General features: G+C 75.2%; 98 protein-coding genes, 3 tRNA genes and 1 pseudogene (2 of these 102 only partly in view). 61 read left to right on the top strand and 41 right to left on the bottom strand.

Annotated elements, in window-relative coordinates:
- Both ACFVXN_RS10220 and ACFVXN_RS10215 read right to left on the bottom strand, forming a co-directional pair.
- On the bottom strand, positions 1-437 hold the 5' portion of the coding sequence (locus ACFVXN_RS10220) for a MarR family winged helix-turn-helix transcriptional regulator (protein ID WP_389231286.1). The gene continues 94 nt to the left of window position 1, outside the view; the window shows 437 of its 531 coding nt (coding positions 1-437); the start codon lies at positions 435-437; its stop codon lies beyond the left edge, outside the window.
- Between the two features lie 10 nt (positions 438-447).
- Complete coding sequence (locus tag ACFVXN_RS10215; protein ID WP_389232577.1) at positions 448-1,125, bottom strand: TetR/AcrR family transcriptional regulator; 678 nt, start codon at positions 1,123-1,125, stop codon at positions 448-450.
- A 144-nt stretch (positions 1,126-1,269) separates the two neighbouring features.
- On the opposite strand from ACFVXN_RS10215, the gene ACFVXN_RS10210 reads away from it, so the two are divergent.
- The 3 genes from ACFVXN_RS10210 to lepB all read left to right on the top strand — a co-directional run bounded on the left by ACFVXN_RS10210 (position 1,270) and on the right by lepB (position 3,082).
- A tRNA-Gln gene (locus tag ACFVXN_RS10210) sits at positions 1,270-1,341 on the top strand.
- Between the two features lie 132 nt (positions 1,342-1,473).
- Entirely contained in the window at positions 1,474-2,043 is a 570-nt protein-coding gene (locus ACFVXN_RS10205; RefSeq protein WP_389231283.1) for a M15 family metallopeptidase, read from the top strand.
- Between the two features lie 283 nt (positions 2,044-2,326).
- Positions 2,327-3,082, top strand: a complete 756-nt coding sequence (gene lepB, locus ACFVXN_RS10200; protein WP_389231281.1) for a signal peptidase I — start codon at positions 2,327-2,329, stop codon at positions 3,080-3,082.
- A gap of 43 nt (positions 3,083-3,125) precedes the next feature.
- Here lepB and ACFVXN_RS10195 read toward each other — a convergent pair whose 3' ends face one another.
- Entirely contained in the window at positions 3,126-3,536 is a 411-nt protein-coding gene (locus ACFVXN_RS10195; RefSeq protein ID WP_389231278.1) for a VOC family protein, read from the bottom strand.
- Positions 3,537-3,734: 198 nt separating this feature from the next.
- Between ACFVXN_RS10195 and glmU the strand changes: the two genes are divergently transcribed.
- The 8 genes from glmU to ACFVXN_RS10155 all read left to right on the top strand — a co-directional run bounded on the left by glmU (position 3,735) and on the right by ACFVXN_RS10155 (position 14,171).
- Complete coding sequence (gene glmU, locus ACFVXN_RS10190) at positions 3,735-5,390, top strand: bifunctional UDP-N-acetylglucosamine diphosphorylase/glucosamine-1-phosphate N-acetyltransferase GlmU (RefSeq protein ID WP_389231275.1); 1,656 nt, start codon at positions 3,735-3,737, stop codon at positions 5,388-5,390.
- The gene (locus ACFVXN_RS10185) at positions 5,387-6,370 is read left to right on the top strand and encodes a ribose-phosphate diphosphokinase (RefSeq protein WP_389231272.1); all 984 of its coding nucleotides are present in this window, start codon (positions 5,387-5,389) and stop codon (positions 6,368-6,370) included. The genes glmU and ACFVXN_RS10185 overlap by 4 nt, the downstream gene beginning before the upstream one ends.
- A gap of 429 nt (positions 6,371-6,799) precedes the next feature.
- Positions 6,800-7,396: a 50S ribosomal protein L25/general stress protein Ctc gene (locus ACFVXN_RS10180; protein WP_389231269.1), complete on the top strand. Its 597-nt coding sequence runs from the start codon at positions 6,800-6,802 to the stop codon at positions 7,394-7,396.
- 136 nt (positions 7,397-7,532) lie between these two features.
- On the top strand, positions 7,533-8,156 hold the full coding sequence (gene pth / locus ACFVXN_RS10175; protein WP_389231266.1) for an aminoacyl-tRNA hydrolase: 624 nt from the start codon (positions 7,533-7,535) through the stop codon (positions 8,154-8,156).
- A gap of 241 nt (positions 8,157-8,397) precedes the next feature.
- Positions 8,398-9,957, top strand: a complete 1,560-nt coding sequence (locus tag ACFVXN_RS10170; protein ID WP_389231263.1) for a sugar transferase — start codon at positions 8,398-8,400, stop codon at positions 9,955-9,957.
- On the top strand, positions 9,944-11,149 hold the full coding sequence (locus ACFVXN_RS10165) for a glycosyltransferase (protein ID WP_389231260.1): 1,206 nt from the start codon (positions 9,944-9,946) through the stop codon (positions 11,147-11,149). Before ACFVXN_RS10170 ends, ACFVXN_RS10165 begins: the two co-directional genes overlap by 14 nt.
- Positions 11,146-12,999, top strand: coding sequence for a Wzz/FepE/Etk N-terminal domain-containing protein (locus ACFVXN_RS10160; RefSeq protein ID WP_389231257.1), 1,854 nt, complete (start codon positions 11,146-11,148; stop codon positions 12,997-12,999). The genes ACFVXN_RS10165 and ACFVXN_RS10160 overlap by 4 nt, the downstream gene beginning before the upstream one ends.
- Positions 12,996-14,171: a glycosyltransferase gene (locus ACFVXN_RS10155; RefSeq protein WP_389231254.1), complete on the top strand. Its 1,176-nt coding sequence runs from the start codon at positions 12,996-12,998 to the stop codon at positions 14,169-14,171. Before ACFVXN_RS10160 ends, ACFVXN_RS10155 begins: the two co-directional genes overlap by 4 nt.
- Positions 14,172-14,342: 171 nt before the next feature.
- On the opposite strand, the gene ACFVXN_RS10150 is transcribed toward ACFVXN_RS10155, so the two are convergent.
- From ACFVXN_RS10150 to ACFVXN_RS10080, 15 genes are all read right to left on the bottom strand, one after another.
- Complete coding sequence (locus ACFVXN_RS10150) at positions 14,343-15,536, bottom strand: glycosyltransferase (protein WP_389231251.1); 1,194 nt, start codon at positions 15,534-15,536, stop codon at positions 14,343-14,345.
- Positions 15,533-16,594, bottom strand: coding sequence for a glycosyltransferase family 4 protein (locus tag ACFVXN_RS10145; RefSeq protein WP_389231248.1), 1,062 nt, complete (start codon positions 16,592-16,594; stop codon positions 15,533-15,535). Before ACFVXN_RS10145 ends, ACFVXN_RS10150 begins: the two co-directional genes overlap by 4 nt.
- On the bottom strand, positions 16,591-18,156 hold the full coding sequence (locus tag ACFVXN_RS10140; RefSeq protein ID WP_389231245.1) for an O-antigen ligase family protein: 1,566 nt from the start codon (positions 18,154-18,156) through the stop codon (positions 16,591-16,593). Before ACFVXN_RS10140 ends, ACFVXN_RS10145 begins: the two co-directional genes overlap by 4 nt.
- On the bottom strand, positions 18,153-20,339 hold the full coding sequence (locus ACFVXN_RS10135; protein WP_389231242.1) for a glycosyltransferase: 2,187 nt from the start codon (positions 20,337-20,339) through the stop codon (positions 18,153-18,155). The genes ACFVXN_RS10140 and ACFVXN_RS10135 overlap by 4 nt, the downstream gene beginning before the upstream one ends.
- A 52-nt stretch (positions 20,340-20,391) precedes the next feature.
- Positions 20,392-21,606 carry a glycosyltransferase family 4 protein gene (locus ACFVXN_RS10130; RefSeq protein ID WP_389231239.1) on the bottom strand — a complete coding sequence of 405 codons (1,215 nt, stop codon included), beginning with the start codon at positions 21,604-21,606 and terminating at the stop codon, positions 20,392-20,394.
- On the bottom strand, positions 21,603-22,490 hold the full coding sequence (locus ACFVXN_RS10125; RefSeq protein ID WP_389231236.1) for a glycosyltransferase family 2 protein: 888 nt from the start codon (positions 22,488-22,490) through the stop codon (positions 21,603-21,605). The genes ACFVXN_RS10130 and ACFVXN_RS10125 overlap by 4 nt, the downstream gene beginning before the upstream one ends.
- Positions 22,491-22,522: 32 nt before the next feature.
- Positions 22,523-25,831 carry a discoidin domain-containing protein gene (locus tag ACFVXN_RS10120; protein WP_389231233.1) on the bottom strand — a complete coding sequence of 1,103 codons (3,309 nt, stop codon included), beginning with the start codon at positions 25,829-25,831 and terminating at the stop codon, positions 22,523-22,525.
- 1 nt (position 25,832) lies between these two features.
- Positions 25,833-26,654 carry an ABC transporter permease gene (locus tag ACFVXN_RS10115; protein ID WP_389231230.1) on the bottom strand — a complete coding sequence of 274 codons (822 nt, stop codon included), beginning with the start codon at positions 26,652-26,654 and terminating at the stop codon, positions 25,833-25,835.
- Between the two features lie 3 nt (positions 26,655-26,657).
- A complete protein-coding gene (locus ACFVXN_RS10110) occupies positions 26,658-27,866 on the bottom strand; it encodes an ABC transporter ATP-binding protein (RefSeq protein WP_389231227.1) in 1,209 nt (402 codons plus the stop codon).
- On the bottom strand, positions 27,863-28,933 hold the full coding sequence (locus tag ACFVXN_RS10105; RefSeq protein WP_389231224.1) for a glycosyltransferase family 4 protein: 1,071 nt from the start codon (positions 28,931-28,933) through the stop codon (positions 27,863-27,865). Before ACFVXN_RS10105 ends, ACFVXN_RS10110 begins: the two co-directional genes overlap by 4 nt.
- Positions 28,926-30,086, bottom strand: a complete 1,161-nt coding sequence (locus ACFVXN_RS10100) for a glycoside hydrolase family 99-like domain-containing protein (protein ID WP_389231221.1) — start codon at positions 30,084-30,086, stop codon at positions 28,926-28,928. Before ACFVXN_RS10100 ends, ACFVXN_RS10105 begins: the two co-directional genes overlap by 8 nt.
- A gap of 216 nt (positions 30,087-30,302) precedes the next feature.
- Entirely contained in the window at positions 30,303-31,586 is a 1,284-nt protein-coding gene (locus tag ACFVXN_RS10095) for an NAD(P)H-dependent oxidoreductase (RefSeq protein WP_389231218.1), read from the bottom strand.
- The gene (rfbC, locus tag ACFVXN_RS10090; RefSeq protein WP_389231215.1) at positions 31,583-32,137 is read right to left on the bottom strand and encodes a dTDP-4-dehydrorhamnose 3,5-epimerase; all 555 of its coding nucleotides are present in this window, start codon (positions 32,135-32,137) and stop codon (positions 31,583-31,585) included. The genes ACFVXN_RS10095 and rfbC overlap by 4 nt, the downstream gene beginning before the upstream one ends.
- Entirely contained in the window at positions 32,134-33,162 is a 1,029-nt protein-coding gene (locus ACFVXN_RS10085; protein ID WP_389231212.1) for an NAD-dependent epimerase/dehydratase family protein, read from the bottom strand. Before ACFVXN_RS10085 ends, rfbC begins: the two co-directional genes overlap by 4 nt.
- Before the next feature lie 4 nt (positions 33,163-33,166).
- Positions 33,167-33,991, bottom strand: a complete 825-nt coding sequence (locus ACFVXN_RS10080) for a glucose-1-phosphate cytidylyltransferase (RefSeq protein ID WP_389231209.1) — start codon at positions 33,989-33,991, stop codon at positions 33,167-33,169.
- Between the two features lie 321 nt (positions 33,992-34,312).
- Here ACFVXN_RS10080 and ACFVXN_RS10075 point away from each other — a divergent pair, with 321 nt between their 5' ends.
- Both ACFVXN_RS10075 and ACFVXN_RS10070 read left to right on the top strand, forming a co-directional pair.
- Positions 34,313-35,155, top strand: coding sequence for a polysaccharide deacetylase family protein (locus tag ACFVXN_RS10075; protein WP_389231206.1), 843 nt, complete (start codon positions 34,313-34,315; stop codon positions 35,153-35,155).
- A 25-nt stretch (positions 35,156-35,180) separates the two neighbouring features.
- Positions 35,181-36,440 carry a glycosyltransferase family 2 protein gene (locus ACFVXN_RS10070; protein WP_389231203.1) on the top strand — a complete coding sequence of 420 codons (1,260 nt, stop codon included), beginning with the start codon at positions 35,181-35,183 and terminating at the stop codon, positions 36,438-36,440.
- A gap of 275 nt (positions 36,441-36,715) precedes the next feature.
- Here ACFVXN_RS10070 and lhgO read toward each other — a convergent pair whose 3' ends face one another.
- Complete coding sequence (gene lhgO, locus ACFVXN_RS10065; protein WP_389231200.1) at positions 36,716-37,936, bottom strand: L-2-hydroxyglutarate oxidase; 1,221 nt, start codon at positions 37,934-37,936, stop codon at positions 36,716-36,718.
- Positions 37,937-38,078: 142 nt separating this feature from the next.
- Here lhgO and ACFVXN_RS10060 point away from each other — a divergent pair, with 142 nt between their 5' ends.
- The 5 genes from ACFVXN_RS10060 to ACFVXN_RS10040 all read left to right on the top strand — a co-directional run bounded on the left by ACFVXN_RS10060 (position 38,079) and on the right by ACFVXN_RS10040 (position 43,197).
- Positions 38,079-38,954 carry a glycosyltransferase gene (locus ACFVXN_RS10060; protein WP_389231197.1) on the top strand — a complete coding sequence of 292 codons (876 nt, stop codon included), beginning with the start codon at positions 38,079-38,081 and terminating at the stop codon, positions 38,952-38,954.
- Positions 38,951-40,135, top strand: coding sequence for a glycosyltransferase (locus ACFVXN_RS10055; RefSeq protein WP_389231194.1), 1,185 nt, complete (start codon positions 38,951-38,953; stop codon positions 40,133-40,135). Before ACFVXN_RS10060 ends, ACFVXN_RS10055 begins: the two co-directional genes overlap by 4 nt.
- Positions 40,065-40,655 carry an acyltransferase gene (locus ACFVXN_RS10050; protein WP_389231191.1) on the top strand — a complete coding sequence of 197 codons (591 nt, stop codon included), beginning with the start codon at positions 40,065-40,067 and terminating at the stop codon, positions 40,653-40,655. The genes ACFVXN_RS10055 and ACFVXN_RS10050 overlap by 71 nt, the downstream gene beginning before the upstream one ends.
- Before the next feature lie 81 nt (positions 40,656-40,736).
- Positions 40,737-41,825 carry a glycosyltransferase gene (locus ACFVXN_RS10045; protein WP_389231188.1) on the top strand — a complete coding sequence of 363 codons (1,089 nt, stop codon included), beginning with the start codon at positions 40,737-40,739 and terminating at the stop codon, positions 41,823-41,825.
- 136 nt (positions 41,826-41,961) lie between these two features.
- Entirely contained in the window at positions 41,962-43,197 is a 1,236-nt protein-coding gene (locus tag ACFVXN_RS10040) for a glycosyltransferase (protein ID WP_389231185.1), read from the top strand.
- Between the two features lie 142 nt (positions 43,198-43,339).
- On the opposite strand, the gene ACFVXN_RS10035 is transcribed toward ACFVXN_RS10040, so the two are convergent.
- Positions 43,340-44,794 (bottom strand): acyltransferase family protein, encoded by a 1,455-nt coding sequence (locus ACFVXN_RS10035; RefSeq protein ID WP_389231183.1) that lies wholly within the window; start codon positions 44,792-44,794, stop codon positions 43,340-43,342.
- Between the two features lie 317 nt (positions 44,795-45,111).
- Between ACFVXN_RS10035 and mfd the strand changes: the two genes are divergently transcribed.
- The 17 genes from mfd to ACFVXN_RS09950 all read left to right on the top strand — a co-directional run bounded on the left by mfd (position 45,112) and on the right by ACFVXN_RS09950 (position 65,443).
- Positions 45,112-48,747 carry a transcription-repair coupling factor gene (gene mfd / locus ACFVXN_RS10030; RefSeq protein WP_389231180.1) on the top strand — a complete coding sequence of 1,212 codons (3,636 nt, stop codon included), beginning with the start codon at positions 45,112-45,114 and terminating at the stop codon, positions 48,745-48,747.
- Between the two features lie 185 nt (positions 48,748-48,932).
- Positions 48,933-49,454, top strand: coding sequence for a hypothetical protein (locus ACFVXN_RS10025; RefSeq protein ID WP_389231177.1), 522 nt, complete (start codon positions 48,933-48,935; stop codon positions 49,452-49,454).
- Positions 49,406-50,152: a MazG family protein gene (locus ACFVXN_RS10020; RefSeq protein ID WP_389231174.1), complete on the top strand. Its 747-nt coding sequence runs from the start codon at positions 49,406-49,408 to the stop codon at positions 50,150-50,152. The genes ACFVXN_RS10025 and ACFVXN_RS10020 overlap by 49 nt, the downstream gene beginning before the upstream one ends.
- 134 nt (positions 50,153-50,286) lie before the next feature.
- Entirely contained in the window at positions 50,287-51,849 is a 1,563-nt protein-coding gene (locus tag ACFVXN_RS10015; protein ID WP_389231171.1) for a Re/Si-specific NAD(P)(+) transhydrogenase subunit alpha, read from the top strand.
- 1 nt (position 51,850) lies between these two features.
- Complete coding sequence (gene pntB, locus ACFVXN_RS10010) at positions 51,851-53,239, top strand: Re/Si-specific NAD(P)(+) transhydrogenase subunit beta (protein WP_389231168.1); 1,389 nt, start codon at positions 51,851-51,853, stop codon at positions 53,237-53,239.
- A gap of 126 nt (positions 53,240-53,365) precedes the next feature.
- Complete coding sequence (gene eno, locus ACFVXN_RS10005) at positions 53,366-54,646, top strand: phosphopyruvate hydratase (protein ID WP_389231165.1); 1,281 nt, start codon at positions 53,366-53,368, stop codon at positions 54,644-54,646.
- A gap of 177 nt (positions 54,647-54,823) precedes the next feature.
- Positions 54,824-55,819: a septum formation initiator family protein gene (locus ACFVXN_RS10000; protein WP_389231162.1), complete on the top strand. Its 996-nt coding sequence runs from the start codon at positions 54,824-54,826 to the stop codon at positions 55,817-55,819.
- A gap of 33 nt (positions 55,820-55,852) precedes the next feature.
- Complete coding sequence (locus ACFVXN_RS09995) at positions 55,853-56,428, top strand: DUF501 domain-containing protein (protein ID WP_389231159.1); 576 nt, start codon at positions 55,853-55,855, stop codon at positions 56,426-56,428.
- A gap of 44 nt (positions 56,429-56,472) precedes the next feature.
- The gene (locus ACFVXN_RS09990) at positions 56,473-57,435 is read left to right on the top strand and encodes an exopolyphosphatase (protein ID WP_389231156.1); all 963 of its coding nucleotides are present in this window, start codon (positions 56,473-56,475) and stop codon (positions 57,433-57,435) included.
- Between the two features lie 193 nt (positions 57,436-57,628).
- A complete protein-coding gene (locus ACFVXN_RS09985) occupies positions 57,629-59,131 on the top strand; it encodes an NAD(P)/FAD-dependent oxidoreductase (RefSeq protein ID WP_389231153.1) in 1,503 nt (500 codons plus the stop codon).
- Between the two features lie 90 nt (positions 59,132-59,221).
- Positions 59,222-59,295, top strand: a tRNA-Leu gene (locus ACFVXN_RS09980).
- A gap of 173 nt (positions 59,296-59,468) precedes the next feature.
- Positions 59,469-60,161 (top strand): DedA family protein, encoded by a 693-nt coding sequence (locus tag ACFVXN_RS09975; RefSeq protein WP_389231150.1) that lies wholly within the window; start codon positions 59,469-59,471, stop codon positions 60,159-60,161.
- A gap of 79 nt (positions 60,162-60,240) precedes the next feature.
- Positions 60,241-60,312: transfer RNA gene (locus tag ACFVXN_RS09970), tRNA-Gly, on the top strand.
- 227 nt (positions 60,313-60,539) lie between these two features.
- A complete protein-coding gene (locus tag ACFVXN_RS09965; protein ID WP_389231147.1) occupies positions 60,540-61,613 on the top strand; it encodes a hypothetical protein in 1,074 nt (357 codons plus the stop codon).
- Between the two features lies 1 nt (position 61,614).
- Positions 61,615-63,318, top strand: coding sequence for a hypothetical protein (locus ACFVXN_RS09960; protein ID WP_389231144.1), 1,704 nt, complete (start codon positions 61,615-61,617; stop codon positions 63,316-63,318).
- A complete protein-coding gene (locus tag ACFVXN_RS09955; protein ID WP_389231141.1) occupies positions 63,315-64,034 on the top strand; it encodes an ABC transporter ATP-binding protein in 720 nt (239 codons plus the stop codon). Before ACFVXN_RS09960 ends, ACFVXN_RS09955 begins: the two co-directional genes overlap by 4 nt.
- Positions 64,034-65,443: an ABC transporter permease gene (locus ACFVXN_RS09950; RefSeq protein WP_389231138.1), complete on the top strand. Its 1,410-nt coding sequence runs from the start codon at positions 64,034-64,036 to the stop codon at positions 65,441-65,443. The genes ACFVXN_RS09955 and ACFVXN_RS09950 overlap by 1 nt, the downstream gene beginning before the upstream one ends.
- 133 nt (positions 65,444-65,576) lie before the next feature.
- On the opposite strand, the gene ACFVXN_RS09945 is transcribed toward ACFVXN_RS09950, so the two are convergent.
- Positions 65,577-66,455, bottom strand: coding sequence for a DMT family transporter (locus ACFVXN_RS09945; RefSeq protein WP_389231135.1), 879 nt, complete (start codon positions 66,453-66,455; stop codon positions 65,577-65,579).
- Positions 66,456-66,792: 337 nt separating this feature from the next.
- On the opposite strand from ACFVXN_RS09945, the gene ACFVXN_RS09940 reads away from it, so the two are divergent.
- The gene (locus ACFVXN_RS09940) at positions 66,793-68,319 is read left to right on the top strand and encodes an MDR family MFS transporter (protein ID WP_389231132.1); all 1,527 of its coding nucleotides are present in this window, start codon (positions 66,793-66,795) and stop codon (positions 68,317-68,319) included.
- Positions 68,320-68,392: 73 nt separating this feature from the next.
- Here ACFVXN_RS09940 and ACFVXN_RS09935 read toward each other — a convergent pair whose 3' ends face one another.
- A complete protein-coding gene (locus tag ACFVXN_RS09935) occupies positions 68,393-69,043 on the bottom strand; it encodes a TetR/AcrR family transcriptional regulator (RefSeq protein ID WP_389231129.1) in 651 nt (216 codons plus the stop codon).
- A gap of 71 nt (positions 69,044-69,114) precedes the next feature.
- On the bottom strand, positions 69,115-71,151 hold the full coding sequence (locus tag ACFVXN_RS09930) for a beta-galactosidase (RefSeq protein WP_389231126.1): 2,037 nt from the start codon (positions 71,149-71,151) through the stop codon (positions 69,115-69,117).
- 211 nt (positions 71,152-71,362) lie between these two features.
- Here ACFVXN_RS09930 and ACFVXN_RS09925 point away from each other — a divergent pair, with 211 nt between their 5' ends.
- The 3 genes from ACFVXN_RS09925 (at position 71,363) to ACFVXN_RS09915 (ending at position 73,588) form a co-directional block, all read left to right on the top strand.
- Positions 71,363-72,505, top strand: coding sequence for a glutathione-independent formaldehyde dehydrogenase (locus ACFVXN_RS09925; RefSeq protein WP_389231123.1), 1,143 nt, complete (start codon positions 71,363-71,365; stop codon positions 72,503-72,505).
- A 115-nt stretch (positions 72,506-72,620) separates the two neighbouring features.
- Positions 72,621-73,247: a hypothetical protein gene (locus tag ACFVXN_RS09920; RefSeq protein ID WP_389231120.1), complete on the top strand. Its 627-nt coding sequence runs from the start codon at positions 72,621-72,623 to the stop codon at positions 73,245-73,247.
- Between the two features lie 23 nt (positions 73,248-73,270).
- Positions 73,271-73,588, top strand: coding sequence for a sulfurtransferase TusA family protein (locus ACFVXN_RS09915; protein WP_389231117.1), 318 nt, complete (start codon positions 73,271-73,273; stop codon positions 73,586-73,588).
- Between the two features lie 25 nt (positions 73,589-73,613).
- On the opposite strand, the gene ACFVXN_RS09910 is transcribed toward ACFVXN_RS09915, so the two are convergent.
- Together ACFVXN_RS09910 and ACFVXN_RS09905 are read right to left on the bottom strand one after the other, a co-directional pair.
- A complete protein-coding gene (locus tag ACFVXN_RS09910; protein ID WP_389231114.1) occupies positions 73,614-74,513 on the bottom strand; it encodes a siderophore-interacting protein in 900 nt (299 codons plus the stop codon).
- 137 nt (positions 74,514-74,650) lie between these two features.
- Positions 74,651-75,112 carry a MarR family winged helix-turn-helix transcriptional regulator gene (locus ACFVXN_RS09905; RefSeq protein WP_389231111.1) on the bottom strand — a complete coding sequence of 154 codons (462 nt, stop codon included), beginning with the start codon at positions 75,110-75,112 and terminating at the stop codon, positions 74,651-74,653.
- A gap of 116 nt (positions 75,113-75,228) precedes the next feature.
- Between ACFVXN_RS09905 and ACFVXN_RS09900 the strand changes: the two genes are divergently transcribed.
- On the top strand, positions 75,229-76,461 hold the full coding sequence (locus ACFVXN_RS09900) for an MFS transporter (RefSeq protein ID WP_389231108.1): 1,233 nt from the start codon (positions 75,229-75,231) through the stop codon (positions 76,459-76,461).
- Between the two features lie 43 nt (positions 76,462-76,504).
- Here ACFVXN_RS09900 and ACFVXN_RS09895 read toward each other — a convergent pair whose 3' ends face one another.
- From ACFVXN_RS09895 to ACFVXN_RS09880, 4 genes are all read right to left on the bottom strand, one after another.
- On the bottom strand, positions 76,505-77,215 hold the full coding sequence (locus ACFVXN_RS09895) for a response regulator (protein ID WP_389231105.1): 711 nt from the start codon (positions 77,213-77,215) through the stop codon (positions 76,505-76,507).
- Positions 77,212-78,666 carry a sensor histidine kinase gene (locus ACFVXN_RS09890; RefSeq protein ID WP_389231102.1) on the bottom strand — a complete coding sequence of 485 codons (1,455 nt, stop codon included), beginning with the start codon at positions 78,664-78,666 and terminating at the stop codon, positions 77,212-77,214. Before ACFVXN_RS09890 ends, ACFVXN_RS09895 begins: the two co-directional genes overlap by 4 nt.
- Positions 78,667-78,795: 129 nt before the next feature.
- Positions 78,796-79,623, bottom strand: a complete 828-nt coding sequence (locus tag ACFVXN_RS09885) for an ABC transporter permease (protein WP_389231099.1) — start codon at positions 79,621-79,623, stop codon at positions 78,796-78,798.
- Positions 79,620-80,573, bottom strand: coding sequence for an ABC transporter ATP-binding protein (locus ACFVXN_RS09880; protein ID WP_389231097.1), 954 nt, complete (start codon positions 80,571-80,573; stop codon positions 79,620-79,622). Before ACFVXN_RS09880 ends, ACFVXN_RS09885 begins: the two co-directional genes overlap by 4 nt.
- Positions 80,574-80,822: 249 nt before the next feature.
- Here ACFVXN_RS09880 and ACFVXN_RS09875 point away from each other — a divergent pair, with 249 nt between their 5' ends.
- From ACFVXN_RS09875 to ACFVXN_RS09860, 4 genes are all read left to right on the top strand, one after another.
- On the top strand, positions 80,823-81,686 hold the full coding sequence (locus ACFVXN_RS09875; protein WP_389231094.1) for a Bax inhibitor-1/YccA family protein: 864 nt from the start codon (positions 80,823-80,825) through the stop codon (positions 81,684-81,686).
- A 103-nt stretch (positions 81,687-81,789) separates the two neighbouring features.
- Positions 81,790-83,196, top strand: coding sequence for a cystathionine beta-synthase (locus ACFVXN_RS09870; protein WP_389231091.1), 1,407 nt, complete (start codon positions 81,790-81,792; stop codon positions 83,194-83,196).
- 110 nt (positions 83,197-83,306) lie between these two features.
- A complete protein-coding gene (locus ACFVXN_RS09865) occupies positions 83,307-85,676 on the top strand; it encodes a carbon starvation CstA family protein (protein WP_389231088.1) in 2,370 nt (789 codons plus the stop codon).
- Complete coding sequence (locus ACFVXN_RS09860) at positions 85,673-85,852, top strand: CstA-like transporter-associated (seleno)protein (protein ID WP_389231084.1); 180 nt, start codon at positions 85,673-85,675, stop codon at positions 85,850-85,852. Before ACFVXN_RS09865 ends, ACFVXN_RS09860 begins: the two co-directional genes overlap by 4 nt.
- Positions 85,853-86,057: 205 nt before the next feature.
- Here ACFVXN_RS09860 and ACFVXN_RS09855 read toward each other — a convergent pair whose 3' ends face one another.
- Positions 86,058-87,323: an FAD-binding protein gene (locus ACFVXN_RS09855; protein ID WP_389231081.1), complete on the bottom strand. Its 1,266-nt coding sequence runs from the start codon at positions 87,321-87,323 to the stop codon at positions 86,058-86,060.
- A gap of 126 nt (positions 87,324-87,449) precedes the next feature.
- Between ACFVXN_RS09855 and ACFVXN_RS09850 the strand changes: the two genes are divergently transcribed.
- Both ACFVXN_RS09850 and ACFVXN_RS09845 read left to right on the top strand, forming a co-directional pair.
- Positions 87,450-87,854: an FKBP-type peptidyl-prolyl cis-trans isomerase gene (locus tag ACFVXN_RS09850; protein ID WP_389231077.1), complete on the top strand. Its 405-nt coding sequence runs from the start codon at positions 87,450-87,452 to the stop codon at positions 87,852-87,854.
- Positions 87,855-88,003: 149 nt separating this feature from the next.
- Entirely contained in the window at positions 88,004-88,723 is a 720-nt protein-coding gene (locus tag ACFVXN_RS09845) for a purine-nucleoside phosphorylase (protein ID WP_389231074.1), read from the top strand.
- A 3-nt stretch (positions 88,724-88,726) separates the two neighbouring features.
- Here ACFVXN_RS09845 and ACFVXN_RS09840 read toward each other — a convergent pair whose 3' ends face one another.
- A complete protein-coding gene (locus ACFVXN_RS09840; RefSeq protein ID WP_389231071.1) occupies positions 88,727-89,431 on the bottom strand; it encodes a HEAT repeat domain-containing protein in 705 nt (234 codons plus the stop codon).
- A gap of 104 nt (positions 89,432-89,535) precedes the next feature.
- Entirely contained in the window at positions 89,536-90,204 is a 669-nt protein-coding gene (gene msrA / locus ACFVXN_RS09835; protein ID WP_389231067.1) for a peptide-methionine (S)-S-oxide reductase MsrA, read from the bottom strand.
- Between the two features lie 113 nt (positions 90,205-90,317).
- Here msrA and ACFVXN_RS09830 point away from each other — a divergent pair, with 113 nt between their 5' ends.
- The 3 genes from ACFVXN_RS09830 to ilvA all read left to right on the top strand — a co-directional run bounded on the left by ACFVXN_RS09830 (position 90,318) and on the right by ilvA (position 94,056).
- Complete coding sequence (locus ACFVXN_RS09830) at positions 90,318-91,529, top strand: cystathionine gamma-synthase (RefSeq protein WP_389232574.1); 1,212 nt, start codon at positions 90,318-90,320, stop codon at positions 91,527-91,529.
- Between the two features lie 92 nt (positions 91,530-91,621).
- Positions 91,622-92,839 carry an AI-2E family transporter gene (locus ACFVXN_RS09825; RefSeq protein ID WP_389232571.1) on the top strand — a complete coding sequence of 406 codons (1,218 nt, stop codon included), beginning with the start codon at positions 91,622-91,624 and terminating at the stop codon, positions 92,837-92,839.
- An 11-nt stretch (positions 92,840-92,850) separates the two neighbouring features.
- The gene (gene ilvA, locus ACFVXN_RS09820; RefSeq protein WP_389231064.1) at positions 92,851-94,056 is read left to right on the top strand and encodes a threonine ammonia-lyase; all 1,206 of its coding nucleotides are present in this window, start codon (positions 92,851-92,853) and stop codon (positions 94,054-94,056) included.
- 117 nt (positions 94,057-94,173) lie between these two features.
- Here ilvA and greA read toward each other — a convergent pair whose 3' ends face one another.
- Positions 94,174-94,662 (bottom strand): transcription elongation factor GreA, encoded by a 489-nt coding sequence (gene greA / locus ACFVXN_RS09815; protein ID WP_389231061.1) that lies wholly within the window; start codon positions 94,660-94,662, stop codon positions 94,174-94,176.
- A 250-nt stretch (positions 94,663-94,912) separates the two neighbouring features.
- Complete coding sequence (locus ACFVXN_RS09810) at positions 94,913-95,317, bottom strand: DUF4307 domain-containing protein (RefSeq protein WP_389231058.1); 405 nt, start codon at positions 95,315-95,317, stop codon at positions 94,913-94,915.
- A gap of 168 nt (positions 95,318-95,485) precedes the next feature.
- On the opposite strand from ACFVXN_RS09810, the gene mca reads away from it, so the two are divergent.
- The 3 genes from mca to ACFVXN_RS09795 are packed head-to-tail and all read left to right on the top strand — an operon-like array spanning position 95,486 to position 97,511.
- A complete protein-coding gene (gene mca / locus ACFVXN_RS09805) occupies positions 95,486-96,343 on the top strand; it encodes a mycothiol conjugate amidase Mca (protein WP_389232568.1) in 858 nt (285 codons plus the stop codon).
- Positions 96,340-96,660 (top strand): hypothetical protein, encoded by a 321-nt coding sequence (locus tag ACFVXN_RS09800; RefSeq protein WP_389231055.1) that lies wholly within the window; start codon positions 96,340-96,342, stop codon positions 96,658-96,660. The genes mca and ACFVXN_RS09800 overlap by 4 nt, the downstream gene beginning before the upstream one ends.
- The gene (locus ACFVXN_RS09795; RefSeq protein WP_389231052.1) at positions 96,657-97,511 is read left to right on the top strand and encodes a carbon-nitrogen hydrolase family protein; all 855 of its coding nucleotides are present in this window, start codon (positions 96,657-96,659) and stop codon (positions 97,509-97,511) included. The genes ACFVXN_RS09800 and ACFVXN_RS09795 overlap by 4 nt, the downstream gene beginning before the upstream one ends.
- A 62-nt stretch (positions 97,512-97,573) precedes the next feature.
- Here ACFVXN_RS09795 and ACFVXN_RS09790 read toward each other — a convergent pair whose 3' ends face one another.
- Complete coding sequence (locus ACFVXN_RS09790) at positions 97,574-98,245, bottom strand: hemolysin III family protein (RefSeq protein WP_389231049.1); 672 nt, start codon at positions 98,243-98,245, stop codon at positions 97,574-97,576.
- Between the two features lie 200 nt (positions 98,246-98,445).
- Here ACFVXN_RS09790 and ACFVXN_RS09785 point away from each other — a divergent pair, with 200 nt between their 5' ends.
- Together ACFVXN_RS09785 and ACFVXN_RS09780 are read left to right on the top strand one after the other, a co-directional pair.
- Complete coding sequence (locus ACFVXN_RS09785) at positions 98,446-99,207, top strand: isoprenyl transferase (RefSeq protein WP_389231046.1); 762 nt, start codon at positions 98,446-98,448, stop codon at positions 99,205-99,207.
- Between the two features lie 140 nt (positions 99,208-99,347).
- Entirely contained in the window at positions 99,348-100,694 is a 1,347-nt protein-coding gene (locus ACFVXN_RS09780; protein WP_389231043.1) for a PhoH family protein, read from the top strand.
- A 60-nt stretch (positions 100,695-100,754) separates the two neighbouring features.
- Here ACFVXN_RS09780 and ACFVXN_RS09775 read toward each other — a convergent pair.
- Positions 100,755-101,516 (bottom strand): annotated as a pseudogene (locus ACFVXN_RS09775) (FUSC family protein); the annotation flags it as partial.
- Between the two features lie 367 nt (positions 101,517-101,883).
- Between ACFVXN_RS09775 and ACFVXN_RS09770 the strand changes: the two are divergent.
- Together ACFVXN_RS09770 and ACFVXN_RS09765 are read left to right on the top strand one after the other, a co-directional pair.
- Positions 101,884-102,369 carry a MarR family winged helix-turn-helix transcriptional regulator gene (locus tag ACFVXN_RS09770; protein WP_389231041.1) on the top strand — a complete coding sequence of 162 codons (486 nt, stop codon included), beginning with the start codon at positions 101,884-101,886 and terminating at the stop codon, positions 102,367-102,369.
- A 133-nt stretch (positions 102,370-102,502) separates the two neighbouring features.
- On the top strand, positions 102,503-104,608 hold the full coding sequence (locus tag ACFVXN_RS09765; protein ID WP_389231038.1) for a methyl-accepting chemotaxis protein: 2,106 nt from the start codon (positions 102,503-102,505) through the stop codon (positions 104,606-104,608).
- A 139-nt stretch (positions 104,609-104,747) separates the two neighbouring features.
- On the opposite strand, the gene ACFVXN_RS09760 is transcribed toward ACFVXN_RS09765, so the two are convergent.
- Both ACFVXN_RS09760 and ACFVXN_RS09755 read right to left on the bottom strand, forming a co-directional pair.
- The gene (locus tag ACFVXN_RS09760; RefSeq protein ID WP_389231035.1) at positions 104,748-106,160 is read right to left on the bottom strand and encodes a class II fumarate hydratase; all 1,413 of its coding nucleotides are present in this window, start codon (positions 106,158-106,160) and stop codon (positions 104,748-104,750) included.
- Positions 106,161-106,188: 28 nt separating this feature from the next.
- Entirely contained in the window at positions 106,189-106,854 is a 666-nt protein-coding gene (locus tag ACFVXN_RS09755) for a carbonic anhydrase (RefSeq protein WP_389231032.1), read from the bottom strand.
- A gap of 137 nt (positions 106,855-106,991) precedes the next feature.
- Here ACFVXN_RS09755 and ACFVXN_RS09750 point away from each other — a divergent pair, with 137 nt between their 5' ends.
- The 4 genes from ACFVXN_RS09750 to ACFVXN_RS09735 are packed head-to-tail and all read left to right on the top strand — an operon-like array spanning position 106,992 to position 111,406.
- Complete coding sequence (locus ACFVXN_RS09750; RefSeq protein WP_389231029.1) at positions 106,992-108,284, top strand: extracellular solute-binding protein; 1,293 nt, start codon at positions 106,992-106,994, stop codon at positions 108,282-108,284.
- Entirely contained in the window at positions 108,281-109,240 is a 960-nt protein-coding gene (locus tag ACFVXN_RS09745; protein WP_389231026.1) for a carbohydrate ABC transporter permease, read from the top strand. The genes ACFVXN_RS09750 and ACFVXN_RS09745 overlap by 4 nt, the downstream gene beginning before the upstream one ends.
- Entirely contained in the window at positions 109,241-110,089 is an 849-nt protein-coding gene (locus ACFVXN_RS09740; RefSeq protein WP_389231024.1) for a carbohydrate ABC transporter permease, read from the top strand. It abuts the gene before it with no gap.
- Positions 110,090-110,125: 36 nt separating this feature from the next.
- Positions 110,126-111,406, top strand: coding sequence for an ABC transporter ATP-binding protein (locus ACFVXN_RS09735; RefSeq protein WP_389231021.1), 1,281 nt, complete (start codon positions 110,126-110,128; stop codon positions 111,404-111,406).
- A 116-nt stretch (positions 111,407-111,522) separates the two neighbouring features.
- Here the strand turns inward: ACFVXN_RS09735 and ACFVXN_RS09730 are convergent, their stop codons facing one another.
- From ACFVXN_RS09730 to xseA, 3 genes are all read right to left on the bottom strand, one after another.
- Entirely contained in the window at positions 111,523-112,458 is a 936-nt protein-coding gene (locus ACFVXN_RS09730) for a carbohydrate kinase (RefSeq protein ID WP_389231018.1), read from the bottom strand.
- An 89-nt stretch (positions 112,459-112,547) separates the two neighbouring features.
- Positions 112,548-112,802 carry an exodeoxyribonuclease VII small subunit gene (locus tag ACFVXN_RS09725; RefSeq protein ID WP_389231015.1) on the bottom strand — a complete coding sequence of 85 codons (255 nt, stop codon included), beginning with the start codon at positions 112,800-112,802 and terminating at the stop codon, positions 112,548-112,550.
- Between the two features lie 71 nt (positions 112,803-112,873).
- The gene (xseA, locus tag ACFVXN_RS09720; protein WP_389231012.1) at positions 112,874-114,169 is read right to left on the bottom strand and encodes an exodeoxyribonuclease VII large subunit; all 1,296 of its coding nucleotides are present in this window, start codon (positions 114,167-114,169) and stop codon (positions 112,874-112,876) included.
- 287 nt (positions 114,170-114,456) lie between these two features.
- Here xseA and ACFVXN_RS09715 point away from each other — a divergent pair, with 287 nt between their 5' ends.
- Positions 114,457-114,883: the beginning of a 4-hydroxy-3-methylbut-2-enyl diphosphate reductase gene (locus tag ACFVXN_RS09715; protein ID WP_389231009.1), read on the top strand. It continues 614 nt past the right edge of the window; only the first 427 of its 1,041 coding nucleotides appear in the window; it begins with the start codon at positions 114,457-114,459; the stop codon falls past the right edge of the window.

Below are 114,883 nucleotides of genomic sequence, written 5' to 3'. Positions count from 1 at the left end.
ACGTCCAGCAGCGTCGACATCGCCGCGTCCACGCGGGACCTGCCCTCCTCGGTGAGGCTGACCAGCACACCGCGTCGGTCGTCCGGCGACGGCAGCCGCTCCACGAGCGCCCGGGACGCCAGCCGGTCGATGCGGTTCGTCATCGTCCCGCTGGTCACGAGCGTCTGGGTGAGCAGCGCCCCCGGGGACATCCGGTAGGGCGCACCCGCGCGGCGCAGCGCCGACAGCACGTCGAACTCCCACGGCTCCAGCCCGTGCCGCGCGAACGCCTGCCGCCGCGCGAGGTCCAGGTGCCGCGACAACCGGGTCACCCGGGACAGCACCGACAGCGGCGCGACGTCCAGGTCCGGGCGCTCCCGGGCCCACGCCTCGACGATCCGGTCGACCTCGTCCCGGGCCGGCGACGCGGTCGGGCGCGGGGGGACGGCGGCGGACATGCGGGCGAGGCTACTCGACGCCCGGGGTCGGCTCCCCGGCCGGGCCGCCGACCGCCTCGGTGTCGGTCCGCGCGGCGCGGCGCTTCGTCGGCGGCGCGGTCGTCAGCCGGGGGCGGCGCTCCATGCCGGACAGGCCGTTCCACGCCAGGTTCACCAGGGCTGCCGCGACGTCCGCCTTCTTCGGGCTGCGGGCGTCGAGCCAGTGCTGGCCGGTGAGCGCGACCATGCCGACCAGCATCTGCGCGTAGATCGGCGCCGTGCGGGGGTCGAGGTGCTGCTTCTTGAACTGCTCGGCCAGCAGGTGCTCGACCTGGGTGGCGACGTCGCCGATCAGGCTGGAGAACGTGCCCGTGGCCTGCGCGACCGGCGAGTCGCGGACGAGGATCCGGAACCCGTCCTCGGAGTCCTCGATGTACCCGAGCAGCGCGAGCGCCGAGCGCTCGACCATGACCTTCGGGTGCCCGCCCTCGTCCAGCGCGGCGGACAGGGCGTCGGTCAGCGCGAGGATCTCCCGGTCGACGACGACCGCGTAGATGCCCTCCTTCCCGCCGAAGTGCTCGTACACGACCGGCTTGGACACCTCCGCCCGGGACGCGATCTCCTCGACGGACGTCTGCTCGAAGCCCTTCTCGGCGAACAGCCGGCGGCTCACGTCCAGCAGCTGCTCGCGGCGCTGGTGGGCCGTCATGCGGGCTCGCGTCGTGCGCGGCGCGCGGCGGGGCTCGGGACTCATCGGGCCATCCTCTCAGGCGCGACGCCGGAGCAGGGGGCGACGGCGGGTCGGCGCCTGGCAGACTGGCTCACCGACGCGGTCCGGTGCGCCGGGACGCGGTCCGCCCTGGTGTAACGGCAGCACACAGGCCTTTGGTGCCTTGAGGTCCGGGTTCGAATCCTGGGGGCGGAGCCGGTGACGCCGGCCGTGGGCGCGACCGACCGGAGGACCACCCCGACCGCCGTCCCGTGGTCGGACCCGGCCGCCGCGGAGTCCGGCCCTGGTCGGACGACGGGCGCCGCCGCCCCGCGGTGTGCTGGACGCATGGACCCCGACCGCCCCCACCCCCGCCCGCTGTCCGCGCCCGCCCGTGCCCTCCTCGGTGCCCTCGGGGTGCTGGTCGTCGCGGGCGCCGTCCTCCTGGTGCCGCAGGTGCGCGCGGCGGTCGGCGTGCCGCCCTCGGGCCTACCGGGTCTCCCTGCTGCCTCCGGGACGCCGGCCACCGACGCGTCCCCCGCCACGGGGCTGCACCCCGACCTCGCGGACCGGTTCAACGCGGCGCAGGCCGCGGCGGCCGCCGACGGCGTCGACCTGCGCCTCGTGTCGGGGTGGCGCTCCGCGCAGGAGCAGCAGCGGCTCGTCGAGGAGGCGCTGGCGCGGTACGGCGACCCCGCGGAGGCGCACCGCTGGGTGCTGCCCCCGGAGCACTCCGCGCACGTGCAGGGGCTCGCCGTCGACGTGGGGGCGGCCGACGGGATCGCGTGGCTCCAGGAGCACGGGCTCGAGCACGGCCTGTGCCGGACCTACGCGAACGAGGCGTGGCACTTCGAGATGCTCCCCGACGGCGCCGCGAGCTGCCCCGCCCCGCTCCCCGACGCGTCCTGGGCCTGGTGAGGCCGGCTCAGCCCACGAACACGCAGAACGGGTGCCCGTCGGGGTCGGCCTACCTCCGTGCATCACCGAGCAGTCCTGCACCGCACTACTCAGTCGGATTCCCATCACGGACCCGTGGGCGGTCCACGACCACGCAGTGACACCGCTCGACCACTCACCGGAGTCGTCGTCGCGCGGCTGCGGGCCTACGCGTCAGAGTCGTCGCTCTAGCGTGGCCGGGTGCTCGACCGAGCACGCCCTGTGGCACGCCCGGGGCCCGCCCTCAGTCCCGGAAGGCTCCCGCGTGGCACTCAGGTCTCCGTTCCGACGATCACGAGCGGGCTCGTCCGTCGTGCCGGGCGACGGGCAGTCGGACGCCCGGCGCGGGCCCCGGGGGAACGGCGTTGCGTTCGTCCGGGAGGTCGCCGTCATCCTGATCAGCGCCCTCGTGATGTCGCTGGTCGTGAAGACGTTCCTCGCCCAGGCGTTCGTCATCCCGAGCGCGTCCATGCGGGACACGCTGCGCGAGGGTGACCGGGTGCTCGTGAACAAGCTCGTGCGCGGGCTGGTCGACCTCCGGCGCGGCGACGTCGTCGTCTTCTCCGACCCGGGGGGCTGGTTGCCCGACGGGGAGGCGACGCCGACGAACGCGGTCCAGGCGGCGCTGATCGCGGTCGGCTTGCTGCCACAGCCGTCGGAGGACCACCTCATCAAGCGGGTGATCGCCCTGCCCGGCGACCGCGTGGTCTCCTCGGGCCGCGGCGACCCGCTCACCGTGAACGGCGTCGGGATCGACGAGTCGTCGTACACGGCGCCGGGATCGAGCCCCAGCAGCGTCGCCTTCGACGTGGTGGTTCCCGAGGGCTCTCTGTGGGTGATGGGGGACAACCGTCAGCAGTCCTCCGACTCGACGTACCACCTCCTCGATGCCGGGGGTGGGGCGATCCCCGTCGACACCGTCGTGGGCAGGGCGTTCCTGACGGTCTGGCCCGCGGACCGGCTCGGCGTGCTCGACCGGCACGCCGACGTGTACGCGGACGTGCCGGAGGCGCAGAGATGACGAGTCGAGCCGTGAGGCCCACGAGCGGCGGTGGGTGATCTGCTCAGCCCACGAACACGCAGAACGGGTGCCCGTCGGGGTCGGCGTAGACGTACAGCGGCTCGTCGGGGTCGTCGCGCCGGTCGAGCAGCAGCCGGGCGCCGAGGCCCAGCACCCAGGGGTGCACGGCGTCGAGGGTCGCGGCGTCCGGGACCGTCATGTCGAGGTGCAGCTGCTGCGGCACGGTCGGGTCGGGCCAGGTCGGCGGCGTGATCTGCGGCACCTTCTGGAACGCCAGCGGCCAGCGCCCGTCGCCGTGCAGCACGAGCCAGTCGTCGCCGTCCGGGTCGATCGCCTCGTCGCCGTCCCGGTACCGCAGGCCCAGCAGCTCGCGGTAGAACTCGGCCAGCCGGCGCGGGTCCGTGGTGTCGAGCACCGTCTGGACCAGCCGGGGCCGTGCGGGGGTCGTCGTCACGTCGTCCTCCTCGCCGCGTCGCGGGGCGCGGTCGACCGGCCCCGTCGTCGTCGCCATCGTCACCCCGGACCTCGCCCCCGGCGACCCGGACCGCGACGAGCGGGGCCCGCGCGGCGGTAGAGTGCCGGAGCACGACGTCCCCGCCCTGTCCGCCCCACGGGCGCACCGGGCAGACCTCTTCCGAGGGAGCACCCCCAGGTGACCACCCCCCGACCCGCTGCGGTCATCGTCCTCGCCGCAGGTGAGGGCACCCGGATGCGATCGGCCACACCCAAGGTCCTGCACACCCTCGCGGGCCGCTCCATGCTCGGCCACGCGCTGGCCGCCGCGCAGGCGCTGGACCCGCGACGCACCGCCGTCGTCGTCCGGCACGAGCGCGAGCAGGTGGCGGCGCACGCCCGCGAGCTGCTGCCGCAGGTGCTGGTCGCCGACCAGGACGACGTCCCGGGCACCGGCCGCGCCGTGCAGTGCGCGCTGAACGTGCTGGACGCCGCCGCGCAGGCCGAGGTCGCCTCCGCGGACGACGGCCAGGGCGACGCCGGCTCCGCCGCGGGCGTCCTCGTCGAGGGCCCGGTCGTGGTCCTCGCGGGCGACATCCCGCTGCTGGACGGCGAGACGCTCGGCGAGCTGCTCGCCGCGCACGCCGCCGACGGCAACGCCGTGACCGTCCTGACCACCGAGGTCGCGGAGCCGACCGGCTACGGCCGGATCCTGCGCGCGACCGAGGGCCCGGAGGCGGGCGACGTGCTCGGCATCGTGGAGGAGAAGGACGCGACCGACGCCCAGCGCGCGATCGCCGAGATCAACTCCTCCGTCTACGTCTTCGACGCCGCCGTGCTCCGGGGGGCGTTCGGCCGCCTGGGCCGGGACAACGCGCAGGGCGAGGTCTACCTGACCGACGTGCTGGCGATCGCCCGCGGCGACGGCGGCCGGGTGCGCGCGCTGCGCACCGACGACCCCGTCCTGGTCGAGGGCGTCAACGACCGCGCGCAGCTCGCGGTCCTGCGCGCGGAGCTGAACCGCCGCGTGCTGGACGGCTGGATGCGCGCCGGCGTCACGGTCGTCGACCCCGCGACCACGTGGGTCGACGTCGAGGTCGAGCTCGCGCAGGACGTCACGCTGCTGCCGGGCACGCAGCTGCTCGGGGCCACCGCGGTGGCGAGCGGCGCGACCGTCGGCCCCGACACCACGCTCCAGGACGTCGAGGTCCACGAGGGCGCGACGGTGATCCGCACGCACGGCTCGCTGGCCGTGATCGGCGCGGGCGCCACCGTCGGACCGTTCGCCTACCTGCGCCCCGGCACGGTGCTCGGGGAGCGCGGCAAGATCGGCACGTTCGTCGAGACGAAGAACGCCGAGATCGGCGCCGGGTCGAAGGTCCCGCACCTGTCCTACGTGGGCGACGCGACCATCGGCGAGGAGACGAACATCGGCGCGGCCAGCGTGTTCGTCAACTACGACGGCGTCCGCAAGCACCGCACGACCATCGGCTCGTACGCCCGCACCGGCTCGGACAACATGTTCGTCGCCCCGGTGGTCGTCGGTGACGGCGCGTACACCGGCGCGGGCTCCGTGATCCGGCACGACGTCCCCGCGGGTGCCCTGGCGGTCAGCGCCGGCGCCCAGCGGAACATCGAGGGCTGGGTCGCCCGGTCCCGCCCGGGGACGCCGGCCGCCGAGGCCGCCGCGCGCGCCCGCGACGAGCACGCCGACCTGTCCCCGCAGGCCCGCGCCGAGCGCGAGCGCGCCGGGCAGGCCGCGGGCACCGGCGCACCGAAGCCGCCACCGGACCTGCCGGACCACCCGGCACCGCTGCCCGACGCCCAGCCCAGCACGGAGGACACCGCACGATGACCGGGATCGTCTCGCAGGACGGTGAGAAGCGCCTCGTCCTCGTCTCGGGCCGCGCGCACCCCGAGCTCGCCGCCGCCGTGGCCAAGAGCCTCGACATCGACCTGCTGCCCACCACGGCCTACGACTTCGCCAACGGCGAGATCTACGTGCGGTTCGCGGAGTCCGTGCGCGGTGCGGACGTCTTCGTGCTGCAGAGCCACGCGGCGCCGATCAACCAGTGGCTGATGGAGCAGTTCCTCATGGTGGACGCGCTCAAGCGCGCCTCCGCGAAGACCATCACCGTGATCGCCCCGTTCTACGGCTACGCCCGCCAGGACAAGAAGCACCGCGGTCGCGAGCCGATCTCGGCCCGCCTGATGGCGGACCTGTTCAAGACCGCCGGCGCGGACCGCCTGATGAGCGTTGACCTGCACGCCGCGCAGATCCAGGGCTTCTTCGACGGCCCGGTCGACCACCTGTGGGCGATGCCGATCCTCACGGACTACGTGCGGACCCGCGTCGACGTGCAGAACGTCACCGTCGTGTCGCCCGACGCCGGCCGCATCCGCGTGGCCGAGCTGTGGGCGCAGAAGCTCGGCGGCGGCCCGCTGGCGTTCGTGCACAAGTCGCGCGACATCCGCCAGCCGAACAAGACCGTCGCGAACCGCGTCGTCGGCGACGTCGAGGGCCGCACCTGCGTGCTCGTCGACGACCTGATCGACACCGCGGGGACGATCACCGGCGCCGTGCGCGTGCTGCACGAGGCCGGCGCGAAGGACGTCATCGTGGCGGCGACGCACGGCGTGCTGTCCGACCCCGCGACGGACCGGCTGCAGCAGTGCGGGGCCCGCGAGGTCATCGTCACGGACACGCTGCCGATCCCCGAGGAGCACCGGTTCGAGAAGCTGACGGTGCTGTCGATCGCGCCGCTGATCGCCCGCGCGATCCGCGAGGTGTTCGACGACGGCTCGGTGACCAGCCTGTTCGACGGCCAGTCCTGACGCCCGCAGCCTGACGACCGAGGCCCGCCACCCCACCCGGGGCGGCGGGCCTCGCTCGTCGGGCGGCCCTCCCGTCCCCGCCCCGCCCCGCCCGCCCCGCCCTTCCTCTCGCCGAGATAGGTCCGTCGCGCCGAGACAGGGCGTCCGGGCGCCCTGTCTCGGCCGGACAGTCCTATCTCGGTGGGGGTGGCGGGGCGGGGTGGCGGGGCGCCGCGCGGTGCGGGTGCGGGAGGCGGGTGGTTTCGTCTGGGTGCCGGGCGCCGCTATCATGGGGAAGTTGCCTCGGCGAGGGATGTCGGACGGCCACCGGAGAGCTTCGGCGGACGCTCCGCTCCGTGATCGACAGGGTGGAACGCCTCCGCGTGCCCGTCCAGCGCCCCGCGTCGAGGCCACCACCGTCGCCACCGCCCTCACACCTGGGAGTCACCCGTGTCCGAGATCCAGCTCGCCGCCACCGCCCGCACCGAGTTCGGCAAGGGCGCCGCCCGCCGCCTGCGTCGCGCCCACCAGATCCCCGCCGTCCTGTACGGGCACGGCACGGACCCGGTGCACGTCGCCCTCCCGGGCCACGAGACCATGCTGGCCCTCAAGGGCGCCTCGAACGCGCTGTTCGAGATCCAGGTCGACGGCAAGCCGGTCCTGGCCCTGGCCAAGGACGTCCAGAAGGACCCGGTCAAGAACGTCATCGAGCACCTCGACCTGCTCATCGTGAACCGCGGCGAGAAGGTCTCCGTCGAGGTCCCCGTCGTCGTCGTGGGCGAGTCGGCCCCCGGCACGATCCACATCGTCGAGATCCAGACGCTGTCCCTCGAGGCCGAGGCGACGCACCTGCCGCAGAACGTCGAGGTCTCCATCGAGGGTCTCGAGGCCGGCACCGCGATCACCGCCGGTGAGATCACCCTGCCGTCCGGCTCCGTGCTGGAGGGCGACGCCGAGCAGGTCATCGTCACCGTCACGGTCCCGAGCGTCTCCGCCGAGGACCGCGCCGCCGACGAGGCCGAGGCCGAGGCCGCCGCCGCGGAGTGATCCGACCGGCGCGTCCCGCGGGCGCGCCGACCCTGCTGGGACGCCCGGTACCGTGCGACGGTGCCGGGCGTCCTGCTTCCCGGACGGACGACCGGTCCGCCCGTGACGGCGGTCCGACGAGAGGAGCTGCGCCGCGATGAGCGAGGGGCGCTGGTTGGTGGTCGGCCTGGGGAACCCGGGCCCGCAGTACGTGGGGAACCGGCACAACGTCGGGCAGATGGTGCTGGACGAGCTGGCCCGGCGCGCGGGTGCGTCGTTCTCGGCGAAGGGCGGCGGCGTGCTGTCCCGGCGTCCGCAGGCGGCGACCGCCGAGGTGCGGATCGGCACCGGTCCGGGCGGGGTGCCGGGTCCGCGGGGGGTGCTCGCGAAGCCGTCGACGTACATGAACACGTCGGGCGGCCCGGTCGCGGCGCTCGCGCGGTACTACGACGTCCCGCCGGAGCGCGTCGTGATGGTGCACGACGAGCTGGACATCCCGTTCGGGGAGATCCGGCTCAAGCTCGGCGGCGGTGAGGGCGGGCACAACGGCCTGCGCGACACGACCAAGGCGCTCGGCACCAAGGACTACCTGCGGGTCCGGGTCGGCGTCGGGCGGCCTCCGGGCCGGATGGACGCGGCGGACTTCGTGCTGCGGGACTTCGCCAAGCCGGAGCAGAAGGACCTGCCCTGGCTGCTCGACGCGGCCGCCGACGCGGTCGAGCTGCTGGTCACCGAGGGGCTGGAGAAGGCCCAGCTGCGGTTCCACACCCGCACGCCCTGACGCGCTCCGCGCCAGCCCCACCGAGGTCGCCCCTGCCGGCCGAGGTCGCCCCGTCCCGGGGCCGACCTCGGCCCGTGGGGGCGACCTCGTCGCGTGTCCGCGGACGTCCCCGCACGTCAGCGTGACCCGGCTCCGCCATATGGGTGTGAAAGGGGTGAAAACGGACAGATGGGGCGGACTAGGACAAACCCGCTGATATAGCCTCAACTCACACCAACGAGGCCGCCCAGGGGGACCCAGCATGAGCCTGCTCGACGATCACGACGTGTCGCGCTCCACCGAGCGCACCGTCGCGGCCGCGGCGGAGTCCCCGGCGGAGCACGAGAGTGCCGAACGCCGCCGGTCCGCCCGCGGCCCCCGGCTGTCCTGGGCCTCCGACCGGCCGTTCTACGAGCCCCGCGGCACCGCGGCGCCGTCCGGCTGGCGCAGCCAGCACACCGCCTACCAGGTGGAGACGCTCGCCCGGGACATCGTCCTGGCGACCAGCATCCCGACGCTCCTGCTGTTCCTGATGCACGGGGTCTCGCTGCTCCAGCTGTCCTGGGGGCTGCTCATCGGCCTGGTGTTCGTCGCGTTCATCGCGGTCGAACGCGGCTACGACCGCCAGGTGATCGGCGACGGGCACCTCGAGTTCGAGGCCGTGATCCGCGGCGGCGTGCTCACCGCCGCCGCGCTCGCGGTGTTCGCCGTCGGCGCCGACGTCGACGTGCCGCGCACCATCGTGTTCCTCGCGCTGCCGCTGGTGGTGCTCGTGCTGATCGTCGCGCGGCACCTCGCGCGGCGGGCCCTGCACCGCCGCCGCGCCGCGGGGGAGTCCATGCGCCGGACGCTCGTCGTCGGCGACGCGTCCTCGATCACCCACGTGGTCGACGACCTCAGCGGGCTGCCCCAGCACGGCTACCACATCGCCGGTGTCTGCGTGCCGTCGTTCGACGGGGCGCTGCCCCCGATCGGCGTGCCGGTGCTCGGCACGGTCTCGGACGTCGTGCAGGTCGCGGTCGACGGGGAGTTCGACGTCGTGATCGTCACCGGCTCCGAGCTGTCCGGCCAGGCGCTGCGCCGGCTGTCCTGGGCCCTGCAGCGCACCCGCACCGAGCTGGTCGTCGCCCCCGGCATCGTCGAGGTCTTCGGTCCGCGCGTCACGCTGGAGCCGACCGCCGGGCTGTCGCTGATCCACGTCAACGCGGCCGAGTCGCGCCGCTCGCGGATCGTGATGAAGGAGGCGTTCGACAAGACGTTCGCCCTCGGCGCGCTGCTGCTGCTCGCCCCGGTGCTCGCCGGGATCGCCCTCGCCGTGAAGCTCACCAGCCCCGGGCCGGTGCTGTTCCGCCAGACGCGGGTCGGCAAGGAGGGCGAGGAGTTCTCCATGCTGAAGTTCCGGTCGATGGTCGTCGACGCCGAGGAGCGGCTCGCCGCCCTGCGCGCCGCGAACCAGGCCGACGGCCCGCTGTTCAAGATGGACCGCGACCCCCGTATCACGCGCATCGGGCACGTCCTGCGCAAGCACTCCCTGGACGAGCTCCCGCAGCTCATCAACGTGCTGCGCGGCGACATGGCGCTCGTCGGACCCCGCCCGCCGCTGCCGTTCGAGGTCGCCCAGTACCGGGAGTCCGCCCGCCGCCGCCTGCTCGTGAAGCCGGGCCTGACGGGGCTGTGGCAGATCAGCGGCCGCGCGGACCTCGCGTGGGAGGAGGCCGTGAAGCTCGACCTCCGCTACGTCGAGAACTGGTCGATCGCGTTCGACCTGATGATCCTGTGGCGGACGGTGCACGTGGTCGTGAGCGGGCATGGCGGTCGCTGACGGGGTCGCGCTGGCGCACGACTACGCCACGCAGCGGGGCGGCGCCGAGCGCGTCGCCCTGGTGATGGCCGACGCGTTCCCCGGCGCACCCCTCTACACGACGCTCTACGACCCCGCGGGCACGTTCCCGGAGTTCGGGCCGCTCGACGTCCGGACCAGCCCGCTCGACCGGGTGGGGCTGCTGCGCCGGCACCACCGGCTCGCGCTGCCCCTGCTCGCGCCCGCCGTGCGGGCCACCCCGATCGACGCCGAGGTCGTCCTCGCGTCCTCCACCGGCTGGGCGCACGGCTTCCCGACCACCGGCCGCAAGGTCGTGTACTGCCACGCCCCGGCCCGCTGGCTCTACCAGACCGACCGGTACCTCGGGCCGGCACGCGCCGGCTCCGGCTCCCGCGCGGGCGACGCCCAGCGGTGGGTCGCGGCGCGCGCCCTCGGGCTGCTGGCCCCGGGCCTGCGCCGCTGGGACCGCCGTGCCGCCGCGACGGCCGACCGGTACCTCGCCAACTCGACCGTGACCGCCCGCGCGATCCGGGACGTCTACGGCATCGAGGCGGAGATCCTGCCCCCGCCGCCCGCCATGCTCCCGGCGGGCGAGGAGACCGCGGTCGAGGGCGTCGAGCCGGGCTTCCTGCTCTGCGTCGCCCGGCTGCTGCCCTACAAGAACGTCGACGTCGTCGTCGAGGCCGTCCGGCGCACTCCAGGTGCCCGGCTGGTCGTCGTCGGCGACGGCCCGGAGCGCGCCGCGCTCGAGCACCTCGTCCGGGACCTGCCCCGGGTCCGCCTGGTCGGCCGGGTCGACGACGCGCGCCTGCGCTGGCTCTACCGGAACAGCGCCGCCCTCGTCGCCGCGTCCTACGAGGACTACGGCCTGTCCCCGCTGGAGGCCGCTGCCTTCGGCCGCCCGTCCGTCGTGCTGCGCGACGGCGGGTACCTCGACACCGTCCGCGACGGCGTCACCGGGGAGTTCTTCGACGCCCCCGAGCCCGACCTGGTGGCCGAGGCCGCCGGGCGCGCGCTGGCCCGCCCCTGGGACCCCCGGGTGCTGACCGACCACGCCCACGACTTCGCCGCGGAGCGGTTCGTCGCCCGGCTGCACACGATCGCGCGCGAGGAGCGCGCGGTCGCCCGTGGAGCCGCCGGCGGCGACGCCCCCCGGCCCGAGCCCGTCCCTTCCGAAAGGCGCCCCCGATGACCCTGCAGGAGATGTTCCGGACCATCTGGTTCGGCAAGTGGCTGGTCGTGGTGTCCGTGCTCGCGGCGCTGGGCGGCGCGTACCTGTACGCCTCCGGTCAGGAGCCTGAGTACGCCAGCGAGACCGTCGTGCAGCTCGTGGACGCCGAGACCCTCGGCGCCGCGGGCGTCCGGCTCGAGAGCGACCCGAGCCTCATCACCGGCGACGCGGTGACCGAGGCCGCCGCCGACGACCTGGGGGACGCCGACCTGGCCGGGCAGCTGGCCGGGCGCACGTCCGCCGAGTACGTCACGGACAGCCCGACCAACGTCGTCATCACCGAGACGGGCCTGGACCCGCAGGACGTGGTCGACCACGCGAACGCCGTCGCCACCGCCTACGTGGCCGCCCTGCAGGCGCAGTTCGACGACGACCTCGCCTCGATGCAGGAGCGCCTGGACACCCTCGCGACCAGCATCGACGGCCAGCAGAAGGCCATCACCGAGGCGCGCCGGGCCGCCGCCGCCGCGTCCGTCGCCGCGAACCCGAACGCCCAGGTCGACCCCGTCGACGGTCTGCTCGAGGCGCAGTACTCGACCACGATGGACCAGTACCAGACGCTGTCGGGCCAGCTCACCCAGGCCCAGCTGCTCGCGTCGCCGGCCACCATCCTGCAGAACGCCGTGCACGCGTCGCTGATCAGCGTCCCCGCGACCCTGATCTACGCGGTCGCGCTGCTCGCCGGCCTGCTCGTCGGCATCGGCCTCGCCGTGCTGCGTCGCGGCCTGGACACCAAGGTCCGCACCGCCGGGGCCGCTCGCCGCAGCGCCGGCGCCCCGGTCCTCGCCCGCCTGACCGGCACCGCCGCGGCGCTGCGGTCCTCCGAGGCCGAGGGCACCCTGCCCGTCGCCCGCCGCGAGGCCACCGCGTACACCCGGTCGATCCGGGAGCTGCGCACCGCGCTCCAGGCCGCGGTCGAGAACGACTCCGGCAGCGCCGTGATCGTCGTGACCGCCGCCGACGTCGAGACCCCGCGGTCGTTCGTCGCCGCCAACCTCGCCGCGTCGTGGGCGCTGTCCGGGCGGTCCGTGGTCGTGCTCTCCGGCGACCTGCGCCAGCCCCGGCTGAACGCCCTGCTGCCCGCGTCGGCCGACGCGCCGGTGCGGACCGGCCGCGGCTCCGGCCGGCAGCGCACCGCCGCCGTGCCCACCGCGATCCCGCACCTGTCGGTGCACCCGGCCCTGCAGACCGAGCTCGACCCCGCCGACTTCCTCGCCAGCGACGAGGTCCGCGCCCTGATCGAGCAGCTGCGTGCCACCGCGGACGTCGTCATCATCGACGCGCCGCCGATGCTGGTCGCCGCCGACGCGACGATCCTCGGGTCCTACGCCGACGGCGTGCTGCTCGCCGTCACCGTCGGGCACACCCCGATGGGTGCGGTCGAGGAGTCCGCCGAGCGGCTCCGCGCCGCGAACGCCGCGCTGCTGGGGCTGTCGCTCGACGGCGTCACCGAGCGTCGCCAGGTCACCTACGAGGCGACGTACGCGTACGCCGGCGCCGACGAGGTCGCGGCTGACGCGGCCGCCGACGCCCCGGCGGGGGACGCGGGCCGGGACGGCGAGACCGGGACGACCGCCGACGCCGCGGCGGACGGCACGACGACCGCCGACGGGCCCGCCGGGGACGCGCAGGCCGATCCGGTCGTCGCCGGGGCCGGGGCCGACGACGAGCCCGCCGCGCCCGATGCGTCCGGCACCGAGGACCACCCGACCGACGGGGACGAGGACGCCGACACCCCCGACGACGCCGACGAGCAGGACGCCGAGCGCACCGCGAAGGGCCGCGCGCCGGTCGCCGTCGAGTCCGCGTGACCCGTCCGGTGCGGGTGGTCGTCCTCGACCACACCGCGCAGCCCGGGGGCGCGGAGCTCGCGCTGCTGCGGACCTGCGCGGCGCTGGACCCCGCGCGGGTCGAGGTCACCGTGGTGCTGTTCGCCGACGGGCCGCTGGCCGACCGGCTCCGGCAGGTCGGCGTGGCGGTGCGGGTCCTGCCGCTGGACGCGCGGATCGCGTCGACCGACCGGGCCGCCGCGGGGCGGTCCGTCGTCGGGGCCGTGCGGTCGGTGGCGGCGACGGTGCCGTTCGTCGTCCGGCTCTCGGGGCTGCTGCGGTCGATCGGGCCCGACGTCGTGCACACCACGTCGCTCAAGGCGGACCTGATCGGGCTGCCCGCGGCCGCGCTCGCGCGCATCCCGCTGGTCTGGCACGTGCACGACCGGATCGCCGAGGACTACCTGCCCGCACCGGTCGCGCGGGTGCTGCGGGTGCTCGCCCGCCGGGGGCCGCGGCACGTGGTGGTCAACTCCCGCGCGACCGCCCGCACGCTGCTGCCGCTGCCGCGCGGCTGGACGCTCGCGTACCCCGGCCTGGCGCCGGAGCAGGTCGCCGCCGACCCCGACGCGCGCCCGGTGTCGCCGACTCCCGTGGTCGGGCTCGTCGGGCGGATCAGCCCGACCAAGGGGCAGCTGGTGCTCGTCGAGGCCGCAGCGCTGCTCGCCGACCGGTTCCCCGACGCGCGGTTCCGGATCGTGGGCGCCGCGCTGTTCACCGAGCAGGCGTACGCGGACGCGGTCGTCGCCCGGGTCGCCGCGCTGGGTCTGACCGACCGGGTGGAGCTCACCGGCTTCGCCGACGACCCGGCCGCCGCGATGGACGCCCTGTCCGTGCTCGTGCACGCGTCGCCGGTCCCGGAGCCGTTCGGGCAGGTCGTCGTCGAGGGGATGGCCCGTGGCGTGCCCGTCGTCGCGACGTCCGGCGGCGGGGTCGACGAGATCGCGACCGCCCCCGACGGCACGGCGCGCTGCCTGCTGGTGCCCCCGGACGACCCCGCGGCGCTCGCCGAGGCGATCGCGCGCGTCCTGGACGAGACCGCGGAGTCCGCCGCCCGCGCCCGCCGCGCCTGGGCCGACGTCCGCCGCGAGTACGCGATCGCCACCACCGCCGCCCGCCTCACGGCGGTCTGGCGCGCCACCGCCCGCCGCTGACCCACACCCGCCCCTGACGTCGAGAGGTCACGACACGCTGGTCTCGAGGCCCTGCGGCCAGCGTGTCGTGACCTCTCGTCGCGCTCGGGAGCGCAGGGAGCGGGGTGCGGGGGAGCGGGTGCGGGGGAGCGGGGCGGGGCGGTGGAGCGCGGGGCGGTCGCGCGGTGCGGGTCAGCGGGTGGCGCGGACGCGGGCGAGGACCGCGGCCATCTCCTGGACGCGGTCCGACCAGCGGGGGACGTCCGCCGGGGCGGGGCCGACGCCCGCGGGGCGGGGTTCGGCGAGGACGCGGACGACGGCGTCGGCGAGGTTCTGGGCCGAGGCGGTGGTGACGCGGTCGGCGGGCTGGTCGCGGAAGCCGGCGACCGGCGTGGACACGACGGGGCGGCCGACGGCCAGGTACTCGTAGAGCTTGATCGGGTCGAGCGAGTCGGTGAACTCGTCGACCACGTGCGGCACGACCAGCGCGCCGGCGTGCTGGAGGTAGCCCGGCACGAGCGCGGCGGGGCGCGCGCCGAGCAGCAGGGCGCCGGCGGCCTCGAGGCGGGTGACGTCGAGGGCGTCCAGCAGCGGCGGACCGACGAGCACCAGCCGGGCGCCGGTGGCCCGCAGGTGCGTCGCGAGCCGCAGGCAGGCGTCGACGTCGAGACGGTCGGGGTGCAGGGTGCCGACGTAGACGGCGTAGTCCTCGTCGGGCAGGTCCGCGGGGCGCGGCACGGGTGTCCGGTAGGCGTCGACGTCGACCGCGTTCGTGAGCAGCGTGACCGGCCGAGCGGCGCCCTTGGTGCGCGCGAGCGTCGGGGAGCAGACGACCACCTCGGCGCAGCGCTCGACGAGCACCTGCTCGGCGGCGCGGACGCGCTCGTGCTCGGCGGGTTCGCGGACGGCCTGGAGCCAGTCGTCGGTGACGTCGTACAGCGCCCGCCAACCGGTCGCCCGGAGCACCGCGGCGCCGTCGGGGTCGTTGACCCACAGCACCGGGTCGGCCATGCCGAGCCGCCGGGCGACCCGGGCCACGCCGCGGGCGCGCCGGTCGTCGCCGGCGGGGTCGAGGCGCCGGGGCAGCCACTTGGTGGGGCGGTACGCCCACGCGCGGCCCTCGGGGGCGCCGTCGTCGGGGCCGAGTCGGCGCAGCCGTCGCCCGAGGGTGGGCGACGCGCCGCGCCGCAGGTCGTGCAGGTGGTCGACGGGCGGCTCGACGAACAGCACGCGCAGCGACGGGTCGGTGGCGAGCAGCCCGGCGACCAGGTGCTGGTTGCGGCGCCACACCTCGTCCCAGGGCTCGAGCGACAGCACGACGAGGTCGCGCCGCAGGTCGTCGTCGCGCCCGGCCGGCGGGACGGTCTCGCGGGTCACGGCGCTCATCGCGGCACCACGTCGGCGGCGGGGGCCAGCGGGGCGCCGAGCGCCGCGGCGTAGACGGCGGCGATCCCGTCGGCGTGGGTGTCGAGGTCGAACCGGTGGGCCTGGACCGCGCGCAGCTCCTCGCCGTACGCGGCGCGGCGCTCGGGGTCGCGGGCCAGCGCGGCGAGGGCGGCCCCGGCGGCGGCCACGTCGTCCGGCGGCACGAGCACGGCTCCGTCGGCGGCCCCGACCGTCTCGCTGTGCCCGCCGCCGCGGCCGGCGACCACGGGGGTGCCGTGCGCCATCGCCTCGACGACGGACAGGCCGTAGGGCTCGTCGCCGCGGGGTGCGAAGAAGATCGACGCCGAGGACAGCAGCGCGTCCATGTCGGAGCGGGCGCCGAGGAACCGGGTCGCGTGCGCGACACCCAGCTCGGCGGCGAGGGCCTCCAGCTCGGCGGCCAGCGCGCCGGTGCCGGCCAGGTGCAGCTCCCACCCGGCGTCCGCGAGCCCGGAGGCGGCCCACATCCGCAGCGCGACGTCGGTGCGCTTCTCGGCCTCGAGCCGCTGGGCCATCAGCACGACCGGGCGGCGCGGCGTCCCGACGCCGGACTCGGTCGCGCGCGGCACGGTCGGCACACCGGGGTGCACGACGGTCGACGCGCCCTCGACGCGGCCTGCGACGAACGCGCTGATCGCGACCTGCGCGGCGAGCCGCGGGGAGATGTACCGCCCGACCGCCCGGCCGACGACGGACGACCCGCGCCGGTCGGCGAAGTGCCGGGTCGCGACCACGGGCGCGCGTGCGGCGGTCACCGCGGCGAGCTCCGCTGCGGTCATGTGCGCGTGCACGAGGCGGGTGTCGAGCCGGCGCAGCGCGGCGGCGGCCCGCAGCGGGGTGGGCGCGGCGGCCCAGCGGACGCCGGACCCGGCGAGCTCGGCGGGCATCCGGTCGGCGCTGCCGCCGAGCACGTGCACGCGCAGGCCGCGGGCGTCCTGGGTGCGGGCGAGGGTGGTGACGTAGCGCTCCACGCCGGCGAAGGCGTCGGTGCAGACCACGTGGACGACGTCGAGGGTCACGCGGGCTCCTTGTGGCCGATCGGCAGGGGGGCGCGTCGCCGGCGCAGCCGCTCGGGCAGCAGGTGGCGGGCGCGCCGGGCGCGGCGGCCGGCGGGGCTGTCGGCGGGGCCGGGGTCCCGCCGGGTGACCGGGGCGGGCGCGACCGCGCGGGGCAGCCCGTCCTCGTCGGCCCCGGAGCGGCGCGCGTGGGCCTGGGCGCCGAGGCAGATGCCCGCGACGACGAACGGGATGGACACCTGGGCGGCCACCCAGAACAGGTCGAACTGCCCCTGCACGAACCGCATCAGCACCATGACGAACGCGAGCGTGCCGAACCGCGCGTCGACCCGCCAGAGCACGACGAGCACCGCGAGGAACATCACCAGGAACCCGACCAGGCCGACGATGCCGCCGGAGGACAGCATCTCGAACTCGGCGTTCGGGGGCTGGAAGCTCTCGGCGAACCGGTCCGTGTACCACCAGCGCAGGCCGGCGCCGAACCACGGGTACTGCTCCCAGATCTGGATGGACTGCGCGAACCAGGTCAGGCGCTGGTAGGCCGAGTTGTACTGGTCGCCGGACTCGAGCTGGTCCTGGACCAGCGAGCCGACGATGACGGCCGCGCCGGCGATGGCCACGAGGACGACCTTGGAGCGGTGCCGGTGCGGGTCGGGCCGCAGCGCGACCACGGCGATCGCGACGGCGAGGCCGATCAGCGCCTGCCGGGACTGGGCGGCGAGGATGCCGACCAGGAACAGCCCGAACAGCGCGAGGCAGACCAGGTCGTTCCAGCGCAGCCAGCGCGGCCGGGTGTAGACGATGATCGCGGCGAACGCGAGGACGCAGCCGATGTAGTTCTTGTGCATCAGCAGCGGCTCGTTCAGGTACACCGGCCCGGTGTTGCCCTGGGACAGGTTCACCGCGAGCTGGGCGAGGGTGAACAGCGCCACCACGACCGCGCCGGCGACGAACAGCCCGAGGGCGATCCGTGCGTGCCCCGCGGCGCCGATGGCCCAGCCGACGAGCAGCGCGCCGCCGACGAGCAGCCACGAGTGGAACCACTCGACGACGTTGGCGGCGTACGGGTTCGCGATCACGGTGAACAGGACGGTGGCCTGGTAGAACGCCGACGCCCACAGCACGTTGCGCATCGCGGGGGTCATCGGCCGCCGGGCGAACAGCAGCGCCGGCCAGAACCCCGCGAACAGCACGAAGTCCGACAGCGACAGCGCGCCGCCGACCCGGTTCACCAGCAGCAGCAGCGGCATCCCGAGGACGGGCAGCGCCAGCGGCTCGCGCATGGTCAGGCCGATGACCAGCACGCCGAGGCCGACGCCGAGCGTGAGGTACGGGTTCACGGAGGTGACGAGTGCGAGCACCACGCCGACCGCGAGCAGCCCGCCGCCGAGCAGCACCCGGGTGCGGGTGGATCCACCCGGGACGCGCTCCAGCACGCCGGGGCCGACGGCCAGCCGGTGCGGGCCGACGCCGGGGGCCAGGTCGGCGGTCGCGGGGGCGCCCGGGCCGGTGGGGGTGGCCGGGTCGGCGGGGGCGCTCGGGTCGGCCGGGGTGGTGGTGGTCATGCCGCGGCCTCCCGCCGGTCGGGTCCGGGAGAGCTGTCGGGTCCGGTCGAGCCGTCGGGTCCGACCGGGCGGCCGGGCGCGGCCGCACGGTCCGCGGCGGCGTGGGCCGCCCGGGGCCGGCGCGGGTCGCCGAGGGCGGCCTCGGCGCGCAGCGGGCCGCGCAGGTACAGGGCGAGCCGCAGCCGCGCGCTGCGCCCGCGGTCGCCGGGCAGCGCGGCGCGCGGGACGCTGCCGAGCAGCACCGCGGCGCGGGCCGACGCCCAGCCGGCGGCGCCGTGGTGGGCGCGGAAGTACCGCTCCTGGCCGGCGTGGAAGTACGTCTCGCGGCGCACCGGGTCGCTGCTGGTGCCGCCGCCGACGTGCCGGGCGAGCACGTGGTCGGCGACCGCGGACCGCCAGCCTGCGTCGAGGGCGCGGCGCTGCCAGTCGGTCTCCTCGGAGTAGAGGAAGTAGTCCTCGTCGAACCCGCCGACGGCGGCCAGCGCCTCGGCGCGCAGCAGCAGCACCGAGCCGATGACGAAGCCGTCCGGAGAGGTCGGCAGCCCGAGGCCGACGGCCTGCCGCCACGCGCCCGCGGGCGTCGGGAACGGCCAGCGCACCCGCGCGAGCTCGCCGTCCTCGTCGACCTGCTCGGGTCCGATCGCGCCGACGTCCGGCTGCTCGTGCAGCCGGGCGTGCAGGGCGCGCACCGCGGGGACGGTCACGCGGGCGTCGGGGTTGAGCAGCAGCACGTCGGCGCCGGGGCGCTGCCGGTCGCGCAGCGCGACGTTCACCGCGGACCCGAAGCCGAGGTTGGCGCCGGGGTCGAGGTAGCGGGCGCCGGCGTCGAGGGCCACGCGCCGCACCTCGTCGTCGCCGGAGTTGTCGACCACGGTGACGGCGAACGTGCCCGCCACGGGCTGGAGCGCGCGGGCGAGCAGCCCGGGCGCCCCGTACGCGACGACGACGACCTCGGGGTCCTGCCCCGCCGAGGTCGCACCATCCCCGCCGAGGTCGCCCCCTGCGAGCGGCGACCTCGGCCAGGACCCCCGACCTCGCGGCCCGTCGGCGGCGCGGGGGCTCGGGCCGGCGGCGACCACCGCGCGGTACATCGCCTCGTACCGCTCCGCGATGGCCGGCCAGGTGTACTCGGCGGCCCGGCGCAGGCCGTCGGCGCGCATCTGCGCGGCCCGGGCGGGGTCGTCCAGGACGACGGCGAGCGCGCGGGCCAGCGCGGCGGCGTCGCCGGGGGGCACGAGGGTGCCGGCGCCGCCGACGACGTCGCGCAGCGCGCCGGAGTCGGAGGCGACCACGGGCACGCCGGCGGCCATCGCCTCGACGGCGACGCGGCCGAACTGCTCGAGCCAGCCGGGGGTCGGCACGGACGGGACCGCGAGGACGTCGAGCGACCGGTAGAACGCGTCGAGCTCGGGGCCGGCGAGGTGGCCGTGGAACGTCACGCGGCCGGCGAGCGCGGGGTCCGCGGCGCGGCGGCGGAGCGCGTCCTCGTGCGGGCCGGCGCCGGCGATCGCGACGTGCAGCCGCGGGTCGGCCTCGGCGGCGTCGAGCAGCACGTCGAGCCCCTTGTGCGGGTGCAGGAGGCGGCCGACGTAGCCGGTGCGCGCGGGGGCGGCCGCACCGACTACGCCGGCGTCCGGGGGGGTCCCGTCGGCGGGACCCGGCTGGGCGGCGGTCTCGACGCCGAGCCCGATGACGTGCGCGGGGGCGGTGAGCCCCTTGGCGCGCAGCACGTCGCCGGCCTCGGCGTTGCAGACGCTGACCGCCCCGGCGCCGCGCAGCGCCCGGCGCTCCCACCACCGGAACGGCGGCGGGTAGCGCTTGGCGATGTTCTGCGCGGAGTACAGGACGTAGGGGGTGCGGACCCGGCGCAGGGCGCGCAGCAGCAGGATCTCGGCGGTGGCGAGCGCCGCGGGCTCCTCGTGGAGGTCGAGGACGTCCCAGGGCTCGCCGAGCGCGCGCCAGATCGGCCGCGGGTCGTAGAGGAACACGTTCGGGTGCCGGCCGACGGTCCGGACGGCGAGGACGTCCTCGCCGGGCTGCGGCTCCAGGTCGACGTCCCGGCCGCCCTCCTCCCAGGTGCGGGCGGAGAGCGTGCGGACGGTCAGGCCGCGGTCGCGCAGGGCGAGCTCGCGACCGCGCCACGCCGTGACGACGGCGCTGTGGGAGATCCGCAGGACACGCATGGGGACCATCGTGCCGTGCACCGTCACAATTCGGACATCTGGGGCAAAAGGTTCACCCGACCGGCCCGGGTGAAACGCCCGCGACCTCGGTGAGCACCGCGTCCAGGCGGCTGCGCGACCAGGCCCAGTCGTGGTCCTGCGCCCAGCGGCGGCACCCGCGCCCGACCGTCCGGCGCAGCGTCTCGTCGTCCGCCAGGGCCTCCAGCGCGGCGGCGAGGTCGGCCGGGTCGTCGGGACGCACGCGCACGCCGGCGTCGCCCATCACCTCGGGGATGCCGCCGATCGCCGAGGCGACCACGGGAACGCCGCTGGCCATCCCCTCCATGACCGTCAGCGCGAACGGCTCGGCCCACCGGGACGGCACGACCACGACGTCGGCCTGCCGGTAGACCTCCGCGACCTCGGCCCGCGGCCGGAACGGCACCAGCCGCACCCGGTCGCCGAGGGCGGCGGCCTTCGCGGCCACCTCGCGCTCGAAGGGCGACGGGGCGGCGCCGGCGTCGAAGTTCTGCGACCCGACCAGCGTCACCTCGACGTCGTCCCGGCCGAGCAGCGCCAGGGCGTCGAGCAGCACGTCGGCGCCCTTGTCCCGGATCATCCGGCCGACGAACGTCACCCGCAGCCGCTCGCCGCGCGCGGGGTCGGCGCGCGGGGCGAACCGGGTGGTGTCGACGCCGTTCGGGACGACGCGCAGCCGGTCGCGCAGCGTCGCCGGCAGGTGGTCGGCGGTCTGCTCGGCGAGCGCGCCGCTGACGCACACCACCGCCGCGACGCCACCGAGCACGCGGTCGGCCTCGCGGGTGGAGTAGGTGCGCAGCAGCAGGTTGTGGGCGTACAGCACCGCCGCGTGCCGCTCGTGCACCAGCGGCACCAGCTGCGGGGCGTTGTGCGCGAGCACGACCCCGGCGGGCCAGGCGTCCTGGTCGGCGACCGTCGGCCGCAGCTCGCGGCGGACGCCGGGGCGGGGGAGCCCGAGCCGGCCGGCCAGCGCGTCCAGGTACCGGTCGGTGGGCCGCGCGGCGGCCTGCGGGTAGCCCACGACGTCGGCGCTCGCGTACCGGTCCGGGTAGGTGCCGTCGGCGACGACCACGCGCGGCCGTGGCGTGGTCCCGGCGGGCAGCACCGCGCACAGGCCGTCGACGACGGTCGGGATGGCCGAGCCGGTGCGCGGGGAGAAGTGGTCCCCGGGCGTCAGGACGTGCACCTCGGGGACGCGCGCCGCCCCGGGCCCGGCGGAGGGGGGCACCGTCGCCTCCGGCAGGCTCATCGCCGCTGGCTCCGCGGCTGCAGGCCGAGGGCGGCCCAGACGTCGGCGGCGGGCCCGCGCCAGCGGGGCAGGGTCCACGCGGCCGGGATCGTCGCCAGCGCGCGCGCCGTCTCGGCGGGGTCGAGCCCGGAGGACAGCACGCCGCGGACCAGCTCGACGCTGACCTTGGTGTGCGGGAACGCGAACCGCACCGACGCCGACGGCGCGTGCCACTGGATCTGCGCCTGGCCCTGCGCGGAGAACTGCTCGGCGTGCCGGCGCTGCAGGAACAGCTGCTCCGGGACCAGCTGGAACGGCCCGCGGCAGGCGAGCTCGGTGAGGATCACCAGGTCGTTGCCGACGGTCGGCCGGATGCCCCGGGTGCTGCGCAGCGCCTCGGTGCGGTGCAGCCCGTAGAACAGGTGCGCCGCCTGGGCCCGCAGGAAGTGCGCCATCCGCTCGTGCGGGGTGGGCTCGTCGCACGCGAGGTCGGCGTCGTTCAGGTCCTCGACGACCACGCCGCCCGCGTCGATGATCTGGGTCCGCGGGTAGACCAGCACGGTGGCGGGGTCGGAGTCGGCGAACACCTCCAGGCAGCGGCGGACGAACGCCGGGCGGCGGATGTCGTCGGCCGCGGCCCAGGTGAAGTAGGGCGTCGTCGCGAGGTCGAGCACGTGGTTGAAGTTCCACCGGCCGCCGCGGTTCTCCTCGTGCCGCACGTAGCGGATCCGGGGGTCCTCGGCGGCGGCCGCCCGGCAGATCTCCTCGGTGGCGTCGGTCGAGCCGTTGTCGGAGATGACGATCTCGACGTCGGGCTCGTCCTGCTCGCGCACGGAGTCGAGGGCGGCGGGCAGGTACTTCTCCCCGTTGTAGACGGGCATGCCCAGCGTGGCGCGGGGGGTCATCGTGCGGTCCCTTCCGGGCGGGGGTGCGGGGGTCACCCGGCGGCGGGCCCGTAGGCCGCGAGCCGGGTCAGGGACAGGGGCCAGGTGGGCTCCGGGCGGACCGGCTCCCAGGCGGGGAACAGCCCGCCGTTCTGGCCGGAGTAGACGAGGTCGGGGACGGTCACGCCGCGGCTGGTGGTGCTGGGCACCTGGATCCGGACCGCGGTCGCGGTGACCGGCTCGAACTCCACCGAGGACGTGCGCTCGAGGAACAGGCCGTCGCGGCTGCCGACCTCCTGCCACGCGCCGTCGGCGCCCTGGACGCTCACCGTGTAGGCGCGGACGCCCGCGGTGCAGCACCGGATGCCGGCGCTCTCGACGACCACGCGGTCGATCGGGGTGGGCGCCGCGAGCGCGACCTCGACCCAGGGCGTCACGTCGGGTCCGTCCTCGGTCCGCGCGCCGGCCCGCCACGGGTCGGCGCCCGCGCCGTCGCCCGCGACGAGGGCCGCCGGGTCGGTGCCCTCGGTGGACGAGCTCGCGGTGACCGTGCCGCCCTCGAGCAGGTTGGCGCCGGTGGGCCGGACGGCGGCGACGGCGAGCCCGGCCGCGGCGGGCGCGGTCAGGTACACGGGCGCGCCGGTGACGGGCAGCTCGGCGGGCTGCCCGGCGGTCACGTCGAGGGTCCGGGTGCCGCCGTACAGGTCCGTGACCGTGACGGTGGTGTCCTGCGTGGCCGTCACGGCGGCGCGGGTGACCTCGTCCTGCGTCCAGACGGCGAGCAGGGCGTCGTCCGCCACCGCGCCGCCGATCCCGCTGGACCGGGTGCCGCCGACCGACGGGCCGAACGCGAGCGCGTGCAGGGCGGTGTCCCCGGTGTCGACCGCGGTCGGCGCGGGTCGGCCCTCGAGCAGGCCGGAGCTCGTCGCCATCGCCAGGGCGCCGGGCTTCACGAACGACCCGACCTGGACCAGGGACCAGGTGAACCCGCCCTCGCCCCAGCCGCCCTCGCTGAAGAAGTACATCCACTCGTCGACCCCGAGCTCGCGCATCCGCAGCGCGCTCCGGGCGACGTCGTAGGCCTGGCCCCACTCGTTGGCCGGGCCGTCCGACCACCAGCCGGACTCGGTGTCCCAGACGGCGGGCCGGTCGGCGCCGCAGGCGTCCAGCACGGCGTCGAGCGCGGTGATCTGCCCGATCGGGCCGCCGGCGCCCTCCTCGTCCCAGGACCGGTTGAACCCGGAGTACGGGTGGATCCCGACGACGTCCATCGAGGCGCAGCCGCCCGCGTCCACGAGCTGCTGGTACCAGGGGACGACGACGTTGAGCGCGTTGCCGCCGATCACCCGGGCCTGCGGGTCGACCGCGCGCACCGCCGCGGCGAACGGGGCGAGCACGCGGGTCGCGTAGTCGCCGCCGTCGCCGAAGCCGGTGTTGTTGGGCTCGTTCCACGGCGCCCACAGGTGCAGGTCCGGGGCGCCGGTGCGCAGCGCGGTCGCGATGGCCTGCACCCAGGCGCCCCAGGTGCCGGCGTCGACCGCCTCGTGCTCGGCCTCGCCGCCCTGGCCGACCTGGACGTAGAGCTGCACGCCGGTCCGCGCGGCGAGCGTCGCGGCGGCCGCGACGTCCGCGAACGGGTCGCCGTCCTCGGCCCCCGGCAGCGCGCCGAGGTCCAGCGCGCCGACCGCCGGGGTGGCGGTGACGTCCGGGACGAGGCGCGAGAAGTCGAGCTGCACCCGGTGGGTGCTGACGCCGAGCTGCCCGGCGAGCTGCACGCCGCGCAGCGGCCCGGCGCCGCCCCAGTCCGCCCCGTCCGCGAGCGCGGCGGGGTCGTACGTGGCACCCTCGGCGCCGACCGCGTAGCGCAGGCAGGTCGCGGTGCGGACCTCGCCCGTCGCCTTCTCGACCAGCTCGGCGTGCACCTCGTACGGGCCGGGGCGCGCGGCGGGCAGCGTCAGCGGCACCTCGCCGCCGGCCGCGGGGATCGCGACGGTGCCCGACGTGGCCTCGACCGGCGGGTCCAGCCACGGGTCGCCCGTGACCTCGTAGCGCAGCTCGTAGGCGTCGCCGACCGCGCCGAACCACGGCTCGAACTCCGCCCGCACCGCCGGGGTGCCCCCGGGGGCGACGTAGCCGTCGACGGCGTCGGTGGCCAGGCCCGCGCCGTAGCCGAGCCGGTCCAGGGTCGAGGCGTGGTTGACGTCCCAGGTGACGGGGGCGTCGAGCAGCAGGTCCAGGTCGGCGTCGCGCACCCGGGACAGCTGGAGGCCCTCGGCCCCGTCGCGGGGCGAGACGAAGTACACCGCGTCGCCGTGCCGGACGAACGGCGTCAGGTCCGCGAACCGGAACGTCGACCCCTGGCCCTCGCCGGACAGGGCCATCCGGCGCCAGACGCCGTCGGGACCGACCTCGACCAGGCGCCAGGTGGGCCCGGCGAGCAGCAGTCCGCCGTCCGCGGCCGTCGCCACGCCGGTCGGGTGGTCGAGCGTCGACGCGCCGCCGTTCGCGGAGCCGCCGGACAGCGGGCCCTCGACCCGCAGGCCCGGGGTGCCGTCGGCGGCGTGCTGCACGACGGAGATGGTGGAGGACTGCTCGTCGGCGTCGCTCATCACCACGAGCGTGCCGTCGTCCTGCGGGTAGAACCGCGGGTAGACGCCCCAGTCGAGCTCCGGGCCGTCGCCGTCGACCACGCCGCCGGCGCGCAGCAGCGCGAGCCGGTGCGAGCCGCTGAGCACGACGGTCGCGAGGACGTCGTCGTGGCCGGCGGACCAGCCGAGCACGGCCTGCACCCGGCCGCGGTCGAGGCCCGCGAGGTCCCAGGTGGTCGACGGGTCGGTGCCCGTGGTCCACAGCCCCACGGTGCTGCCGCCGCGCGCCCCGGTCGCGGCGAGCACGCCGCCGTCGGTGGTCAGCGCGAAGCTGCTCGGCGCGAGCTCGGGCGCGGACGCCTCGACGACCACGGGCGTGCCCGCGTCGCCGGTCGCGGTCCACCGGTCGATCGTGGTGGTGGCGCCGTCCTGACGCAGGGCGGCGACGTGCCCCGCCACGGCGGCGAGCTGGCTCGGCACCGCGGTGCCGATCGACGGCACCAGCGCGTCGACCTGCGCGACCGGGGCGTCCGCGGCGAGCGCGGAGTACCGGTCGGGGTCGGCGACGCCGCAGACGCGCGCGGCGGCGGCCCCGGCCGCGGGGACCTCGGCGACGGCGCTCGCGCCCGAGCCCTCGCGGGACGCGGCGAGCTGCCACACGCCGACGCCGGCGGCGGCCAGCACGGCGGTCATCCCCAGGGCGATCCCCGCCCGGGCCCGGCCGGCGGGCCGGGTCGGACGGGGTGCGGGTGCGGGCGTCGTCGGCGTGGTCACGTCAGATCACGTCCGCGAATCCGCGTTCCATCTTCGAGAAGATCAGGGCGCCGCCGACGAACACGACGACGCTCACCCCCGCCGTGGCGGCCATCTGCCACAGCGCCGGCTGCGCGAGGTCGAGCAGCGACCAGCGGAAGCCCTCGAGGATCCAGGTCAGCGGGTTGATGTCGAACAGCCAGCGCACGTTGCTGCCCACCTCGGACAGCGAGTACGCCAGCGGGGACGCGTAGAGCAGCGTCTGCATCGCGAACGGCACGATGTAGGCGACGTCGCGGAACTTCACCATCAGCGCCGAGCAGGCCATGCCGATCCCCGACGCGAGCAGGACGACCGCGAGCAGCCACAGCGGGAGGGTGAGCACCGCGACGCCCGGGGTGATCCCGTAGACGACCAGCAGCACCACCATCAGCGCCGACGCCACGAGGAAGTCGACCAGCACCGACAGCACGGAGGACAGCGGCACCAGCAGCCGGGGGAAGAACACCTTCGACACCAGCGCCTGGTTGTTCACCAGCGACGGTGCCGCGCGGCTGACGATCCCGTTGAACAGCGTCCACGCGAGCATCCCGGCGAACGAGAACACGAAGTACGGGACCCCGTCGCTGCTGAGGTTCGCGATCTGGCCGAAGACGACCGAGAAGATGCCCGCGCTCAGCAGGGGCTGCAGGATCACCCAGATCACGCCGAGGGCGGTCTGCCGGTAGCGCAGCTTGAGGTCGCGGATGCCGAACCGGGTGAAGACCTCGCGGGCCTCCCACATCTCGCGCCACGCGGGCAGCGGCAGGCGGCCGGGCGGGTTGATGACAGTCGTGCGCGCCACGGGTCAGCGCCTCTCGTAGTCGAAGTCGGCGAGGACGAGGCCCGCGTCGAGGCCCTCGTCGGAGACGGCCTGCGGGTAGGGCAGCACCGGGTGGATCTCGAACCGGCCCGCACCCTCGAAGGAGTCCAGGACCCCCGAGGAGCAGACGAACAGGTCCACGGTGTACTCGCCGGGCTTGAGCCACGGCTCCTTGATCGTCAGGGCGATCTTCTGCTCCTGCGACGGGTCGAGCCACAGGCCGGTCACCCGGGAGTCGAGCTGCAGGATCGTGGTCCCGCGGGCGTCGTTGATGTGGCACGAGACGAAGTACTTGCCGATGTACTCCTGGTTCGCGGACACCAGGAACTCGATCGTCTTGGGCTCGGTGGTCTTGTACAGCGGGCTGGACACGGTGGCGGACGTGATCCGCACCTCGCCCGTGCCCGGGCGGCGCTCGATGTCCGTCTGGCTGATCGACACCCGGTCCCGGCTGGTCTGGTAGAGCTCGATCGCGTCGTCCACGGAGCCGTGCATCACGAGCTTGCCGTGCTCCAGGAAGATCGCCGAGGTGCACAGCGACTTCACGGTCTGCACCTGGTGGGACACGTAGAGCACGGTCCGGCCCTCGGAGGCGACGTTGCGCATCAGGTTGAGGCACTTGGCCTGGAACTCCGCGTCGCCGACCGCGAGCACCTCGTCGACCGCGAGGATCTCGGTCTCCAGGTGCCCGGCGACCGCGAACGCCAGCCGGACGTACATGCCCGAGGAGTAGCGCTTCACCGGGGTGTCGAGGAACTTCTCCACGCCGGAGAAGTCCACGATCTCGTCGAACCGCTTCTTGATCTCGCTCTTGCGCATGCCGAGCAGCGTCCCGTTGAGGAACACGTTCTCGCGGCCGGTCAGCTCGGGGTGGAACCCGGTGCCGACCTCGAGCAGGGAGCCCACCCGGCCGACCAGCTCGATCCGGCCCCGGGTGGGGGCGGCCACGCGGGTGAGCAGCTTGAGCAGCGTGGACTTCCCGGCGCCGTTGCGGCCCAGGATGCCGACGGCCTCGCCGCGGGGGATCTCGAAGCTCACGTCGTCGAGGGCGCGGAACTCCTCGAACTGCGGGCGCTGCAGCGGGTGGCGCACGCGCTGCAGGACCGCCTCGGCCGCGGTCGACGGGGCGTCGTCCGTGGTGGCGATCTTGTAGGACTTGCCGACCCCGGAGGCCCGGATGGCGACGTCGGTCATGTGTGGTCTCCGTGCAGCTGGGCGGGGCGGGCGGGTTCGCGGTACAGGCGCTCGTAGGCGTCGGCGACCGCGGTGAGCGAGAAGGAGCGGGACCGCTCCAGGCCGGCGGCGGACAGGGCCGCCCGGCGGTCGGGGTCGCGCAGCAGGTCCGCGAGGGCGGTCCCGAGCGCGTCCAGCTCGGCGAGGACGGCGACCCGGCCCTCGTCGCTGACGTAGCGCGCCCCGACGTTCGGGGTCGCGACCACGGGCAGGCCGGACGCCATCGCCTCCGCGTACGGGATGCCGAAGCCCTCGTACGACGACGGCAGGCAGAACACCCAGGCGCGGCGGTAGGCGTCGGCGAGGTCCTCGTCGGACAGCCGGCCCAGCACCCGGATCCCGGGGCCCGGGTCGACCGGGGCGTCGCGGGTGACCATCCACAGCTCGGCGTCCGGGACGTGCGGGCGCACGTCGCGCAGGAACGCTGCTGCGAGGTCCGCCCCGCGCTTGCGCCCGTTCCAGGTGCCGACGAACAGGATCACCGGGTGGTCGGCACGGCCGGCCTCGTCGCCCGGGGTGAACCGGGTGGTGTCGACGCCGTTCGGGATGACGTCGTGCGAGCGCGGCACCCAGCGGCGGGTCTGGGGCGAGACGACGACCACGCGGTCCGCGACGACGGACGCCAGCACCTCGGTGAAGCCGAGCAGCAGCATCCGCAGCTTCTCCTTGACGCCGCGGATGTGCCGGGCCTCCTCGAAGCAGGAGCCGTGCACGGTCCGCAGCTGCAGGGGCGCGCGGCGGCGCCACAGCCAGTAGTCGTCGCCGTGCGCGTGCACGACGTCGTAGCCGCTGTAGTCCTGGCGGCGCAGGGCGCTCGCGAACCGGAACGTGCGCAGCGCGCCCGACATCGCGATGTGCCGGTGGCCGTAGGCCGCGCCGGCGACGGGCGGGCAGTCGCTGAACATGTCGACGTGGTGGCCCCGGCGGCTGAGCTCGGTCGCGAGCTCGTGCGCCTGGAAGCCCACGCCGATCTTGCTGCCCGACGGCAGGTAGTACGACAGCATCGCGATCCGGAGGGCGTCAGCCATGCGCGACCCCGTCCGACGGGGCCAGGTCCTGCGCGGGCGTGAGCACCCGCGCCGGCTCGGTGCGCAGCGTGCTCGACGCGGTCAGCCCGGCGTGCAGCGCGCGCAGCCACCCGTGGCCGTGCTCGAGGTCGGGCTCGAGGTAGTTGCCCTCGGCCCACTCGTTCCACGACTTGACCCACAGCAGCCGCTCCTGGGCGGGGCGGTCCTGCAGGGTGTCGACGGCCTGGCGGACGTGCCGGCCGAAGATCTCGGGGGACGACCCGGTGATCGCGAGCCCGCGCGCGCCGGACCGGGGCGTGTTGTCCCAGCTCGGGTAGACGCAGGGCTGCAGGTGCTCGGAGATGCCGGCCGGCGCGGGCTGGAAGTCCGCGGCGTGCGGGTAGATCTCCGGGCGGCCGAGCTTGCGGCCGACGCGCATCCGCAGCACGTCGGCGCGGGTCTGCCGGGCGGGGATCCGCATGTAGACGCCGGCGTCGAACCCGGCGGCGTCCACGTCGGTGTACTTCGGGCCGCGGCCGAGCAGGTCGGACACCTCGGCCACCAGGTACAGGCCCGGCAGTCCGGCCGCGCGGGCCATGCCCTGCCAGCGGTCGACGAACGCGGCGGCGTCGGGGAGGTCCTCGGGCCGGAACACGTAGAACACGGGCCGGTCGTCCACCCGGAGGTAGCGCTCGTCGCGGAACGCGGGCAGCAGCGAGTCGAAGTGCGCCTGCTCGTCCTCGGGTCCGGGGTAGGTCTGCTCCATCAGGACGCGGTCGCTGGCGCCGTGCCAGATGCCGCTCCAGGTCTGGTTCGCCCACGCGAGGCAGAACTTCACGGACGGGGCTCCGGTCGCGAGCACCTCGGTGAACGGGCGCTCGAGGATCCGCCGGCCGCCGCCGAACCAGTAGTGCCAGTAGACGAACGCCTCGACGCCGTAGCGCTGGGCGAGGTCGCTCTGCGCCTCGCGGGCCTCGGGCATCCGCAGGTCGTAGAACCCGAGGTCGGCGGGGATGTGCGGCTGGACGTGCCCGCGGAACAGCGGCCGGGCCTTCGCGGTGTTCGTCCACTCGGTGAAGCCGGGGCCCCACCACGCGTCGTTCTCCGGCACCGGGTGGAACTGGGGCAGGTAGAACGACACGGCGCGGGCGCGCAGGTCGGTCGGTGCGGTCATCGGCGGTAGCCCTTCGTGCTGCGCGGGTGGCGGTGGCCGGTGCGCTCTGCTGGAGTCTATGAGTGGATATGTCCGGTTTGTCCGCCGGTGCCGGGTGAACCGGTCGGCATCCGGGTGATGCGGCGCGGTCGGCCGGCGAGCGCCCCCGGACGCGGCGAGTGCGCCCTCGCGAGCGGGCGCAGTCGCCGCCGCGGGGCGCACCCGGCGCCGGTGCCCTCAGACGAGGGCGGCCTGGGACTCGCGGAGCGTGTCGACCAGGCGGCCCTCCGGGAGGGTGACGTCGTCGTACGTCAGCGTCGCGTCCTTCGGGACGTCGCGGACCAGGGTGCAGCCCTGCGCCACGCCGACCGGCAGCAGGCGCTCGGCCCGGGTGACCGGGGCCTTCTCCGCCTGGCCGTAGTAGTGGTACCCGCCGAGCGCGTCCAGCACGGTGCCCGCGGCCAGGTCGGTCTTGGCCGTGGTGACGACCTCCACCGTGGGGGCGCCGAGCGGCCGGATCGTCGCGTCGCCGAGCAGGAACGCCCGGGCGATCGTCGTCGGCACCTCGAAGTGGCACAGGTGGTACGGCTGGTAGAACGAGTAGAGCGGCCCGGTGCCGAGCTTGTAGAGCTCGAGGTAGTGCCGCTGCTTGGGGTCGTCGTGCGTCGCCAGGACGTACACGCCCGGACCCGGCCGGGCGCCGACCACGTAGTCCACGGCGCCGCCCAGGGCCCGCAGCTCGTCCACGTCGTACCGCGACGTGAGCTCGTCGACGTGCCCGTCGTGGTCCATGCCGAGCATGCCGCGGCGGTGCACCGACATGCCGGTGGCGTTCGCGACCAGCGCCTGCTCGACCGACACCTTCGTGCCGTCCGCGAACGACGTCACCATGTGCGGGTCCTGGCCCCACCGCTCCGCGAACGCCTTCTGGGTCGTCGGGGTGCGGTACTCGTCCTGCAGGCCCTTGATGTTGCCCGCGACCAGGGGCGTGAGCCCGAGGCCGGACACGAACCGGTGCAGGTTCATCTGCACGCCCGGCTGGTCGCCGTCGCAGCCGGTGTAGACGACGCCGGCCTTGTCGGCGAGGCGGGCCAGCTCCGGGCCGACGGTCGCGTCGACCTCGGCGTTCATCAGCACCAGGTGCTTGCCGTGCTCGAAGCAGGCCAGCGCGACGTGCGCGCCGAGCTCGACCGCGCCGGTGACGTCCACGACCACGTCGACCGCGTCGGACGCGACGGCCACGCGGTAGTCCGCGGTCACCGCCGGGGTGCCGGCCGCCGCGGCCCGGGCGAGCGCCGCGGGGGAGTCCACCTCGACGACGCCCGTGAGCCCGGCCTCGGTGTACGCGCGGACGCCCTGCTCGGGGTGCCGGGCCGCGATCGCGACCACGTCCATGCCGGGCACGGAGTTGACGATCTGGTTCACCAGGCCGCGGCCCATGAACCCGGCGCCGACCAGGGCGACCCGGATCGGCTTCCCGTCGGCCTGGCGCGCCTTGAGCAGCGAGTCGACGACGATCATCGGGCCACCTCGGCGTCGGCGTCGGCCTGGACCAGCGGCCAGGCGGCGTCCTTGTCGGAGACGACGGTGACCGGGACCGGCCACGTGATGCCGAACGCGGCGTCGTCGTACCGGAAGCCCTGCTCGCCCTCCGGGGCGTACGGGCCGCTGACCTGGTAGACCACCTCGGCGCCGTCGGTGAGCGTCTGGTAGCCGTGCGCCACGTACGGCGGGATGAACAGGGCCCGCCGGTTCGCGGCCGACAGCTCGACCATCACGTGCTCGCCGTAGGTGGGGGAGTCCGGGCGGACGTCCACGGCCACGTCGACGATCGCGCCCGCCGTGCAGCGCACCAGCTTGCCCTCGGCGTACGGCGGCACCTGGCGGTGCAGGCCCCGCAGCGTGCCGGCGACGTGGTTGTACGACAGGTTGCACTGCACGACGGCGGTGTCCAGGCCGTGGGCCTCGAACTCCGTGGTGTCGAACGTCCGCGCGAAGAACCCGCGGTCGTCGCCGCGCTCCTCGAGGTCGACGATCATCACGCCGTCGACGGCGGTCGGGGTGTACTTCACGGGTTCACCGTCCAGAACAGCTCGGGGTCGACCTGGCCGGTCTTGAGCAGGTGCTCGATCTGCGCCAGGCGGGTGTGGCCGCGACCGGTGAAGGTCTCGGTGTCGAGGGCGATCTGCTCGAACACCCGGTGCAGCTGGGCCGCGCCGGCAGCGGCGTCCCAGTCGGTGTCGAAGCCGGGCAGGACCTCGCGGATCTTCGCGAACGACACCCGGTAGGACCGGTTGTCCGCGCCGGGCTCGCCGAACGACACCTCGCAGCCGGGGAACTCCGCCCCGACGGTCTCGGCGATCTGGCGGACCGTGTAGTTGTTCGCGTCCGCGCCGACGTTCAGCACCTGGTTGTGCACGGCCTCGCGGTCCGCGTCGAGCACCGCCCGGATCGCCTTGGCGATGTCCAGGCCGTGCACCAGCGGGCGCCACGGCGTGCCGTCGGAGGTCATCGCGATGCGGTGCGTGGTCCACGCCAGGCCGGCGAGGTTGTTCAGCACGATGTCGAACCGCTGGCGCGGGGACGCGCCGAACGCGGTCGCGTTGCGCAGGAACGTCGGGGAGAACTCGTCGTCCGCCAGCGCGGTGACGTCCCGCTCGACCAGGGCCTTGCACTTGGCGTACGCGGTCTGGGGGTCCGTCGGGCTGGTCTCGTCGACCGTGCCGTCCGCCACCCCGTAGACCGAGCACGACGACATGTAGACGAACCGGCTGACGCCCGCGCGCTTGGCCGCCGAGGCCAGGGCGACCGAGCCGTGGTGGTTGATGTCGTAGGTGACGTCGCCGATCCGGTCCCCGATGGGGTCGTTGGACAGCTCGGCCATGTGGACCACCGCGTCGTACCCGGCGAGGTCGTCCGGCGTGACGTGCCGGATGTCCTTGACGAGCGTGTGCGGGGTCTCGCGGACGCCGTTGTAGAGCCAGCCGTTCTTGTAGAAGCCGGTGTCGAGGCCGGTGACCTCGTCGCCGCGGCTCAGCAGCGTCGGTGCGAGCAGGCTGCCGAGGTAGCCCTCGGTGCCGGTGACCAGGATGCGCACGTGCTCAGTCCTCCCAGATCTTCCACGGGGCGCGCCCTGCGTCCCACAGTCCGTTCAGCTCCGTCCAGTCACGGAACGTGTCCATGCCCATCCAGAAGCCCTCGTGCTCGAACACCGAGAGCTGGCGGTCCCGCGCGAGCTGCTGCAGCGGCGCGCTCTCGAGCATCACGCCCGGGTCGTCGTCCAGGTACTTGTCGACGAACGCCCGCTCGAAGACGAAGAACCCGCCGTTGACCCAGCCGTCCGCCAGCGTCGGCTTCTCGTTGAACTCGACGACGGTGTCGCCCTCGACCCGCATCTCGCCGTACCGGCTGGACGGGTGCACGCCGGTGAGCGTGCCGAGCAGGCCCTGCTCGACGTGGTGGCGCAGGGCGCCGGTGATGTCCACGTCGCCGATGCCGTCGCCGTACGTCAGCGCGAACCGGTCGGCGTCGAGGTGGTCGGCGACCCGGCGGATGCGCGCGGCGGTCGCCGTGGTCAGCCCGGTCTCGACGAAGGTGATCTCCCAGTCCTCGGCGCCGGCGGCGTTGTGGAACACCGGCTCGCCCTCGGGGCCCTGCGCACCGAGCCGGAGCGTGAAGTCCGAGGTCAGGTGGCGGTAGTCCAGGAAGTACTGCTTGATGAGGTCGCTCTTGTAGCCCAGCGCCAGCACGAACCTGCGGAACCCGTGCTCGCTGTAGGTCTTCATGATGTGCCAGAGGATCGGGCGGCCGCCGATGTCCACGAGCGGCTTCGGCAGCTTCTCGCTGGCCTCGCGGAGACGCGTCCCCATGCCGCCGCACAGGATCACCACCGGGATGTCGGCGGGCGACAGGTCGCCTGCGGTCATGGCTCCTCCTCGAAGAGGGGTACGGGGGTTGTCGGTCGCTTCCCGCGACCTGTCCCGAGGCTAGTCCGGGCAAATCGCCCCAGACAGGTACAGACGGGTGAAAACCGGACATTCCGCCCAGATGCGCGGCGAGAGCACGCGGCTGCCGCCCGTCCGGGGCGGCCGGGTCCCCCGGACGGGTGCATGGGAGCAGCCGTCGACCTGCCGATCAGTCAATCGGGTGAAAACCGGCAAAACGGACACGCCCGCGGTCGGGGCGCGGGCACACTTCTCCCGGGGGTCGGTGGTGGCCGCCCGCGCGCGAGTCACGAGGGGGAGCGGATGTCCGCCCAGCACGAGCAGGCACGGCCCGCGGCGACCGTCCGCACCACCCGCGCACCCGGCGAGGTGCACGTCCTGCGGCGCGACCTCGGCGACTTCGGCTCCCCGGCACCGCGACCCGTCCGGCACCGCGCGGTGATGCGCGTCGCCGGCCCGCTGCTGCGCCGGTACTCCTGCACCATGTGCGTCGAGACCGCCGACCCCGTGCTCGCGCTCACCTACGACGACGGCCCCGACCCCGCGCACACGCCCGGCCTGCTCGACCTGCTGGCCGACCGCGGCGTCCGGGCGACGTTCTTCGTGCTCGCGGACGCCGCCGTCGTGCACCCCGGCCTGGTGCGGCGGATCGTCGCCGACGGCCACGAGCTCGCCCTGCACGGCGCCGACCACACCCGGCTCAGCACCCTGCCCGACGCGACCGCCGTGGCCGTCGTCGCCGACGCCCGCAAGCGCGTCGAGGACGTGGCCGGCGTCCCCGTCACCCTGTTCCGCCCGCCCTACGGCGCGCACACCCCCGGCACCCTGCGCGCCTGGACCGCCGGCGGGCTCGACGTCGTCATCTGGTCCGGCTGGGCCGAGGACTGGTACGACGACACCGCCGAGGCCGTCACCGCCCGCGCCCGCCGGTCCGTGCACCCCGGCGGGATCCTGCTGCTGCACGACACGCGCGCCGACCCCGAGGCCCTCGGCCCCGGGGAGGAGATGCCGCGCTTCGACCGCGCCGCCGTCTCGGCCGGTCTCATCGACCCCCTCACCGCCGAGGGCTGGACGTTCGACACCGTGGGCGGACTGCTCGCCCGGTACCCGCGCGTGCGGACCGTGATCCGGGAGCTGATGTCATGAGCGCAGCCGCACCAGGGGCCCTGCCGTGAGCGCCCTGCGGGACGGGGGCGCGCACCCCGGGCCCGACGTGGAGCTCACCGTCGTCATCGCCGCCTACCAGGCCCAGGGCACGCTCGGCGACCAGCTCGACGCGCTCGCGCGGCAGACCGCGACCTTCCGCTGGGAGGTCGTCGTCGCCGACAACGGGTCCACCGACGGCACCGTCGAGGTCGCCCGCACCTACGCCGACCGCCTGCGGCTGCGCGTCGTCGACGCCTCCGCCACCCGGGGCGCCGGGGCCGCGCGCAACGTCGGCGTGTCCGTCGCGCGCGCGCCGCTGGTCGCGTTCTGCGACGCCGACGACGTCGTCGCGGACGACTGGGTCGCCACCGTCCGCGACGCCCTGCGCACGCACGCGTTCGTCGCCGGCCGGTTCGAGGGCGCGCGGCTCAACGCCCCGCGCGTGCTGCGGTCCCGCACGCTGCCGCAGCAGGACGGGCTCCAGGAGTCCGGCCACCTGCCCGGCCTGCGCGCCGCCGGCGCCGGGAACATGGGCCTGCGCGTCGAGGTGTTCCGCGCGGTCGGTGGGTTCGACCCGCACTGCCGGTTCCTCGAGGACACCGACCTGTGCTGGCGCGTCCAGCTCTCCGGCGTCCCCCTGACCTGGGTGCCCGGGGCGGTCGTGCACGTCCGGCTGCGCGGGAGCCTGCGGTCCGCTGCCCGGCAGGGCTACGACTACGGCACCGGCGAGCGGTGGCTCGCGCTGCGGTACCGCGAGCAGGAGGCCCGGCTGCGGGCGCTCGCCGCAGCGGCGACCGGCGACGGCACCGGCGGTCCCGCTGGGCCCGGCGACGTGGGCGCCCGGCGCGCGGAGCAGGCGGGCCGGGCCGATCTGGCCGCCGACGAGGCGCGCGAGGACGCGGAGACGCTGTCCCGGGGTGCCCAGGCCGGTGCCGCGATGAGCGGGGCGGCCCGCAGCGTCACCGACGCCGCCGCCGTGACCGCCGGCGCGCTGTCCGCGGGGGCGCTCGCGGGCGGCGGTCTCGAGGGCGTCGCGCTCGCCGGAGCCGCCCTGGCCGGTGCGGGCATCGCGGCGACCCGCCCCGAGGCGCGCCCGGGTGCCCGCCGCGCCCTGCGCCGCGCCGCCACCACCCTCGGCGGCCTGGCCCGGGTCCGCAGCGTCGGCGAGCTCGGCGCCTGGTGCTGGGACCTCGGCTGGGGCACGGGCTACGCCTTCGGCCGCGTCGAGGTCCCCCCGCCGGTCACCGTCGCGCCGTCCCCGACCCCCGCCGGCGCCCGCACCTGACCCGCGGTGCGGCACGCGCCGCCCCCGCCGCCGCACCCGCCGCGCCCCCCCGCCCCGCCGCGCCGCGCCCCGCCCCGTCGCCGAGATGACAGCGCGCGCGTCTGCCCCTGGCCCTCCCCGCAGGCGAGGGTCGTCATCTCGGCGAGAGGTCACGACACGCGGGTGCGGGGTGGTGCGGGGCAGCGTGTCGTGACCGCTCGTGCGGCCGGACCGGCGCGGACCGGCGCGGTCCGGACCGGCGCGGGCGTGCGGCCGGCCCGGCGCGGGCCCGGGGGTCAGGCGGCGGTGCGGGTCGGGAGGGTGGCGTCGAGGCGCTCGACGATGTGCCGGGCGATCTCGAGCGACGCGGTCGCCGCGGGGGACGGGGCGTTGAGCACGTGGACCTGCCGGGCGGTGGTCTGCAGCAGGAAGTCGTCGACCAGGCCGCCGTCGCGGCGCAGGGCCTGGGCGCGGACGCCGGCGGGTGCGGGGACCAGGTCGCCGGCGGTGATCCCGGGCACCAGGCGCGCGAGGCTGCGGGCGAACGCCTGCTTGGACAGCGACCGGCCGACCTCCGCGGCGCCGGGCACGAGGTTGCGCGCGGCGAGCCGCCACAGGCCGGGCCAGGCCAGGGAGTCCGCGACGTCGGTCAGGGAGACGTCGGTCCAGGTGTAGCCCTCGCGGGCCAGGGCGAGGACCGCGTTCGGGCCGGCGTGCACGTGGCCCTCGATGCCGCGGGTGAGGTGCACCCCGAGGAACGGGAACCGCGGGTCGGGCACGGGGTAGATCAGCCCGCGGACCTGCTCGCCGGCCTCGGGGGTGAGCTCGAAGTACTCGCCCCGGAACGGCACGATCCGGGCCTCGGGGTCGAGGCCGCTGGCCCGGGCGATCCGGTCGGCGTGCAGGCCGCCGCAGACGACCAGCGCGTCGGCCTCGCGGTCGGCGCGGTCGGTGCGGATCTCCACGCGGCCAGGGGCGCCGGGCGCGTCGGGGACCGTGCGTGCGGCGACGACCTGCTCGCCGAGCACGATCCGGCCGCCGGCGGCCTCGACGTCGGCGGCGAGCGCGCGGCAGATCGCGGGGTAGTCGACGATCCCGGTGGACTCGACGCGCAGGGCGGCGACGGCGCGGACGTGCGGCTCGTGCTCGCGGGCCTGCTCGGTGGTGAGGCGGTGCGCGGGGACGCCGTTGGCGACGGCGCGCTCGGCGAGCTTCGCCAGCCCGGGCAGCTCGGCCTCGGTGGTGGCGACCACGAGCTTGCCGCAGATGTCGTAGGGCACGCCGCGGTCGCGGGCGTAGGCGGCCATCGAGCGCGCACCGGCGGCGGCCATCGTCGCCTTGAGGCTGCCGGGCGGGTAGTACAGGCCGGAGTGGATGACGCCGGAGTTGCGACCGGTCTGGTGCAGGGCGAGGCCGTCCTCCTTCTCCAGGACGGTGACCTCGTCGCCGCGGGCGGCCAGCCGGGCGGCGACCGCGAGCCCCACGATGCCCGATCCGACGACGACGACGTGGCTCATCCCTGCTCCTCCCCGCTGGGCCCCGACGGGGTCCCTGATGCGCCGAGGCTAGCGGTCCGATCTGCCCGCTATGTCCTACTTCACCCCAATTCACCCTTCGGGCGGTGCTGCAACCCCCGAACGCCTGTCTACGCTCGTCGGCATGACCCCCCCGACCACCGTGAGTGCCGTCGTGTACTCGCGCGACGAGGCCGACCTGCTGCGCGACTGCCTCCCGCTGCTGGCCGACTTCGACGAGGTCCTGGTCTGCGACATGGGGTCCTCCGACGACACCGTGGCGGTCGCCCACGCGCACGGCGCCCGCGTGGTGCCGGTGCCGGACGCCCCGGTCGTCGAGCAGGTCCGCCAGCTCGGGCTCGACGCCGCGACGTCGGACTGGGTGCTGTTCGTGGACGCCGACGAGCACGTGCCCGCCGGCTACCGCGCCGCGCTGGCCCCGCTGCTCGACGGCGCGGACGACCTCGCCGGTGTCCGGGTCCGCTACGACAACGTCGCGTTCGGCCGGATGCTCGCGCACTCGCTCCAGGGCAGCGCGAAGTACGCCCTGCTGCGCCGCGGCCGCGCCCGGTACGCCGAGCCCGCGCTCGCCCACGTGCCGCCGGTGCTCGACGGCCGCGCGGTCGACGCGCCCAGGTCGGTGCCCCCCATCGCGCACCTGAACTTCCGGTCGGTGGCGCAGACGACCGAGAAGATCGTCCGGTACGCCGACAACAACCCCGCGCGGTTCACCCGGCTGGACGACCCGGTCCTGCTGCTGCGCGAGCTGCTGCGCAGCACCGTGTTCAGCGGTGCGTGGCGGGACGGCCGCGCCGGGTTCGCCGTCGCCGCCCTGCACACCTTCGGCCACCTCTACGGCTCGCTGCTGGAGGCGGAGCGCGCCGGGACGCTCGACCGCCCGCTGCCGCGCCGCACCACCGGGCTGCTCGCGGCGGCCGAGGGCGCCCAGCGCGCGGTCGTGGCGGCCCGCGACGCCGTGCGCGGCACCGCCCGGCGCGCGACCGCCCGGCGCGGACGATGACCGCCCCCGCGGTCGCGCCCGTCGACCGGCTGCTGCACGTCACCCGGCTCCCGCCCAGCCCCAGCGGCGTCGCCGCGTACGCCCAGACCTTCCGCGCGGTGCTCGACGAGATCGGCGACGTGCGGGTCGAGCGGCTGCCCGCGGAGCCGGCGGCCTCGCAGTCCGCGGCGCTCGCGGTGTCGTTGACCCGCCGTCTCGCGCGCCGGACCGCGCGCCGTGACCCGGGCACGGTCGTGCTCGTCGAGCAGGCGGGCCGAGGGCTCGCGGAGTTCTGGGCGGCGTGGGCGCTGGCCCGCCGCGGCCGCCGCGTCTGGCTGATGGTGCACGACGTGCCCGAGCTGTCCGGCGGCGCGTTCTTCACGACGCGCCTGGACCGCAAGGGCGGCCGCCGGGTCGCGGCCGCGCTGTCGGCGACCCTGGGCCGCCTCGCCGAGCGGGACCTGCTGCGTCGCGCCGAGCGGGTGCTCTGCCTGTCCCCGGCGGGCGCGCGGGCGCTCGAGGCCGCGCACCGGCTCGACCGGACCGTCCTCGACGTCCCGCACGTCGCCGCCGCGGGCGACGGACCGCAGCAGGGCCGCACCGAGGTCCTGGTCCCCGGCTACGTCGGCGCCGCGGCGGACGTCCTGCCGCTCGTCCGTGCCGCTGCCGACCTGCCGCCGGGGTGGACGCTCGCCGTCGGTGCTTGCGCGCCGGGCACCGAGCGCGAGCTGCGGGACGCGGCGGTGGCCCTCGGCACCGAGCACCGGGTCCGGCTGCTGGGCTTCCAGTCCGAGGCGGACGTGCGCCAGTCGTTCGCTCGCGCTGCGGTGGTCGTGCGGTGGCGCCGCGACGGCTGGGGCGGCGGCGGCGCGTACGCGGTCAGCGGGCCGCTGGTCGCCGCGATGGGCCAGGGGTGCGCGGTCGTCACGAACGACTCCCGCGGCGCCGTACACCTGTTCGGCCCCGGCGGTGTGCTGGTGGTCGGCGACGGGTCCGACGGCGAGCGCGAGCTCGTGGCCGCGGTCGCCGCGCTGACCGCCGACCCCGTCGACCGGCTGCGCCGCGGGGAGGCCGGCCGGGCGCTGGTCCGCCGGGAGCACGCGCCCCGGGCGATCGCCGAGCGCCTCCTGGGTGCGCCGGCGCCCGAGCAGCACGACCCGACGCCCGCGCACGCGGGTTCGGCACGCGGGAAGGACGACTGACGTGGGACGACGCGGAGAGCTGCTGTTCAACAGGGCGCTGACGCACGTGCCGAGCAACAGCCTGCGGATCCGGACGCTGCGGCGCCTGGGCGCGGACCTCGGTGAGCACGTCTACCTGTTCGGCAGCTCCGAGGTGCTCGAGCCCGGGAACCTGCGGATCGCGGGCCGCTGCCACGTCGGGCGCTACTGCCAGATCGACGCGCGCGGCGGCATCGACATCGGGTACGACGTGGTGATCGCGAGCCACGTCCTGCTGGTCACCGCCGACCACGACCTGCGGGACCCGGGCTTCGGCGGCCGGCTCGGTCCGATCACGATCGGCGACCGCGCGTGGCTGGCGAGCCGGTCGACCGTGGTGCGCGGGGTGACGATCGGCGAGGGCGCCGTGGTCGCCGCGGGTGCGGTGGTGACCGAGGACGTGGCGCCGTGGACGATCGTCGGCGGCGTCCCGGCGAAGCCGATCGGCGTGCGACCCCGGGAGCAGACCTACCGGATCGACTACGGGCCCGAGCGCTACTGACACCCTCGTGCCCCTGGGCGCGGCGCGCGCATCTGTGATCGGCTGGGCCCCGACAGGTGTTCCGCGGACGCTGGGGGCGTCATGGTCGACCCGCACGGATCCACCGGCAGCAGCCACGGCGCCGCCGTCGACGTCTCGGTGGTGATCGCGGCCCGGGACGCCGCCCGCACGCTGCCGGAGCAGCTGGGGGCGCTCGCGGACCAGCGGCCCACCGCGCGCTGGGAGGTGCTGGTCGCGGACAACGGCTCGACCGACGGCACGCCGGACCTGGTGCGCGCGGCCGCGCGCGAGCACCCGTGGCTGCGGCTGGTCGACGCGTCGGGGACCCGGGGCGCCGGGGCCGCGCGGAACGCCGCCGCCCGGCACGCCCGCGGCGACGCGCTGCTGTTCTGCGACGCGGACGACGTCGTCGGCCCGGGGTGGGTGGACGCGCTGCACGGCGCCCTGCGCGGCGCGGCGCTCGTGGCGGGACGTCTCGAGTGGGCGCTGCTGAACGACCGGTCCGCCCAGCGGTCCCGGGCGCTGCCGCAGGTCGACGGGCTCCAGCACGAGGAGCCGGTCCCCTGGCTCGGGTGCGCGTCGGCCAGCAACCTCGGGGTCCGGCGGGCGCTGTTCGAGCGGCTGGGCGGCTTCGACACCCGCGCGCGCTACCTGCAGGACACCGACCTGTGCTGGCGGGCCCAGCTCACCGCCGGCGCGGACCTGGTGTTCGTGCCCGACGCGGTGGTGCACATGCGGCTGCGCCACGGGCTGCGGGGGGCGTGGCGGCAGGGCCGGGGGAGCGGCATGGGGCAGCGGTGGCTGGCCGCGCGGTACGCGGGCGTGGCGCGCGAGGCGGGTCCGGCGGCTGCCCCGGGCGAAGCGGTCGAGCCCGGTCCGGCGCTGCGCGGAGCGGTCGAGCCCGGTCCGGCGCTGCGCGGGGCGGTCGAGCCCGGTCCGGCGCTGCGCGGGGCGGTCGGGCCCGGTCCGGCGCCGCGTGGTCGGGCGGGGCGGGTCGTCCGGCGGGCGGCGCACGTCGGCGGCGACCTGCTGCGGGTGCGCTCGTCCGGTGACCTCGCGCGCCTCACCTGGGACACCGGGTGGGGCGTGGGGTACGCGCTCGGCGGGCTCGGCGACCCGCCGCCGTTCCGCGCGCACGAGCCCGAGGGTGCGTGCGCCGGGGCGCCGTGACGGTCGACGGGGGTGAACAACTGCGCCAGCCGGGTGACCCGGGTCGACGCCCGCCCGTCCGGTTTGGGACGATATGGGGTACTCGTCCGTCGACTGCCCCGCGCCGCCGCCGGACCGACCCCGACCGGAGGTGACCGTGCCCGAGCCCGCCGACCGCGCGGACGTCTCCGTCGTGGTCGTCGCCCGCGGCGACGAGCCGGGCCTGGCAGCCGGGGTGTGCTCGGTGCTGACCTCGCTCGACCACGCCGCCCGTCCGAGCGGGGGCGCCGCCCACCCCGGGACCACGTGGCTGCGCGGCGAGCGCCTGCACGGCGAGGTGCTGCTCCTCGTGCGCGACGTGGGCCTGCTGCCCGCCGACCTCCCGGGTGACCCGCGGGTCCGCGTCGTCGCGGCGTCGGGTGCGAGCGGCGGACGGGCCCGGAACCTCGGTGTCGCCGCCGCCCGCGGCCGCTACCTGCTGTTCACCGACCCGGCGTCGCGGGTCCCGCCGACGTGGGTGGCGGTGCTGACCGAGCCGCTGCGGACCGGCCACGCGGACCTCGTCGGCGGCCCGGTGCACCTCGCGTCGTCGTCGGCGGCGCGGTCGTGGCTCACGCCCGAGGTCGCCGCGGCCTACCTCGACGTCGTCCCGGACCCGCCCGGCGCCGCGTTCTCCGGCTCGAGCGCGGGCGCGACCCGCGCGGTGCTGGAGGCCGTGGGGTTCGACGAGGACCTCGGTACCGCGCGCCTGCCCTACACCGGCGACGTCGTGTTCCGCCGGGACGTCGTCGCCACGGGGCTGCGTGCGGTCGCCGTCGACGGCGCGTCCGTCGAGCGGGTCCTCCCGGAACCCGAGCTGACGCCGCGCGCTATGACCGCCCGGGCGCGTGCTCACGGCCGGGGAGCCGCGTACGTCGACCGCCACCTGCGCGACGTCCGGCCCCCGCTCGCCGCGACCCTGCTGCGGCTCGCGGGGCGGGTCGTGCTCGCGAGCGCCCCGGGTCGGGGCGTCGGTGCCCGCCTCGACGCGCACGCCGCCGTCGCGTACCACCGCGAGCTGCTGCGGCTGCGGGGCGCGCCCTACCGCGAGCGACCCCGCTCCGCGGCCGGCGACGTCCCCGGTGGGGCCGGTGCGCCCCGGGCGGCCGCGCCGGCGGTGCTGGTGCCGCGCGACTCCGTGCCGCCGACCGCGCTGCCGCCCGCCGTCGAGCGCCCCGTCGTGCGCGTCGTGGCCCGGGACGACGCCCGGCGCGGGTCGGTGGCGCAGTTCTGGGGTCGGGGGCGGTCCCGCGCGGGCGACGTGCGCGCCGCCGACCTGCGTGCCGCGCAGCCGGCGACCGGTCGCCGCGCGGCGCCGCCCGCGCCGGACCTCCGCGAGCCGACCGCCTCCTGACACCCCGCGGGGTGCCCCACTGCACGGCACCCCGCGGGCTGATTCCCCGCACGGCAGCCCGCAGGGTGCCCAACCGCGCGGGTGCTCAACCCCGCGGACGCGCGCGCAGGTGACCCGTGCGGGTCACGCGCGCGGTCGACGGTCAGGTCGGTCGTCGGACCGCCGGCGGGCGGGGCGGGGACCAGCCTCCGGGCGCGGTCCCGCCGCGCGGGGTGACGGGGTGCCGCGGGGCCCAGCTCTCCGGGCCGCCGACGGTGACGGGGACCGGGTGCGCCGGCGCGGCGTAGGTCGGTTCGGGGTGCGCCGGCGCAGCGGGCGTCGGCGCGGGGCGGGTCGGCACGCGGTGCAGCGCGCGCTCGGCGTCGACCGGGACGCCCGCGGCCCTAGGCTCGGCGACCCGCGCGTGGGTCGGGTGCGCGTCGGTCGGCAGTGCGACGGCGACGGCGTCGACCGGGCCCCACGTGGTGACGCGGCTGCCCGCAGGGACCGCCGGGAACGACCACGCCACCGACAGCGGCCGGCTGTGCGGGGGCCGTCGGGAGCCGGTGGTGCGACCGGTGACGAGCCGCGGCCCGGGCTGGTGCGTCGCGGCCAGGATGCGGGCCCGCGCCGGCAGCTCCACACCGCGCCACAGCGCCAGGGCCAGGACCGCCGACGCGACCAGCACCACGGGGATCGTGACCCAGCCGCGCAGGGGGGTGGCGACCAGGACCTTGATGACCAGCTCGTGCACCAGGTAGAAGCTGAACGACAGCGCCCCGCCCAGCATCACGGCCGGGTGCCGGGCCCAGCCGCTGCGCCCGTCGACGTCGGACCAGGCGCACCGCGCGGCCAGGGGTGCGAACACCAGCGCCAGCACCGCGGTGAGCACCGTCGGGTGCACGTCGAACCGGGCCGCACCCACGATCAGCACGGCGAGGACCCCGAGCAGCGCCGGGGCGGGCACGCGCGGCCGCCAGCCGTCCTGCACGGCCATCGCGGTCACCATGCCGAGCACGAACTCGGGCAGCCGCGCGGGCGGCAGGTGGAACATCAGCGTGATGAGACCCGGCCAGATCAGCCCCAGCATCGGCGGCACGGCGATGGCGGTGAGCGCGACGGCGGCCCGACCTCGGGCCCGGAGCCGGCGCAGGCCCCAGAACAGCGCCGGGAACACCGCGTAGAAGGCGATCTCGCAGGACAGCGACCAGGCCACGCCGTTCACCGCGAAGACGGACTGGTCGTCGGGCAGCCAGGCCTGCAGGAGGAACGTGCCCGCCAGCAGCGCGACCGGGTCGATCGTCGTCCCGACCACCGCGACGGTGACGACGGCGCCGAGCGCGAAGGCCACCAGGTGGTTCGGCAGGATCCGCGCGACCCGGCGGGTGTAGAACGCCCCGACCGTGACGCCCGGCCGGGCGGTCCAGGTGAGCACGAACCCGGACAGGACGAAGAACAGCCCGACGCCCGTGTAGAACGCGCTGGAGCCGCGCAGCACCTGCAGGTTCCACGAGTTGACGTGGTAGAGCATCACCATCAGCGCGCCGACCGCCCGCAGCCCGTTGAGGCTCCAGAGCACGGCGACGGCAGGCGCGTCGTCTCGGTCGGTGCGCAGCATCGGCTCCCCTGGGTCGGTGTCGGGCGTCGTCGGCCGGTGCGGTCGGCGGGTGCCCGGCCGCGCGTGAGCGGGGCGGTGGCGGATTCGCCGCTCCGCAAATTAGGACAAACGGTGCAGATCGTGTCAAGACGCGTCGCCCGGTTGCGTCAAGACGCGTCGCCCGGATGCGTCAAGACGCGTCGCCCGGATGCGTCACGACGCGTCGCCAGGAGGCGGCACGCGCGCGTGTCGGTGGCCGCTCGTACAGTGGTGTCCTCACCCCGGGTCCAGTGGATCCGGGGTTCTCGTGCTGTGCGCCGCTGAGGCGGAAGGAACCCATGAACGTCGCCGGTCTGCTCCCCGTCCTGCTCACCGACCCCGCGGTCGCCCGCGCGGTCGAGCTCGTCGTGTCCCGCGGCGAGGTCGACGTGGTCGGCCCGGCCGGCATCCGGCCGCCGCTGCTGGCCGCCCTCGCGGGCGCGGGCACGCAGGCGCCGGGCTCCCGTCGTGGCCGCCCGCTCGTCGTCGTGACCGCCACGGGCCGCGAGGCCGACGAGGCCGCCGCCGCGCTGCGCTGCTACCTGCCCGACGACGACGTGGCCGTCCTGCCGTCCTGGGAGACGCTGCCGCACGAGCGGCTGTCGCCCCGCAGCGACACGGTCGCGCGCCGCCTGGCCGTGTTCCGCCGCCTGGCCCACCCGGAGCCCGAGCCGGGGCACGCGGGGCCGATCCGCGTCCTGGTGCTGCCGGTGCGCGCGCTGCTGCAGCCGGTCGTCGAGGGCCTGGGCGAGCTGGAGCCGGTGTCCCTGTCCGTGGGCGACCGCGCGGACCTCTCGGACGTGGCCGAGCGCCTGGTCGGCGCCGCGTACAGCCGGGTCGACATGGTCGAGCGGCGTGGCGAGTTCGCGGTCCGCGGCGGCATCCTCGACGTGTTCCCGCCGACCGAGGACCACCCGCTGCGCATCGAGTTCTGGGGCGAGGACGTCGAGGAGATCCGCTGGTTCTCCGTCGCCGACCAGCGCAGCCTCGAGGTCGCGGGCCACGGCCTGTGGGCGCCGCCGTGCCGGGAGATCCTGCTGACCGACGCCGTGCGGGAGCGCGCCGCGTCGCTCGTGGACCGGCTGCCGGGCGCCGTCGAGATGCTCGACAAGCTCGCGCAGGGCATCGCCGTGGAGGGGATGGAGTCGCTGGCCCCGGTGCTGGTCGAGCGGATGGTCCCGGTGCTGGACCTGGTCCCCGACGACGCGCTGCTGGTGCTGGCCGACCCCGAGCGGGTCCGTCGTCGCGCGCACGACCTGGTCGCGACGACCGAGGAGTTCCTGCAGGCCGCGTGGACGTCCGCCGCGGCCGGTGCGGCGACCCCGCTCGACCTGTCGGGCGCGTCGTTCGCGTCGTTCGCGGAGGTCCGGGCCCTCGCCGCCGTGCGCGGCCTGGGCTGGTGGACGCTCAGCCCGTTCACCCTGGACGCGGACGCCACCGAGGGCGAGACGCCCGCGGCGGACGACGTGCGGGTCGCGGACGGCGTCGAGACCCTGGTGGTCCGGGCGCGCGAGGTCGAGCGCTACCGCGGCGAGGTGGACCGCGCGGTCGCCGACGTCCGCCGCCTGCAGCAGGACGGCTGGCGCCTCGTCCTGGCGACCGAGGGGCACGGGCCCGCGCAGCGGATGACCGAGCAGCTGCGCGCCGCCGAGGTGCCCGCGCGCCTGGTGGCCGCCCTGGACGGCGAGCCCGAGGGTGGTGTCGTGCTGGTGACGCCCGCGCAGGTCGGCCCGGGGTTCGTCGCCGAGGAGCTGCGCCTCGCGGTGTTCTCCGAGACCGACCTCACCGGCCGACCGGGCTCGTCGACGCGCGACATGCGCAAGATGCCGAGCCGCCGGCGCAACGTCGTCGACCCGCTGCAGCTGCGGCCGGGGGACTTCGTCGTGCACGAGCAGCACGGCGTCGGCCGGTTCGTCGAGCTCGTGTCCCGGACGATCGGCACCGGCGCGGCCGCCGCCACCCGCGAGTACATGGTGGTCGAGTACGCGTCGTCCAAGCGGGGCCAGCCGGGCGACCGGCTGTTCGTGCCGACCGACCAGCTCGACCAGATCACCAAGTACGTCGGCGGCGAGGCGCCCAGCCTGAACAAGATGGGCGGCTCCGACTGGGCGAAGACGAAGGGCCGCGCCCGCAAGGCGGTCAAGGAGATCGCGGGCGAGCTCATCCGGCTGTACAGCGCGCGGATGGCGACGTCCGGCCACGCGTTCGGCCCGGACACCCCGTGGCAGCGCGAGCTCGAGGACGCGTTCGCGTACGTCGAGACCCCGGACCAGCTCGCCACCATCGACGAGGTCAAGCGGGACATGGAGAAGCCGATCCCGATGGACCGGCTGATCTGCGGCGACGTCGGCTACGGCAAGACGGAGATCGCGGTCCGCGCGGCGTTCAAGGCCGTGCAGGACGGCAAGCAGGTCGCCGTGCTGGTGCCGACGACGCTGCTGGTCCAGCAGCACCTCGACACGTTCGCCGAGCGGTACGCCGGGTTCCCGGTGACCGTGAAGGCGCTGTCGCGGTTCAACACCAAGGCGGAGTCGCAGGCCGTCGTCGACGGTCTCAAGGACGGCAGCGTCGACGTCGTGATCGGCACGCACCGCCTCATCACCGGGGAGATCCACTTCAAGGACCTGGGCCTGGTCATCATCGACGAGGAGCAGCGGTTCGGCGTCGAGCACAAGGAGACGCTCAAGGCCCTGCGCACCAACGTCGACGTGCTCGCGATGAGCGCCACCCCGATCCCGCGCACCCTGGAGATGGCGGTCACCGGGATCCGCGAGATGTCGACGCTCGCCACCCCGCCGGAGGAGCGGCACCCGGTGCTGACGTTCGTCGGCGCGTGGGAGGAGAAGCAGATCTCCGCCGCGATCCGGCGTGAGCTGCTGCGCGAGGGCCAGGTGTTCTACGTGCACAACAAGGTCGAGTCGATCGAGCGCACCGCGGCCCGGCTCAACGAGCTGGTCCCCGAGGCCCGGATCGCGGTGGCCCACGGCAAGATGGGCGAGCACCAGCTCGAGCAGGTGATCGTCGACTTCTGGGAGAAGCGGTTCGACGTCCTGGTCTGCACGACGATCGTCGAGACCGGGCTGGACATCTCCAACGCGAACACCCTGATCCTCGAGCGCGCCGACCGGCTGGGGCTGTCCCAGCTGCACCAGCTCCGCGGACGCGTCGGCCGTGGCCGCGAGCGGGCGTACGCGTACTTCCTGTACCCGCCGGAGAAGCCGCTCACCGAGACCGCCCACGACCGGCTGCAGACCATCGCCGCGCACACCGACCTCGGCGCGGGCATGGCGGTCGCGATGAAGGACCTCGAGATCCGCGGCGCCGGCAACATGCTCGGCGGCGAGCAGTCCGGGCACATCGAGGGCGTCGGGTTCGACCTGTACATCCGGATGGTCGGGGAGGCCGTCGCGTCCTACCGCGGCGACCAGCCGGAGGAGCTGCCGGACGTCACGGTCGAGATGCCCGTCGACGCGCACATCCCGCACGACTACATCGCGCACGAGCGGCTGCGCCTCGAGGCGTACCGCAAGCTCGCCGCCGCCGCCGACGAGGCGACGCTGCAGGAGATCTCCGCGGAGCTCGTCGACCGGTACGGCGCGATCCCGGAGCCGGTGACGAACCTGTTCGCGGTCGCCCGGTTCCGGCTGCACGCCCGCGCGGCGGGACTCACGGACGTCACCGCCCAGGGCAAGTTCGTGCGGTTCGCGCCGGTGGAGCTGCCCGAGTCCGCGCAGCTGCGGCTCAAGCGGCTGTACCCGGGCTCGGTGCTCAAGCCCGCGCTGCGCACCGTGCTGGTCCCGTTCCCGACGACCGCGCGCATCGGCGGCAAGCCCCTGCACGGCGAGGCGGTGCTCACGTGGGCGCGGGAGCTCATCGACGCGGTCGTCCGCGGGGACGTCGCGGCGGCCGCCTCGGTCGGCACCACCTCCCGCTGACCCCGCCCGCACCCCGCACCCCCGCCGGCGTCCCCACGAGAGGTCACGACTCGCGGGGGCGCGGGCCTGCGGGCTCGCGAGTCGTGACCGCTCGTGCGGCACGGGGCCTACGATGACGGCGGCGGGCGAGGGTGCAACCAGGAGAGAGTGAGCGTGCGGTGACGCGGAAGTCCTACCGGCGGGCGGTGCCCGTGATCGGAGCCCTGGCGGTGGTGGCGTCGCTCGCGGCGTGCAGCGGTGGCCAGCCCGGCGCTGCGGCGGTCGTCGGCGACCGGGTCGTGCGGGTGTCCGACGTCGACACCGCGACCCGCGAGCTCACGGACGTGCTGCAGGGCGTGACCGCGCCGGCGGTCGTGGGCGTCCTGGTGCAGGAGCCGGTCGTCGTGGAGCAGGCCGCCGACGCGGGCCTCGGCGTCTCCGAGGAGCAGGCGCGCGACGCGCTGACGCAGCAGGCCGAGCAGGCGGGCGCGGGCAGCGACCTGGCGTTCTCCGCCCCCTCGGTCGCCGTGATGCGCTACGTCCTCGCGTTCGGCGCGCTGCAGCAGTCCGCCGACGAGGCGCGGCTCACGGACCTGCGGGACCGGCTGGCGGCCCTCGACGTCACGGTCAGCCCCCGGTACGGCTCCGCCGAGGCGCTCGGCACGCCGGCGACGTACCCGTGGCTCGTGCCGACGGCGACCTCGACGGCGACGCCCGACGCCCCGTGACCGACCCGGCCCCGGACGCCGACCCGCTGCGGCGCCTCGTCGCGGTCATGGACCGGCTGCGGTCCCCGGGCGGCTGCCCGTGGGACGCGGAGCAGACCCACGCGAGCCTGGTGCCGTACGTGCTGGAGGAGGCCCACGAGGTCGCCGACGCCGTGGAGCGCGGCGACCGGGCGCACCTGCGCGAGGAGCTCGGCGACCTGCTGCTGCAGGTCGTCTTCCACGCGCGGATCGCGCAGGAGGACCCCGACGACCCCTGGGGCGTCGACGAGGTCGCGGACGAGCTCGTCGCGAAGCTGGTGCGCCGACACCCGCACGTGTTCGCCGCCCCCGAGGACGATGCGGAGCGGGTCGTCGACGCCGACGGCGTGAACCGGCAGTGGGACCGGATCAAGGGCGAGGAGAAGGGCCGAGCGTCCGTCCTCGACGGCGTGCCGCTCGCGCTCGGGGCGCTCGCGCGGGCCCAGAAGATCGCGGGTCGGGCGGAACGCGCGGGCCTGACCGCCACGACGCCGGCCCCTGCCCCGGCCGCACCTCTGCCCGCCGCACCCGTCCCGACCCCCGGCACCGACCTCGGCGCCCGCCTGCTCGCCCTCGTCCTCGAGGCGCGCGCCGCCGGGCTCGACGCGGAGGGCGAGCTCCGCCGGACGGCCGCGGCGTGGGAGTCCGACCTGCGCGCCGCCGAGGTCCGGCCCGCCTGAGCCCCGGCGCGGCCGCCTGAGCCCTAGGTCCGGGACGCGCGCGTCGCGGCTGGAGCAGGATGGCTGCGGGTCGCGCGCGTCGCGACCCGCCGTGCGCGCCCCCGCGCGCACCCCGACACGACGAGGAGGGGTCGATGCGGATCGGCGTCCCGAAGGAGAGCCGGCCGGGCGAGCGCCTGGTCGCCGCGACGCCGGCCACGGTCGCGCAGCTCGCGAAGCTGGGCTACGAGGTGGTCGTCGAGCACGGCGCGGGCGAGGGCGCGAGCTTCCCCGACGACGCCTACGCACAGGCCGGTGCCGCCCTGGGCGATGCCGCGCAGGTGTGGGCGAGCGACGTCGTCACCGCGGTGAACGCCCCCACCGACGCCGAGGTCGCGGCGCTGACGCCGGGCGCCACGCTGGTCGCGATGCTCGCGCCGGCGGCGCACCCCGAGCGGGTCGAGGCCTACGCCGCGCGCGGGGTGACGACGCTGTCGCTCGACGCGGTGCCGCGCATCTCCCGGGCGCAGGCGCTCGACGTGCTGAGCACGATGTCGAACGTCGCGGGCTACCGCGGGGTGATCGAGGCCGCCGAGGAGTTCGGCGGCATGTTCACCGGCCAGGTGACCGCCGCGGGCAAGACGCCGCCGGCCACGGTCTTCGTGATCGGTGCCGGCGTCGCGGGGCTCGCGGCGATCGGTGCGGCGGGCAGCCTCGGCGCGCAGGTCCGGGCGTACGACGTGCGCCCCGAGGTCGGCGAGCAGATCGAGTCGATGGGCGCCACGTTCGTCCAGGCGCGCGAGGCCCAGCAGGAGGTCAGCGCCGACGGCTACGCCAGCGAGCTGACCGAGGAGCAGGCGCGGCTGACCGCCGAGATGTACGCGGCCGAGTCGGCCCGCGCGGACATCGTCATCACGACCGCGCTGGTCCGCGGCCAGGCGCCGCGCACGATCACCGCGGAGATGGTGGCGGGCATGCGGCCCGGCAGCGTCGTCGTCGACCTCGCGGCGTCCGGCGGCGGCAACTGCGAGCTGACCGTCCCGGGGGAGAAGATCGTCACCCCGAACGGCGTCACGGTCATCGGGTACACCGACCTCACCAGCCGGATGGCGCGGCACACGTCGCAGCTGTTCGGCACCAACGTGGTCAACCTGCTGAAGCTGCTCACGCCCGGCAAGGACGGCGCGCTCGTCCTCGACCTGGACGACGTGGTGCAGCGCGGCATGACCGTGACCCGCGCCGGCGAGGTGCTGTGGCCGCCGCCGCCCGTGCAGGTCTCCGCCGCCGCGACCGCCCCGGCCACGCCCGTCGCGGCGCCGGTCGACCCGGCGGAGCGCGCCCGCGCCGCCCGCGAGGAGGCCGCCCGCAAGGGCCGCCGCCAGCTGGTGGGGCTCGCGCTCGGCGCCGTGCTGCTCGCCCTGGCGATGACGTTCTCGCCCGCCGCGTTCCTCGGGCACTTCACCGTGTTCGTGCTGGCGGTGTTCGTCGGCTACTACGTGATCTCGAACGTCAGCCACTCGCTGCACACGCCGCTCATGGCCCAGACCAACGCCATCTCCGGGATCATCCTGGTCGGCGCGCTGCTGCAGATCGGCAGCGACAGCTGGGCGGTCACGGCGCTCGCGGTCGCCGCGGCCACCGTGGCGTCCATCAACATCTTCGGCGGGTTCCTCGTCGCGTTCCGCATGATCGGGATGTTCCGGAAGGAGGAGGCCTGAGATGCTCACCTCCGCAGTGCAGGGCGTCTACCTGGTCGCCGCCGTCCTCTTCGTCCTGAGCCTCGCGGGGCTGTCGAAGCAGGAGACCGCCCGTCGGGGCAACGCGCTCGGCATGGCCGGGATGGGGCTGGCGCTGGCCGCCACCGTCGTGCTTGCCGTCGACCGCAGCGAGCGGGACCCGCTCGTCACGATGCTGCTGATCGCCCTCGTGCTCGTCGTCGGGATCAGCGTCGGCACGTGGCGCGCCCGCAGCGTCGAGATGACGCAGATGCCCGAGATGATCGCGATCCTGCACAGCTTCGTCGGCATCGCCGCCGTGCTGGTCGGGGTGAACTCCTACCTGACCGAGGCGCACGCGGACGCGGTGCACCTGGTCGAGGTGTTCCTCGGGGTGCTGATCGGCGCGGTGACGTTCACCGGCTCGGTCGTCGCGTACCTCAAGCTGTCGGCGCGGATCCGGTCCGCCCCGCTGACCCTGCCGGGGCGCAACCTGCTCAACCTGGGCGCGCTCGTGGTGTCGGGCGGGCTGATGGCGTGGTTCCTCGCGAGCCCGTCGCTGGTCCCGCTGCTGCTCATGACCGTCGTGGCGCTCGCGCTCGGCTGGCACCTGGTCGCCGCGATCGGCGGCGGCGACATGCCCGTCGTGGTCTCGATGCTGAACTCGTACTCCGGCTGGGCCGCGGCTGCCGCGGGCTTCATGCTGAGCAACGACCTGCTCATCATCACCGGCGCCCTGGTCGGGTCCTCCGGCGCGATCCTGTCGTACATCATGTGCCGCGCGATGAACCGGTCGTTCGTCAGCGTGATCCTCGGCGGCTTCGGCTCCGAGGGCGGGACGGTCGCCGCCGCGTCCGACGCCGAGCACGGGGAGCACACCGAGATCACCGCCCCGGAGGTCGCGGAGCTGCTCAAGGAGGCCCGCAGCGTCGTCATCACCCCGGGCTACGGCATGGCGGTGGCGAAGGCGCAGTACCCCGTCGCGGAGCTGGTCAGCCGGCTGCGCGCGCAGGGCGTCGACGTGCGGTTCGGCGTGCACCCCGTCGCGGGGCGCCTGCCCGGTCACATGAACGTGCTCCTGGCCGAGGCCAAGGTGCCGTACGACATCGTCCTCGAGATGGACGAGATCAACGACGACCTGCCCGGCACGGACGTCGTCCTCGTCATCGGCGCGAACGACACCGTGAACCCCGCCGCGCTGGACGACCCGTCGTCCCCGATCGCCGGCATGCCGGTGCTCGAGGTGTGGCGTGCGCACCAGGTGATCGTGTTCAAGCGGTCGATGGCCACGGGCTACGCCGGCGTGCAGAACCCGCTGTTCTTCCGCGAGAACACGGCGATGCTGTTCGGCGACGCCAAGGACCAGGTCGAGCGGATCGTCCAGGCGCTCTGACCTGCGCACCGGCGGCCGCCACCGGCCGTTCACGGCCCCGTTGCCAAAGGTCCCACCGCCCCGTCCGGCGGACGGCACTAGGCTGAGGTCGTATCACCCCCACCCGTCTTCGTCGAAGGAGTACGCATGGCCAGCATCGAGGCCGTCGGCGCCCGCGAGATCCTTGATTCCCGCGGCAACCCCACTGTCGAGGTCGAGGTCGCCCTCGACGACGGCACGATCGCCCGCGCGGGCGTGCCCTCGGGTGCCTCGACCGGCGCGTTCGAGGCCGTCGAGCGTCGTGACGGCGACAAGGGCCGTTACCTGGGCAAGGGCGTCGAGGACGCGGTCAACGCCGTCATCGACGAGATCGCCCCCGAGCTGATCGGCTTCGAGGCCTCGGAGCAGCGCCTGGTCGACCAGGCCCTGATCGAGCTCGACGGCACCGCCAACAAGGGCAAGCTCGGCGCGAACGCCATCCTCGGCGTCTCGCTCGCCGTGGCGAAGGCCGCCGCCGACTCGGCCGACCTGCCGCTGTTCCGCTACGTGGGCGGCCCGAACGCCCACGTCCTGCCGGTCCCGATGATGAACATCCTCAACGGTGGCTCGCACGCGGACTCGAACGTGGACATCCAGGAGTTCATGGTCGCCCCCATCGGCGCCCCGACCTTCCGTGAGGCGCTGCGCACCGGCGCCGAGGTCTACCACTCCCTCAAGTCCGTGCTGAAGAGCAAGGGCCTGTCGACCGGTCTCGGCGACGAGGGTGGCTTCGCGCCGAACCTCGAGTCGAACCGTGCCGCGCTGGACCTGATCCTCGTCGCGATCGAGAAGGCCGGCTTCGTCCCGGGCAAGGACGTGGGCCTCGCGCTCGACGTCGCCGCCACGGAGTTCTTCAAGGACGGCGCGTACCAGTTCGAGGGCAAGGCCACCTCGCCCGCCGAGATGATCGCGTTCTACGAGCAGCTCGTCGCGGACTACCCGCTGGTGTCCATCGAGGACCCGCTGTCCGAGGACGAGTGGGGCACCTGGTCCGAGCTCGTCACCAAGGTCGGCGACAAGGTGCAGATCGTCGGCGACGACCTGTTCGTCACCAACCCGGAGCGCCTGGCCAAGGGCATCGAGCTCAAGGCCGCGAACTCCCTGCTGGTCAAGCTGAACCAGATCGGCACCCTGACCGAGACGCTGGACGCCGTGACCCTGGCCCAGCGCAACGGCTTCACCACGATGACCTCGCACCGCTCCGGCGAGACCGAGGACGTCACGATCGCCGACCTGTCCGTCGCGACCAACGCCGGCCAGATCAAGACCGGTGCGCCGGCCCGTGGCGAGCGCATCAACAAGTACAACCAGCTGCTCCGCATCGAGGAGGAGCTGGACGACGCCGGCCGTTACGCCGGCGCGTCCGCCTTCCCGCGCTGGAAGGCCTGAGCACCCCGGCTCTCGCAGCCGCTGCTCCACCGGAGGCCGGTGACCCCACGGGGTCGCCGGCCTCCGGCGCGTCCGGGGGGTCGCCGGGCCGTCGCGTGTGCGGATCGTGTGTGGGGAGACGGACACGGCCCGGCGACCTGCGGCCCGGCGCGGCCCGCGCGGGGCACAATCGACCTCATGCCCGCCCCCCGTCGTCCCGCCGCGCCGCGACCCGGCGCCGCGTCCGACGACGACGCGCGGCGCGGCGACCCGGGGGGCAGCCCGGCGGCCCGACCCGTGTCCCGCCCGGCACCGCGGACCTCGGGCGTCCCGCGCTCGCCCGCGCCCAGCCCGCGGACCCCGGCCCGGACGCCGGCGCCCGCCCGCACCCCCGCGCCGACCCGCACGCCCGCGCCGACCCGCACGGGCGAGGTCGCGCCGGCCGCGGGACGGGGCGCCGGCGCCCGGACCGGTGCCCCCCAGCAGTCCGTCCCGCGCCCCGCGACCCCGCGCCCCGCCGCGTCGCGCGCCCGGTCCGCGCCGTCGTCGACCCCCCGGACCGCGAGCCGGCCCGGGAGCTCCCGCCCGGGCGAGCGGGGTGGCGGCTCGGGCGACCGGCGCCCGGGCCGTGCGGAGACCGTCCAGCAGCGGCTCCCGCGCCTGTTCACGATCCGGGCGCTGGTGATGTTCGTCGTGCTGTCGATCGCGTTCGTGCTGGTGTTCCCGACGCTGCGGCAGTACCTCGACCAGCAGGTGCAGCTCGAGCAGCTGCGCGCCGAGGTCGCGACCGCCGAGCAGCGCAACGAGGACCTGCAGGCGGAGCTCGACCGGTGGTCCGACCCCGCGTACGTGGAGGCGCAGGCACGGGAGCGCCTGGCGTTCGTCATGCCGGGGGAGCGGGCGCTGCGCGTCGCGGACCCGGAGGTCGTCCCGGACACCACCGGGACCGACGCCCCGCTCGGGCCGACGCCGGTGGAACCGGCCGACCCGACCCGCCCCTGGTACGCCCAGCTCTGGGACTCGGTGCAGGTCGCGGGCGTCGCCGGGACGGGCACGACCGACCCGACGGCGCCGACCGGCGAGGGCACGACGCCGGCGGGCGAGGGCACGACGCCGGCGGGCGAGGGCACCGCGCCGACGGGCGACAATGGGACCGCGCCCGCGACCGACGGGTCCACGGCGCCCACCCCCTGACGCCTTCCGCGCGCCCCGACCCCGAGGACCACCGTGACCGACCTGCCCACCAGCCCGGCGACCCCGACCCCGGCCGGCGGCCCGCCCGACCCGGCCGAGGTCCCCCGGGCGCGGCACGACGCCCCGGGGGTCACCGACGAGGACCGCGCCGTCCTGCGTGAGCAGCTGGGTCGCCCGGCCCGCGGTGTCGTCGGCGTCGCGGCCCGGTGCGCCTGCGGCCGGCCGCTGGTGGTGCGCACCGCGCCGCGGCTGGACGACGGCACGCCGTTCCCGACGACGTACTACCTGACCTGCCCGCCGGCGGTCGGTGCGGTCAGCACCCTCGAGGCGACCGGGCTGATGAAGGAGCTCACGGCCTGGGTGCAGGACGTCCCCGAGGTCGCCGCCGCGTACCAGCGCGCGCACGAGGCGTACCTCGCCGACCGTGCCGAGCTGGGTGACGTGCCGGAGATCGCGGGCATCTCGGCCGGCGGGATGCCGACGCGGGTGAAGTGCCTGCACGTCGTGGTGGGGCACGCGCTCGCCGCGGGCCCGGGGGTGAACCCGGTGGGCGACGCCGTGCTGCTGCGCCTGCGCGACGCGTGGCGTCCCGACCGCTGCACCTGCTGACCCCGCTGACCGCGCCGCCCCGTCGGGGTGGGAGGATGTCCGGCGTGACTCGTGTGGCTGCCATCGACTGCGGGACCAACTCCATCCGGCTCCTGGTGGCCGACGTCGACCCGGACGCCGGGACGCTGACGGACCTCGACCGCCGCATGGAGGTCGTGCGGCTCGGCCAGGGCGTCGACCGCACCGGCCGGATCGCCCCCGAGGCGATGGCGCGCACCCTGGACGCCACCCGGCGGTACGCCGCGATCTGCCGCGAGCTCGGCGTCGAGGCCGTCCGGTTCGTCGCCACGTCCGCGTCCCGGGACGCGGAGAACCGGGACGAGTTCGTGGCGGGGGTCCGTGAGGCGCTGGGCGTCGAGCCCGAGGTGATCGGCGGCGTCGAGGAGGCGCAGCTGTCGTTCCGCGGGGCGACGGGCGTGCTCGGCGCGGACCACCGTGCGCCGTACCTGGTGGTCGACCTGGGCGGCGGCTCGACGGAGGTCGTGCTCGGCGAGCTCACCCCCGAGGCCGCGTACTCGATGGACGTCGGCTGCGTGCGGATCACCGAGCGGCACCTGCGGTCCGACCCGCCGACGGCCGACGAGGTCGCGGCGGCGGAGGCGGACGTCCGGGCCGCGCTCGACGTCGCCGCGCAGCACGTCCCGCTCGGTCGGGCGGCGACGCTCGTCGGCCTGGCGGGGACGGTCACCACCGTCACCGCGCACGCCCTGGACCTGCCCGCCTACGACCCCGCGGCCATCGACGGCGCGGTGCTGCCGGTCGACGCCGTGGTCGCGGCCTGCGACGACCTGCTGACCCGCGACCGGGAGTCGCGCGCCGCGCTCGGGTTCATGCACCCGGGCCGGGTCGACGTGATCGGCGCGGGCGCCCTGGTGTGGCGCGCGGTCGTGGAGCGGGTGCGCGCCGAGGTCGCGGCCGCCGGCGGCGAGCTGACCGAGGTCGTCACCTCGGAGCACGACATCCTCGACGGCATCGCCTGGAGCGTCGCGGAGCGCCTGGCCCGCTGACGGCGGCGACGCTCCCGGTCGCCGCCGACGTCGGGGCCTTCGACCCAGGACCGAGGTCCCACGTCGGGGCCGACCGCGGGGGACGAAGCGGACACGGGTTCCGCTCCCTGACCGGCGTTCCCGGGACTTTGTGCCCAGAATCACGTGCCTGTGGGTTCGCGTTCAACCAAACATGGGACGTACCGTTGTCCCTATGTCTGAGACCTCCGTCACGACCCCGGCGCCGCAGTCCGGGACCACGTCCCGCAAGGTGCCGCGCATCGTCATCCTCGGCGGCGGGTCCGTGGGGGTGTACTCCGCGCGCCGGCTGCGCCGCCGCCTGGGCAACCGCGAGGCCGCGATCGTCGTGGTCGACCCGCGCCCGTACATGACCTACGCGCCGTTCCTCCCCGAGGCCGCCGCCGGGTCGATCGACGCGCGCTACGTCGTGGCCCCCCACCGCCGCGCGCTCAAGGGCATCGACGCGCTCCAGGGCAAGGTCTCCGAGATCAAGCACGGCGAGCGGAAGGTCCAGATCACGCCCGAGGAGGGCGAGCCGTACTGGATCACGTACGACCACCTGATCATCGGCCTCGGCTCGGTCGCCCGCACGCTGCCCATCCCCGGGCTCGCGGAGCAGGCCATCGGCTTCAAGAACGTCGAGGAGGCCATCGCCGTCCGCAACCACGTCCTGGGCCGGATCGACCGCGCGTCGTCCACCTGGGACCCGGAGCTGCGCCGCCGGATGCTGACCTTCACGTTCGTCGGCGGCGGGTTCGCCGGCGTCGAGGCCATCGCCGAGGTCGAGGACATGGCCCGCGACGCGATCAAGCAGTACCCGTCGCTGGACGCCTCCGACATGCGGTTCGTCCTCGTCGAGGGCTCGCGGCGCATCCTGCCCGAGGTCTCCGAGGAGCTCGGCGGCTACACCCTCGAGCAGCTGCGCAAGCGCGGCATCGAGGTGTACCTGTCCACGTTCCTGAACTCGTGCGTCGACGGCCACGTGGTGCTCTCGGACAAGACCGAGTTCGACTCCGAGACGATCGTGTGGACCGCGGGCGTCAAGGCCAACCCGGTGCTGCAGAACTCCGACCTGCCGCTGGACAAGATGGGCCGCGTCACCACGCTCGCGACCCTGCAAATCGCCGACGCGGACGGCACCGTCGTCCCGGACGCGTACGCCGCCGGTGACTGCGCGGCCGTGCCGGACCTGTACAACCCGGGCCAGTTCTGCCCGCCGAACGCGCAGCACGCGATCCGCGAGGCCACCCACCTCGCCGACAACCTCGCGCGGGTGCTCCGGTCGGCCGAGCCGACCGACTACAAGCACAAGAACATCGGCGCGGTCGCCTCGCTCGGCATGTACAAGGGCGTGGCGCAGTTCCTCGGCCGGATCAAGGTCCGCGGGTTCCTCGCCTGGGTCATGCACCGCTCGTACCACGTGATGGCGATGCCGACGCTGAACCGCAAGCTCGCGATCATGTCCGGCTGGACCGCGAACCTGCTGTGGCGCCGCGAGACCGTCGCGCTCGGCTCGATCCACGACCCGCGCGCCGAGTTCCGCGCCGCGTCCGTCCCGCCGAAGCCCCGCGCCGAGGCCGCGCCGGCCGCCGCCGACCACTCCCCGGTCCCCGGCTCCGAGGCCAAGCCCGACGGCACCGGCACGGCCGACGACACGTCCGCGGCCGACTCGGCGTCGGCGAAGGCCACGGCCTGACGCACCCCGTACCGCCACGACGCCCGTCCGCCCCGCACCGGGGCAGGCGGGCGTCGTCGTGCACGGCGCTGCGGTGGCAGGATGGCGGCGGCCCTCGTAGCCCAACCGGCAGAGGCAGCCGGCTTAAACCCGGCGCAGTGCGGGTTCGAGTCCCGCCGAGGGCACCGCGACCGCACGGCCACCCCGACCGCCAGTCGCACGCCACCCGCACCGCAGCGGGATGTCGGCGCCCGACGCGGTGGTTGTGCACGTTGTGTGACGTCAGGGCCGCGACCGGCGGGTCCGTGGCAGGCTGACCGTTCGCCCCCGCCGACCTGACGTGGAGTACTCCCCTGCCATGAGCGCCGTGACCGACGCGATCGCCCCGTCCGCCGAGTACTCCGGGTTCATCGGCTGGGTGCTGCACCTGATGGAGACGCTGGGGGAGGTGGGCGTCGGCGCGGCCGTGTTCATCGAGACCTTCGTGCCGCCGATCCCGTCCGAGGCGGTCCTGCCCGGTGCGGGGTTCCTCGCCTACGACGGGCGGATGAACCTGTGGTTCGCGATCCTCGCCGCGACCGCCGGCGCCGTCCTCGGCGCGTGGATCTGGTGGCTGCTGGGTGCCTGGCTCGGCCGGGACCGCACGCGCGCGCTGGTCGCGCGGATCCCGCTGCTCGACGCCGACGACTTCGACCGCGCCGAGCGGTTCTTCCTGCGCTGGGGACCGCTCGCGGTGCTGCTCGGGCGGTGCGTGCCGCTGGTGCGGAGCTTCATCTCGATCCCCGCAGGCATCGAGCGGATGCCGTTCTGGGCGTTCACGCTGTACACGACCCTCGGCTCGGCGGTGTGGAACGGGATCTGGATCGGGCTCGGGTACGCGTTCGGGCCGGCGATCAAGCCGGTGCTGGCCGAGTGGAGTGGCCTGCTGTCCAACCTCGTGCTCGGGGGCATTGCCCTGCTCGTGGTCTGGTTCGTGGTGACCCGCGTCCGGCGGATCCGGCGCGAGGCCGCAGCGGCGTCCGACCCCGCCCCGGAGGCGGCCGAGGTCTGACCGCACGATTCGTGGATCGGCCGCACGGCCGGTAGAGTTCCCACCTGCATCCCCCGGTCCTGCACGGCCGTGGAGACGCGCGGACGTGGCTCAGTGGTAGAGCATCACCTTGCCAAGGTGAGGGTCGCGGGTTCGAATCCCGTCGTCCGCTCCCAGCACCACCTCCTTCATCCCGCACGCCACCTACTCCTGGCGGTGGACCACGCGTCCGTCCGCAGGTGGACGCCGTGAGTGGCCTCCCCTGGCTAGCGTCGTCGCCGGACGCGGATCCCGACGAGACGGTGACCCGAAACCCCTCACGCCGCCCCGTCGTCCACGCCATGATCGGGTGCGTGCGGCTCCGCCGCCGACCCAGTGCCGACGAACGGAGAAGCTTCGATGACGACGTCCCGCCCCGCCCGACCGGTGGTCGCCCTGGCCGCCCTGGCCGTGCTGGCGCTCGCCGGCTGCTCCAGCTCCGGCGACGACGGCGGCTCGAAGGGGGGCGGCTCCCGCGCGGAGTGGACCCCCGGCCCCCTCGACGAGTACCAGGCCCGCATCTACGGGTTCTCCTACGACGACGAGCGCTCCGAGGAGGAGATGCAGGAGGAGTCCGAGCGCCAGAACCGCAAGGTCGAGGAGCTCGTCGCGTCCTGCATGCAGGACCAGGGCTTCGACTACACGCCGGTCGACAACAGCGGCTCGGTCGGGGTCTCCTCCGACGACCTCGACGTCGAGTGGGGCACGCGGGAGTTCGCCGAGCAGTACGGCTATGCGATCAGCACCGACCCGTGGGGCAACGCCGACGCCGCCCCCGAGGAGGAGACCGAGTGGGTCGACCCGAACCAGGAGTACGTCGAGTCGATGTCCGAGAGCGAGGCCGCCGCCTACCAGGAGGCGCTGTGGGGCCCGCAGGTCGAGTACGTCGAGGGCGAGGAGCAGGAGTACGACTGGACGACGTCCGGCTGCTACGGCGTCGCGCAGCACGAGGTCTACGAGGGCGGCGTCGACTCGGACGAGTTCAGCGCCGTCGAGGACGAGCTCAACCGGTTCTACGAGACGATGCAGGCCGACCCCCGCATCGCCGAGCTCAACACCGAGTGGGCCTCCTGCATGGCCGACGAGGGCTACGACGGCATCACCGACGTGTCCACCGTGCAGAACGACCTGAGCGAGGAGTGGAACGAGCTCCAGGGCTGGAACGACCCCGAGTACACCGCCCTGTCGGAGAGCTGGGACTGGGAGGCGAAGCCCGAGGGCCCGCCCGCCCCCGAGGTCGACGAGAAGGCGGCCGCCGCCTTCACCGACAAGGAGATCGCGATGGCGGTCGCCGACTTCGACTGCCAGGAGAAGGTCGACTACGTCGGCAAGGGCACCACGATCAACCACGAGCTCCAGCAGGAGTTCGTCGACCAGCACAAGGCCGAGCTCGACGCGTGGGCGGACGCCGCCACCGCCGCCCGGGGGGAGTGACGTGCCCGACCAGCGCGACGCGCTCGTCCCCGCCGGTGACGTCGACGGCCCGACCGACCCCACCGCGACCGACGCGGCACCGCCGCGGTCCTGGCGCAGCGGCAACCGCACGCTCGTGGTCCTCGCCGGCGTCGCCGTGCTCAGCCTCGTCGCCGGGCTGGGGCTGAGCCGGTTCGTGCTCAACCCCGCCGAGGCCGCCGCCCGCACCGCGCCGCCGGAGGCCGGCCCGATCACGGTCCCGGTCGAGAGCCGCGAGCTCAGCAACGACGTCACCATCCGCGGCGACGTCGTGTTCGACGACGCCGTCGACCTGCGGATCGAGACGGCGGACCTCGGCGAGCGCGCCGTCGTCACCGGGCAGGTCCCGGAGGTCGGCGCGACGCTCGACGCCGGTTCCGTCGCCCTCGAGATCGCCGGCCGGCCCGTGCTGGTGCTGCCCGGCGGGCTGCCGACCTACCGCACGCTGCGGGTCGGCGTGTCCGGACCCGACGTGCTGCAGCTCAAGGCGGCCCTCGGGGCGCTGGGCATCGGCGCCGGCGACGCCACGTCCGACACCTACGACTCCGCGACCGCCGACGGCGTCGCCGAGCTCTACCGGCGCGCCGGGTACCCCGTCCCGGCACCGACCGACGAGCAGGAGGAGGCCGTGACCTCCGCCGAGCGGCAGGTCCGGTCGGCGCAGGCCGAGGTCACCGCCGCCGAGGGCGCCCTGGCGTCCGCGGGGAAGGGGACCTCTGGCGGCGCGTCGAAGGCCGAGGCGGATGCCACGGTCCGGTCGGCCGAGCGGGCGGTCGGCGTGGCGCAGGCCGAGCTCGACAGCTGTGCGACCGAGGGCTGCACCCCGGGCGACCAGGCTCGCCGGCAGGCCGAGGTCGAGAACGCGCGGGACGCGGTCGGGGTGGCCCAGGCCGCACGCGCTGCGCTCGACGCGGCGCCCGACACCAGCTCCGAGCGCGCCGGCGTCACCGCCGCCCGCGAGGGCCTCGCCGACGCGCGCACCGCGCTCGAGGAGGCCCGGCGCGAGACGATCGTCGCCCTGCCCGCGAGCGAGGTCGTCTACCTCGAGACCCTGCCCCGGCGCGTGGACGCGGTCTCCGTGAAGCGCGGCGGCACCGTCGAGGGGACCGTCATGAGCGTGTCCGGCGCGACGCTGCAGGTCGTGGGCACGGCCGCCAAGGCGGATGCCGCGCTGCTCCAGGTCGGGTCGACCGGCACCGTCGTGCTCGACGGCGCCGAGATCCCGGTCACCGTCACGGAGATCGCCGCGGCCGGGTCCGGGGCCGGCGGCTCGGGAGGGTCCGGTGACGGCGGAGCGGGCGGCGACGGCGGCGGCTCCGGCGGCTCCGGCGACGCCGGGCGGATGACCGTGACGCTCCAGCCGGGCGAGCTGTCGCCCGAGCAGGTCGCCGCGCTCCAGGGCAGCAACGTGCGCGTCACCCTGCCCGTGGCGTCCACCGGCGGCGCGGTCCTCGCGGTGCCGCTCGCGGCGCTGACCGCGGGCCCCGGCGGCGAGTCGCGCGTCGAGGTGCTGGGCGACGACGACACCACGTCGCTCGTCGAGGTGACGACCGGTCTCGCGGCCGGCGGCTACGTCGAGGTCACCGGCGCCGGCGGCGCGACGCTCGCCGAGGGCGACCTCGTGGTGATCGGCACCTCCGGGGGCGCGTCCGACGAGGCGACCGACGCGGCGGAGGACGACGCGTGACGGTCGTCGACCCGCGCCCGGCCCCCGCCGACCCCGCGGGACCGCCGCCGGTCGTCGAGCTGCGCGGGGTCGCCCGGGTGTTCCCGGGCGACCCGCCCGTCCACGCCCTGCGGCCCAGCGACCTGCGGGTCGCCACCGGGGACTACCTGTCCATCGTCGGCCCGTCGGGGTCGGGCAAGTCGACGCTGCTGCACGTGCTCGGGCTGCTCGACCGGCCGACGTCGGGGGAGTACCTGCTCGACGGCGTGCCGACGAGCACCGCGACCGAGGGCGAGCGGAGCGCGCTGCGCGGCGGGCGGATCGGCTTCGTGTTCCAGCAGTTCCACCTGCTGCCGCACCGCACCGTGCTCGACAACGTGCTGCTCGCGACGCTGTACAGCGGCGTGCCCCGGGCGGAGCGGCGTGCCCGCGCCCTGGCCGCGCTCGACCGCGTGCACCTCGGCCACCGGCTGTCGTTCCTGCCGACGTTCCTGTCCGGCGGCGAGCGGCAGCGGGTCGCCGTGGCGCGGGCCGTCGTGTCCGCGCCCGCGGTGCTGCTCGCCGACGAGCCGACCGGCAACCTCGACACCCACAACTCGGCGGACGTGCTCGACCTGTTCGACGAGCTGCACGCCGACGGGCTCACCCTCGTCGTCATCACCCACGACGACGTCGTGTCCGCCCGCGCCGACCGCCGGGTGCGGATCGCCGACGGCCTGCTGACGGAGATCCGCTGATGGCCGGGCTGCCGCGCCTGCCGCGCCCGGGTCGCCGTCGCGCCGCCGGGGGCCCCGGTCGCGCGCCGGACGCCGGTCCCGCGCCGGACGCCGGGCTCGCGCCCGACGCCGCCGGCGGGGGGCTCGCGGTCCTGCTCGACGAGCCGCCTGTCGACCGCCCGGCGCCCGGTGCGCGCCCCCGGCCGCGCCGCGCGGACCGGTTCGGCGTGCGTGACCTGGTCCGCGAGGCGGCTGCCGGGATCGACGCCCGCCCGGGGCGGCTGTTCCTCACGATCCTGGGCACCGTGCTCGGCATCGCGTCGGTGGTCGTCACCGTCGGGCTCGCGCAGACCGCCGCGGGCCAGATCGCGCGCCGGTTCGACGCGGTCGCCGCCACGCAGGCGATGGCGTCCGCGAGCACCACGCGCACCGCCGACGGCAGCCAGCGGGCGACCGCCCCGCTGCCGTGGGACGCCGACCTGCGCGCCGACCGGCTCGCCGGCGTCGAGGCCGCCGGGCTGGTCGCGGTGGTGGACGTCGCGGGGGCCGCGGTCACGGCGGTGCCGGTGAACGACCCGTCGGCGCCGGAGGTCACCTCCCCGCCGGTCCTCGCGGCGACCGCGGGTCTCCTGGACGCCGTCCGCGGCGAGGTCGTCACCGGCCGGTTCTTCGACGCGGGGCACGACGCCCGCGCGGACCGCGTCGTCGTCCTCGGCTTCCGCGCCGCCGACCGGCTCGGGGTGTCCCGCGTCGACCGGCAGCCGTCGGTGTTCATCGGCGACCGGTCGTACACCGTCATCGGGATCGTGGACGGGATGCAGCGGCGCACCGACCTGCGGGACGCCGTCGTGCTCCCCGCCGGGACGGCCCGCGCGGACTTCGGGCTCGCGGCACCGCAGGAGCTGCACATGCGGATCGCCGTCGGCTCCGGGCCGCTGGTCGCGGACCAGGTGCCGACCGCCCTCGCGCCGAACAGCCCCGAGGTCATCACCGTGCAGGGTCCGACCGGGTCGTCCGGGGTGCGCGAGGACGTCCAGGCGGACATCAGCACGATCTTCCTCGCGCTCGGCGGCGTCGCGCTGCTGATCGGCGGGCTGGGGATCGCGAACGTGACCCTGCTGTCCGTGATGGAGCGCGTCGGGGAGATCGGCCTGCGGCGGGCGCTGGGCGCGCGGCGGCGGGACATCGCCGCGCAGTTCGTGCTGGAGTCCGCGACCGTCGGGCTGCTCGGCGGCATGGTCGGCGCCTCGCTGGGCGTCGCCGCCGTCGTGGGGGTGTCCGCGCTGCAGTCCTGGACGCCGATCCTGGACATCGGCGTCGTGCTCGCCTCCGCGGCGGGCGGCGGGGTCATCGGCCTGCTCGCCGGGATCTACCCGGCGCTCAAGGCCGCCCGGGTGGAGCCGATCACGGCCCTGCGCGGCGGGGTCTGACCGCGCCCGCCCGGCCGTCGAGGTCGCCGAGACAGGCCGTCCCGGCCGAGACAGCCCGTTCCACGGGGCTGTCTCGGCCGGGAGGTCCGATCTCGGCGGAGGTGGGGGCGCGGGGTGCGGGCGGGGGCGGGCGTCAGGTCGCGGGGGTGGCGTCCCGGCGGGGGCGGCCCGCGGACCAGACCACGCCCGCACCGGCGAGCACCACGAGCACCAGCCCGCCGAGCGCCGGGCCGGTCAGCCGGTCGCCGAGCAGCAGGGCGCCGACGACCGCGCCCATCGCGGGGTCGACGGCGAACAGCGTCCCCACCACCCGGGTCCCCGCGAGCCGGACGGCCTGGAAGTCGAGGGAGAACGCCAGCGCGACGCCGAGCACCCCCGACGCGAGGAGCGCCGGCACGTGGCCGCTCGTGAGGTCGGGCGCCGCGGCGACCTGCGCGGGCGCGAGCAGCAGCGCGCCGACGCCCACGGACAGCGCGAGGTCGCCCAGGCCCGTCGAGGCGTCGCCGACGCGCCCGGCGAGCAGCGTGTACGCCCCGAACGCAGCCGCGGCGCCGAGGCCGAGCAGCACGCCCAGCGGGTCGACGCCACCGGCGGGACCGCCGACGACCAGCAGCACGCCGAGCAGCGCCACGAACGGCAGCACCCGGGTGCGGCCCGCGGACGCCACCGCCGCGATCAGCAGCGGCCCGCAGAACTCGAGCGTGACGGCCACGCCGAGCGGCAGCCGGTCGAGCGCCGCGTAGAACAGCACGTTCATGGCGGCCATCGCGACGCCGTAGAGCACGATCGCCGCCCAGGTGCGCCGGTCGCGACCGCGGAGCCGGGGTCGGGTGAGCAGGAGCAGGACGACCGCCGCGGCCGTCATCCGGTAGCCCGAGACGGCGAGCGTCCCGAGGTCGGCGAACGTCCCGGCGGCGAGCGCCGCCGACAGCTGCACGGCGGTCGAGCCGACCAGGACGAGGGCGGCGGCGAGCAGGGCGCGTCGACGCGCGCCCGGGAGCAGGGTGAGCACAGGGGATCCTTCGAGGGGCAGGCCCGCCGAGGTCGGCGGGTGGTGCGGGCGGCGTGCGCGGACGGGCACGTCGAGCCCGGGTGGGGGTGTCGACGGCCCGGTCAGGCCGCGGGCCCCCGACGCGGGGCGCAGCCCCGGTTGCTCATCGGATCCATGCGGGCACCGTACGACGCCGCCCGGCGGGCACGCTCCGGCCGTCCGGATGGCGGGCGCCGGGAATCATCGCCTGACCCGGGACGTTGGTCCCGGAGCGCGACTCCCTCCGGGACGCCGGCCGCCCGCGACCCGGGCGCCGCCACGCGCCCGCCACCGCCGACCCCACCCGCACGGGAGACCCATGAGCACGCACGACGACACCGCCCTGCGCGACCGGACCGCGACACCCGCGACCACCGGCCCCGACACCACCGCTCCCGCCGCCACCGCCGCGCCCGAGCGCCTGTCCTCCGGGGACCGCACCCTGATCGGCCTGCTGCTGATCGCGGGCTTCACGGTGATCCTCAACGAGACCGTCATGGGCGTGGCCCTGCCGGTCCTCATGCGCGACCTCGGCGTCTCGGCCGCGACCGGGCAGTGGCTGACCACCGGGTTCATGCTGACGATGGCCGTCGTCATCCCCGCCACCGGCTACATCATGGGCCGGTTCCGGCTGCGGGCGATCTTCCTCACGGCGATGTCGCTCTTCACCGCCGGCACGGCGATCGCCGCGCTCGCCCCCGGGTTCGGCGTCCTGCTGGTCGGTCGCGTCGTCCAGGCCAGCGGCACCGCCGTGATGCTGCCGCTGCTGATGACCACCGCGCTGACGCTGGTGCCGCCGAGCATCCGCGGGCGCACGATGGGCACGATCTCCATCGTCATCTCCGTCGCGCCCGCCATCGGCCCGACCATCTCCGGCCTGGTGCTGTCGCAGCTGTCGTGGCGCTGGATCTTCATCGTCATGCTGCCCGTCGCGCTGATCGCCCTGAGCCTCGGCGCGTGGAAGGTCCGGGACGTCACGACGCCGCGCCCCGCGCGCCTGGACGTCCTGTCGCTGCTGCTGTCGGCCGTCGGGTTCGGCGCGCTGATCTTCGGGCTGTCGAGCATCGGCGAGTCCGCGGGCGGGCACGTCCTGGTCGCGCCGTGGATCCCGGTCGCCGTCGGCGTGCTCGCGCTCGTCGTGTTCGCGCTGCGGCAGATCCGGCTGCAGGAGTCCGCGGACGGGCCGCTGATGGACCTGCGGGTGTTCGCGCAGCGTTCCTACACGGTGTCCGCGCTGGTGCTGATCATCGGGTTCATGGCGATGTTCGGCGCGCTGATCGTGCTGCCGATCTTCCTGCAGCAGGTGCTCGAGCTCGGCACCCTGGAGACCGGCCTGCTGCTGCTGCCGGGCGGGCTCGTGATGGGGGCGCTGTCGCCGGTGGTCGGGCGCCTGTTCGACCGGTTCGGCCCGCGCCCGCTGGTGACCCCGGGCGTGCTGGCCCTGAGCGCCGGCCTGTGGCTGCTGTCGACCCTGCACCCGGGTACGTCGTCCGTCGCCGTGGTGGGCGTGCACGTGCTGCTGAGCATGGGCCTGGCGTTCATGATCACGCCGCTGTTCACGTCCGCGCTCGGCTCCCTGCCGCGCGAGCTGTACGGGCACGGCAGCGCGATCGTGAACACGCTCCAGCAGCTGGCCGGCGCCGCGGGCACCGCGCTGTTCATCACCGTGCTGTCGACGACCACCGCGGCGCGCGTCGCCGAGGGCGCCGACACGCTCACCGCCACCGCGGACGGCGTGCAGGGCGCGTTCATGTGGGGCGGGATCGTGTCGCTGGTCGCCGTGGCGGTGTCGCTGCTGGTGCGCCGGCCCGCGACGACGGGCGACGCCCCGGTCGCGATGCACTGACCCCGGCGCGCCGACCTCCGACGGTCGCGCGCGGCCCGTCGCCCCCACCCGAGGGCGGTGGGCCGTCGTCGTCTCAGCGGTGGTGGTCCCAGACGGGCGACGGGAACAGCACCTGCTCGAACAGCGCCCACGACTCGCGCATGTCGACCGCGGGACGACGGAACCAGCGCACCTGCACGCCGTCCATCGCCTCGATGCTCATCTCGACCAGGTCGCGCAGGCCGTCGAACGGCCCGACCTCGGGCGGCAGCCGCCACGCGGTCTGCCGGTACAGGTCCCACGTCTGGTCGGGGCGGTCCGCGAAGTAGTCGTGCGCCGGGTGCTGCGGGGAGGCCGCCTCCGCGCCGAGCACCATGTAGAGCTTCATCAGCTGGGGCCGCGCGGCGTTGAAGTCGACGAGGTACCGGAAGTACCCCGGCAGCGACGGGCCGTCGGGGTGCGTCGAGCCGGGTGCCCCGCTCGCGACGTAGTCGGCCGGGGTGCCGAGCCGGTCGTACCGCTGGGAGACCAGCAGCTCCAGCAGGCCCTCCTTGCTGCCGACGTGGTGCAGCAGGCCCGCCTGGGTGATGCCCACCTCGCGCGCGACGTCCTGCAACGAGACGCCGTAGAACCCGTGCCGGGCGACCAGGACGGTGGCGGCCTCGAGGATCTGCGCGATCCGCTGCTCGGGGCTGAGGCGGACCCGGCGGCGCGGGGTCGTCGGGTCGTCCGGGGCGGTGCTCACCGGGCGACCCTAGCCCGGCGTCCCCCCGGCGCGCCGCGTGCCGACGCGCCGGGGGTGGGCTGGGGAGGTGGTCAGGACTCGAGGACCACGAGGTCCCACGCGCCGACGACCAGCTCGTCGCCCGCGGCGACGTCGTCCCCGGTGAGCACGGACCGACCGGCGACGGGTGCGGCGACGGTGACGGGCGTGCCCGCGTAGTTGAGCAGGTAGGTGACGGCGCTCCCGGCGGCGTTGGTGCCGCGGCGGACCGTGACGGTCCCCGCGAGGTCCTGCGCCCAGTCGCCGACGCCCGCGTCCCGGACCGCCAGGGCCAGCACGGCGCGCAGCAGCGTGGGGGAGGTCATGGTGCCGACGTGCACGTGCGACCCCGCGCCGGTGCGGTGCCGGGTGACCGCCGCGTAGCCGCCCCAGGCGGGGTGGTCGTAGGACGCGAGCACCTCGGCGCCCTCGGGGCGCAGCAGCTCCATGAAGGTCAGGGCGCCCGCGTCGGCACCGGACGCACCCGCCAGGTCGCCGTGCAGGGTCAGCCCGACGCCGTCGGGGACCGTGAACTGGCTGTAGGTGAGCCCGGCGACCTCGGTCAGCCCGTGCGGCGCGGTGTCGTGCCACACCTGCACGTGCTCGTCGGCGACCGCCGTGCGGAACGTGGTGACCAGGTGGCCACCGGCGCGGACGAACGCGTCCAGCCGGTCGACCGCGGCCTGCGACGCCGTGTAGAGCGCGGGCACCACGAGCAGGTCGTAGCGCCCCAGGTCGGTGTCGTCGACGGACACGAAGTCGACCTCGACGTTCAGGTCGAACAGCGCGTCGTAGACCCAGCGGAGCACGTCGTTGTAGCCGATCGAGCTGCCGAACACGCCGTCGATGAACCCGGTCTCGAGCGTGAACCACTGCAGCGCGGTCAGCGCCTCGTTGCTCACCAGCACCGCGACCCGGTTGTGCTTGCGCAGGTGGATCAGCGACGACCCGACGCGGGCGGCCTCCCGGCCGAAGACGCCGGCCTCCTCGTAGGTCGGGTTGCTCTGCAGGTCGTGGCTGAGCAGGCCCTTCCAGTACGTCTCGAACGAGCTGTGAATCGAGTGCCAGTGCCAGTACATGACTCCGTCCGCGCCGCTGGCGAGGTGGCTGTACGCCTGGAGCCGCAGCTGACCGGGGTAGGGCAGCCAGGCGAGCTGCCCCTGGGCCTGCGTCTCGAGGACCAGGTAGTTGGCGCCGCCCTTGATCGAGCGGGTCATGTCGCCGCCGAACGCGATCTCCTTGCCGGTGAGCCGGTCCTGCGTCGGGTGGTAGATGTCGACGCCGGCCACGTCGACCGCCGCGGCGGCCTTGAAGTGGTCGACCGACGGCTGCAGCCCGTACGACCAGCCGGGCGCCCAGTCGAAGTCGAAGTTCTGCGTCACCCACTGGTCGTCGCGGGCGTACTCGCGCACGATCCCGGCCTGCCAGGCGAGGAACTGCTCGACCAGCCGGCGGCGGAACGCCTCGAACGCCGCGCCCAGCGAGCCGTTGACCGTGCCGCGCACGTCGGGGAAGTCCTCCCACGCGTCGACGCGGTTGGACCAGTAGTCCAGGCCGAACGCGCGGTTGAGCGCCCCGAGGTCGTCGGCGAACTCGGCGCGCAGGTGCTTGACGAACGCCCGCTGGACGGCCGGGCCGGCGGTCCCGTAGTGCTTGGTCTCGTTGTCCACCTGGAACCCGATGACCCCGGGGCGGTGCGCGGTGCGCTCCATCAGCCGGCGGATGACGCGCTCCGCGTGGAACAGGTACGTCGGGTGCGTGATGTCCATGATCTGCCGGGCGCCGTACCGGCCCTCGCCGGCGGCGGTCGTCGCGAGGACGTCGGGGTGCGAGGCGACGAGCCAGGCGGGTACGGCGTACGTGGGGGTGCCGACGATCACGTGGATGCCGGCCCGCTCGAACGCGTCGAGCGCGCGGTCGACGTGCGTGAAGTCGAACACGCCGGGCTGCGGCTCCAGCGTGCTCCACGTCGACTCGGCGATGCGGACGACGGTGATGCCGGCCGCCCGCATCATCTCGACGTCGGTCTCGATGCGGTCGGTCGGCATGTACTCGTCGTAGTACGCCGCACCGAACAGCAGCTCGTCCACGGACCTCACCCTTCGTCGCGCGATCGCCGGGCGTCAGCCGTCCGGCCCGGTCCGTCGGTGGACCGCCACCCACTCTACCTACCGTTCGGTAGGTAGAGCCCCGAGATGCCGGACCCGCCCCCGCGACCGACGATCGACGGACCCCGCCGTGCAGCAGCGCGCGACGACCGGGGCGGGGCCCGCGGGCGCCGCCGACAGGAGGTCCACCCCCATGCGCGCAGTCGTCTACCGCGGTCCGCACCAGGTCGAGGTCACCGACGTGCCCGACGCCAGGGTCGAGCAGCCCACCGACGTCCTCGTCCGGATCACCACCACCAACATCTGCGGCTCGGACCTGCACATGTACGAGGGACGGACCTCCGTCGAGGAGGGCACCGTCTTCGGCCACGAGAACATGGGCGTCGTCGAGGAGGTCGGCTCCGCCGTCACCCGGATCCGGGTCGGCGACCGGGTCAGCGTCCCGTTCAACATCGCCTGCGGCACCTGTCGCAACTGCCTGCAGGGCTGGACGTCGTTCTGCCTGCGCACCAACCCCGCCGAGGGCATGGCCGGCGCCGCGTACGGCTACGCGAACATGGGCCCCTACGACGGTGGTCAGGCCGAGGTGCTGCGCGTCCCGTACGGCGACGTCAACCTGCTCCGGCTCCCCGAGGGGACGGACCACGAGAACGACTTCACCATGCTGAGCGACATCTTCCCGACCGGGTGGCACGGCACCGAGCTCGCCCGGATGGCCGAGGGCGACGACGTCGCCGTCTTCGGCGCCGGGCCGGTGGGCCTGATGGCCGCGCACAGCGCGATGATCCGCGGCGCGTCCCGGGTGTTCGTGGTCGACAAGGAGCCGGACCGGCTGCGGCTCGCGGAGAGCATCGGCGCGGTCGCCGTCGACCTGTCCGCCGGCGACCCCGTCGAGCAGATCGTGGACGCCACCGACGGGCGCGGCACCGACTGCGGCGTCGAGGCCGTCGGCTACCAGGCGCACGACGCGAGCGGCGAGGAGCACCCCGAGCTGGTGCTCGACAACCTCGTCGCGGTCGTCCGCGCGACCGGCGGCATCGGCGTCGTCGGGGTCTACCTGCCCGAGGACCCGGGTGCGCGCGACGAGGCCGCGCGGCAGGGGCGGATCGGGTTCGACTACGGGACGTTCTTCATGAAGGGCCAGCACATGGGCACCGGGCAGGCGCCGGTGATGCGCTACAACCGGCAGCTGCGGGACCTGGTCGTGGCCGGGCGGGCGACGCCGTCGTTCATCGTGTCGCACGAGCTGCCGCTCGAGGACGCCGCCGACGGCTACGCCCGGTTCGACGCCCGCGAGGACGGCTGGACCAAGGTGCTGCTGCACCCCGGCGCCTGACCGCGGTGCGCCACCGCCCGCCGCCCGGCCTCCCCGGGTTGCGGGGCCGCGGGCGGCGGCGCACCCTGGCCCCCTGTGCAGCGCCGCGCAGCAGGCGTGACGACGCGGAGGAACCATGCCGGCCCTCGACGACGCGGACAGACCGGACGCCGTCCGGTCGCTCAGCGCCCTGATCCACACCCTGACCGTGCAGGCCGGGCCGACGCTGGGCGTCGACGTCCAGGCCTGCTGCTCCGCCGTGGTCCGCGGCGTCGACCGCTGGTTGGCCGCCGGGTCGGTGGGCGCGGCCCGGTGCGACGGCGTGCAGGACCGCCACCGCCAGGGCCCGCGCTACGAGCTGCGCCGGACCGGCGCCCCGGTCGTCGTCCCTGACCTCGGCACCGAGCGGCGCTGGCCCGTGTGGTCGCACGCCTGCCGCGTCCAGGGGTTCCGGTCGGCGGCCGTCGTCGCCGGGTCGCGGCGGGACGTCACCGTGCACCTGGCGCTGCACGCCCGGGAGCCCGTCGTGTGGGACGCGGCGCTGGTGGACCGGGCGGCGGGCCTGGCGGAGGGCATCGCGTCGGTCGTCGTCGTCCGCGAGGAGCTGATCGCCCTGGCGGAGGCGGTGGGCGACCTGCTCGACGGCGTCCGGGCCGACGGGGTCGTGGCGGAGGCGGTGCGGGTCGTGATGGACCTGCGCGGCTGCGACGCCCCCGAGGCGCGGGCGTTCCTCACCTCGGCGACCCCGGCCCGCGGGTCCTGAGCGGGCGGCAGTACAGTCGCGGCGTGATCGTGCACCTGGACGGCGGCGACCTCGGCTGCGCCCGGCTGCTCGTGCTGCTGCGGGCGCGCGCCGCCGATCTCGCGCCGGGCACCGTCGTGCACCTGACGACGACCGACCCCGTGGCGCCGATCGACCTGCCCGCGTGGTGCCGCATGACCGGGCACCGGTACCTCGGCCCGGTCGCCGACGGGCGGGGCCGGGACGGCGCGGACGGCCCGGGCGTGGCCCGCCCGGACGCCGCGACCTACGCGGTCGAGGTCGCGGCGCGTCCCCGGGCGACGGACCCCGACCGCCCCTGGCACACCGTCCCCGGCGCCTGAGCGGGCTGGACCGGAGCGGGCCGGGTCAGTCCAGCCCGACGGCCGCCTCGGCGTCCTCGATCCCGCGCAGCCACGCGCGCTTGCCCGCGCGCCAGCCCTCGTCTGCCTCGCCGAGCCGCCAGTAGCCGGAGATCGACAGGTCGGTCTTGGTCAGCCCGCGGTCGACGCGCAGGTACCGCCGCAGCTCGCGGACCGACCCGGCCTCGCCGTGCACGAAGGCGTGCACGCGGCCGGCGGGCCAGGGCAGGGCGCGGACGGCCTCGACGAGCCGGGCCCCGGGCGCCGCGTCGCCGGTGTGCACCCAGCGCAGGGCGATCCCGTCGGGGACGTGGAGCGTGACCTCCTCGGCGCGGTCCGCGACCTCGAGGACGGCGGTGCCGGACGCGCTGGCCCCGAGCCGCTCGAGGGCGACCGCGACGGCGGGCAGGGCGGACGCGTCGCCGACGAGCAGGTGGTGGTCGGCGGTCAGGTCGGGGGAGTACCCGCCGCCGGGGCCGACGACGGCGACCTCGTCCCCGGGGACCGCGGCGGCGGCCCACGGTCCGGCGACGCCGCTGGCGCCGTGCACGACGACGTCCACGGTCAGGGTGAGGTCCATGTCGTCGTAGGCGCGCACGGTGTAGGTCCGCATCCGGGGCTGGTGCTCCGGGGGCAGGGCGGTGCGGGCGGCGTCGAGGTCGAGGCGGCCGTCGGGTGTCGTCCAGGCGGCGAGCACGTCGCTGCCGGAGGCGGTGGCCCCGAGGCCGGGCACGAGCACGAGCTTGATGTACGAGTCCGCGTACGGCGACGGCGCGAAGCCCGCGAGGCCGGGGCCGCCCAGGGTGAGCCGCACCATCGCGGGGGTGAGGCGCTCGGTGCGCAGCACGGTGGCGCGCAGGGCGGTGGGGCGCGGGCGCGGCGGGGCTGCGGGGTCGGTCGTGGTCACGCGGGAAGCACCTTCCGGTCGTTGCGGGGTGCCGGACGGGTCGGCGCGGGCGCCTCGGCCCGGGGGCGTGACCGGTGCGCCGGTTCGAGCGTAGGGCGTCCTCACCCGGCCCGTCACGTGCGCGGCCGGGGGCGGGTTCAGCGGCCGAGGTGCGTGCGCGCCCAGGAGTCGACGTCGGCGTTCAGCCGGGTGAGCAGCCGCGCGAGGTCGGCGCGGTCGGCGTCGGACCAGGCGTCGAGGATCTCGCCGTAGAGCGCGGCGCGCACGTCGCGGGTGCGGCGCAGCGCGTCGACGCCCTCGTCCGTGGCCTCGACGACGGTCACGCGGCCGTCGTCGGGGTGGGCGGTGCGGGTGACGAGGCCGGCCTGCTCCATCGCGAGCACCTGGCGGGTGACGGTCGAGGGGTCGAGGCGCAGGGCGTCGGCGATGGCGTTGACGCTGGTGGAGCCGTCGACGGCGAGGACGCCGAGCACGAGGTAGGCGGACCGCTCGAGCTCGCCCTGGCGCCGGGCGGCGGACCGCCGGGTCCGTTCGGACAGGCGCAGCAGCATGGCCACCTGGCCCTCGATGGTCCGTACGGCGTCGTCCGGCTCGCGCACCGGTCCTCCCTCGTCCTCGTCGGTCGTGCGCAGTCTCGCACGTCTGGCCCTGCGACTGCCTGTATGATACAGATAAAACGACACCGACCCCCGACGACGTCTCCCGAGGAACCGTTATGCCCAGTCGGCACCACGAGCCGCACCGCACCGCCATCTACGCCACCGCCCTCACCGCGTTCTTCGCGATCGCGGGCATCGCCGTGGTCGACCCGATCCTGCCGGTCATCGGCACCGAGATCGGCGCCTCGACCTGGCAGATCGAGCTCCTGTTCACCGCCTACCTGATCGTGATGGCGGTCGGGATGATCCCCGCCGTCATCGCCACCGGCCGGTTCGGCTACCGCGCCGTCCTCGCGACGGGCGTGACGGTGGTCGCGGTCGCCGCCGGCCTCGCCGCCGCGTCCGGGAACATCCTCCAGCTCGCCGTGCTCCGCGGGCTGTGGGGCCTGGGCAACGCGATGTTCTTCGCCACCGCGATGGTGCTGCTGGTCGCGCTGGCCACCGACCGCGAGTGGGTCGTCGAGCTGTTCGAGACCTGCGTCGGCCTCGGCTTCGCCGTGGGTCCGCTGATCGGCGGGCTGCTCGGCCAGATCTCCTGGCGCGTGCCGTTCGCCGCCTGCGGGGTGCTCATGCTCGTGGCGCTCGGCATGTCCGTGACGCGGCTGCGCGACCCGCAGGAGCCCCCGACCCCGCTGCGGCTGCGCGACGTGCTCGCCCCCTACCGGCGCCCGGCGTTCCGCACGCTGTGCGTGGTGACCGCGGCGTACAACTTCGTGTTCTTCGTCGTGCTCGGCTACACCCCGGTGTTCCTCGGCCTGGACGTCGTCCCGCTCGGCCTGGTGTTCACGGCGTGGGGCATCGGCCTCGCGGTGGGCATCCTCGTGGTCGGCCACCGGCTGGCGCACCGCATCGGGGCGGTGGCGACCGTGGGCGTGGCGATCGGCGGGCTGCTGGTCGCCCTGGTCCTGCTCGCCACCAGCGTCGGCACCGCCGAGGCGGTCGTCGTGCTGGTGCTCGCGGGGCTGTGCATGGGCATCGCGAACGCGAACCTCACCGACCTGGCCCTGGGGCTGGGCGGCGCCGAGCGCCGGACCACGACGGCCGCGTTCAACCTGGTGCGCTGGGGCTTCGCCGCCCCGGCCCCGGTGATCGCCGGGCTGCTGCACCCGGTGAGCCCGACCGCCCCGTTCTGGGTCGCGGCCGGGGTGCTCCTGATCGGCGTCGTCGCGTTCGCCTGGAAGGGCCACGCGATGGCGGCCGGGGTCGGCGAGCGGCTGACGCTGCGGCGCTGGGACCGCGCGGCGCGGTCGGCCGAGGGCGCGCCGGAGGAGGCGCTCGGCGAGGTCTGACCCGGACGGGCGCCGGCCGCCGCCCAGGCACGCCGGCGTCCGCTCAGGACCGCTGGACCAGCCCCGTCTCGTACGCCAGCACGACGGCCTGCACCCGGTCCCGCACCCCGAGCTTGGCGAGCACCCGCCCGACGTGGGTCTTCACGGTCGCCTCCGACAGGAACAGCCGCTCGGCGACCTCGGCGTTGGACAGCCCCTCGGCGACCGCGAGCAGCACCTCGCGCTCGCGGTGGGTGAGCCCGGCCAGACGGGCGTCCTCGCCGGCGGGCGCGGGCGCGGCGCCCTCCCGGGGCAGCTCCCCGGCGAACAGCTCGAGCATCCGCCGCGTCACGCGCGGCGAGACGACGGCGTCGCCGGTCGCGACGGCGCGGATCGCGGCGGTGAGCTCCGCGGGCCGGGCGTCCTTGAGCAGGAACCCGCTGGCACCGGCGCGCAGGGCGGAGAACGCGTACTCGTCGAGGTCGAACGTCGTGAGGATCAGCACCCGCGACGCGGACCCGGACGCGGCGATCTGCGCGGTCGCCTCGATCCCGTTCACCCCGGGCATCCGGACGTCCATCAGCACCACGTCGGGCCGCAGCGCGGCGACCTGGCGCACGGCCTCGGCGCCGTCGCCCGCCTCGCCGACCACCGTGAGGTCGTCCTCGACGTCCAGCACCAGCCGGAAGCCCATCCGCAGCAGCGGCTGGTCGTCGACGAGCAGCACGCGCACGGGGCCCGACCGGGGCGCGGGCTCGGTCGGGGTGCTGGTCACGCGGTCTCCTCAGGTCGGGCGGGGGTGCTGCGGGGCAGGACGTCGGGCGGGCCGCCGGCGTCGTCGGTGCGGAGCTCGACGTGCACCCGCCACCCGCCGCGGTGCGGTCCGACGCCCACGGTGCCACGGTAGACCGCGGCCCGTTCCCGCATCCCGACCAGCCCGCGGCCGGTGCGGACGACCGCAGGCCCGGGCACGGCGGGCTGCGCGTCGGTCCGGGCGTCCAGCGGGTCGCCGCGGCGCTCGCCGAGCCGCTCGCCGATCCGACCCAGCCGCCCGACCTCGGGCTCGGCGTCGGCGACCTGGACCGGCCGCGCGCCCCCGCCGTCGTCGACGACCTCGATGCCGACCCGGCCGGAGCCGTGCCGCACGAGCACGTCGACCCGGGTGCCGGCGCCGCCGTGCCGCAGCGCGTTGGTCAGCGACTCCTGCACGACGCGGTAGACGGTCAGCGCCAGCCCCGCGTCGGCCGGCAGCGGCGGGCCGGCGGTGGTGAGGTGCACGGTCAGCCCGGCCGCGCGGAACTGCTGGACCAGCGACTCGAGGTCCTGGCTGCCCGGCTGCGGCTCGAGCGGGACGTCGGCGCCGCGCAGCACGCCGAGCATCCGGCGCATGTCGCCGAGGGCGGACCGGCCCGCCTCGGACAGCAGGTCCAGCGCGGCCTCGGCGTCGTCGGGGGAGCGGCGCACGGCGGCGCGGGCCCCGTCGGACAGGGCGATCATCACGGTCAGGCCGTGGGCGACGACGTCGTGCATCTCCCGGGCGATCCGGGCCTGCTCGGCGGCGGCCGCGAGCTTGGCCTGCTGCTCGCCCGCGTCGACGAGCTGCTGGTGCCGGTCGACGAGCGCCCGCGTGTGCAGGCGCCGGCCGCGGACGTTGGCGCCGACGGCGATCGCGAGCAGCCCGGCGAGCAGGAACGACGGGGTGTCGGTGGCGACGGAGTCCTCGGGGGACGGCTGGATCACCTGGCCCTGCGCGTCCGTGACGGTCACGCCGCCGGCCGGCGTGGGTGGTGTGCTGACCCCGCCCCAGGCCAGCAGCGCGGCCAGGACGAGCGCCCCGGACCCGCCGAGCAGCAGCCAGCCGATCCGCTGCGGCCGGGTCGCGACCACGACGTACAGGCCGAGCGCGAAGCCCACGTCCAGCGCCCCGACGTGCCCGGCGACCGCCACGTGAGCCACGCAGAGCAGCCCGAGGGTCATCGCGACGTGCACGGGCCACCGCCGCCGGACGACCAGGGCCAGCAGCGCGAGCACCGTCAGGGCGAGGGACATCACGGAGCGCGGGCCCGCGAGCAGACCGCCGTCGCCCTCGGCCGGGACGGGACCGGCGTCGGCCAGGGCGCCGAGGGCGAAGAACAGGCAGACCAGCACGTCGGACGCGACGGGCCGGCGCGCGAAGAACCGGCGGACGCGGCCCAGGCGGCGGGCGTCCAGCTCGGTGAAGGTCACGGGGAGGTGACCCGGGTCCTGGCTCAGCGGTCCCTCCGGGGTCGCGTGCGGGTGGTGGGCGTGGGGGCTGGAGCGGCGGTGGCCCCGCCCCCGGGTCGGGGACGGGGCCACCCTGCCACGCGGGCGGGATCAGGCGTCGCGGCGCCGGAGCAGCAGGCACGCCGCGGTCACGGCGAGCACGCCCCAGGCGACCAGCACGCCGTAGCCCTGCCAGGGCGACAGCACCGCGTCGGGACCGCCGTTCTGCACCAGCTGGGAGCCGGCGGACATCGGCAGGTACGGGCTGATCTTCTCGAAGAACGTCCACGGGATCATCGACAGGATGCCCTCGACGACCAGCAGCAGGCCGAGCACCGTGGCGAGCGCGCCGGCCGAGTGCCGCAGCAGGGCGCCGATCGCGAACGCCAGCAGGGCGATCGCCGCGAGGTACAGCGGCGCGCCGAGCAGGATGCGCTGGTTGGTCGCGTCCGCGAGGTCGACCCGGTAGGTCTCGCCGAGGACGGGGTAGGTCACGGCCCAGCTGAGCACGGTGCCGATGATGCCGGTGACGAACGAGACGACCACGACGACCAGGCCCTTGGACAGCAGCGCGGGGACCCGGGTGGGTGCCGCGGTGAGCGTGCTGCGGATCATCCCGGTCGAGTACTCGCCGGTGACGGTCAGGACCGCCAGGACGCAGATCGCGAGCTGCGCGAGCTGGATGCCGCCGACGAGCTCACCCGCGGTGAAGGCGCCGAGGTCGACGCCGGAGCGTTCCATCTCCCGGGTGCCGAAGTAGGCGATCAGCCAGGCGATGCCGGCCTGCGCGACGACGGTGATGGGCACGACCCACCAGGTGGAGCGCACGGACCAGAGCTTGATCCACTCGGACCGGACCAGGCGGGGGAACGTGACGCGGACGTCCGACGAGGGGCGGGCGGCGGCGCGGGGACGGGTTGCGGTGGCGGTGGCGCTCATCGCCGGGCCTCCTCGGGGAGCGTGCCGGCCGCGGGTGCGGGGACGGCGGGGGCGGAGTGGTACTCGACGTCGTCGGCGGTGAGCGACATGTAGGCGGCCTCGAGGGACGCGGACACCGGGGTCAGCTCGTGCAGCACGAGCGCGCCGCGGGCGGCGACCTCGCCGACGGTCTCGGCGCTCGCGCCGACGACGTCCAGCACGCCGGCCTCGACCGAGGTGATCGACACGTCGGGGCCCTGGAGCAGCTCGGCGAGGCGGGCCGCCTGCGGGCTGCGGACCCGGACGCGCGTGCCGGACGCGCCGGCGACGATCTCCGCGACCGGGGCGTCGGCGATGATCCGGCCGCGGCCGATCACGATGAGGTGGTCGGCGGTGACGGCCATCTCGCTCATGAGGTGCGAGGACAGGAACACCGTCCGGCCCTCGGCCGCGAGGCCCTTGACCAGGTTGCGCACCCACAGCACGCCCTCGGGGTCGAGGCCGTTCACCGGCTCGTCGAGGATGAGGGTCTGCGGGTCGCCGAGCAGGGCGGCCGCGATGCCGAGCCGCTGGCCCATGCCGAGCGAGAACCCGCCGACGCGCTTGCCCGCGACGTGCTGCAGGCCCGTCATCTCGATGACCTCGGCGACCCGCCGGCCGCCGATGCCGTGGGTCGCGGCGATCGCCCGCAGGTGGTTGCTGGCCGAGCGGCCGGTGTGCACGGCCTTCGCGTCGAGCAGGGCGCCGACCTCGGTCAGCGGGGACCGGTGCTGGGCGTAGGGCTTGCCGTTGACCGTGACGGCACCGGAGGTGGGACGGTCGAGGCCCATGATCATGCGCATGGTGGTCGACTTGCCGGCGCCGTTCGGGCCGAGGAAGCCGGTCACCCGGCCGGGCTGCACGGTGAAGTCGACGCCGGCGACGGCGGTCTTCTTCCCGTACCTCTTGGTGAGACCTGTTGCCTCGATCATGGTGTCCTCGCAGGTGGATCGGCTGGGTACATGACGAACCTACGGAGCCGGGGCCCGCGCCGGAACATCCTCAGGGCCGAAACCGGGCGGCCGGAACCTCGTCCGTGAGACGCACGGCGTCAGCCCTGCGGATGACCGGCGGGGCCGGAGCGGGCCGGATCGGCGCCGGGGGAACTATCCGTCCACCTGCGGCGTTCTAGGCACCAGTACGACTGCCGGCTCGATCACGAACCGACTCCTGGAGGACCGATGAGCAACCCGGTGTTCAACAACAGCGCCGTCTTCGGCGACCCGCGCGCCCGCGGCAACCGGGCCGCCCGTCAGCAGCGCGGTGGCACCGCCACCTACGGCGCGTCCGTGCCCGGCGCCACGGGCCCCGTCGTCGAGGCCTCGACGCTCGACGCCATGTACGGCGCCCCGACCGCCACCACGCGCGACACGGGCCGCCTCACCTACGACGACGTCATCGTCAAGACCGGCGGGCTGCTCGCGCTGCTCGTGGTCGTGGCGGCGGCGACCTGGAACTTCGCGCCCGGCCTCTGGCCGCTCGGCGCGGTCGTCGGCCTGGTCCTCGGCCTGGTCAACGCGTTCAAGAAGAACCCGAGCCCGCCGCTGATCATCGCCTACACGGCGGCGCAGGGCGTGTTCCTCGGCGGGATCAGCCTGGCGTTCCAGAACATGACGTTCGACGGGCAGAACGTCCAGCCCATCGTGTTCCAGGCGGTGGTGGCCACGATGGCGACCTTCGGCGCCGCGCTGTTCCTGTTCCGCTCGGGCAAGGTGCGGGTCACGCCGAAGTTCACGCGCTGGCTCATCATCGCGATGGTCGGCTACCTGGCGTTCTCGCTGGTGAACTTCGGGCTGTCGTTCTTCGTGGACAGCGCGGGCTTCGGCCCGCTGCGAGACGGGCCCTGGGGCATCCTGATCGGCCTGTTCGCCGTCGGCCTCGCCGCGGCCAGCCTCATCATGGACTTCGACTCCATCAAGCGCGGCGTCGAGCAGGGCGTCCCGGCGAAGTTCGCCTGGTCGGCCGCGTTCGGCCTCATCGTCACGCTGGTCTGGCTGTACCTGGAGATCCTGCGGATCCTCGCGATCCTGCGCGGCAGCGACTGACCGCTCCCCGCGGTACCGACGGCCCCGCACCCCGCCACCTAGGCTGGGGCTGCGGGGCCGTCGCACGTCCCCGTCCGTCCGTCACCGCACCTGGAGCCCTCCCGTGAAGTACGCGCAGCACATCTCCGAGCTCGTCGGCGGCACGCCGCTGGTCCGGCTCAACGTCGTCACCGCCGGCCTGTCGGCGACGATCCTGGCCAAGGTCGAGTACCTCAACCCCGGCGGCTCCGCGAAGGACCGGATCGCGCTGAAGATGATCGAGGCCGCGGAGGCGTCCGGCGAGCTGCGCCCGGGCGGGACGATCGTGGAGCCCACGTCCGGCAACACCGGCGTGGGGCTCGCCCTGGTGGCGCAGCGCAAGGGCTACCGCTGCGTGTTCGTCTGCCCGGACAAGGTCTCGGAGGACAAGCGCGACGTCCTGCGCGCGTACGGCGCCGAGGTCGTCGTCACCCCGACGGCCGTGCCGCCGGACCACCCGGACTCGTACTACTCGGTGTCGGACCGGCTGGTCACGGAGATCGAGGGCGCCTGGAAGCCGAACCAGTACGCGAACGTCAACGGCCCCGCGAGCCACTACGCGTCGACGGGCCCGGAGATCTGGGCGGACACCGACGGCCGGGTCACGCACTTCGTCACCGGGGTGGGCACCGGCGGCACGATCACCGGCACCGGCCGGTACCTGCACGACGCCTCGGCGGACCGCGCGGCGGCGGACGGCGGCCGGGTCCAGGTCGTCGGGATCGACCCGCTCGGCTCGGTGTACTCGGGCGGCGACGGTCGCCCGTACCTGGTCGAGGGCGTCGGCGAGGACTTCTGGCCCGCCGCGTACGACCCGTCGGTGCCGGACGAGATCATCGCCGTGTCCGACGCGGACTCGTTCGCGATGACCCGCCGCCTGGCCCGCGAGGAGGCGCTGCTGGTCGGCGGCTCCTGCGGGATGGCCGTCGAGGGGGCGCTGCGGCTCGCGCGCCGGCTCGAGGACGAGGACCCCGAGGCGGCGGCCCGGGCCGTGATCGTCGTGCTGCTCCCGGACAGCGGGCGCGGCTACCTGTCGAAGATCTTCAACGACCGGTGGATGCGGTCCTACGGGTTCCTCGACGCGGACGCCGGGCAGACCGTCGCCGACGTGCTGCGCACCAAGGACGGCAGCGTCCCCGCGCTCGTGCACACGCACCCGAACGAGACGGTGCGCGACGCCATCGAGATCCTCCAGGAGTACGGCGTCTCGCAGATGCCCGTGGTCGGCGCGGAGCCGCCCGTCAAGATCGGCGAGGTCGCCGGGTCGGTGTCCGAGCGCGAGCTGCTGGACGCGGTGTTCTCCGGCACGGCGTCCCTGTCCGACCGCGTCGACCGGCACATGGCCGCTGCGCTGCCGCTGATCGGCTCGGGGGAGTCCGTGGAGTCCGCCCGCGCGCAGCTGCAGGAGCACGACGCGCTGATGGTCGTCGACGACGGCCAGCCGGTCGGCGTCCTCACCCGCCACGACCTCCTGGCGTTCCTCACCCGCTGAGCGCCGGCCCCGCGCACCACCTACGTAGCGCGCCCCTGTCACCCGTTCGGGTGGCAGGGGCGTTCCGCGCCCCGCTAGGTTGACCGACGACCGAGCGAAGGAGCTGGGACATGGCGCAGGCGACCGTCGAGGCCGACGACTACACGGACGAGGAGCGGTCGCGGGTCGTCCGCGCGCAGGACAGCACGCCGGTGGGGGTGGTCCCCCGGCAGCGGTGGACGCCGTTGCGCGTCGCCGTGTGGATCGCGGTGGCGCTGCTCGGGGCGGTCGGCTGGACGATGCTGGCGGTCGTCCGCGGGGAGCAGGTCAACACCCTCTGGTTCGTCGTCACGGCGGTCGCGACCTACGCCATCGCGTACCGGTTCTACGCCCTGTACGTGCAGCGCCGGATCATGCGGCCCGACGACACCCGCGCCACGCCCGCCGAGCGCGTCGACGACGGGCAGAACTACGACCCCACCGACCGGCGGGTGCTGTACGGCCACCACTTCGCGGCCATCGCCGGCGCGGGCCCGCTGGTCGGCCCGGTGCTCGCCGCGCAGATGGGCTACCTGCCCGGGACGCTGTGGATCATCCTCGGCGTGGTCGTCGCCGGCGGGGTCCAGGACATGCTCGTCCTGTTCTTCTCGACCCGCCGCGGCGGGCGGTCGCTCGGGCAGATGGCCCGCGACGAGATCGGGCGGTTCGGCGGGACGGTCGCGATGGTCGTCGTGTTCGTGATGCTGATGATCGTGCTGGCCGTGCTCGCGATGGTCTGCGTGAACGCCCTGGCCGAGAGCCCGTGGGGCGTGTTCTCGGTCGGGTGCACCATCCCGATCGCGCTGCTGATGGGGCTGTACCTGCGGTTCGTCCGCCCGGGTCGGGTCACCGAGGTCTCGCTCATCGGGTTCGTCCTGCTGATCGCGGCGATCATCGGCGGGCGCTGGGTGGCTCAGTCCTCGTTCGGCGAGCACCTGCACCTGTCGCCGGTGACCCTGACGTGGGCGATCGTGGTGTACGGGTTCTTCGCCGCCGTGCTGCCGGTGTGGCTGCTGCTGACGCCGCGCGACTACCTGTCGACGTTCATGAAGGTCGGCACGATCCTCGTGCTCGCCCTCGGCATCGTGCTGGTCCGGCCGATCGCGCAGATGCCGGCGGTCACGGAGTTCGCGTCGAACGGCGAGGGCCCGGTCTTCGCGGGCGCGCTGTTCCCGTTCCTGTTCATCACGATCGCCTGCGGCGCGCTGTCGGGGATGCACGCGATGGTCGCGTCGGGGACGACGCCGAAGATGGTGCAGAAGGAGTCGCAGATCCGGATGATCGGGTACGGCGGCATGCTGATGGAGTCGTTCGTCGCGATCATGGCGCTCGCCGCCGCGGTGTCGCTCAACCAGGGCGTGTACTTCTCGATGAACGCCCCCGCCGCGATGACCGAGGGCACGTCGATCGGGGCCGAGGCGGCGATCGGCGAGCTCGGCGTGACCGACCCGGCGGGCGACCCCATCGAGATCCGCTGGGAGTCCACCGGGCCCGACGGCGAGGAGGTCGTGCTCACCGGCGCGGCCGCGCTCGACCAGGTCGCCGAGGACGTCGGAGAGCCCTCCGTGGTGTCCCGGACCGGTGGCGCGCCGACGCTCGCGGTCGGGATGGCGCACATCCTGCACCAGGTGGTCGGCGGCAGCGGGATGATGTCGTTCTGGTACCACTTCGCGATCATGTTCGAGGCGCTGTTCATCCTGTCGGCCGTCGACGCCGTGACCCGCGTGGCCCGGTTCCAGCTCTCCGACGCCGTCGGCAACTGGGTGCCACGGTTCCGGGACCCGACGTGGCGGGTCGGCGGGTGGCTGTCGACTGCCGTCGTCGTGTCCGCGTGGGGGTCGTTGCTGCTGATGGGGGTCACCGACCCGCTCGGCGGCATCCGGACGCTGTTCCCCCTGTTCGGCATCGCGAACCAGCTGATCGCCGCGGTCGCGCTGCTGGTCGTCACGGTGATGGTGGTGCGCAAGGGCTACGCGCGGTGGGCGTGGATCCCGCTGCTGCCGCTCGCGTGGGACACCGTCGTCACCTTCACGGCCTCGTACCAGAAGATCTTCTCCAGCACGCCGGCGATCGGGTACTGGGCGCAGCACGCCGAGTACCGCCGGATGGTCGCCGCGGGCATCGACGACCCCGCGGCGCTCGCGGACGCCCGGGCCGTCGTCCGCAACACCGCGATCCAGGGGACGCTGTCGATCGTGTTCGTCGTGCTGGTCGCGACCCTGTTCGTCGCGGCGCTGCTGACCGTGGTCCGGGCGCTGCGGACCCCGGGCGGGATCGGGACGTCCGAGGACGAGCCCGTGGCCTCCCGGCTGTACGCGCCGTCGCAGCTGCTCGCGTCGCCGCTGGAGCGCAAGGTCGAGGCCGAGTACGCCGGGCTCGTCGCGGACGGCCGGGTCGTACCGGTCGGCGGCGGGCACGGTCAGCCGCACGGGCCCGGGCGCCACGGCGGGGGCGACCGGTGACCGCCCTGGCCCGGGTGGCCCGCTCCGTCCGCTGGTACGTCCGCGAGCTCCTCGGCGACGCGGCCTACGACCACTACCTGGCCCGCCACGCCCGCGAGCACCCCGGGCACACCCCCCTGTCGCACCGCGACTTCTACCGCACCCGCCGGCCCCCCACTGCCGGCGGCTGCTGCTGACCCTGCCCCCTCGCTGTCCCGCCCCTCCCGCCCCGTCCCGTCCCGTCCCGACCCCTCACCGTCCTCCGGGGTGGATCCACCCGGTGCGACACGCGCGGCGCGGCGGACATGATTCGTCCACCCCACGTCGGGGTGGATCCACTCGGCGTCGGGGTGGATCCACCCGGGGTGGTGGCGGCCGGGGGCCCGGGGGCCGGGCGACGGGTCAGGAAGCCAGGACGTGGCGGGTGACGAAGGGGTTGGCGAAGGTGGCGGTCGGGTCCAGGCGGGTCACCAGGGACCGGAAGTCCGGCAGCCGCGGGTAGAGGTCGGCCGGGTCGGAGCCGGGGGCGCCGACGGCGGCGAACAGCTTGCCCCAGTGCGGGCGGGCGCCGAACGGGGCGAGCGCCGACTCGATGCGCGGCAGCAGCGCCTCGACCTCGGGCTGGCGCGGCAGCCAGGTGAAGTGCAGGCCGACGCGGTCGCCGCCGTACGCGCTGCTGAGCCAGAGGTCGTCGGCGGCGACGGTGCGGATCTCCGCGACCTGGAGCAGGGGCGCGACGGCCGGCCCGAGCGCCCGCAGCGCCTCGATCGCGTCGACCGCGTGCGCGCGGGGCACCAGGTACTCGGACTGCAGCTCGTCGCCGTTGGACGGCGTGAACTCCAGCCGGAAGTGCGGCAGCCGCTCGTGCCACGGCCCCGGCACGCCGAGCTGCGGGGTGCAGCTGACGGGGTCGATGCCGGGCAGCGGGTGCAGGGGCCCGGTCGCGGGCACGGCGCCGAGCAGGTCGGTGCGCGGCTCGTAGGTGCCGCCGACCGGGACCCGGGTCTTGCGCCACACCTGGCGCACCGCGGGGCCGGTCCAGTCGGTGAACAGGCTGACCGAGTCCGCGGACCCGGTGACCTCGTCGAGGTGCTCCAGCACGGCGTCCCAGGGCAGGTCGGTGTGCACCTCCTGCGCGACGTCGTAGGTGGGCTCGACGTCGAGGGTCACGCGCACGACCACGCCCAGCGCCCCCAGGCCGACGACGGCGCCGGCGAGGTCCGCGTCGGCGCGGGTGAGGTGCAGCAGCGACCCGTCGGCGGTCACCAGGTCCAGCCCGGCGACGGCCGAGGCGAGGTTCCGTGAGCGGTCCCCGGAGCCGTGGGTCGCGGTGGCGACGGCGCCCGCGACGGAGATGTGCGGCAGCGAGGCGAGGTTGTGCAGCGCCCAGCCGCGCGGGTGCAGCGCCCGCGCGAGGGTGCCGTACCGGGTGCCGCCCGTGACCGTGACGGTGCGGGCCCGCTCGTCGAGCACGACGTCGGGCTCGAGGCCGTCGAGGCGCACCAGGTCGTGCGGGGTGTCGGCGAGGTCGTTGAAGCAGTGCCGGGTGCCGAGGGCCCGGACGTGCCGGGCGGCCGCGACGACCTCCTGCACCTGCTCGACGGTGCGGGGCTCGTGCACGCGCGCGGCGGCGTAGGTGCGGTTCCCGGCCCAGGTGGTCAGCGACATCGGTGCTCCTGTCCCGGCGGGCGCGCGTCGCCCGCCGCCTGCGACGCTAACCGACGCCGCGCGTTCGCGACGCGTCGGTGGCAGCGGGCAGGATGGGGGCGTACCACCCACGACCAAGGAGACGTCATGCCCGCCACCCTGCCCGAGGCCACCGGATCGTTCGGTGAGAAGCCGACCCTGACGTTCCCCGACGGCCCCGCGCCCGCCGAGCTCGAGGTGCTGGTCCTGTCGCCCGGCGACGGCCCGCTGGTCGAGGCCGGGGACGACCTCGAGGTGCACTACCTCGGCCAGAGCTGGGGCGGGGGCGTGTTCGACAACTCGTACGACCGCGGCTCCTCGATCAGCTTCCCGATCGGTGTCGGCGCCGTCATCGGCGGCTGGGACGAGGGCCTCGTCGGCCAGCCCGTCGGCTCGCGCGTGCTGCTGTCGATCCCGTCGCACCTCGGCTACGGCGACCGCGGCGTGCCGCAGGCCGGCATCAAGGGCGGCGACACGCTGGTGTTCGTCGTCGACATCGTCGGCACGCACTGACGCGCGACACCCGAGACCCCGCCTCGCCGCCCGCTCCGCCCACCCGGCGGGCCGGGCGGCGTCGTGGCGTCCGGCCCGCTGCGGCCGACCCCACCACGGCCGACCCCGTCCCGTCCCGTCCCTGAACCACCCCCGCCCGAGGAGCCCGCATGCCCACGCCGCACATCTCCGCCCAGCCCGGTGACTTCGCCCCGGACGTCCTCATGCCCGGTGACCCGCGCCGCGCGACCCGCATCGCCGAGACCGTGCTCGAGGACGCCCGCCTGGTGACCGAGGTGCGCGGCGTGCTCGGGTACACGGGCACGTGGCAGGGTCGGCCGGTGTCCGTGATGGCCTCGGGCATGGGCGTCCCGTCGATCTCGATCTACGCGACCGAGCTGTTCCGGTTCTACGGCGTGCAGCGGATCATCCGGATCGGCACGGCCGGCGGCATGTCCCGCGAGCTGGAGCTGGGCGACGTGGTCGTCGCCACCGCGGCGCACACCGACTCCGCGGTCAGCGCGAACCGCATCCCCGGCGGGATCCACTACTCCCACGTCCCGGACTTCGGGCTGGCCTCGGCGGCGTTCGCCGCGGGCCAGGGCACGCCGGGGTCCCGGGTGCACGCCGGCCCGGTGCTGACGTCCGACGTGTTCTACGCCGACCGGCCGCACGTGTCCCAGGCGCTGGTCGAGCACGGCACGCTGGCCGTCGAGATGGAGGCGGCCGGCCTGTACGCGGTCGCCGACCGCGAGCGCGGCAAGGCGCTGGCCCTGCTGTCGATCTCGGACTTCACGTTCCCCGGGCCGGAGCTGACCGCCGACGAGCGGGAGCAGCTGTTCGACCGCGCGGTGCAGCTGGGTCTGACCGCGTTCGCGACGGCGGTCTGAGCCTCAGCCGAGCAGCCGGGCCAGCCGCGCCTTGCGGCCGTTCTCGCGGACGACCCACACCACGTCGGGGTCGGTCGACGCCTCCCACGCGCGGAACGCCGGCAGGCCCACGGCGGGGTCGGCCGCGACGGCGACGCTCCAGCAGTAGCCCAGCGCCTGGCGCAGCGTCCGGACGTCGGGGTGCCGCCGGGCGGTCGCCGGGAGCGCGGCGAGCCCGGCGGTCGCGGCGGTGCACGCGGCGAGCGCGGCGGCGGCGGTCGCCGGGTCGTGCAGCAGCCGGGGCTCGCACACGCCGGCGACGGCCGCACGACGTACCAGCGGGTCGGTGTCCTCGACCCAGGCGGCGACGAGCCCCCGCAGCGCGGCGGGGTCCGCGTCGCCGACGCGCTGGAGCGCCATCGCGGCGGCCTCGCGGACCCGCCAGGACGGGTCGGCGGCGCGCTGCCGGAGCAGCCGCTCGAGGGCGGGGTCGTCGGGCGCCCCGGCCAGCAGCCGCCCGACGCCGACCGTCCCGCAGCACCGCAGGTACTCGTCGGCCTCGTCCGCGAGCGCGAGCAGGAGGTCCGGCGGCGCGACGTCGGCGCACGCGGTCATCAGCCCGAGGTCGGCGCGGGGCCCCGGCAGGCCGGACCCGGCGGTGAGGTAGGCGCGCACCTCGGCGGGGCCGAGGGCACGCAGGACGGCGTGGTGCTGCGCGGGGCTGCTCACCTCCCGCACGCTAGACCCGCCGGTTCCCGTGAGCCGGACCGGAGGTCCCGGGCGCACGACGACGCCCGGCCCCGCGGGGGACCGGGCGTCGCGGGTCGGTCGGGTCAGGCGTCGAGGGGGCGCGGGCAGGACACGCCCGTGCCGCCGATCCCGCAGTACCCACCGGGGTTCTTGTCGAGGTACTGCTGGTGGTAGCCCTCGGCGAAGTAGTACGGCCCCGCCTCGTCGGCGGTGCGGATCTCCGTGGTGATCTCGCCGTACCCGGCGCGGGTCAGCCGCTCCTGGTATGCCGCGCGGGTCTCCTCGGCGACGGCGGCCTGCTCGGGCGTCGTCGTGTAGACCGTGGACCGGTACTGCGTGCCGCGGTCGTTGCCCTGCCGGTAGCCCTGCGTCGGGTCGTGGGACTCCCAGAACGTCCGCAGGATGTCGGCGTCGGACACCACGGCGGGGTCGTAGGCGACCTGGACGACCTCGGCGTGCCCGGTCAGCGCCGTGCACGTCTCCTCGTACGTCGGGTACGGCGTGTACCCGCCCTGGTAGCCGACCGACGTCGTCACGACGCCCGGCAGCTGCCAGAAGATGCGCTCGGCGCCCCAGAAGCAGCCCATGCCCAGCGTGATCGTGCGGGTGCCGTCGGGCCACGGGCCCTGCAGCGGCGTCCCCAGCACGGTGTGGGTGGTGGGCACGGTGTACGCGTAGCCGTCGCGGCCGGTCAGGGCGCGCTCCGGGGTGACCATCGTCGATGCGAGGGCCGATCCGAACAGCCAGCTCATGGGTGACTCCCTTCCTCGGGTCCGACGGCCTCAACCGTCGGCGGTGTCCGCGTGTTCCCGTGGCGCGGAGCGCCTAGCCTGGGGGCGTGACTGACGAGCAGCAGACCCCGGACCTGTCGGAGCACGGCGAGCACGGCGACTGGTCGCAGGCGGGCTTCGCGACCCGGGCGATCCACGCGGGCCAGGACCCGGACGCCACCACCGGCGCGGTCGTGACCCCGATCTACCAGGTGTCGACCTACAAGCAGGACGGCGTCGGCGGCCTGCGCGGCGGCTACGAGTACTCGCGGTCGGGCAACCCGACGCGCGCGGCGCTGGAGGAGGCGCTGCGGGCGGCCGAGGGCGGCGGCGCGGGCTTCGCGTTCGCGTCGGGCCTCGCCGCGGAGGACACCCTGCTGCGCGCGGTGCTGCGCCCGGGCGACCACGTCGTCGTCCCGGACGACGCGTACGGCGGCACGTACCGGCTGATCGCCCGCGTCTTCGGGCCGTGGGGCGTCGAGCACACGCCGGTCGACCTGACCGACCCGGACGCGGTGCTCGCCGCGATCCGCCCGGGGCAGACCAAGCTGATCTGGGTCGAGACCCCGACGAACCCGCTGCTGGGCGTCTCCGACATCCCTGCGCTGTCCGCGCACGCCCGGGCCGCGGGCGCGGTGCTGGTCGTCGACAACACCTTCGCCACGCCGTACCTGCAGCAGCCGCTCGCGCTCGGCGCGGACGTCGTCGTGCACTCCACGACCAAGTACATCGGCGGGCACTCCGACGTGGTCGGCGGCGCGCTGGTCGTCGCGGACGGCGCCCAGCTCCCCGTCGGGCTCGAGAGCCCCGCGGGCGGGACGGCGCTCGCGGACGCGGTCGGCTTCCACCAGAACGCGTCCGGCGCGGTCGCGGGCCCGTTCGACGCGTGGCTGACGCTGCGCGGGCTGAAGACGCTCGCCGTTCGGATGGACCGGCACTGCGCGAACGCCGCGGCCGTCGCCCGGTTCCTCGAGGAGCGCGACGACGTGCCGGCCGTGATCTACCCGGGGCTGGAGAGCCACCCGGACCACGAGGTCGCCGCCCGGCAGATGTCCGGGTTCGGCGGCATGGTGTCGTTCCGCGCGGGGAGCGCCGAGCGCGCCGCGCAGGTCTGCGCCCGGACCCGGGTGTTCACGCTCGCGGAGTCGCTCGGCGGCGTCGAGTCGCTGATCGAGCTGCCCGCGCGGATGACGCACGGCTCGGTCGCGGGCACGGACCTCGAGGTCCCCGACGACCTGGTGCGCCTGTCGGTCGGCATCGAGGACGAGGCGGACCTGATCGCCGACCTCGTCCGGGCGCTGGCGTGACCACGCCCCGCCGGGGTCGCGGCGGCACCCGCCGGACCGCCGTCGCGGGTACCGAGCCCGCCGTCGACGCGGCTGCCGCGCCGCCGCCGGTGCTGCACGAGGGCGACCTCGCGACGGGGTCCACGCCGACCGGGTGGACCGCGGAGCAGTCGGTGTCGCCCGCGGTGCGCGCGGCCGCGGCGTGGTCCTGGCGGTTCCTGCTGATCGCCGCGGCGACGGCGGTGCTGGTCTGGGCGCTCGCGTTCTTCAAGGTGCTGGTCGTGGCCGTGGCGGTCGCGCTGCTGCTCACCGTGCTGCTCCAGCCCGTGGTGCGGTGGCTCCAGCGGGTGCTGCGGTTCCCGCGGGTCGCCGGGTCGATCACCGCGGTGCTGCTGCTGATCGGCGCGGTCACGCTGCTGGTCACGCTCGCGAGCCGGTCGATCGGCAACGGCTTCGGCGACCTCTACGACCAGGCGTCCAGCGGGTTCGACGAGGCGCTGGCCTGGCTGTCCGACGGCCCGCTCGGCGTCAGCGCCACGCAGGTCGACGACCTCGTCCAGCAGGGCCGCGACCAGGTCACCCAGAACGCCAGCACGCTGCTGTCCGGCGCCCTGTCCGTGACCACGACCGTCGGCCACGTCGCCGCCGGCACGCTGGTGACCCTGTTCTGCACGTTCTTCTTCCTGCTCGACGGGCGCACCATCTGGTCGTGGCTCGTCGGGCTGCTGCCCGCGGGCGTCCGCGAGCGGGTGCACCAGGCCGGGCGGCGCGGCATCGTCACGCTGTCCGCCTACACGCGCACGCAGATCCTGGTGGCGTTCGTCGACGCGACCGGCATCGGCATCGGCGCCGCGGTCCTCGGCGTGCCGCTGGCGGTGCCGCTCGCGACGCTGGTGTTCGTCGGCTCGTTCATCCCGTTCGTCGGGGCGATCGCGACCGGCGCCGTGGCCGTCCTGGTCGCGCTGGTGTCGCAGGGCCCCGTGGTCGCGCTGATCATGCTCGGCGTGGTGCTGCTGGTCCAGCAGATCGAGGGCCACGTGCTGCAGCCGTTCCTCATGGGGCACGCGGTGTCGCTGCACCCCGTCGCCGTGCTGCTGGTCGTGTCCGCGGGCTCGCTCGCCGCGGGGATCGTCGGGGCGCTGCTCGCCGTGCCGATCGCGGCCGTCGCGAACACCGTGCTCCTCTACCTGCACGGGCACGACAAGTTCCCCGACCTGGGCGTCGAGGACCACGTCACGCAGCGGCCACCGGGCCGGTTCGCCCGGCTCCGTGAGGCGGCCGCGGCGGGCGGCGCCCGGCGCGGTGCGAGCCGGCCGACGTCCGGCCGGTGAAGGATACGCACGTGACCTTCCTCGACGACGCCCGCGCTGCCGCACGCCTGCTGGACGGCGTGGCGACCCGCACCCCCGTGGAGTCCTCCCGGGCACTCAGCCAGATCGCCGGCACCCGCGTGCTGCTCAAGTGCGAGAACCTGCAGCGCGCGGGCTCGTTCAAGATCCGCGGCGCGTACGTGCGGATGGCCCGGCTGTCCGCGGAGGAGAAGGCCCGCGGCGTCGTCGCGGCCAGCGCCGGCAACCACGCGCAGGGCGTCGCGCTCGCCGCGCAGCTGCTCGGCCTCGACGCCGTCGTCTACATGCCCGTCGACGCGGCGCTGCCGAAGATCGCCGCGACCCGGGAGTACGGCGCGGAGGTCCGGCTGCACGGCCACGGTGTCGACGAGGCGCTGGTCGAGGCCCGCGCGGAGGCCGACCGGACCGGGCGGGTGCTCATCCACCCGTTCGACCACGAGGACATCGTCGCCGGGCAGGCCACGCTCGCCCTGGAGGTCCTCGAGCAGGTGCCGGACGTGCGCACCATCGTCGTCCCGCTCGGCGGGGGCGGGCTCACCGCGGGTGTGCAGGCCGCGGTGGCGGAGCTCGCGCCCGACGTCCGGGTGATCGGCGTGCAGGCCGCGCGCGCCGCCGCCTACCCGGCGTCGCTCGCCGCGGGGGAGCCCGTGCGCGCCGCCGAGCTCCACACGATGGCCGACGGCATCGCGGTCGGAACCCCGGGCCGCGTGCCGTTCGACCTGCTGCAGCGGCACGGCTGCGAGATCCGCACGGTGTCCGAGGAGGACCTGTCCCGCGCGCTGCTGCTGGTCGCGGAGCGCGCGAAGCTGCTGGTGGAGCCCTCGGGCGCCGCGGGCGTCGCGGCCGTGATGGCGGCGCCGCCGGGGGACCTCGAGGGCCCGGTGGTCGTCGTGCTGTCCGGCGGCAACATCGACCCCCTGGTGCTGCTGCGCGTGGTCCGGCACGGCCTCGCGGTGTCCGGCCGCTACCTCCAGCTGCGGGTGCGGGTGCACGACACCCCCGGCGCGCTGGCCGCCCTGCTGCGCGAGCTGGCGTCCGCCGGCGCGAACGTCATGCACGTGTCGCACGTGCGCACCGGCGTGGACCTGGAGATCGACGAGGTCGAGATCGAGGTCCAGGTCGAGACCAAGGGCCCCGAGCACTGCGCCCGCGTGCTCCAGCACCTGCGCGACCAGGGCTTCCGCCTCGCGGAGCACTGACCCGCCGGCCTCTTGCTGCCCCCCGGAGGCCGAGGTCGAGGGTTTGCGCCGAGGTCGAGGGTTTGAGGCCCGTCATCCGCGCAGAACCCTCGACCTCGGCCGCCGACGTCGGGGAGGTCAGCCGACGAAGGGCTTGGCGTCCTTGACCTCGACCGGGATCTCGCGGCCGTTCGGGGCCGTGTACGTCACCGTGTCGCCGACCTTGCGGCCCATGATCGACGCGCCCAGCGGCGACGTCGGGGAGAAGACCTCGATGTCCGCAGAGCCGGCGATCTCGCGCGAGCCCAGCAGGAACACCATCTCGTCGCCCGCGACCTCGGCCGTCACGACCATGCCCGGCTCGACCACGCCGTCGTCGGGAGGGGTGCCGATCTGGACGTTGCGGAGCTTCTCCTTCAGCTCGCGGATGCGGGCCTCCTGCTTCGCCTGCTCCTCGCGCGCGGCGTGGTAGCCGCCGTTCTCCTTGAGGTCGCCCTCGTCACGGGCGGCGGCGATGCGCTCGGTGACCTCGGCGCGTCCCGGCCCCTCGAGGTGCTCGAGCTCGGCCTTCAGGCGGTCGTAGGCCTCCTGCGTCAGCCAGGTGGCGGCCTGCGTCGTGTCGGTCACGTCCACTCCCTTCCTGCGTGTCGCCGCCCCGTCCGGGGCGTGCGCTCTCGTCGTCGACCCGGTCAGGCGGGCGCGGCTGCGCGGTGCGTGAGCGGGAACGCCGTCACACCTCGCGGTCGCGTCGACCTGCGGTGACGTCGGGTCGACGTCGGTCCGGGGCGGCGTATGAATCGGCAAGCATAGCAACGCGGCGCCCGCAGGGCCCGGCTCCGACGTGCGAACGCCCCGGAAACATGCGGGAGCGCGCAGGTCAGACGAGCTCGCAGGACTCCACGACGGCCGTCACGGCGAGCTGCGCGGTCGGGATCGTCGCGGTGACCCGCTGGGTCGCGGTCCCGGCCGGGCCGACGGTGACGGACTGGACGCCGACCTCGGCGTACCGCTCGGAGAGGGCCTGCACCCGGCACACGACCGTCGCGTCCGCGTCCTTGGTGACGTCGAAGGTGATCGAGGTGGCCGTGGAGCCGTCCACCCGGTAGCCGACCTCGTCCCAGCGCACCGGCGTCGCGGCGCGGCCGAGCCCGATCCAGACCACCACCGCGACGCCGACCACGGCGAGGGCCACGACCGCGATCCGGGCGGCGCGCCGTCGCCCCGGGGTGGTCGCGCGTCCGTACCGGCCGGCGGGGGGTGCCGGCGTCGGTGCTGCGGTCACGGGTCCTCCAGGGTGCTCGTCAGGCGGTTCGTCGGGCTGCCGGCCGTCGGCCGCGTCGGGCGCGGCGGTGCACGGTGTCGGTGGGGTGGGGGATCATTGTCTCGCGCCGGGCAGCGACCGGCGACGAGGAGAGGACCGCCAGACACCGTGACCGAGCAGCTGCGCCTGATGGCCGTGCACGCCCACCCGGACGACGAGTCGAGCAAGGGCGCGGCGACCACCGCCCGGTACGCCGCCGAGGGCGTCGACGTGCTCGTGGTCACGTGCACCGGCGGGGAGCGCGGCGACGTGCTCAACCCGCACCACCCGCCGGTGGAGGGCGGCATCGAGGAGATGCGCGCCGTCCGCCGGGTCGAGATGGCCGCGGCGGCCGCCGCCCTCGGCGTGCGGCAGCACTGGCTGGGGTTCGTCGACTCGGGCCTGCCGGAGGGCGACCCGCTGCCGCCGCTGCCCGAGGGGTGCTTCGCGCTGCAGCCGCTCGAGGAGGCGTCGCGTCCCCTGGTGGAGCTCGTGCGCGAGTTCCGGCCGCACGTCATCACCACGTACGACCCGACGGGCGGCTACCCCCACCCGGACCACATCATGTGCCACCGGGTCGCGTTCGAGGCGTTCCACGCCGCGGGCGACCCGGAGCGCTACCGCGGCGCCGGCGAGCCGTGGACGCCGCTCAAGCTCTACTACAACCACGGCTTCTCGATGGCCCGGATCCGGGCCGCGCACGAGGCGATGACCGAGCGGGGGCTCGAGTCCCCGTTCGGCGAGTGGGTCGAGTCGCGCGCCGCGCGCGAGATCCCGGAGCGCGAGGTCACGACGCTGGTCCCCGTCGACGGGTACTTCGACGCCCGCGACGCCGCGCTGCGCGCGCACGCCACCCAGATCGACCCCGAGGGGTTCTTCTTCGCGATGCCCCGTGACCTCGAGCTCGAGGTCTGGCCGACCGAGGAGTACGAGCTCGCGGAGTCCCGCGTGCCGACCACGCTGCCCGAGGACGACCTGTTCGCCGGGGTGCGGGAGGCGCTGGCATGAGCGCCGCGATGCTGACCGCCCTGGCGCACACCGCGCACGGCGCGGCCCTGCAGCTCGGGGCGGTGCTGCCCGCGGGCCTGCCGCTGTCCCCGACGCCCTCGCCGTCCCCGTCGACCCTGGAGATCCCGCCGGAGGACCAGACCTCGCCGGGGCTCCTCGGGTTCCTCGTCACGTTCGCGGTCGCCGCGGCCGTGATCGGGCTCGGGTACTCGCTGGTCCGGCACCTGCGGGTGGTCGACCGGAACGCGCGCCGCCGCGACGAGGCCGATGCCGCCCGTGAGGCGGCCGCGACGGACGACCCGCCGGCCGGGCCGTGACCAGCACCCCGCCCCCGGTGCGGCCGGCGGTCCGGGTCACCCTCGGCCAGCTCCGCGTGAGCGAGGACCACGCCGCGAACCGCGAGGTGGTGCGCCGGGCGTTCGACACGGCGTCGCGCGCGCGGGCGGACGTGCTGGTGCTGCCGGAGTACGCCTCGGGGTTCGACCCGCGGGGGACCGGCCGGGAGCACGCCGAGCCGCTGGACGGCCCGTTCGTCACGCTGCTGCGTGAGCGGGCGGCGCAGGACGGGGTCGCCGTGGTCGCGGGCACGACGCTGCCCGGCACGGGCACGTCCCACGGGACGGACGGGGGCGCGCCGCCGCGCGCGGTGAACGCCGTCGTCGCGGTCGACGCGTCCGGTGAGCTGGTCGGCGTGTACCGCAAGGTGCACCTGTACGACGCCTTCGGGCACCGGGAGTCCGAGCGGCTCGAGCCCGGCCCCGCCGACGCGCCCCCGCTGGTCGTAGACGTCGCCGGGATCCGCCTCGGCGTGCTGACCTGCTACGACCTGCGGTTCCCCGAGTCGGCCCGCCGGGTGGTCGACGCCGGCGCGGACGTGCTGCTCGTGCCCGCCGCGTGGGCCGCGGGACCGCTCAAGGAGCTGCACTGGCGGACTCTCGCCACCGCGCGGGCGATCGAGAACACCGCGGTCGTGGTGGCGGTCGGCCAGGCGGGCCCGGGCGTGGTGGGCCGGTCGCTGGTCGTCGGCCCGGACGGGGTCGTGGGACTGGAGCTCGGCGCGGAGCCGGAGCTGCGGACGGTCGACCTCGACCCGGAGGCGCTGGCGGGCGTGCGGGCCTCGAACCCGTCGCTGGCGAACCGTCGGTACCGCGTGGTCCCGGCGGTCTGACCGGCACCCGCACCCGCACCCGCCTGCGCCCGTGCGCGGGAGGGGGCCGGGGTCGCGCCGGGTCAGCGCAGGACGGCCAGCGACACCGCGACGAGGTGGCAGGTGAAGCCGACCACCGTGAGGGCGTGGAAGACCTCGTGGAACCCGAACCACCGGGGGCTGGGGTTGGGGCGCTTCAGGCCGTAGACCACCGCGCCGACGATGTACGCGACGCCGCCGCCGGCGACCAGCCACGCGACCTCGGGGCCGCCGTTCTCCGCGCGGGCGAAGTCCGGCAGGTAGCCCACGGCGACGAGGCCGAGGGCCACGTACACCGGGACGTACACCCAGCGCGGGGCGCCGAGCCAGAACACCCGGGCGAGCAGCCCGACGACGGCCCCGGTCCACACCACGATCAGCAGGGTCCGTGCGGTGCTCGCGGGCAGCAGCGCCACGGCGAGCGGCGTGTAGGTGCCGGAGATGACCAGGAAGATGTTGGTGTGGTCGAGCCGGCGCAGGACGCCCGCGACCCGGGGCGACCACGTGCCGCGGTGGTAGACGGCGCTGGTGCCGAACAGCAGCATCGCCGCGACGCCGAACACGGCGCTGGCGAGCGTGAGCGGGGTGGTCGGCGCGAGGACGACCAGGACGACCGAGGCGGCGGTGGCGAGCGGGAACATGCCCGCGTGGATCCACCCGCGCAACCGCGGCTTGACGGCGTCGACGACCTGCTCGGCGGACTCGGCGATCTTCACGGCGGTGCTCCTCTCGGTGGCGGGGACGCCCCGAAGACTAACCTACGAAGCCGTAGGTTACGGAACCGTAGGTAGTGGTCGCGGCGCTCCGCGCACCTGCACAGATCCTCCCCCCGCCGCACCCGCGGACGCACGTGACCGGCCGGGACGTGCCGGTACCGTGAGCACCGCCATCCGTCCGACCGAAGGAGTGCCGTCGCGTGCGCCTGCCCCACCCGCTGTACGGGCTGTACGAGCGTCGCATCGCGGCGTCGCTGCCGCGTGACCGGGTGCCACGCCACGTCGGCGTGATCCTGGACGGCAACCGGCGCTGGGCGCGCAACCTCGGCGAGTCCACCGCGACGGGGCACCGGCGCGGGGCGGACCGGATCGCCGAGCTGCTCGCGTGGAGCGAGGAGGTCGGCGTCGAGGTCGTCACCCTGTGGATGCTGTCGACCGACAACCTGACCCGCGACGCCGCGGAGCTCGAGGCGCTGCTGGGCATCATCGAGGACGCGGTCCGGGAGCTCGCGGCGACCCGGCGCTGGCGGCTCCAGGCCGTCGGCTCGCTCGACCTGCTGCCCGACCGCACCGTGCAGGTGCTGCGCGACGCCGAGGCCGCGACCGCCGACGTCGTGGGCCTGCACGTCAACGTCGCGATCGGCTACGGCGGCCGCAAGGAGATCGCCGACGCCGTGCGGTCCTACCTGGTCGAGCGGGCCGCCGAGGGCGCGACGCTGGACGACATCGCGGCGACGTTCGACGTCGAGCACATCGCCGACCACCTCTACACCAAGGGCCAGCCGGACCCGGACCTGGTGATCCGCACGTCGGGGGAGCAGCGGCTCGGCGGGTTCATGCTGTGGCAGAGCGTGCACTCGGAGTACTACTTCTGCGAGGTCTACTGGCCGGACTTCCGGCGGGTGGACTTCCTGCGCGCGGTGCGCGACTACGCGGCCCGCGAACGGCGGCACGGGCGCTGAACGACCCGGCGTCGACCGCCAGGTGAACATCGTGTTGCAGATCACATCCGCGGCGTGTCGCGCCGGTCTGCGGGTCGTACCCCGGGCGTAGCGTCCCGAGCAGCGGACGGCGACCGCCGTCCCCCGGGAGGGAGCCCGCCGTGGTCAGCAAGCTGGGAACCGCCACCGCCTCGACCGACCAGCCGGAGGGCCGCCGGACGCACGTCCTGGACACCTCGGTCCTGCTGTCCGACCCGCGGGCGATCACGCGGTTCGCGGAGCACGACGTGGTCCTGCCGGTCGTGGTCATCACCGAGCTGGAGGCCAAGCGGCACCACGCCGAGCTCGGCTACTTCGCCCGGACCGCGCTGCGGATGCTGGACGACCTGCGGATCGCGCACGGCGGGCTCGACGCGCCGCTGCCGATCGGCGACCAGGGCGGCACGCTGCGGGTCGAGCTCAACCACACGGACCCGTCGGTGCTGCCGGCCGGTTTCCGGCTGGGCGACAACGACACCCGGATCCTCGCGTGCGCGGCGAACCTCGCGGCCGAGGGCGCCGACGTCACGGTGGTGTCCAAGGACCTGCCGATGCGGATCAAGGCGTCGGCGATCGGGCTGCGGGCCGAGGAGTACCGGCACGAGCTCGCGGTGGACTCCGGCTGGACCGGGATGGATGCCCTCGACCTGCCCGAGCAGCAGATGGCGCAGCTCTGGGAGCACGAGTCGCTGCCGCTCGCGGACATCGCGGACGTCCCGACGCTGCCGTGCCACACCGGGCTGGTGCTGCACAGCCCGCGGGGCTCGGCGCTCGGCCGCGTGACGGCGGACAAGCACGTCCAGCTCGTGCGCGGCGACCAGGACGTCTTCGGGCTGCACGGCCGCAGCGCGGAGCAGCGGGTCGCGATCGACCTGCTGCTGGACGAGTCGGTCGGCATCGTGTCGCTCGGCGGCCGGGCGGGCACCGGCAAGTCGGCGCTCGCGCTGTGCGCGGGCCTGGAGGCGGTGCTGGAGCGTCGGCAGCACCGCAAGGTGATGGTGTTCCGACCGCTGTACGCGGTCGGCGGGCAGGAGCTCGGCTACCTGCCGGGCAGCGAGTCCGAGAAGATGAACCCCTGGGCGCAGGCCGTGTTCGACACCCTCGGCGCGGTGGTCAGCCGCGAGGTGGTCGAGGAGATCATGGACCGCGAGCTGCTCGAGGTGCTGCCGCTCACGCACATCCGCGGGCGGTCGCTGCACGACGCGTTCGTGATCGTCGACGAGGCGCAGTCGCTCGAGCGCAACGTCCTGCTGACGGTGCTGTCGCGGATCGGGCAGAGCTCACGCGTGGTGCTGACGCACGACGTCGCCCAGCGCGACAACCTGCGCGTCGGGAGGCACGACGGCGTCGCCGCGGTCATCGAGGCGCTCAAGGGCCACCCGCTGTTCGCCCACGTCACGCTGACCCGCTCCGAGCGGTCGCCCGTCGCGGCCCTCGTCACGGAGATGCTGGAGGGCATCGAGCTCTGACGTCGCCGGTGCGGTGGCGGCGGGCTCCGGACGGGCCGCCGCCACCGCCACGACGAGCGCCACGACCGCACCGAGCACGGTGTCGAGCGCGCGGTCGACGGCCAGCGCGGTCGGGTCGGGAGCGCCGCCGATCGAGGTCATCAGCAGGGCCATCGGGGTGATCGTGAGCATGGCGGCGCCGTAGTGCCGCGCCACGACCAGCTCGGTCACGGTCTGGAGCACGACGACCAGCGCGGCGACGGCCAGGAACGGGAGGTCGGCGCCGAGCAGCGGCAGGGCGATCGCGGCCCCGACGGCCGTGCCCGCCGCGCGCTGCAGCGCCCGCACGCCCATGTGCCGGACGTGCGCCCCCTGGAGGACGGCGGCGGCGCCCATCACCGCCCACGCGGGGTGGCCCCAGCCGGCGACGGTCGCGACGGCCCCGGCCACGGCACCGGCGACGCCGACCCGGAGCGCGGCGGCCAGCGGGGCGCCGCCGGCGGACCCGGCGCGCAGCACGTCCCGCACCGCGGGTGCGCGGTCGACGTGGGCGGGGCCGTGGGCGCGCGCCGTGCCCTGGCGCACGCGGCGCAGCGTCGAACCGGCGTTCGCGACCAACCAGGCGATGAGCGCGCCGGCGACGGCGGCCGCCCCCCGGAGCAGCACCTCGGACGTCCCGCCGGCGACCGGTGCGCTGCCGGCGCCGGCGGCGAACACCAGGATCGTCGCCCCGGGCGGTCCGGTGCGCAGGGCGACGGTGCCGGCGGACGCTCCGGCCGCGAGCAGGGTGAGCGTGGTCAGGACGACGACGGTCGGCGCCCCGGCCGCCTGGAGCGCGGACATCACGACGACCGCGGCGACCAGCCCGGCGCCGGCGAGGGCCCCGACCCGGGCGCGCCACGGCGCCGGGTCCGCGCGGCCGTACAGGGACGCCAGCGCGCCGAGGGCGGCGTACCCGGCCAGGTCGAGCCGCCCGGTCGCGGCGACGAGCGCGAGCGCCACCGTCACGCTGAGCCCGCAGCGCACCGCCCCGTCGACCAGCCGGCGGGTCGACGGCCCGGCTCCGCGCGGCGGGCGGACGGCGTCGCGGACCTGGCGGGGGTGGACGAGGGCGGCGAGGAGGGTCAGGCGGTGCACCGGTCGAGTGTACGCGAGTCCGTTCGCGTGTGTTTTACCGGTGAAACACCAGCGCGTCGATAGAGTGACCGCCGTGGACAGCGTCGATCGCCTGCGGGCGCAGTGGCACGAGCAGGTCCCCGGGCTCGACGTCGCGCCCATCGCGGTCGCCGGGCGGATCACCCGGATCGCCGCGCTGCTCGCCGCGCAGTCCGAGGCGGCGCTCGCGGACGAGGGCCTGACCCGCGGGGAGTTCGACGTCCTGACCGCGCTGCGCCGCGCGGGGCGGGCCCTGCGGGCGAGCGAGGTCTCGACCCTCACCGCCGCGTCGGGCGCCGCCATCACCAAGCGCGCCGACGCGCTGGTCCGGGCGGGCCTGGTCGCGCGCGGCATCCCGCACCGCGACCGCCGGGGCGTGCTGCTCGAGCTCACCGAGCAGGGGCGTGCGGCGGTCGACCGGCTGATGCCCGAGCACCTCGCGCGGGAGGCCCGGGTGCTCGAGGGGCTGGACGCCGACGACGCCGAGCGGCTGGCGCAGCTGCTGTCCCGGGTGCTGGTCCGGGTCGAGGGCGGCGCCTGACCGGACGGGTGAAACCCGGGCGTTCCGGACCGACGACCCTCACAAGGGACCAAAGTCCCCCGATAGGGCGGAGGTCAACGTCGGCGTCGGAGGGGGGCCGGCGTCGCGCTCGCCCTCGGACCAGGAGACCCCTGTGCCCCTGCCCTCGCTGCGCACATCCCTGCGCGCCCAGCTCGTCGCCACCGGCGCCGGCGCCGTCGCCGTGACCGCCGCCCTGCTCACCGTCGTCGGCGGCTGGCAGGTGTCCGACCTGGCGCGCAGCGCCGGCGACGACGTCGACCGCCTCACCACCGACTCGATGGTGCAGACCACCAGCCAGGCCGTCACCCTCGTCACCACCCAGGTCGCCACGGTCACCGACCGGATGGCCTCGGACCTGCGCGTCGCCCAGCAGACGTTCGCCCAGGCGGGAGCGGTCTCGTTCGGCGCGCCCGAGCCGTGGACCGTCACCGACCAGACCAGCGGCGCGACCGAGGACGTCACGCTGCCGCAGCTGCTCGTCGGCGGCACCTGGCTCGGCCGCACCACCGACCCGGCCGCCCCGGTGCCCGTCGTCGACGACATCAGCACGCTGCTCGGCGCCTCGGTCACGGTCTTCCAGCGCGTGAACGACGAGGGCGACATGCTCCGCGTCGCCACCAGCGTCACCAACGCCGAGGGCAAGCGGGCCATCGGCACCGCGATCGGCGCGACCGGCGCCGGCGGCGTCCCGAACGCCGTGGTCGCGTCGCTGCTCGCCGGCGACGCCTACTACGGCACGGCGCTGGTCGTCGGCCAGCCGTTCGTCACCGCGTACGCGCCGCTCGTCGTCGGCGAGGAGGTGGTCGGCGCGCTGTTCGTCGGCGTGCCACAGACCGACGTCGACGCGCCGCTGCGCGCCGCGCTGGCCGAGGTCACCGTCGGCACCCAGGGCTACCTGACCGTCGCCGACGCGTCCGGGCAGTGGATCGTCCCGCCGCCGGGCGGCCAGGCCGGGGACGCCGCGGGCGACGTCGACGCCGACGGCGAGCCGTACGCCGCGCGCCTGGTCGAGGCCGCCGCCGAGCTCGGCGAGGGCGAGACCGTCGCCGAGCGCGTCGACCTCGGGGACGCCGGCACCGCGACCGTGCAGCTCGCGCGGTACGCCGCCTGGGGCTGGACCGTGGGCGCCTGGGGCTTCGACGCCGACCTGCGTGCCGTCTCCGGCGAGCTCGAGTCCGGTGCCCGCACGCTGGTCGTCACGCAGCTGGTGGTGGGCCTCGTGGTCGCGCTGCTCGCCGTGGCGCTCGTCGTGTGGATCTCCGGGCGGGTGGTCGGGCGCATCGGCCGGCTCACCACCGCGATCCGCCGGGTCGCCGACCGGGACCTGTCCGTCGAGGTGCGCGGCGAGGGCGCCGACGAGATCGGGGTCATGGGCACCGCGCTCGGCGAGGCCATCGACGCGATGCGCGCCGCCCTGACCCGGATGCAGCGGGGCGCGGACGCCGTGCGGAGCACCGCCGGGCGCCTCGACGGCTCGTCCGGCACGCTGGAGGAGGCCGCCGGGCGCACGGTGTCCCGCGCGCAGGGCGCCGCCGGCTCGGCGTCGGTGGTGAGCACCGAGGTGCAGACCGTCACCGCCGCGATGACCGAGATGCGCGCGTCCATCGAGTCCGTCGCGCAGGACGTCACGTCCGCGTCGGGCGAGGCCGCGCAGGCGGTCGGCATCACCGCGGAGGCCGCCTCCGCCGCCGACCGGCTGGCCGCGTCGACCTCGCAGATCGCCGCGGTCCTCGACACCGTCACCACGATCGCCAGCCAGACCCACCTGCTCGCGCTGAACGCCAGCATCGAGGCCGCCCGGGCGGGCGCGTCCGGCGCCGGGTTCGCGGTCGTCGCCGGCGAGGTCAAGGACCTGGCGCAGCAGACGTCCAACGCCATCGGGACGATCGCCCCCGTGCTGGAGGCCGTCACCCGGGACGCCGCCGACGTGCAGGCGTCGGTGGGCCGGATCTCGCAGGCGGTCACCACCGTGGACGAGCTCCAGGGCGCCGTGTCCGCGGTCGTCGAGGAGCAGAGCGCGACCACGTCGGAGATCGAGCGGAACCTGGTCGTCGCCGCCGAGAGCACCACCGACATCGCCGGTAGCGCCGCGGACGTGGCGCAGGCCGCCGGCCAGGCGTTCGACGGCGCGGCGGAGGTGCGGCAGGCGGTCGTCACGCTCGCCGACGTCGCCGCCGAGCTCGCCCGCGGCGCCGACGAGTTCACCCTGGCGCGCTGACCCGCGCTGACCCGCGCTGACCCGCGCTGACCCGCCCCGCCCCGCCCGAACGCCGAGACAGGGCCTCCGCGCCGAGACAGGACGCCAGGAGGCCCTGTCTCGGCGCGACGGCCCTGTCTCGGCGTCGGCGGCGGCGGGGTCAGCCCGCCGGGCGGGTCATGCTCAGCAGGTCCAGGGCCTCGTCGAGCTGGGCCTCGGTGACCTCGCCGCGCTCGACGTAACCGAGCGCCACCACCGCCTCGCGGACCGTGATGCCCTCCTTGACGGCGTGCTTGGCGATCGTCGCCGCCGCCTCGTAGCCGATCACGCGGTTCAGCGGCGTCACGATCGACGGCGAGGACCCGGCGTACGCGGCGCCCCGCTCGACGACGACCTCGATGCCGTCCACCGTGCGGTCGGCGAGCACCCGGCACGCGGCGGCCAGCAGCCGCGTCGACTCCAGGACCGCCTGGCCCATCACCGGGATCTGCACGTTCAGCTCGAACGAGCCGCTGGCCCCGGCCCACGCGACGGTCGCGTCGTTGCCGACGACCCGCGCGGCGACCATGAGCACCGCCTCCGGGATCACCGGGTTGACCTTGCCGGGCATGATCGACGACCCGGGCTGCAGGTCGGGGATCCGGATCTCGCCCAGGCCGGTGTTCGGGCCGGAGCCCATCCAGCGCAGGTCGTTGCAGATCTTGGTCAGGCTGACCGCGATCGTCTTCAGCGCACCGGACAGCTCGACCAGCCCGTCCCGGGCGCCCTGGGCCTCGAAGTGGTCGCGGGCCTCGGTCAGCGGCAGACCGGTGTCCTGCGCGAGCAGCTCGATGACCCGCTGCGGGAAGCCCGCCGGGGTGTTGATGCCGGTGCCGACGGCGGTGCCGCCGAGCGGGACCTCCGCGACCCGGGGGAGCGCGGCCTGCACCCGCTCGACGCCGCGGCGCACGGCGGCGGCGTACCCGCCGAACTCCTGGCCGAACGTCACCGGGGTGGCGTCCATCAGGTGCGTGCGGCCGGCCTTGACGTCCCCGGCGTGCCGCGTCGCGAGCCGCTCGAAGGCGGTGGCGAGGTGGTCGAGGGCCGGGAGCAGGTCGTTGACCGCCCCGTCGGTCGCGGCGACGTGCACCGACGTCGGGAACACGTCGTTGGAGGACTGCGAGGCGTTCACGTGGTCGTTCGGGTGCACGTCGCTGCCCAGCGCGCGGGTGGCGAGCGTGGCCAGCACCTCGTTCATGTTCATGTTCGAGGACGTGCCGGACCCGGTCTGGTAGACGTCCACGGGGAAGTGCGCGTCGTGCCGGCCCTCGGCGACCTCGTCGGCCGCGTCGGCGATGGCACCCGCGACGGCGGGGTCGAGGATGCCGAGCTCGGCGTTCGCGCGGGCCGCGGCCTTCTTGACCCGGGCGAGCGCGGCGAGGTGCCCGCGCTCCAGGGTGGTCCCGCTGATCGGGAAGTTCTCCACCGCGCGCTGGGTCTGCGCGCGGTACAGGGCGGCGGCGGGGACCCGCACCTCGCCCATCGTGTCGTGCTCGGTGCGGTACTGGACGGCGTCGTCGGCGTGCAGGCTCATGCGCGGCATCCTGCCATCGACGCGGCCGTCAGGCAGGCAGGGGCTGCTCGTCGACGTCGCCGACGGCCGAGGTCAGCCGCGCCTGACCGTCCGCGAGCGTGTACTCGACGCCCACGACGGCGCACCGGCCCTCGTCGATCGCCTCGGCGAGCGTCACCGAGTAGGACCGCAGCATGTCGACGGTGTGCCGGACGTGCTCGTGGCCGAGCTCGACCGGGTCGACGGTCGACAGGTCCCGGGGGCGGCCCTGCGCGTCGGGGCCGTGCGCGAGCGACACGATGCTGGGGATCACGCGGTCGACGACGGCGCGGACGAACCCGCGGGGCAGCTCGCCCGTGGTCAGCGCGGCCGTCGCGGCGGCCACCGCACCGCAGGAGTCGTGGCCGAGCACGACCACGAGCGAGGCGCCCAGGACCTCCACGCCGTACTCGATCGACCCGATGACGGTGGTGTCGAGCACGTGCCCGGCGGTGCGGACCACGAACACGTCGCCGAGGCCCTGGTCGAAGATGATCTCCGCCGCGACCCGGGAGTCCGAGCAGCCGAACACCACCGCGAACGGGTGCTGCGCCGACTGGACCTCGGCGCGTCGCTCGAAGCCCTGCGAGGGGTGCGCCATCTCGCCGCGCACGAAGCGGTCGTTCCCCTCGCGCAGCGCGGACCAGGCCTCGGCGGGGGTGCTGGGGGTAGCCATGCGCCCCATGGTGCACCGTCCGGCGCGGGTCCGGCACGCGCCGTCCGGATCGCGCCCCCGGTGGCGGGCCCCGCGAACCCGGGGTACCCCTTGTGGTCAGGGACGACGTGTTTCACGAGGGCGGGAGAGCAGTGACGGTGCGTAGACGGTCGAGGGCGATCGCCGGGACGGCGGTGCTGGCGCTGGGAGCGGGGCTGGCGGCGTGCGCGCCCGCCGACGACACCCCGGTGCTGACCTGGTACACGAACCCGGACGCCGGGGGTCAGGCCACGCTGGCGGAGCAGTGCACGGAGGCCGCCGACGGCGCTTACCGGATCGAGGTCTCGGTGCTGCCCCGCGAGGCGAGCTCCCAGCGCGAGCAGCTGGCGCGGCGGCTCGCCGCGGCCGACTCCTCGATCGACCTCATGAGCCTGGACCCGCCGTTCATCCCCGAGCTCGCGAACGCGGGGTTCCTCGCGCCGGTCCCGGACGACGTCGCCGAGGTCGTGAGCCAGGACGTCGCGGAGGGTGCCCTGCAGGGTGCGTCGTGGGGGGACGAGCTGGTGACGGTCCCGTTCTGGGCCAACACCCAGCTGCTCTGGTACAAGAAGTCGGTCGCCGAGACCGCGGGCCTGGACCCGGCGGCGACGCCGGTGACCTGGGACCAGGTGATGGACGCCGCGCGCGACCAGGACCTGCGGCTGGGCGTGCAGGGCATCAAGGCCGAGGCGTACACGGTGTGGCTCAACGCGCTGATCGAGTCGGCGGGCGGCCAGATCGTCGAGACCCCGGAGGCGTCGGCGGAGGACGTCGAGCTCGGTCTCGACAGCGACGCGGGCCGGGAGGCGGCGCGGATCATCGCCGAGATCGGCACCGACGGGCTCGCGGGTCCGGGTCTGCCGACGCAGGACGAGAACGCTGCCCTGGCCCAGTTCCAGGGGGACACGGGGTCGTTCATGGTCAACTGGCCGTTCGTCTGGCCGGCGATGCAGGGCGCGGTCGAGGACGGCACGCTCGACCAGTCGTTCCTCGACGACGTCGGCTGGGCCGTCTACCCGCAGGTCGTGGAGGGCGAGGAGGCCGCGCCGCCGTACGGCGGGATCAACCTCGGCGTCGGGGCGTTCAGCGAGCACGTCGACGAGGCCTACGAGGCCGCGCAGTGCATCGTGGCGCCCGAGAACCAGGCCGCGTACTTCGTGTCGGACGGCAACCCGCCGGCCAGCACCGTCGCCTACGACGACCCGGAGGTGCAGGAGACGTTCCCGATGGCGGACGTCATCCGGCAGTCCCTCCAGCAGGCCGCGCCGCGGCCGCAGACCCCGTACTACAACGAGGTCTCCCAGGGCCTGCAGGAGACCTGGCACCCGCCGGTCTCCGTGGACCCGGACACGACCCCGCAGGAGTCGACCGACTTCATCACCGCCGTCCTGCGAGGGGAGCGTCTGCTGTGAGCACTGAGGTCGAGGCAGCGCACCGCGCCACCGCACGGTCGGCGTCGAAGCCGCGCAAGAGCGACCGGGCCCGCGCCGAGGCGCGGCTGGGCTGGCTGCTCGCCGGTCCCGCGTTCGTGGTGATGCTCGCCGTCACCGCCTACCCGATCCTCCAGGCCGTCTACGAGTCCCTGTTCCGGAACCGGCTCACCGCGCCGGACGACCGGGCGTTCGTCGGGCTCGGCAACTACGGCGTCATCCTCGGCGACCAGGTGTTCTGGCAGTCGCTGGGCGTCACCACGCTCATCATGGTGATCACCGTGGCCGTCGAGGTCGTCCTCGGCTTCGCGCTCGCCCTGGTCATGCACCGGGCGGTGCTGCGGCTGCGCGGCCTGCTGCGCACGGCGATCCTCGTGCCGTACGGGATCATCACCGTCGTCTCGGCGTTCGCGTGGTTCTACGCGTTCGACATCAGCTCCGGGTACGTCAACCAGTGGTTCGACTGGGTGCCGGGCGTCAGCGAGGACCTCAACTGGTTCGCCGGCACCGGCACCAGCCTGTTCGTCATCATCGCGTCCGAGGTCTGGAAGACCACGCCGTTCATCTCCCTGCTGCTGCTGGCCGGCCTCGCGCAGGTCCCGAGCGACCTCGAGGAGGCGGCGCAGGTCGACGGCGCCACCTGGTGGCAGCGGATGAAGCGCGTCGTGCTGCCGAACATGAAGGCCGCGATCATGGTCGCCGTCCTGTTCCGGGCGCTCGACGCGTTCCGCGTGTTCGACAACGTCTTCATCATGACGAACGGCGCGAACGGCACCACCGTGCTCTCGCTGCTCGCCTACCGGACGTCGATCGGGCGCCTGGAGATCGGGCTCGGGTCCGCCATCTCCGTGCTGCTGTTCGTCTGCGTGCTCGTCATCTGCTTCATCGCGATCAAGATCTTCAAGGTGGACCTCGCCGGTGCACGGGGGGAGAAGTAAATGGGTGCCCTGTCCGGCAAGCAGAAGGTGGCGTGGGCCGCCATCACCGTCGCCGTCCTCGTGTACGCGCTGTTCCCGGTGCTGTCGATCATCGCGACGTCGTTCAAGCTGCCCAGCGACCTCAACACCGGGAAGTTCCTCCCGACCACCTGGACGTGGAGCAACTACGAGCAGATCCTCGGCCCGGGCGGCTCCGCGCAGGACCTGTTCCTGTCGTCGCTGCGCAACTCCATCGGCATCTCGCTGATCGCCACCGCGATCTCGTCGGTCCTGGCGACGCTCGCCGCCTACGCGATCGCCCGCCTGGAGTTCCCGGGCCGCAAGCTCATCCTCACCACGGCGCTCGGGGTGTCGATCTTCCCGGTGATCTCCATCGTCACGCCGCTGTTCAACCTGTGGCGCTCGATCGGCCTCTACGACACCTGGCCCGGCCTGATCATCCCGTACCTGTCGCTCACGCTGCCGATCTCGATCTGGACGCTCACCGCGTTCTTCCGGCAGATCCCGTGGGAGCTGGAGCAGGCCGCGCAGGTGGACGGCGCGACCACCTGGCAGGCGTTCCGGAAGGCGATCGTGCCGCTCGCGGCGCCCGGCGTGTTCACCACCGCGCTGATCGCGTTCTTCATCGCCTGGAACGACTTCGTGTACGGCATCTCGCTCACCTCGACCGAGGCCGCGCGGCCGGTGCCCGCGGCGCTGGCGTTCTTCTCCGGCGCGTCCCAGTTCGAGGACCCCACCGGCGCGATCTCCGCCGCCGCCGTCGTCGTCACCATCCCCGTCGTCGTCCTGGTGCTGCTGTTCCAGCGCCAGATCGTGTCCGGGCTGACCCAGGGCGCGGTCAAGGGCTGACGCCCGCGACGCCCGGACCCCTCAGGAGGCAATCTCATGGCATCCATCACCCTGACGGACATCGTCAAGAAGTACGGCGACGGCTTCCCGGCCGTGAACGGCGTCAGCCTCGACATCAAGGACGGCGAGTTCGTCATCCTCGTCGGCCCGTCCGGCTGCGGGAAGTCCACGCTGCTGCGGATGATCGTCGGCCTGGAGGACATCACCTCCGGCGAGCTGAAGATCGGCGACGAGGTGGTCAACGACCGCGCCCCGCGCGACCGGCACCTCGCGATGGTGTTCCAGAACTACGCGCTCTACCCGCACCTGACCGTGTTCGAGAACATCGCGTTCCCGCTGCGGCTGCAGAAGGGCAAGTACACCGAGGAGCAGATCAAGGACAACGTCGAGTTCGCCGCCGACACCCTCGAGCTGCGCGAGCACCTCGACCGCAAGCCGGCGAACCTGTCCGGCGGGCAGCGGCAGCGCGTCGCGATGGGCCGGGCGATCGTCCGCGACGCGCAGGCGTTCCTGTTCGACGAGCCGCTGTCGAACCTCGACGCCAAGCTCCGCGGCCAGATGCGCACCGAGATCGCCCGGATGCAGCGGCGGCTCGGCACCACGACCGTCTACGTCACGCACGACCAGACCGAGGCGATGACCCTCGGCGACCGGGTCGCGGTGCTCCGCAAGGGCGAGCTGCAGCAGGTCGCCAGCCCTCGCGCCCTCTACGAGCAGCCGGTCAACCTGTTCGTCGCCGGGTTCATCGGCTCCCCGCCGATGAACTTCATGCCCGGCGAGGTCCGGGGCGACGTGCTGCGGCTGCCGTTCGCCGAGGTGCCGCTGACCGACGAGCTGCGGTCCCGGATCGGTGACCGGGAGCTCGTCATCGTGGGGCTGCGGCCGGAGCACGTCGAGGACGCCCGGACGCTCGACGACGCCAAGCGGGACGGCGGTCTGACGTTCGACGCCGAGGTGGACGTCGTCGAGTGGCTCGGCTCCGAGCTGTACGCCTACATCCCGTTCGACACCCACCCCGACGTCGCCGCGAAGCTCGAGGAGCTCGACCGGGACCTCGACGGCGAGGGGATGCGCACCCAGATGATCGTCGCGCTGGGCTCGGAGAGCCGCGTCCGCGACGGCAGCGACGCGCACCTGTGGTTCGACCCGGCGCGGCTGCTGGTGTTCGACCCCGAGTCGGGCGAGAACCTCACGCACGACGAGGAGGCGGCCCGCCGGATCGACGGCGAGACGGAGGAGGACCGGCGCGCGGCCCTGGCCCGCGCCCAGCGCGCCCCCGCCCGCCAGGGCGAGCGCGAGTCCCGCCAGGCCTCCTGACCCGCCTGCGCCCGCGCGCGCCCGGCTCGGGTCGCCCGTCGAGGTCGAGGGTTTCACGCGAGGTCGAGGGTTTCAGCGTCCGATCCGGAGCGAAACCCTCGACCTCGCTTGGCAACTCAGCGCTCGAGGTCCGCGGCGGTCGGAGGGTTGGCGCCCGGGCGGGAGACCGTGATGGCCGCGATGCGGACGCAGCGGGTGAGGATCTGCTCGATCGTGCCGCGGTCCGCGGCGGCGATCCGGGTCCGGGCGTCGGCACCCAGGAGCGCCGCGGACCACAGGCCGTCGATCAGGCCGGCCATGAACGAGTCGCCGGCGCCCACGGTGTCCGCGACCTCGACCCGCGGGGCCGTGACCGTGAGCTCGTCGCCCGCGGCGGTCACCGCGACGGCACCCTCGCCGCCGAGCGTCACCACGACCAGCGCCGGCCCGCGGGACAGCCAGTCGCGGGCGATCTCGACGGGGGCGACGCCCGGGTGCAGCCACGCGAGGTCCTCGTCGGACACCTTGACGACGTCCACCAGGCCCACCAGGTGCTCGACGACCGGCAGGGTGTCCACCGGGCTGCCCATCAGCGCGGGGCGCAGGTTCGGGTCGTAGGTCAGCGCCGACGTCGCGCGGCGGTCGGCCAGCAGCCGCGCGACCGCCTCGCCGCCGGGGGCGATCACCGTCGCGATCGACCCGGTGTGCACGACCGCAGGGGCGTCCTCGTCCTCGTCCCAGCGCGCGGGCAGGTCCCACGCGAGGTCGAACTCGTAGGTCGCGGCGCCGTCGGCGTCCAGGTGGGCGCGGGCCACGGAGGTGCGGTCCGGTGCGCGGTCGCCGTCGAGGACGTGCACGCCGGAGTCCGCGAGGTGCGCGCGCACGAGGTCGCCGTGGGCGTCGGGGCCGAGCCAGGTCAGCAGGTCCACCCGGCGGCCGAGCCGGCCGAGGCCGATCGCGACGTTCGCCGGGCTGCCGCCGGGGTGCTCCGCGGGATCGGCGCCGGGCCGCAGCACCACGTCCACCAGGGCCTCCCCGACGACGAGGGCGCGTGCGGCGGTCTTCTCGGTCATGGGGCTCCTTCAGGTCCGGCGACGGTGCCGGGTCGGGATCGGCTGCGGCACACCGCCGCACGTGCCCGGCGGTGTGCCGGGCACGGGTGTCAGGACGGGTCGGTGCCACCGGGGGCGTCGGACCCGCGGGCGGCGTCGAGCTTCGCGCGCGCGCCGTCCAGCCACTCCTGGCAGCGGGTCGCGAGGGCCTCGCCGCGCTCCCACAGCGCCAGCGACTCCTCGAGGGTCGCGCCGCCGGCCTCCAACCGGGACACGACGGCGACGAGCTCGTCGCGCGCCTGCTCGTAGGACAGCTCGGCGACGGCGACGGAGGGGGAGTCGGGTGCGGGGGTGGTGGCGCTCACGGACCCATCTAACCAACGACCACCCACCCGGTGCGCCCCCGCTCGCGCGGGTCGTCGGGCAGGTGGGCGGGTCAGCCGGCGGGCGGCGTCGGTGTGGTGCGCTTCGGCGGGGCGACCGCGAGCACGGTGGCCATCAGCTCCCCGCGGGCGACCCGGACGCGCACCGTGTCCTTGGCGGCGACCGCCGTGGCCTCCCGGACGACCGACCCGTCGGCGGTCTGCACGACCGCGTACCCGCGCTCGAGCGTCGCGGCGGGGGACAGGGCCCGGACCTGCGCGGCGAGGGCGCGCGTCGACGACACCGCCCCGGTCAGCGCGTGGTCGAGGCTCCGGCGGGCGTGGTCCCGCAGTCGGACGACGTCCGCCTCGCGGGTCTCGACCATCGTGTGCGGCCGGGCCAGCACCGGGCGGCTGCGCACCTGCTCCAGGCTGGCGGCCTCCCGGGTGACGCGGTGCTCGACGGCGGCGCGGATCCGGGCGCGCGCCTGGGTGACGCGGGCGCGCTCCTCACCGACGTCCGGGACGATCCGCTTGGCGGCGTCGGTGGGGGTCGACGCCCGGTAGTCGGCCACGAGGTCGAGCAGCGGGGTGTCGGTCTCGTGCCCGATCGCGGACACCAGCGGCGTGCGGCACGCGGCGGCGGCGCGGACCAGGGCCTCGTTGCTGAACGGCAGGAGGTCCTCCACGGAGCCGCCGCCGCGGGCCACGACGATCACCTCGACGCGCGGGTCGTCGTCGAGCTCCGCGACGGCCCGGGTCACCTGCGGCACGGCGCCGGCGCCCTGCACGGCGACCTCGCGGATCACGAACTCCACCTGCGGCCACCGGGCGCGGGCGTTGACCACCACGTCGTGCTCCGCCTTGGACTCGCGGCCGCACACCAGCCCGACGACCTGGGGCAGGAACGGCAGCGGCACCCGGCGCTCGGCGTCGAACAGCCCCTCCGCGGCCAGCACCCGCTTGAGGTGCTCGATCCGGGCGAGCAGCTCGCCCACCCCGACGGCGCGCACCTCGTCGGCGTTGAGCTGCAGGGTGCCGCGCTTGGTCCAGAACGTCGGTCGCGCGTGCACGACGACGTGCGCGCCCTCGGCCAGCGGCGTCTGCGCGGCCGCGAGCACGTGGGCGGGCAGCGAGACGGGGAGCGACATGTCGGTGTCGGTGTCCCGCAGCGTGAGGAACGCGATGCCCGCGCCGGGGCGGCGGTTCAGCTGGACGACCTGCCCCTCCACCCACAGCGGCGACATCTTGGCGACGTAGTCGGCGATCTTCGCGGACAGCAGCCGCACCGGCCAGGGGCGTTCGGCGGTGGTGTCGGCGGCGCGGGCGGGCAGCTCCGCGGGCGGGGTGGTGGGGGTGGACTGCGGCACCCGCACACCCTCCCACGCACCGGCGACAACGTGGAGTCGACGGGGGCGACGCGCGTCGGCCTGCCCCGCGGGGTGGATCCACCCGGTGGCTCGTGTCCCACCTGCTGCGCGGGGTGGATCCACGCGTGCGACACGCGTCGGCGAGCCCCGCGGGGTGGATCCACCCGGTGGCTCGTGTCCCACCTGCCGCGCGGGGTGGACCCACGCGTGCGACACGCGTCGGCGAGCCCCGCGGGATGGATCCACCCGGCGGGGCGGTGGGGCGGGGCCGCGTCTAGACTCGCGGGGTGACCGCCCCCTCGGACGTCGGCCCCGCGCGCCCCGGCGGGCGCGTGCTGCTGGCCGCCCCGCGCGGGTACTGCGCGGGCGTGGACCGGGCGGTCGTCGCCGTCGAGCAGGCGCTCGAGCACTACGGCGCCCCGGTGTACGTCCGCAAGGAGATCGTGCACAACCGGCACGTCGTGGACACGCTGGCGGCCCGCGGCGCGGTGTTCGTCGAGGAGACCGACGAGGTGCCCGAGGGCGCCCGGGTGGTGTTCTCGGCGCACGGGGTGTCCCCGGCGGTGCGCGCGGCGGCGGAGCGGCGGCAGCTGCGGACGATCGACGCGACCTGCCCGCTGGTGACGAAGGTGCACAAGGAGGCCGTGCGGTTCGCGGCCGACGACCGCGACATCCTGCTGATCGGGCACCCCGGGCACGAGGAGGTCGAGGGCA

The organism is Cellulomonas sp. NPDC058312 (assembly GCF_042880135.1).
Lineage (GTDB): Bacteria > Actinomycetota > Actinomycetes > Actinomycetales > Cellulomonadaceae > Cellulomonas.
Note: the sequence above shows the minus strand (reverse complement) of the source record. Positions and strands in the feature narration are given on the sequence as shown.

What these genes read in the sequence shown, in the direction of transcription:
- ACFVXN_RS10080 (WP_389231209.1), bottom strand. Translation starts at nt 33,991, where the DNA reads ATGACCGCAGGCGACCTGTCGCCCGCCGACATCCCGGTGGTGATCCTG.
- ACFVXN_RS10110 (WP_389231227.1), bottom strand. Translation starts at nt 27,866, where the DNA reads ATGACCGACGTCGCCATCCGGGCCTCCGGGGTCGGCAAGTCCTACAAG.
- ACFVXN_RS10150 (WP_389231251.1), bottom strand. Translation starts at nt 15,536, where the DNA reads ATGAGCGCCGTGACCCGCGAGACCGTCCCGCCGGCCGGGCGCGACGAC.
- ACFVXN_RS09880 (WP_389231097.1), bottom strand. Translation starts at nt 80,573, where the DNA reads ATGATCGAGGCAACAGGTCTCACCAAGAGGTACGGGAAGAAGACCGCC.
- ACFVXN_RS09865 (WP_389231088.1), top strand. Translation starts at nt 83,307, where the DNA reads ATGGCGCAGGCGACCGTCGAGGCCGACGACTACACGGACGAGGAGCGG.
- ACFVXN_RS10135 (WP_389231242.1), bottom strand. Translation starts at nt 20,339, where the DNA reads ATGCGTGTCCTGCGGATCTCCCACAGCGCCGTCGTCACGGCGTGGCGC.
- ACFVXN_RS10215 (WP_389232577.1), bottom strand. Translation starts at nt 1,125, where the DNA reads ATGACGGCCCACCAGCGCCGCGAGCAGCTGCTGGACGTGAGCCGCCGG.
- ACFVXN_RS10015 (WP_389231171.1), top strand. Translation starts at nt 50,287, where the DNA reads ATGCGGATCGGCGTCCCGAAGGAGAGCCGGCCGGGCGAGCGCCTGGTC.
- ACFVXN_RS10140 (WP_389231245.1), bottom strand. Translation starts at nt 18,156, where the DNA reads ATGACCACCACCACCCCGGCCGACCCGAGCGCCCCCGCCGACCCGGCC.
- ACFVXN_RS09760 (WP_389231035.1), bottom strand. Translation starts at nt 106,160, where the DNA reads ATGAGCCTGCACGCCGACGACGCCGTCCAGTACCGCACCGAGCACGAC.
- ACFVXN_RS09850 (WP_389231077.1), top strand. Translation starts at nt 87,450, where the DNA reads ATGCCCGCCACCCTGCCCGAGGCCACCGGATCGTTCGGTGAGAAGCCG.
- ACFVXN_RS10185 (WP_389231272.1), top strand. Translation starts at nt 5,387, where the DNA reads ATGACCGGGATCGTCTCGCAGGACGGTGAGAAGCGCCTCGTCCTCGTC.
- ACFVXN_RS10055 (WP_389231194.1), top strand. Translation starts at nt 38,951, where the DNA reads ATGACCGCCCCCGCGGTCGCGCCCGTCGACCGGCTGCTGCACGTCACC.
- eno (WP_389231165.1), top strand. Translation starts at nt 53,366, where the DNA reads ATGGCCAGCATCGAGGCCGTCGGCGCCCGCGAGATCCTTGATTCCCGC.
- ACFVXN_RS09855 (WP_389231081.1), bottom strand. Translation starts at nt 87,323, where the DNA reads ATGTCGCTGACCACCTGGGCCGGGAACCGCACCTACGCCGCCGCGCGC.
- pth (WP_389231266.1), top strand. Translation starts at nt 7,533, where the DNA reads ATGAGCGAGGGGCGCTGGTTGGTGGTCGGCCTGGGGAACCCGGGCCCG.
- ACFVXN_RS09940 (WP_389231132.1), top strand. Translation starts at nt 66,793, where the DNA reads ATGAGCACGCACGACGACACCGCCCTGCGCGACCGGACCGCGACACCC.
- ACFVXN_RS09845 (WP_389231074.1), top strand. Translation starts at nt 88,004, where the DNA reads ATGCCCACGCCGCACATCTCCGCCCAGCCCGGTGACTTCGCCCCGGAC.
- ACFVXN_RS09755 (WP_389231032.1), bottom strand. Translation starts at nt 106,854, where the DNA reads ATGGCTACCCCCAGCACCCCCGCCGAGGCCTGGTCCGCGCTGCGCGAG.
- ACFVXN_RS10045 (WP_389231188.1), top strand. Translation starts at nt 40,737, where the DNA reads ATGGTCGACCCGCACGGATCCACCGGCAGCAGCCACGGCGCCGCCGTC.
- ACFVXN_RS10205 (WP_389231283.1), top strand. Translation starts at nt 1,474, where the DNA reads ATGGACCCCGACCGCCCCCACCCCCGCCCGCTGTCCGCGCCCGCCCGT.
- ACFVXN_RS10170 (WP_389231263.1), top strand. Translation starts at nt 8,398, where the DNA reads ATGAGCCTGCTCGACGATCACGACGTGTCGCGCTCCACCGAGCGCACC.
- msrA (WP_389231067.1), bottom strand. Translation starts at nt 90,204, where the DNA reads ATGAGCTGGCTGTTCGGATCGGCCCTCGCATCGACGATGGTCACCCCG.
- ACFVXN_RS09885 (WP_389231099.1), bottom strand. Translation starts at nt 79,623, where the DNA reads ATGAGCGCCACCGCCACCGCAACCCGTCCCCGCGCCGCCGCCCGCCCC.
- mfd (WP_389231180.1), top strand. Translation starts at nt 45,112, where the DNA reads ATGAACGTCGCCGGTCTGCTCCCCGTCCTGCTCACCGACCCCGCGGTC.
- ACFVXN_RS10060 (WP_389231197.1), top strand. Translation starts at nt 38,079, where the DNA reads ATGACCCCCCCGACCACCGTGAGTGCCGTCGTGTACTCGCGCGACGAG.
- ACFVXN_RS10105 (WP_389231224.1), bottom strand. Translation starts at nt 28,933, where the DNA reads ATGGCTGACGCCCTCCGGATCGCGATGCTGTCGTACTACCTGCCGTCG.
- ACFVXN_RS09925 (WP_389231123.1), top strand. Translation starts at nt 71,363, where the DNA reads ATGCGCGCAGTCGTCTACCGCGGTCCGCACCAGGTCGAGGTCACCGAC.
- ACFVXN_RS10000 (WP_389231162.1), top strand. Translation starts at nt 54,824, where the DNA reads ATGCCCGCCCCCCGTCGTCCCGCCGCGCCGCGACCCGGCGCCGCGTCC.
- ACFVXN_RS09950 (WP_389231138.1), top strand. Translation starts at nt 64,034, where the DNA reads ATGGCCGGGCTGCCGCGCCTGCCGCGCCCGGGTCGCCGTCGCGCCGCC.
- mca (WP_389232568.1), top strand. Translation starts at nt 95,486, where the DNA reads ATGGCCGTGCACGCCCACCCGGACGACGAGTCGAGCAAGGGCGCGGCG.
- ACFVXN_RS09975 (WP_389231150.1), top strand. Translation starts at nt 59,469, where the DNA reads ATGAGCGCCGTGACCGACGCGATCGCCCCGTCCGCCGAGTACTCCGGG.
- ACFVXN_RS10130 (WP_389231239.1), bottom strand. Translation starts at nt 21,606, where the DNA reads ATGAGCCTGCCGGAGGCGACGGTGCCCCCCTCCGCCGGGCCCGGGGCG.
- ACFVXN_RS10160 (WP_389231257.1), top strand. Translation starts at nt 11,146, where the DNA reads ATGACCCTGCAGGAGATGTTCCGGACCATCTGGTTCGGCAAGTGGCTG.
- ACFVXN_RS10035 (WP_389231183.1), bottom strand. Translation starts at nt 44,794, where the DNA reads ATGCTGCGCACCGACCGAGACGACGCGCCTGCCGTCGCCGTGCTCTGG.
- pntB (WP_389231168.1), top strand. Translation starts at nt 51,851, where the DNA reads ATGCTCACCTCCGCAGTGCAGGGCGTCTACCTGGTCGCCGCCGTCCTC.
- ACFVXN_RS09740 (WP_389231024.1), top strand. Translation starts at nt 109,241, where the DNA reads ATGGGTGCCCTGTCCGGCAAGCAGAAGGTGGCGTGGGCCGCCATCACC.
- ACFVXN_RS09900 (WP_389231108.1), top strand. Translation starts at nt 75,229, where the DNA reads ATGCCCAGTCGGCACCACGAGCCGCACCGCACCGCCATCTACGCCACC.
- lhgO (WP_389231200.1), bottom strand. Translation starts at nt 37,936, where the DNA reads ATGAGCCACGTCGTCGTCGTCGGATCGGGCATCGTGGGGCTCGCGGTC.
- ACFVXN_RS10125 (WP_389231236.1), bottom strand. Translation starts at nt 22,490, where the DNA reads ATGACCCCCCGCGCCACGCTGGGCATGCCCGTCTACAACGGGGAGAAG.
- ACFVXN_RS09800 (WP_389231055.1), top strand. Translation starts at nt 96,340, where the DNA reads ATGAGCGCCGCGATGCTGACCGCCCTGGCGCACACCGCGCACGGCGCG.
- ACFVXN_RS09735 (WP_389231021.1), top strand. Translation starts at nt 110,126, where the DNA reads ATGGCATCCATCACCCTGACGGACATCGTCAAGAAGTACGGCGACGGC.
- ACFVXN_RS10165 (WP_389231260.1), top strand. Translation starts at nt 9,944, where the DNA reads ATGGCGGTCGCTGACGGGGTCGCGCTGGCGCACGACTACGCCACGCAG.
- ACFVXN_RS09985 (WP_389231153.1), top strand. Translation starts at nt 57,629, where the DNA reads ATGTCTGAGACCTCCGTCACGACCCCGGCGCCGCAGTCCGGGACCACG.
- ACFVXN_RS10075 (WP_389231206.1), top strand. Translation starts at nt 34,313, where the DNA reads ATGTCCGCCCAGCACGAGCAGGCACGGCCCGCGGCGACCGTCCGCACC.
- ACFVXN_RS09920 (WP_389231120.1), top strand. Translation starts at nt 72,621, where the DNA reads ATGCCGGCCCTCGACGACGCGGACAGACCGGACGCCGTCCGGTCGCTC.
- ACFVXN_RS09965 (WP_389231147.1), top strand. Translation starts at nt 60,540, where the DNA reads ATGACGACGTCCCGCCCCGCCCGACCGGTGGTCGCCCTGGCCGCCCTG.
- ACFVXN_RS10095 (WP_389231218.1), bottom strand. Translation starts at nt 31,586, where the DNA reads ATGATCGTCGTCGACTCGCTGCTCAAGGCGCGCCAGGCCGACGGGAAG.
- ACFVXN_RS10100 (WP_389231221.1), bottom strand. Translation starts at nt 30,086, where the DNA reads ATGACCGCACCGACCGACCTGCGCGCCCGCGCCGTGTCGTTCTACCTG.
- ACFVXN_RS09730 (WP_389231018.1), bottom strand. Translation starts at nt 112,458, where the DNA reads ATGACCGAGAAGACCGCCGCACGCGCCCTCGTCGTCGGGGAGGCCCTG.
- ACFVXN_RS09875 (WP_389231094.1), top strand. Translation starts at nt 80,823, where the DNA reads ATGAGCAACCCGGTGTTCAACAACAGCGCCGTCTTCGGCGACCCGCGC.